Raw genomic sequence first — 111,802 nt, forward strand, 5'->3', positions numbered from 1 at the left:
CCCGGCGTACCCGGCGTGGGGGGGGCCCCCCCGGGCCCGGCCCGGGGGGTCCCCCCCCCCCCCCCCCCCCCCGCCCCCCCCCCCCCCCCCCCCGGCCCCCCCCCCCCCCCCCCCCCCCCCCCCCCCCGGGGGGGGGGGGGGCCCCCCCCCCCCCCCCCGCTTCTGGCATTTATCCGCTTCCCGCGGAATTTCGCTCGGGGAGATTCCAAATAATTCAGGACTCGTGTTTGCCGCCCGCGGTGCGCTGTCCTTCGGCAAGCAGATCGCGAATCTGGCGCAATACTTCACCGTCGGTGAGATCGGCATCGCCGGAGCCGAAACGTTTGCGTGCGTGCGTCGCGGGGAGCACGAGCACGAAATACAGCACCGCCGCGATGAGTGCGAAGTTGATGACCGCGGTAATGATCGGCCCGATTTGCACGAAGGTCGCGGGCTTGTCGGCGACCAGCCGGAAGCCGAGGCCGAGCGTGTCGGTGCCGCCGAAGACGGCCAGGATCGGGTTGACGATCCCGTTGGTGAACGCGGTGACGATCGCGACGAAGGCGGTGCCGATGACGACCGCGACCGCGAGATCGACGACGTTGCCGCGGAACAGGAAATCCTTGAAACCCTTGAGCATTGCCGATCTCCTCGCTTGGCTGGAGCTGACAGACGTGCTCGGCGGTTCTCGATGCCGGTAGCGTCAAATGCTAGTGGACCGTCATGGCAAACGCCGGGCGAACTTCTTGCGACTCAGTGCAGCACCACGGTCAGCGCGGTACGCAGCGACGCTCCGGCCACCGCGGTGGCGTGTTCGGCGTCCATGGCCACCAGCACCACGCGTTCCGGCGTGCCGCGGCCTCGGCTCTCGCCCGCGACGAGCACGACGGCGGCGTCGGTCGCCAGTGTTTTGGCGGGCCTGCCGCTTTGACCGTTCTGTTCGTCCGCGCCGACCACGTCGACCCGATCGCCCGCGCGCACGATGTCGGCGACGGCGGTGTCCGCCAGCCGGATCGGCACGATCCTGGCATCGCGCGCCCCGGTGGCTACCGCGGCCAGGCGCGGGCCGATGACGCGCAGATCGGTGAATATCTCGCCCGCGCGCATCGCACCGGTCAGCGTCGCGCCGACCACAGCGGTGGCATCGCGCACCGCACCGTCGGGCAGTGCGCCGGATTCCAGTGGCGCCGAACGCAGATCGCCCGGTTCGAGGAGATGACCGGGCGACAGGTCGTGCCCGGCGACGACGACCTCGGTGCGTTCGGCGTTCGGGTCACCGCGCAAGAACAGCACCGTCGCCAGCACGACAAGGGCGGCGGCCGATACTCGCCGCGCGAGCAGGCCGTCCGCCCAGGATGGTCGTTGCAGTAGTGCCAGGCTGTTGCCGAGGTCGGCGAGTACTCGCGTCATGGCTGCGCCTCGCCGACGCTCGGCTCCGCCATACCGCAATACGCGGCTGTGTTGTTGATTCCTTCGCTGCGCTCAGTCATGGCCGGATCCTATGGCCACGATCACACTCGCCAGGCCGTTAGAACGGCTGGCTGTGGATAACCGAGTGGGTGGGGATAACTACGAAATCAGCTGGCCACGGCCGTGCTGGTGGTCGTCGACGCGCTGCTGGCGGTGCTGCTGCTCGACGAGCTCGAATCCGAGCCGGAGCTGCTGCTGCTCGACTCCGACTTCGCGGGCTCGCTCGCCGTGGAGGCGCCGCCGCGGCTGTCGGTGCGGTAGAAACCACTGCCCTTGAACACGATGCCCACCGAGTTGAAGAGCTTGCGCAGCTTCCCGGAGCACTCCGAGCAGACGCTCAGCGCCTCATCGGTGAAGGACTGAACGATGTCGAAGCGGTTGTCACACTGGGTGCACGCATACGAATAAGTTGGCACTGGATCCTCCGCTGGTTACGTCGATCTGGCACTCTACCGCCGACAGTGCCAACACCGCCAATCGGTGTTTCATTCCGTCGCCACACCGGCTGTGCCCGATGGGCGCTGTGGGCGGGCCCTGCGTGGTTACGCTGCGCTGCCGCCTCCGGACCCTGAGCCCACACCGCCGCTCAATTGATGCAGCCCGCCGTGCGGTGTGAGCGCCCAGCCCATGCGCAGGTCGTGTGGTTCCTCCGGCAGCAGGTCGACGAGTTCGTCGTCGCGTACCACCGCGATCAGCCTGGCGTCCGGCCGTGCCGCCGCCAGCGTCCGGTCGTAGTACCCCGCGCCGCGGCCGAGCCGCACACCGCGCCGGTCCACCGCGAGCGCGGGCACCAGGATCAGCTCGGCCCAGCCGATCGCGGGCGGTGACAGCACCGCGCCCGTCGGCTCGAGCAGCCCGAACCTGGCCCGGTGCAAACTGTCGGCGCCGGTGTACTCGGCCCAGTTCAGCGGGCCCGGCGGACCGGTCACCGGAAGCAGCACCCGCGCCTTCCCGGCACGCAGTGTGTCGAGCATCGCAATGGAGCCGGGTTCGCCGCGCACCGGCACATACGCGCACACCCAGTCGGCGGCGCCCAATTGTGCTGCCGCAGCCGCCAGCGCCTGAGCCTCGGCCGCGTGCTGATCGGCCGTCAGTGCGGACCGCCTGGCAAGAATTTCGGTTCGCCATGATTGTTTGTCGCCGTCGCCGGGCATCTCCACGAGGATCACCTTAGGCTCACCTCGAACCGGGTCGGCGCGACGCCGATTATGCCGCTGTGATGGATGGATAGGGTAGGTGCATGACAGGACAGGCCGAACAGCCCGCGCACGCCGCGGCGGTGTCGTGTTTTCGCACGGCCGTGGTGCCCGCGGCCGGGCTCGGGACGCGATTCCTGCCCGCGACCAAGACGGTGCCCAAGGAACTGCTGCCGGTGGTCGACACGCCGGGTATCGAGCTGGTCGCGGCCGAGGCCGCCGACTCCGGCGCGGACCGGCTGGTGATCGTCACCTCACCGGGTAAGGACGGCGTGGTCGCGCACTTCGTCGAGGACCTGGTGCTGGAGAGCACGCTCGCCGAGCGCGGCAAATTCCATCTGCTGGAGAAGGTGCGCAAGGCGCCCGGCCTGCTCGACGTCACCTCGGTCGTGCAGGAGGAGCCGCTCGGTCTCGGCCACGCCGTCGCGCAGGCCGAGGGCGTGCTCGACGACGACGAGGACGCCATCGCCGTGCTGCTCCCCGACGATCTGGTGCTGCCGTGCGGCGTGCTCGACGTGATGAGCCGGGTGCGCCGCAAGCGCGGCGGCACCGTGCTCTGCGCCATCGATGTGCCCAAGGACGAGGTCAGCGCCTACGGTGTTTTCGACGTGGCGCCGGTGCCCGACGCGGTGAACCCGAATGTGTTGCGGGTCAACGGCATGGTGGAAAAGCCCGCGCTCGCCGACGCGCCGTCCACCTACGCCGCCGCCGGCCGGTACCTGCTCGATCGCGCCATCTTCGACGCGCTGCGCCGGATCGAGCCGGGCGCGGGCGGCGAGCTACAGCTGACCGACGCGATCGCGCTGCTCATCGCCGAGGGACATCCGGTTCATGTGGTGGTCCACCGTGGGTCGCGCCACGATTTGGGCAACCCTGGCGGTTATCTTCGTGCTGCGGTCGATTTCGCTTTGGAACGAGAGGAATACGGCCCCGCCCTGCGGGAGTGGCTGCAGCATCGGCTCTCTCCGGAGTGGGATCCGCAGCTCGCGGCAACCGACTGAGGAACGTTTCCTGTTTCCCCGACCGCGGACCGTAGGGTACGAATGATGGTTCGGCACACCGTCGGGCGCGCCAACCCGATTGCGCACGTGCGATATCGGGTGCGTGTGGAGTGACAAGCAGGGAAGGGCTGGATGCGCTCGGTTGAGGATCAGCAGATCAAGGTGACCGCCGCGGCGGTCGCGCCCCGGCCGGTCCGGGTCGCGATTTCCGAGGCCCAGGGCCTGCTGTGTGCCGAGGATGTCGTCACCGAACGTCCGCTGCCCGGATTCGATCAGGCCGCCATCGACGGATACGCGGTGCGTAGCGTCGACGTGTCCGCCGCCGGTTCCGATATCCGCAACGAGGACGGCGATCTCGTCGATCTCACCCTGCCGGTGGTCGGCGAGGTGAGCGCGGGCTCGCGGCAGCCGATCCGGTTGCAGCCGCGTCAGACGGTGCGGGTCGATACGGGTGCGCCGCTGCCGACACTGGCCGATGCCGTGCTGCCGCTCGACTTCACCGACGGCGGGCGGGCCAGGATCAAGGTCTACGAATCCGTGCGCTCCGGTGATTACGTGCGCCGCATCGGCGACGACGTGCAGCCGGGTGATGTCGCGGTGCGCGCCGGCACCATCATCGGCGCGGCCCAGGTCGGCCTGCTCGCCGCGGTGGGTCAGGACAAGGTGCTCGTCCATCCCCGGCCGCGGCTGTCGGTGATCTCGGTCGGCGGCGAGCTGATCGATATCGACCGCACGCCGGGCCCCGGGCAGGTCTACGACGTCAACTCCTATGCGCTGGCCGCCGCCGCGCGGGATGCGGGCGCCGACGTGAACCGGGTCGGCATCGTGAGCGCCGATCCGCGCAGGCTGCGCGACGTGGTGGAGGGGCAGCTGGTCCGCTCCGAGGTCGTGGTGATCGCGGGCGCGGTCGGCGGCTGGGCCTCCGAACAGGTCAGGGAGGCGCTGGAGGGGCTCGGCGAACTCGAAATCGCCCGCGTCGCCATGCATCCCGGCTCGGTGCAGGGTTTCGGGCGACTAGGGCGCGACGAGGTCCCGACCTTTCTCTTGCCCTCCAATCCCGTTGGCGCGCTGGTGGTATTCGAGGTCATGGTGCGACCGCTGATCCGAATCGCGTTGGGGCGCAGGCATCCCATGCGCCGCATCATCCGGGCCAGGACCATCACCCCGATCAGCTCGATGGCCGGGCGCAAGGGTTATCTGCGCGCGCAGTTGATGCGCGACGAGGCCACCGGCGACTATCTGGTGCAGCCGCTCGGCGGCAGCAACGGCTCCTCGCACCTGCTCGCGACGCTGGCCGAGGCCAACAGCCTGATCGTGATCGACCCCGACGACACCGAGATCCGCACCGGTGACGAGGTCAGGGTCGCATTCCTCGCACAGCGCGGCTGAGGCGTGGAGTCCATGAACGTCTTCCGGGTCAGCCAGCATCCCGGATGGCCCGCGCGGCTCGGGCCTGTCCACGTCGCGGCCGGGCCGGTGACACTGCGCCCGGTGCGGCTACGCGACGCCGCGGCATGGAGCCGGATTCGGTTGCGCGACAGGGATCATCTGGAGCCGTGGGAGCCGACCGGGCGTGGGGCGTGGGAGGCGCGCAATCACGCGTCCAACTGGCCGTCGCTGTGGTCGAGCTTGAAGGCCGAGGCCAGGCGCGGCGCGATGATTCCGCTGGTGATCGAGGTCGACGGCGCCTTCAGCGGGCAGCTGACCATCGGCAATATCGTGCGCGGCGCGCTGCGCTCGGCCTGGATCGGCTACTGGGTGAGCAAGGATCTCGGCGGCCAGGGCATCGCCACCGCCGCACTGGCGCTCGGGCTCGACCACTGCTTCGGTCCGGTCGGTCTACATCGCGTCGAGGCGACCGTGCGGCCGGACAACCACGCCAGCCAAGCGGTATTGCGCAATGTCGGTTTCCGGGAGGAAGGGCTGCTGCGCCGCTACCTCGATGTCGACGGCGCGTGGCGTGACCATCTGCTGGTCGGCATGACCGTCGAGGAGATCAACGGCACGGTTGTCGACCGCCTGGTACGCGACGGACGGGTCACCCGGCCCGTGAAATAGGGGATATCCCTGTGACGGGTGTGGCTCATGTGTCGGCGCGCCTGCCGGAAGTTCGCGCCACGCCGAATTAACCTACGGACGTCGGTGGTGCGTCTTGCGTCATCGGTAGAGCCTGCGAAACGCAAGGGGGCGCCAGGCCGACACGACAATCAGGCGGGGACGGAGGTGCTGACGATGCCGAATTCGATCCTGTGGATCGGCCTGGTCGTGCTTTGGGTCTTCGTCCTGTTCCCGATCCTCGCCGACCGGCATCCGAGGATCAGGCAGACCACCGACGCCGCACTCGCCACCCGAGTCCTACATCGGGGCGGATCCAAGCGGCGCACCAAGAAAGGGCCGGCCGCCGGACACGACAGTGACCCGGACTACCGGCCGACCCGCGTGCAGAGAAGGCTTGCCAACAGCGATGATGCGGAGGACCGGATGACGAAACCGGCCGACGAGCCCGTCACCGAGGCTGACGACGAGACCACCGTTTCGGCGCAGGCTCCCGAAATCCCGGCAGACGCAACCGATTCCCCTGAGACCGAGACCGGCGCCGAACTCATCGAGGACGAAAAAGCCCTCGACGCAGCTGAAGTCGCCGAGACCGAAGCCGAGGCGTCGGACCCCGACGACGAGGATGACGAACTCGCTGCGGAAGCGGCCGAACCCCCTGCGGAATCGCGCATTTCGGCCGATGATGACGACGTGGCCGCAGACCTGCCCGACGATGATCGGGACGCCGCCGAACCCGCCAGGGTCCGGATACCGCCCACCAGGTCGGCTGCGCCCGCCCGAATCGCCGACGATTACGACGATTACGACGACTACGAATCCGACTCCGACGACGAGGGTTTCGTGCCGTCCCGGCGTGGCCGCGGCGGCTACGACCCCGAGGCCGACGCCATCGCCCGCGCCGCCCGCTACACCTTCCGGCAGCGCGCCGTGCTCGGACTCATCCTGTCCGCCTTGCTCTTCGGCGGTCTCGGCGTCGCGGTGATGCACCTGCTCTGGTGGGGCAGTGGGCTATCCGGCCTCGTCCTCATCACCTACCTGGCTTATCTGCGCAAGCAGGTGCGCATGGAGGAAGACATCCGCCGTCGCCGTGCCGCCAGGCTCAGCAGCGCCCGCCAGCGCGGTGAAACAGACGCCCCGCGCCGCGCCGAACGCACCCCCGACCGCGGCACCATGGACCGCGACACCGCCCGCGCCCTGCGCCGCCGCTCCGTCCTCATCGAGACCGACGACGAAGACCCCATGTTCGAACATCTCGACACCTTCGACGCCGCCGCGGCCCGCGCCGTCCGCCACCGCGCGGCAGGCGGCGACATCCGCCGCGCCGCAGGCGCCTAAAACCCCAGCTCACCCCACCGATTCGGAGTCTGGCCCGATCATTTGCTACAGTTCTACAGCGCGGTTCCCCCGGGAACCGCACGGGGCTATAGCGCAGTTGGTAGCGCGTCTCGTTCGCATCGAGAAGGTCAGGGGTTCGATTCCCCTTAGCTCCACTTCACCACAGAGCCGCAGGTCATCGACCTGTGGCTCTGTTGCATTTCCGGCAATGCGCGAACCCATAGAGTGCCCTACGCGGTACCCTACGTTGATGAAGGCCAAAACGAGCGTGTATCTGAATCCCGAACAGGCTGCCCGTCTCAAAGAGGCTGCGGAAGCTTCGGGGCGGTCGGAAGCTGATTTGATCCGCGAGGGGATCGACCTGGTTCTGCTGCGGTCGCACAGGGTCCGACGCACTCGCCCATGGCCGTCGTTCGATTCCGGTGACCCTGGGTTCGCCGCCAACAGTGAGGACTTGCTCGGCGAGGCATACGGCGAGTGAGCTTCTTCATCGCCGATACCTCGGCCATAATCGCCGCTTACGATCGCGCCGCCAAACTGCACGAGCGGGCCCGGGAATTCCTCGCCACCTCTGTCGCGGTCGTCTCGCCGCTCGTTCTGGATGAGGTCGATCATCTGCTGGTCGCGCGATTCGGAAAGGACCGTCGCACAGCCGATCTCGTCCTTGATGACCTGCTCACCTCGGCCGAGGAAGGCGCGGTGCTCGTGCCACCGGTAGACCGCGATGACCTCCGGGTTGCGCAGAAGATCATTGAACAGTACCGCGGACTCCGGCTCGACCTGGCCGACGCGGTCACTGTCGTGCTGGCCGAGCGCTACCTCACCAACGACATACTGACATTGGACGAGAAGGACTTTCGAGCCGTCCGGCCCCTGACACCCGCTCATCCGTCGTTTCGGCTCCTGCTCCAGGGCGACTGAACCGCCCGCGACCGCGCTCGGGTGCCTACGGCCCGGATCGCAATGTCCGGTCCGTTGACCAGCACTGCCTGGTTCGTACGCTGGTCCGTCAGGTCCACCGAAGGAACAGCTCGGCAATTGCGCCGGGCTGTTCCTTTTTCTGTCTCTTGCTCTCTCAGCGTTCGGGGCTCGGGACTTCCCAGAGGGCGCTGACCGGCATTGCGAGCATCTTCGGTCCGAAGGGCAGTGTTTGCTGGCCGGTGTGGAGCACGATGCCCGTGAGGAAGTCGTCGCCGAGGCGTTCGGCGAGGTGGCGGAGGTGGCGGAAGTCGTCGGGGCCCACGGTGGAGGCGGCTTTGACTTCGATGCCGACGACTTCGCCCCGTCGGTTCTCGAGTACGGCGTCGACTTCGACCCCGTCTTTGGTGCGGTAGTGGTACATCTCGACGTCCTCGGCGGACCAGGTGCGCTGGCGTGCGAGTTCCATCAGCACGAACCCCTCCAGTAGCGGACCGAATCGGCCGTTGGGGCGCAACATGTTACGTATGTCGGCTCCGACGAGATTCGCTGCGATACCGGAGTCGACGAAGGCGACCTTGGGGATCATCGTGGCGCGATTGCTCAGGTTTCTGGACCATGCCGGTATTCGTTTGATGAGGTAGACCTCTTCGAGCAGCGTCAGATAGCGTTTGACCGTCGAGGCCCCGAGCGCGAGGTCGTTGCTGAGCGAGGTGTTCGCGAGCAGTTGGCCGGATCGGGCCGCGACCAGTTGAAGGAGGGAGCGCATCTCGGAGGTGCGCTCGATCCCCGACAGTTGGCGGATGTCACGAGTGATCAAGTCGCCGATATAGGAATCGAAGAAGGCTTTGCGCCGTTTGTCACTGCTCCGCGCATTGGCTTCCGGGAAACCGCCGCGGACGATCCGCTCGGCGTAGTCGGCTCGCGGCACGGTCGTGGTGTGACGCAACGTGTCTCGTCGAGTGAAGACCGCGTCGATGAAGGCATCAGGCGTGCCGGCTAGCTCGCCTTGGGAAAAGGGCCACAGCTCGATGGTCTCCATGCGGCCGACCAGGGTGTCCGGCAACGCCCGCAGTCCGAGTATGCGTGCGGAGCCAGTCAGTAGGTATCGGCCCGGGCGGCCGTCTGCGTCCACTTGCGCCTTGATCGCCAGCAACAGCTCGGGTGCTCGCTGAATCTCGTCCACGATCATCAAGATCGGCGAGTCCACGAACCCGTCTGGGTCGTTGAGCGCGGCCTGTCTGGTCAGGGTGACATCGAGGTCGCGCCACTCGGCTTCGCGCCCCTTGGCGACGAGGCGGACGAGGGTGCTCTTGCCGCATTGTCTCGCTCCATTGACGAGAACGACCCGGGTGTCGGCCAGCGCGTCGGTGACGGCCGCTTCGGCACGCCGAGGGATGACCGGTCCATGTCGGGTCTGCATAGCGATGTGCCCCGTTCACCGAGTATGACGACCGACCACAATCTCTTCGCACCTGATCATAGCCAGTTTTTCGAAATGATCTGGTTGATTTGTCGCTACACAGCTGGTTGATTCGTCGCAGCATTGCTGGTTGATTTGTCGCTCGTCACGCGGTTGATTCGTCGCAACTGGACCGATGGATTGGTCCCCTGTCTGTCGTTGCTCACCGCGCGGATCGGGATGTCCGGCCCGTCTACCGGCTGTGTGCGAGTGTGCACTCACGTCGGCAACGGTCGGGTGAGCCTGCCTGGTTGCACGTTCGTCGCGGAGTTAGTGCTGGTGGGGAGGTTCGGCTGGTGGGGGATCGGTGTTTTCGCCAGTGGTGGGTTTGATTCTGCGTGGTCTGGCCATGCGTCGGATGCTGGCACCGGGGGCGTCGTTGCCTGCTCGCTCTCGCCGTAACGCGTTGAGGTCGATGACGCTCGCTGCCTGCTCGGGTCTGCCAGGGACTTCCTCTGGAGCGGGGTGCGGGCGGGGATCGACCGGCCATCCTTCCGTTTCGCGCTGCAGTTCTGAGCGCAGGACGGGTCTGGTCGGTGCGGCGTCGTAGCCGCCGCCCTCCGAATGCCACGTTTTGCGGGGAGGCTCGTCGGCTTCGTCGGTGACGCGCCGCGGGCGGCGCGGCAGCCGGATGACCTTGGGCGGGCCGTCTCCCGGTACTTCCCGGTCCGACATCGAGCTAGCGGCCCGCAGGCGCCGCGGCACCCGTCGGCATCACGAGCTGATCTTCGAACTTTTGCCTGACTGCTTCGCGCACTTCCGTATTCTCCCTTGGGATCGCCACACTCGTTCCTGCTCAGTCCCGCTGAGCACCCGAGTCGGGGGCCACGCCGAGTGCACCCCGGGTCCTGTTGCCGTCCCAAAACATGAATCGGTTCAGCGGCTCCATCCTACGAGCCCGCGCTGGGGCGGGGCTGCCGCAGCTACCGGGGGGCCTCGGTAAGGGGTTCGGCCCCGTCCGGTGGAGGCCCGACAGACGGTGAGTACGTCATTCGACGCTAGCCCGCGCGGTTCCGCGAAACCTACCTTCGTCGGGTGTGCCATGCGCACCAAGGACTCACGAAGGAGCTCGACCCGATGACGACCACAATTCAGCTGGGTGGCGATCTGTCCGTTCGCCGGATCGGCTACGGCGCAATGCGATTGAGCGCGCCGCAGGTGCCGGGGTATTCCGGCGCGATGTCGCATATATGGAAGGCACCGGTCGATCGGGCCGGCGCGATCGCGCTGCTGCGGCAGGCGGTGGAACTCGGGGTGAACCTGTTCGACACCGCCGACGCGTACGGACTCGGCGAGAACGAGGAGCTGATCGCCGAGGCGTTGTCCCCGTACCGCGACGGTGTCGTGATCGCGACGAAGATCGGTGCGGTGCGCCCGTCACCGCCGGAGTGGGCCGTGCTCGGGCATCCGGCTTACCTGCGTCAGCAGGCCGAACTGTGTTTGCGACGGCTGCGACTCGATCGCATCGACCTGCTGCAGCTGCATCGCGTCGACCCGGAGGTGCCGCTCGCCGATCAGATCGGGGCGTTGAAGCAACTCGTCGACGAGGGCAAGGTCCGCCATATCGGCCTGTCCGAGGTGAGTGTCGAGCAGTTGCGCGAGGCTTGCGCGATCACGCCCGTCGCCAGCGTGCAGAATTTGTACAACCTCGGCGCGCGCGGCCACGATGACGTGGTGGAATACGCTGCGGCACAGGGCATCGCGTTCATTCCGTGGTTCCCGGTGGCCGCCGGGGCGCATGCCGTCGGCGACGGTGTATTGGCCGAGGTGGCAGCGGAACTCGGCGCGACGACCACCCAGGTCTCACTGGCCTGGCTGCTGCACCGATCACCGGCGATGCTGCCGATCCCGGGCACAACGTCGCCGTCCCATCTCACGGAAAACGTCGCCGCGGCACAGCTGCCTCTCTCCGAGGATCAGATACAGCGATTGGCGACCCTGGGATGATCGGCCACGCTCCCGTCCTCGACTGCTAGGCGTCGGCCGTCACGGCGGCGATGACGGCCGGGAATCGCGGTTCTGACCAGGCCGAACACCGTATCGGTTGACGTGTCAGGGTGACGTCAGGCCGGTATCAAGCGGGCTGGCGAATGTATCCACCGTGAACAGCACAGCAATGGCCGCGCCCGGACTGCGGAACGCATACGACCTCGGTGCCCACCCGGTGCTGCGTACGGAATCGCTGGCCCGTGGAATGCGGTACCTGCGCGGTGACCACGCCTTCGCCCAGTTGATCCGTTTCGCGCTGGTCGGCGGCGCGAGCAATATCGCCTACGTCCTGCTGTTCATGGCCATGAGCGAGGCGGGCCCGCTGGTCGCCAATATCGCGGGCTCGATCGTCAGCACGGTGATCGCGAACGAAATGCACCGGCGGATCACCTTCCGCGCGGCCGACCGGGTCGGCTGGTTCACCGCCCAGTGGGAAGGCGGCGGGCTGGCCGCGATCGGCCTGCTGGTCAGCACCGCGGCACTGGCCGGTCTCGACTTCTGGGCTCCCGGCCTCAGCGAGATCGCCCAGGCGGGCGCCGTGATCACCACCATGGCTGCGGTCGGCGGAATGCGCTTCCTGGCCCTGCGCGGCTTCGTCTTCTGACGTGGTCGAGGCCGCGCAGGAGCGCCGTCGGCGGGCGCTTCGAACGCACCTCAGTTCCTGGTGGCCAATCCGCCCACGTACACCAGTAACTCCAGATCGCCGATCGGCTCCCAGGCCGGCGCGAGCAGCTTCATGTACCGCTCGACGTAGAGCAGTTGCTTGCCGACGAGCACCAGGTCGCGCGGGATCTTGGCGTCGTGGATCTTGGCGAAGTCGATCAGCGTCTTGCCGATGGTGCCGAACGAAAGGTTCGACAGCGCGGTGCCTTTCAGCGGTGCGGTGAGCCGATCGATCTCCTCGGCCGCCTCCCGCGAGCTGGCCATCGGCTTCCCGACGGCGCCGAGCCGGTAGAACGTGCGGCTGACCGCCTCGAAATCGTTGCGTACCAACAGGTCGACGATGAGCTGACGCATCAGGTCCCTGGTCGGCGGGTCGAAGCGGCCGACGATGCCGAAGTCCAGCAGCACGATTCGGCCGTCGCCGTCGACGAGGATGTTGCCCGCGTGCAGGTCGCCGTGGAAAAGCCCGCGCCGCAGCGCGGATTCCAGCAGTGAGAACAAAATGGTCTTGACGAGCTGCTTGCCCTCGCGGCCCGCCTTTTCGAGCGCGGCGAGATCGTCGATGCGTGTGCCCGCGACGTATTCCATCGTCAGTACGCGAGCGGTGGTCTGCGCCCAGTGGATTCGCGGTACGCGCACTCGCGCGGCATACGCGGTATCGGCGAGGCCGGCGAACCATTCCTCCATCGACGCCGCCTCGCGCGCGAAATCCAGTTCGGCGCCGACATTGTCGGCGAAGTCGACGATCACCTCGGACGCGTTGAGCATCCGCCCGTACACCGATTTCTCCGCGAGCCAGGCCACCCGCCGCAGTATCTGCAGATCCGCGCCCAGTCGCTGGGTGATGCCGGGCCGCTGGATCTTGACCACCACCTGTTCGCCGCTGTGCAGCGTCGCGCGGTGCACCTGGGCGATGGAGGCCGAGGCGAGCGGGGTGGCGTCGAAGGTCGCGAACACCTGCTCGGGCGGCGCGCCGAGATCCTCCGCGATGAGCGCGCGCACTCGCGCGGGGTCGGCGGGTGGCACTCGATCGAGCAGTGTGCGGAACTCGGAGGAGAGCACCTCGGGGAAGACGCCGGGGCTGGAGGCGATGATCTGGCCGAATTTGACGTACGTCGGGCCGAGCCGGGTGAACACCTCGCGCGCCTCGATGGCCGCGCGCACCGGCAGGCTGCGCCCGCGTGGGCGGTGGACCAGCAGCTTCACCAGGCCGACGACGACCTGCCACATCGTCGCACCGATCCGCGCCAGCTCGACCCGGATCGGTACCCGGGCGGGCAGTGCGGCGGACGCGGTGGCACCCATCGGAACTCCGGTGTCGGCGGACAGGACGTTTCTGCAGGTCAGTACGCCGCATCATAGGGCAGCGCCGCCCGGCACCGGCGCGCGGCGCACCGCCGGGTGTCCCGCTGGGGTACGCGGCGCATCGGCGAGCCGGGGGTTGTGCGCCGGCGACCCGAGCCCGTACATCTGATGGCTGTGACCACCATCGACGAACTACGCACCAGCCCGAACGCGCTCGCCGCGCATTATTCGCGATTCCGGGTCGATCAGCGGCTGCTGCTGACCGGGCATTCCCATCAGGCCTGGCCGGATGTCGCGCTGCGCGGCCAGCTCGAGGCGTTCGAGGATGCGGCCGACGCGGTGGACGGCAAGTGGGACAAGGCCTTCGCCAAGGCGGATGCGGTGCGTGCCGGCGTGCGGCGGCTGCTCGGCGATCCGGCGGCCGAACTCGCGCTCGGCGCCAACACGCACGAGCTGGTCGTCCGCTTCCTGTCCAGCCTCGCGCTGCGCGAAAAGCCCCGCCTGGTCACCACGGACGGCGAATTCCACAGCGTGCGCAGGCAGTTGGCCCGGCTGGCGGAGGAGGGGATCGAGGTGGTCAAGGTGGCGTCGGCGCCGGTCGCCACGCTGGCCGAGCGGATGGCCGCGGCGGTCGACGATCGAACCAGCGCGGTCCTGATTTCGGCTGTGCTGTTCGAAACCTCGCGGATCGTGCCCGATCTCGGCGATCTGGCCGCGGCCTGCGCGCGACGGGGCGTGGAACTGCTCGTCGATATCTATCACGGCCTCGGCGTGGTGCCGTTCGACGAGTTCGGTGCGGGTCTGGACGCGGCGTGGCTGGTCGGCGGCGGCTACAAGTACCTCCAGCTGGGCGAGGGCAACTGCTTCCTGCGCCTGCCACGGCACGCGCTCGACGCCAGGCCGGTGTTCACCGGCTGGTTCGCCGAATTCGACGACCTCGCGCAGCGCAACCATCGGGTGACCTACGCGCCGGGCGCCGCCCGCTTCGCCGGTTCGACCTACGATCCGACCAGCCACTACCGTGCGAGCCATGTCCTGGAGTTCTTCGCCGAACAGCAGTTGACACCGGCGTTGCTGCGCCGAATCTCGCTGCACCAGACCGAATTGCTGGCCCGGCGGTTCGACGAGCTCGACACCGGCCTGATCACCCGTGACCGCGATGCGCCCCGATCGGCCTTCGGTGGCTTCCTCTCCCTGCGCTCATCCCGTGCCGCGGACCTGCGCGCCGGTCTGGCCGAGCGTGGCGTCGCCACCGACAGCCGCGGCGAATACCTGCGATTCGGGCCTGCCCCTTACCTTTCCGATGCCCAACTGGAAGCGGCGATCGCGGCACTGGGCGAGGTGCTCACGGATCTGCGTTAGAGCGCGAGCAGCGCCTTCGGTGCGGCGAGCCATTCGCGGATGTTGTTGCGGATCAGCGTTGTTCGTCTGCACTCGCAGGGTGCGCCGACGCCGTCCGCCTCGATGCCCGCGGCCCGGCACAGCGCGACCGCGCGCGGCACGTGCCAGTACTGGGTGACGATCAGCGCGCGGTCGATGCCGTAGACCTGCTTGGCCCGTTCGCATGTCGCGCGCGTCGACTCGCCGGAGCCGTCCGCGTCGATGCGCGCCGCGTCGATCCCGTGTGCGGTGAGATAGGTTGTCATCGAGGCGATTTCGTCACCAGAGACGCCAGAAGCATCACCCGACACCAGGATTCGCTGTGCCTTGCCGGTGCGCACCAGCTCGATCGCGGCATCGAGGCGTCCGCGCAGATAGGCCATCGGCGTACCATCCGTGGCGACCTTCGCGCCGGGCACGATCACCACCGGGGCGGCGGGCGCGTCCGCCACCGAGGACCGATGCCCCGACGACACCGTCCACAACCAGGCATTCGCCCCGGCGACGGCGAGCACGACTCCCGCCGTCAGCGCACCGCCCCAGCGCAGCGCCCGCCCGGCGACGCGCCGCCGGTCGACGGTCATTCGATACCGCCTAGGCGATGTAGCAGCATGGTCCCTTTTCCCGCGGTCGACGTGGCGGGACCAGCGTAGGTGACTACACCTCCGGCAGCGGCGGCGACGCGGGGAAGACCACCGGCAGCGCGGTCAGCGCCCGATGGAACGGACCGGGCCGCCAGGTCAGCTCACCCGGCTCGGTCGCCAGGCGCAGCTCGGGCAGCGCGTCGAGCAGCTGATCGATGGCGTCCTGGGCGATCAGATACGCCATCGAACTGGCGGGGCACACATGCGGTCCGGCGCCCCAGGCCAGGTGAGAACGGTTGCCCGCGTATTGATTTCCGACGATCGCCGGGTCGTTGTTGCAGGCGGCCATGCTGATCACCACGGGCTGGTTGGCGGGCAGCCAGACGCCGTCGATCAATATCGGCTGCTTCGGGAAGCTGATGCAGAAGTTCGCCATCGGCGGGTCGTTGAACAGCACCTCGTCGAGCGCGTCCCTGGTGGACAGGCTGCCGCCGAGCACGCTGCCGCCGAATCGCTCGTCGGTGAGGATCAGCAGCAGCGTGTTGACGATCAGATTCTGCTGCGGCTCGATGCCCGCGCCGTAGAGCGTGGCCAGCTGATGCACCATCTCCGTATCGGACAGTTCCGATGGGTGGTGCACCATCCGGGTGGTGACGTCGTCACCCGGATCGGCTCGCTTCAGCAGGGTCAGCTTCAGCAGCGAGTCGACGAGCATCTTGTTGCCGCGTTCGGCGTCGACGCCCTCGAAGATCGCCGCCATCCCCGCCGCGGCCTGCTGAGCGATCTCGGCCGGACAGCCGAGCAGGGCATTGAGCACCGCGAAGGCGAGCGGAAACGCGTACTGGCGCACCAGATCCGCGGCTCCGTCCGCGCAGAACTCGTTGATCAGCGGTACCGCGAGCCTGGCGACCGTGTCGTGCAAGCCATAGTGGTCGACGCTGTCCAGACCGGCGGTGTTGATCTGCCGGTAGCGCGCGTGTTCGGCGCCCGCGCTGCGCAGCGCGTTCGGCCGCCACTGCATCATCGGCCGCACCGGGCATTCGGCGGGGATGTCCTGCTGCCAGATGCGCGGATCGGCCGGGAAATGGTCGGGATCGTTGAAGATCCGTACCGCCGTGTAGTAGCCGATCACCAAGGTGGCGGGCACATCCGGCGCCAACTCCACGGGCACGAGCGACCCGTATTTTGCGCGCATCGCCCGGTAGGCGCCGTGCGGATCCGCCGCGAACTCCGGTGCGTGCAGCGAAACTCGTGGGCCGTCGGTGTCGATCGGTGAATCGAGTGGCGCGCGATCGGAATGACGGGGCACGGGAGACGGGGGCAGCGTCATGGCGGCAAACTCCAGGCAGTCGAGCAACAAGCTCCGTGAGCCTATGCAGCCGACGACCCGTGCGCATCGGAAGACACCCAACCGTGACGGGATTCGGTGCCACGGCGACCGCCGTGGCCGGATCCGTTCAGGCGCAGTAGTAGCAGGTCCCGCTGGCGGGGAGCTGGGTGAAGCACTCCTCGCACACCGCCTCGCGGGTCGGCTGCGGTTCGGGTTCCGCCTGTTTGATGGTGCTCGCGGTGCGGCGGCGGCCCGCCACCTTGGGGGTGAGCGGCGGCACGCCGCCGTCGGCGGGCATGACGGCGCCGTAGTACTCGTAGCACTGGCGCCGGGCGTACGCGGCGTGCAGTTCGAGATCGTCCGGGATCGGCAGTCCCGCGAGTTCGAGCACGTACTTGTAGGTATCGCCGACCGTGTGGTTCTGGCGGACGCACAGCGCGGTGAGCGGCGGCTCGCCCGCCTTGTGACAGCGGCGGGCGATCTTGCGCAGGATGGCGTCCATCCAGGTGCGCGTCGGCGCGCCCGTGTGCACGCCGGATGACTCCTGCACCCGCTCGGCCAGTTCGCTCACGGTGATGAAATGCCCGTACCCGGTGGCGATCTCGGACAGTTCCGCGTGTGCGGCCAGCGCCCACGCCACCGTCGCCTCACGCAACGACACCGCGGCGCCGTCACCTGCCCGCCATGCTCCTGCCGTCGTGGGTACGGAACTCTTAATCATCCGACCAAGTTATCGTGACACCCCACGGACAAGCCAATGCGCCGGCGAGGTTCACAACTTGGCCCGGCGCAGTCGTTGCAGGAAGTCCTCCAGCGGTGCCTCGTCCGGCACGGTGGGGAGCACGGTCGTCGCGCTGTCGAACTTCGCCTCGTACTCCTCGATCAGCGCACGCGCCACCTGTTCGCCGCCTGTGGCCGTTACCCGGGCGCCGAATTCGAAATAGCGCTCGGCATCGGGAACGCGCAAGGGCAGCGTGCCGGTCGTGTAGAGCTCGAGGCCCTGCCACAGCAGACGCATGGTGTGCCTGGCGTGTTTCGCGCGCCGCTTGTCCGGCAAACCCTGGGGCTCGCCTCGATCGAGCAGTCGGCGGAACTGCGATGTCGCGTAGCCGAAGTAGGCGTCCCTGACCCGTCGCGCGGACAGGAAGCAGTGCCGCAACGACACCAGCTCCGCGCCGAATTCGCTTGTCGCCGTGTATTTATCGAGCCAGAGCAGATCAGAGGCCGTCGGATTGCACGACAGCATCAGCGCCATCGCCTTACCGATCTCGTGATAGGTGGCATCGGAGCCATCGCGGCCCTGCTTGGTCGCGCGCTCGCGCACCGGCGGATGCAGTCCGAGCAGCAGGCCCGTCGGTTCGGCGTAGATGCCCGCGTAGTCGACGTCGCTGTCGGGCGTATCCAGTCCGTACGCAACCGATCCCACCACGCCTTCGAGCAGCAAATCCATCCCGGCCCCCTTCACAGCTCCCGAAACACGATCGAGTATCCCGACCGGATCTGCCGCTGTACACCGATTTATCGACGGATCGAAATGCGGCGACACGATGGAGAGTTGCGCAACTAATTCATCGACTAATGATTTGCTGCCTTTGTGCTGATATCGCGTATTTTCTCCGCGGTCGCCGTCGCCGCCTGTGCGCTGTCGCTCTGCGCCGCTCCTGCTGCCGCCGTGGAGCAGGACGAGCTGGATGTGCGTGGGGCGACGGCGGAAAGCGCGCTGGCAATTCTCGGGTCGGCGCGGTTGAGCATCAAGGTCTTGGCGATGACGATCGTGCCGCCGAGCCAGTTCCGGTCGTTCGACAACATCATCACCAGCGAAAGCGGCTGGGATGTCTTCGCGCTCAACCCCGTCAGCGGCGCGTACGGGCTCGGCCAGGCGTTGCCGCCGGAGAAGATGGCCAGTCACGGCCTCGACTGGCCGTTCAATCCGGTGACCCAGATCCGCTGGGCCTACGACTATATGAACGCCCGCTACGGGAGTCCGGATGCCGCGTGGGCATTCTGGCAGCGGTACCACTGGTATTGATCCGGAAAATGCGAGAGCCCCGCACCCGAGCGGATGCGGGGCTCTGCCGAGCTCTGTCGATCAGATGGTGCGGACGTCCTGGGCCTGCGGGCCCTTCTGTCCTTGGCCGACCTCGAACTCCACCCGCTGTCCTTCTTCAAGGGACTTGAATCCCGAGCCGGACACGGCGGAGTAGTGCACGAAGACGTCAGGACCGCCACCGTCTTGCGCGATAAAGCCGAAGCCCTTCTCGCTGTTGAACCACTTCACACTGCCTTGTGCCATTTTTTTACTTCATTCTTTTCTGTCGATGAGCCGGGCAGATCACATCGATTAGCCCGATCTCACCCGCCCACCCTGCCACGCCGATCCGCATTCCGCCGAATGTGTGACGTAACCGACCCCGGCCGCTGCCCCGTGTCTTGCCCTAGAACCTGTGGCTTCCGGCCGATCAAAACCTCGGTTACCCTGCGTTTGCGGGGCTCGGGCGGAATCGAATGGGAGGGGTGCCCGATGGAGTATTCGACGTGCTCGGTGGTCGGCGGAGGGCCTGCGGGGATGTTTCTCGGGCTGTTGCTGGCCCGGGCGGGGGTGCGGGTGACCGTGCTGGAGAAGCACGGGGACTTCCTGCGCGACTTCCGCGGCGACACGGTGCATCCGACAACGTTGGAATTGCTCGACGAGCTGGGGTTGGGCGCGGAGTTCGGGCGGCTGCCGCAGCGGCATGTGAGCGAGGTGAAGGGGCCCATCAACGGGCGGATGCAGACGCTGGCGACGATGAAACACCTGCCGGTGCGGCACCGCTACATCGCGATGGTGCCGCAGTGGGATCTGCTGAACCTGCTCGCGCGCGCGGCCGAGCGCGAACCATCATTCGAGTTGCGGATGAATACCGAAGCGACGGGGGTGATTCGGGAGGGCGAGCGCATCGCAGGCATCACCTATCGCACGAAAAGCGGTGCCACCGGCGAGATTCGAGCGGAGCTGACCGTGGCCTGCGACGGCCGCTTCTCGGTACTGCGCGCCGCGGCGGAGTTGCCGTCGCGGAGTTGGACCGCACCGTTCGACGTGTGGTGGTTCGCCTTGCCGCGCAACGACTCCGATCCGGTCGGTGATGTGCAGATCACCGCGCGGATGGTCGCGGTGCTCGCCGACCGCGGCGACTACTGGCAGTGCGCGATCATCATCCCGAAGGGCGCCGATCCGCAGCTGCGGCAGCGTCCGGTCACCGATGTCGTCGCGACCATGGCGCGGGTATTGCCGTGGCTCGGCGACCGGATCGATGTCGTCAGGGACTGGGACGACATCAAACTGCTCGAGGTGCACATGGACCGGCTGCACCGCTGGTATCGCGAGGGCCTGCTGTGCCTCGGCGACGCCGCCCACGCCATGTCGCCGATGGGCGGCGTCGGCATCAACCTGGCCGTCCAGGATGCCGTCGCGGCCGCGAGAATCCTCGCACCGCAGTTGCTCTCGGGAACGGCGCCGGACCTGGCCGCGGTTCAGCGCCGCCGCCTGCTGCCGACGGTCCTGATGCAGCGCATGCAGCGCGCGATGCACGCCAAAGTCGTCGAGCCCGCGCTGTCCAATGCCGTCGAACGTCCCGATATCGAACAGGCGCCGCTCACGCTGCGAATCCTGTGCCGGCTACCCGGAATTCGCGCGATCCCGCTGTTCCTCGTCGCCCGCGGCATTCGCCCCGAACATGCCCCGGACTTCGCTCGCCGTACTCCGGTGTCCCGCTGACGATTACGGGCCGCGGGCGGTGAACCCACCGGGCCGCGCCGCGATCGGCCGATGCGGCGCGACCGGCTCCCGGCTCAGGCCGTGACGGGGACGGGTGTGCCGCGACGTTCGGCGAGAACATTCGCGGCGTATGCCGCGCCGGCGGCCTTGTTGCCGAGGACGTAGCCGACGATGTCGGCGAGGCCCTGGACCTGGCCCGCTCCGCCCCAGGTGCCTTCGGTGACCTCGGGGGTGAAGACCCAGACGCGATTCGGATCCCGTTCGTAGGCGCCGTTTTCGGCGTCGAGCACCGCTTCGGTGACCTCGGCGACGATGGCGCCGCGGCGTTGGAGATCGTCGGCGAGAAGTGGTCGCTGCTCGTGCTGCGCGAGGCGTACTTCGGCATCCGCCGCTTCGACGACTTCCATCGCGCGCTCGGCTGTGCCCGCAATCTGCTCAGCGGCAGGCTGGCCAAACTCGTCGAACACGGTGTGCTCGAACGGGTGCTCTACCAGGAGGCGGGCCATCGCGGCCGCTATGAATACCACCTGACCGACAAGGGTTACGACCTCGAACCGGCACTCGTCGCCCTGATGCAGTGGGGCGATCGCTGGACCGCCGACGCGGACGGCCCGCCGGTGGTGATGCGCCACAACGACTGTGGCGCACCGGTGCACGCCGTGCTGTCCTGCGAGAACGGCCACCACGCGGTGGCGCCGCAGGACACACGGCCGATGCCGGGCCCGGGGGCCCGGCGCATCGCCTGACTACTCGACGCCGAGGGTGACCTCGGTGGACTTGATCAGCACCTTGACGGTTGCCCCCTCGGCGAGGTCGAGGTCGTCGACGGCGTCGCGGGTGATCGAGGAGGTGATCTCGTCGCCGCCGTTGAGGCGGACGCGGACCACGGCCATCGCCTCGCCACGGGTGACAGAGAGGACGGTTCCTTCGAGTTGGTTACGGGTGCTCAGGCGCATGGGCGGGAGCTTACGCAGTTGCCACACGTTCACAGGCTCCGGCCGATGATGAGTTTCATGATCTCGTTGGTACCACCGTAGATCTTCTGGATGCGAGCATCGGCGTAGAAGCGCGCGATCGGGTACTCGGTCATGTAGCCGTAGCCGCCGAATAGCTGCAGGCATTCGTCGGCGACCTTGCACTGCTGCTCGGTGAGCCACCACTTGGCCTTGGCCGCGGTCGGCACATCCAGTTCGCCACGCAGATGTTTGGTGACGCAGTCGTCGACGAAGCTCCACGCGATGGTCTTGATCGTGTCGCATTCGGCCAGGGTGAACTGGGTGTTCTGGAAGTTGAAGATCGGCTTGCCGAAGGCCTGGCGCTCCTTGGTGTACGCGAGGGTGAGCTCGACCGTCTTCTCGATCGCGGCGGCGGCGATGACGCCGAGGATCAACCGCTCCTGCGGAAGTTGCTGCATCAGCTGGATGAAACCGAGCCCCTCGGTGGTGCCGAGCAGATTCGACCGCGGCACCCGCACGTCGTCGAAGAACAACTCGCAGGTGTCCTGGCCGTGCTGGCCGATCTTCTCCAGGTTGCGGCCGCGCCGGAAGCCATCGCGGTCGGTCTCCACCGCGATCAGCGAGACGCTCTCGGCGCCCTTGCCCTCGCCGGTCTTGACCGCGACGATCACCAGATCGGCCAGGTAGCCGTTGGTGATGAACGTCTTGGCGCCGTTGATGACGTACTGGTCGCCCGACTGGACTGCCTTGGTCTTGATGCCCTGCAGATCCGAGCCGGTGCCCGGTTCGGTCATCGCGATCGCGCCGACGATCTCGCCCGAGGCCATCTTCGGCAGCCAGGCCCGCTTCTGCTCCTCGGTGCCATAGGCGAGGACGTAATGCGCGACGATCCCGCTGTGCACCGGGTTGCCCAAACTGGGCGCGAGCCCGCGGACCTGCTCGGTCAGCGCCACCGCCTCGTGTGCGAAAGTGCCACCGCCGCCGCCGTATTCCTCCGGAATGCTCAGGCACAGCAGCCCGAGCTCGCCCGCCCTGTTCCACACCTCGCGGTCGATGTGATGCTGACGGCCCCAGCGGTCCTCGTTCGGTGCGCATTCCTTCTCGAAGAACCGGCGCGCCAGCTCGGCCAGCGCGTCGAGGTCGGTGTCCATCCACGGCGAACGGTGCAGGGCCACGAGTTGAACTCCTCTGTTCGGAAACGGGTCTGCCGCGACGGTAGGGCGCGGGCATACCGCCGCCTATGACCGCCGCGCTCGAAGTGTTGACCGGATCGCTCGAGTCAGCGGCGGACAGGTGGGTCAGGGCCGATAGGAGCCGGGCGGGCTGCCGGTCCACCGGCGGAAGGCGCGGGAGAACGCGCTGGGTTCGGAGAAGCCGAGCCGCCGGGAGAGCGCGGTCAGCGTTTCCTCGCCGCGCACCAGGCCGGCGATCGCGGCGTCGCGCATGATCTGCTCGCGGATCTCGCGCGGGGCGGTGTGTTCCGCACGGAGCTTGCGCCGCAACGTCTGCGGGCTCATCGCCAGTTCCGCCGCGATGTCCTCGACGCTCGGCCAGTCGCCGGTGAGTCCGCGCTCCAGCAGCTGGCGGACCCGGCCCGCCAGCGAGATCGTGTGGTCGCGGCGACCGATCACGCCGGCGGGTGCGCTGCGCAGGAAGGCGGTCAGGTCGGCTTCGTCGCGGATCAGCGGCAGGTCGAGTACGTCGGCGCCGAACACCAGAGCGGGTACGGGCGCGCCGAATACCACCGGTGCGCCGAAGACCAGGTCGTAGTCGTCGATGCCGGGTACGGGCGTGTAGGACAGCTCGACGTGGCGCAGCCGGATCCGCTGCCCGACGGCCCAGCCGAGGAGGCGGTGCGTGAAGGCGAGCATGGTGTCGATGAGCAGGCCGACGGGCTGGCGAATACCGCTGATATCGAACGAGATTCGGGCCTCATCGCCGTCGACGGTCAGCGCCGCGGGCGGAAAGCCCGGCAGTGACCGGTTGAAGCTTTCGAATCGCCGCACCGCCGCTCCGGCATTCGGCGCGCTGATCAGGCCGAAACACACCAGGCGCAGGGTGCCGCGCGGCACCGGCCGCAGGCCGAGCCCGAGCAGTTCGTCGTCGGTCTCCCGCCAGACGTGCTGGACCAGATCCGCGGCTTGCTCCATGGTGACCCGCGAGCGCCCCTGCGCCAGCAGTTCGGGCGAGATCCCCGCGGCGGCGAGCATGCGCTCGACATCCCAGCCGCGCCCGGCCGCCAGCTCGACCATGGCCTGGATCCGCTGGATCGGCATCGTCGATCCGGCTTCGGCGGACGGATGGGGCGGCACAACCCGACGCTATCCGAGCGTTTCGGTCGAGCAGTCGAGAGGTTCGGTCACTTCACCGGCGTGCGCCGATCCAGGTGACGAGTGCCTCGGTCAGGCCGTTGGCGTCGGCGTCGGCGGCCACCCAGGCGGCGTAGCCGTCGGGGCGAATGAGAACCGCTGCGGGAACCGGGATGTCGCCGACGCCGGGGATGGCCCAGCGCTCGGTGCGGCTCGTCGCGTCGACGACGTCGACCCGGTCGCGCCAGCCTTCGGCGGTCGGGGTGTCGTTTCCGTTGAGGCGCAACAGGACCGGGCGGGCGGTGTGCAGTAGTTCGCAGACCCGGGTATCGCCCGCCGCGGTGGTGAGATCGGCGTCGGGCACGCGGCGGCCGGTCAGCGGGTGATCGCCTTTGGTGTCGTAGCGGATATCGAGCGCGGTGATCATCAGGCCGAGTTCCGTGCGCACCTCGTCCTTTTCGATCATCCCCCGCACGGTGTCGCGCAGTGCGTCGATGTGTGCGCCGGGGCGGGCGAGCGCGGTCTGCGCGCGGGTGTTGTGCAGGACCCGAGCTCCGAGCGGAAGTCGTTCGGACTCATAGGTATCCAGCAGGTCGGCAGGTGCGTCGCCGCGCAGCGTCGCGGCCAGCTTCCAGCCGAGGTTGACCGCGTCCTGTACGCCGAGGTTCAGTCCCTGGCCGCCCGCCGGGTAGTGGATGTGGGCGGCATCGCCCGCCAGGAACACCCGGCCCGCGCGGTACTGCGTTGCCTGCCTCGCGGTATCGCCGAAGTACGAGACCCACTGCGGGCTGTGCATGCCGAAGTCGGTGCCCGCGACCTCGCGGAAGCTCTCGCGGAACTCCTCGAAGCCGATCACCGTGCCGCGCGGCAGCACGAGGTCGTGCCGCTGCACGATCAATCGGTACCAGCCCGGCTCGAACTGGAACACCGAGAAGTCGCCGGGGCCGCGGCGCGTGGCGAAGAAGGGTGCGGCGGGCGGATCGGCCAGTTCGACGTCGGCGAGCAGGCCGGCCATGGTCGGATCCGTTCCGGCGAAGTCGATTCCGGCCAGCTTGCGTACCGCGCTGCGGGCGCCGTCGCAGCCGACGAGGTACTTCGCCCTGATGCGGCGCGGGTGCGCACCGCCGATCTCGACGTCGATGCCGTCGTCGTGCTGCGCGAGCCCGGTGACGGGGGAGTCCCACTGCACCGACGCGCCGAGTTTGCTTGCGTGCCGGTCGAGTTCGCGCTCGATCACCGACTGCAGCAGGGCGAGGGTGAAGGGGTAGCGGGTGTCGAAGTCGGCGAAATTCAACGGGATGCCGGAGAAGTGACCCGCCTGCAGCGGCTTGCCGAGCGGCAGCATGTGATCGAGCAGACCGCGCTGATCGAAGATCTCCATGGTGCGTGCGTGGATGCCGCCCGCTCGCGATTCGCCGGTGCGCGCGGGCAGCCCGTCGACCAGTGCCACCTCGACGCCGGCCAGCCGAAGCTCGATGGCCATCATCAGGCCGACCGGCCCGCTACCTGCGATTACTACGTCCGTGGTGGTCATCGCCGTCTCCTTAACTTTGTTAAATTCGAACAGTGTTAAGCTACCCAGAACATTGTTAAGCTGTCAAGCGATACGAGATCGGAGGCGCCCGTGAAGCTGGATGCCCAGGTCATTGCCGACGCGGCACTCGGGCTGCTCGACGAGGTCGGCCTCGACGGGCTCACCATGCGCAAAGTGGCCGCGGCCCTGAACGTGCAAGCGCCCGCGCTCTACTGGCACGTGAAGAACAAGCGCGAACTGCTCGACGCGATGGCGCGCACCGTATTCGTCGCCGCCGTCGGCGGATTGGAGGCGCCGCGGCGCGAGGAGAGCTGGCAGGATTGGCTCGCCATGCTCGCGGGCAGGCTGCGCCGCTCGATGCTGCGCTACCGCGACGGGGCCAAGGTGCTCGCAGGCACCTTCGTCAGCGACGACGCCATGTGGCGCACAATGGAACTCACGTTGCGGATGCTCGAGGACGCCGGTTTCCCGCAGCGGGAGGCCCGGCGCATCTTCCCGATCATGCTGCACTACACCGTCGGCTACGTCATCGAGGAGCAGTCGCAGAGCGGCGCCGAATACGTCGACGGGAACCCCTACGAGGTGGCGCATCTCGCCGAGGTCATCGACGCGGAGCGCTTCCCGATGACCGCGGCGCTGTCCATCGACATGGTGGGCGCCGACTTCGACGCCGAGTTCGAGCACGGCCTGCGCGTCATTCTCGCCGGAATCCAGGCCACCCGAACCGATCCCGCGTAGGCCGGAGCATTCGGGTGTGATAGGCATGCGTTCATGTCTGCCGAACGTGCCATGGGTCTCTTTGCCGGAGTGGAACTTTCGCGACGCGTCGACCGCGCCGAACAGGTCATGCTCGAGGAGGCGGCCGCTGCCGCCACACGGCGGGACCCGGCCCTGTCGGTGCTGGTCCAGCCGATCGGCGGCGGCCTCGGCGTGTGGGCGGGGCCGGGTGCGCCGTTCGACAAGGTGATCGGCGTCGGGCTGGGCGGCGATTTCGACGACGCCGAGCTCGACGCGCTGGAACAGGCCTACGACGAACGGGATGCGCCGGTCCAGTTCGAGGTGTCGACCCTGGCCGATCCCGCCGTGGTCACCCGCCTGACCCGGCGCGGCTACACGCTGGTCGGCTTCGAGAACGTGCTCGGGCTGCCCTTGGCGCCGGGCAGGCAGGCCGAGCGGGCCGACGGCGTCGAGATCGCCGAGGTCGGCCCTGCGGAGTTCCAGACCTGGGTGAATGTGATGGTCGACGGTTTCGCCGCGCCCGACACCCAGGGCGTCATGTCCCACGAGGAGTTCCCCCGCGACGTGCTCGCGAACGCCGAGCACGATATGGCCGCGATCAGCGGCTTCGTCGCCACGATGGCCACCGTCGACGGCGTACCCGCCGGTGTGGGCGCCATCCGCCTCGCCGACGGCCTCGCCCAGCTGTGCGGCGCCGCCACCCTGCCGCGGTTCCGCCGCCGCGGCGTCCAATACTCGCTGCTCTCGACCCGGCTCGCCGCCGCCGCGGCCGCGGGCTGCGACCTCGCCGTCGTCACCACACTGCCCGGCTCGAAATCCCAGCAGAACGTGCAGAACCTCGGCTTCCAGCTCCTCTACGCCCGCGCCGTCCTGGTCCGCGCCGCCGAATAATCCCTCGCGTCCGGAGCGGTTGTCTCCGTACGATTCCGCATATGTTCAGCCACGTCATCGTCGTGCCGTCCGCGGTCGCGGGCGCGATGACGGCTGCCCTGGCAGCGCAGGCGGCAGCGACCGCCGCGCTGTTCGACGGCGCCCGAAGCTGACCTTCCCCGGGATGTCCCGGGACCTCGGACGGGGAAGGTGCTTCCGTCGCTGAGGTCCCCTCGTCACCCGTCGGCCGGCGTTCGGCCGTCAACCCAGGGAACAACCATGTCCAAGCAAACCTATGTCCGCACCAAGCCGCACCTGAACATCGGCACCATGGGCCATGTCGATCACGGCAAGACCACGCTCACCGCGGCGATCACCAAGGTGCTCGCCGAACGCGGCGGCGGCAGCTTCGTGCCGTTCGAGCGGATCGACCGTGCGCCGGAGGAGGCGCTGCGCGGTATCACCATCAATATCGCGCACGTCGAATACGAAACGGCCACACGGCATTACGCGCACATCGATATGCCGGGCCACGCCGACTTCGTGAAGAACATGATCACCGGCGCCGCGCAGCTCGACGGCGCCATCCTGGTGGTCTCCGCACAGGACGGCGTGATGCCGCAGACCGCGGAGCACGTGCTGCTCGCGCGTCAGGTCGGCGTCGAGCACATCGTGGTCGCGCTGAACAAGGCGGACGCGGGCGATCCGGAACTGCTCGACCTGATCGAGCTGGAGGTGCGCGAACTGCTTACCGCACAGGGCTATCCGGGCACGGACCTGCCGGTAGTGCGGGTATCCGGGCTGCGCGCGCTCGAAGGCGACGACCGGTGGACGGCCGCATTGCTCGCGCTGCTCGACGCGGTGGACACGCACGTGCCCGTCCCCGTCCGGTACACCGACGCGCCGTTCCTGCTCCCGGTGGAGAACGTGCTGACGATCACCGGCCGCGGCACCGTGGTCACCGGCGCGATCGAGCGCGGCCGGGTCCGCCTCGGCGACCGGGTCGAGCTGCTCGGCCTCGGCGGGCCCGAGCTGGCTCCGGTGGTCACCGGCGTGGAAACCTTCGGCAGGACAATGGAGTTCGCCGAGGCAGGGGACAACGTCGCGTTGCTGCTTCGCGGCGTGCAGCGCGGTCAGGTGCGTCGTGGTCAAGTCGTCGCGGCCCCGGCCAGCATTGCCGTGCACACCCGGTTCACCGCCAGGGTGTACCTGCTCGGCAGCGCGGAGGGCGGCAGGCGTACGCCGATCGCCACCGGCTACCGCCCGCAGTTCTACGTGCGCACCGGCGACGTGGTCGGCGACGTGACGCTGCCCGACGGCGTCGGCGTCGTCCGTCCCGGCGAAACCGTCGACCTGACAGTCGAGTTGGGCCGTCCGGTACCGCTGGAGCCCGGCCTCGGGTTCGTCATCCGTGAGGGTGGCCGCACCGTCGGCGCCGGCACCGTGCTGACCACCGGCTAAGCGGCCGAACCGCGCAGGGCCGTCGCATCTTTCGGTACCGCGATGGTGCGACGCGCCCAGCGCGGCGCACCCGTTGCGTTTTCTTTTGCCAAACAGATGATCTTCCTAGACAATCGGCGAACATTCCGGTCGCGACAGCGCAGCGTTACTTGGGGAGATAGATGGTGGCGGCACGGATGCGGTTCTGCTTTCTGGTGGAGGAGCAGTACCGCAGGGAGGGGATGCCGCTCGCGGTGGTGCGGCAGTTGCGGGCCTGGGGGCATCGGGTCGACGTGCTGCGGCCCGGCGGTGAGCTGCTCGACCTGAATTCGCTGATCCAGCAGGGGGATCACGACGCCTGGGTGCTCAAGACCGTCTCCGGCGGGCCCGGCCTGGGGCTGCTCGAGGCCGCCGCCGCGGCGGGCCTGACCACCATCAACGACGCCAGATCCATTCGGGGAGTCAGGGATAAGACGCAGGCGGCCGTGCGCGCGGCGCGCAGCGGTCTGCCCGTGCCCGCTACCTGGGCCGCTTCCCGGCTGGCCGATCTGGCCCAAATCCCGTCCGCCCGATTCCCTTTGGTGGTCAAACCGGCCGACGGCAGTTCGGGACGGTCGGTACATCTGGTCGAGCATCCCGAGCAATTGTTCGCGGTGGCGGGCGAATTCGCCGGCGAGGGGCAGCTGATCGCGCAGCCGTGGGTGCCGAATACCGGCGTCGACCTCAAGGTCTACTCGGCGGGCGGTCGCCTGTACGGCACCGAACGCAGATCGCCGCTCGCACAGGTCGATGACCGGCCGGAAGCGCCGGTGCCGTTGAGTGCCGAGGTGGCCGAGATCGCGGCGAAGGTGGGGGAGGTCTTCGGGCTCGACCTGTACGGCGTCGACATCGTGCTCGGTCCGGACGGCCCGGTCGTGGTTGATGTCAACGACTTTCCGAGTTTCCGCCAGGTGCCGAGGGCCGCCGCCACCGTCGCGCGCGCCATCATCGACCTCGCCAGGGCGGGCGCCGGATGGCACGACATCGCCGAATCCCGGCTGCCCGCGGCGGTCGGCGGTCATTCGTGAGGGTCGGCCTGCTGACGGCCGATCCCGGCCACCCGCTGCTCGCCGCCACCGCGGCGCTGCTGAGCGCACGCGGTCACGAGGTGCGTGCCCTCGCGCCCACGGCGCGGCACCTACCCCTCGATCCGGCGGATATCTACCTGCTCAAAGCCAGGACACCCGCCGCGATCGCGCTGGCGCGCGCACTGGAGCAGCGTGGCGTTCGGGTGATCAATTCGGCCGCCGCCACCGAGTTCTGCCAGGACCGGGTGGCCATGGCGCACCTCGCCCACCTCGCCGGGCTCCCGTTCGCGGCGACCACCTCGCTGGCGAATCCGCGACAGCTGACCGCACCGATCGAGCGCCCACTGGTGCTCAAGAGCAGGCACAGCAGGCGGGGTGACCTGGTCGCCGCGGTATCGGATGCCGACGAACTGGACGCGCTGGCCCGGCGCTGGCCCGACGAGCCGGTGATCGTCCAGGATCTCGTCCCCGGCACGAACTGGGATCACAAACTGTGGGTCGTCGCGGGCGAAGTGTTCGCCGCACTGCGCCGGTCCGAATTCGCACCAGGCCCGGGGCTGCCGGATCGGCCGTCGATCACCCCGCACCCGTGGGCCGAGCTGGCGCTGCGCGTCGGCGAGGTGTTCGGACTCGACGTCTACGGCGTGGATCTGCTCGAGGTGGACGGCGAACCCTTGATCGTCGATATCAACGCCTTCCCCGGGATTCGCGGTCAGGCCGGTGCTCCCGAGGCACTGTCGGCGCTGGTAGTCGCATGTTCACAGGATTCACACGGGTGGTTCTGGCACGGTTCACGGTCAGAGGCGGTTTACTGGAGTAGTGCTGATCGGCAGCACCACGCAGGGTCGAGGAGGTCAGGCCGTGCACACAGCCCCCACCGTTGAGATCGTCCGCCCCGAGACGGTGCGGCGCGTCGGTGTGGTCGCCGAGCCGGTCAGCAAACGCGGCGGGCGCTCGATCAACGCCGATGCCGTTGCGGCGGCGACGGATTCGATGACCGGGCGTACGGCATTCGTGGTCGCGGACGGCGTCGGTGATCATCTGCTCGCGGCCAGGGCGGCGCGCACCGTCGCCACGGTCGCCGCGCAGGTCGGCGCGCGCACCGGGGCGCACGCCGGAATCCTTGCGGCCCAGGAACATCTGCGGCGTGAGTTCCCGGAGGAGCATGCCGACTGCGTGCTCGTCGTCGTGGTGCTGCCCGCCAACGGACAGCTCGACGGCCGCACCGATATCGCCTGGGTCGGCGACTGTCGCGCGTACCGCTACAACGGCACCGTGCTGCACCAGATCACCACCGATCACACCCTCGGCGAATTCCTGCGCGCGCATGGGCAACACGCGGCGCCCCGGATGAATCACCTCGTCACCACGTCGGCGCGCACCGTGAAGCCGGACGAAATCGGTAAGGCCGCAACGGGATCGAGCACCGGACGGTGGCTGCTGAGCACCGACGGCGTACACAAGCGCGTCGATATCGTCACGATCAAGTCGATACTCGCCGCGGATACGCCGGTCGCCCTCGCGGCCGACACCTTCACCCAGACCGCGCTGGATCTCGGCGGCACCGACAACACCACCGCGTTCGTGCTCGACTACCGCGTTCTCGGTTAGGCCGGTGCGCGCAGGACCAGAACGGTGATCTCGCTCGGCGCGAAGACGCGCAGCTGTGGACCCCAGAATCCGGTGCCTCTGCTCGTGTAGAGCTGGGTGCGCGCGCCGTGCCTGCTCAGTCCGGCGACCACCGGCTGGTCGAGCCGGACCAGATAGTGGAACGGCCAGATCTGGCCGCCGTGGGTGTGTCCCGAGATCTGCAGTGCGACACCGGCTTGCGCGGATTCGGTGATCTGCTTCGGCTGGTGGGCCAGCAGCACCACCGGCACGTCCGGATCGGCGCCGGCGAGCGCGGCGGGCAGGTCGGGGCCGTGCCCGGGCAGCCCGGCGCCGGTGGGATCGTCGATACCCGCCAGCACCAGCCGATCATCGCCGCGCGAGATCACTTCGTGCTGGTTGTGCAGCGGCTGCCAGCCGATCGAGGCCATGTGATCGATCCAGCCCTGCGCGTCGCCGAAATACTCGTGGTTGCCGGTGATGTAGAACCGGCCGAGCGGCGCCTCGACCTTGCCGAGCGGGTCGACCTGCGGATGCCGCTTCGCCACCGAACCGTCCGCGAGATCGCCCGCGTGACAGGCGATATCGGGACGTTGCGCGTTCACCACCTCGACCACCCGCTCCGACCAGCGCAACCGGTTCAGCGCGGCGAAATGGGTATCGGTGACGACCACGAGGCGCAGCCCGTCGAATGCGTGCCCGAGCCCGTCGATCGTCACGTCGACGGTGCGGACCCGCGGCACTCGCCGCGCCTCGAACACGCCCCAGGCGACCAGTGCCGCCGAGACGGCGAGCACGCCGGTCGCGACGATCCGCGAGCGGGCCGGATCGCCGACACCGCCGACGGCGAGCCCGAGCCGTGCGACATTGCCGAGCACCGACCAGCTGAACACCACCCACAGCACACCGAGCAAGGTGTCGCCGACGATGGACCCGAAATCCGACTGTGCCGGGCCGTGCCCGAGGTACATCGAGGTCGGCAATGCCAGGAACCCGAGCAGGAACGCCGCGGAACCCAGCCAGAACAGCGGGCCGGTGTCCTGGGTGGGCGCGTAGACCAGGGTCCACCACGGCAACAGGAAAAGCACGGCGGGAATCGCCAGGAACATGATCAGACGGGTGGCGAATTTCACGGTCATCCTCGCTGGTACAGCGCGCGGCCCGCCCCCGCCCGGCGCTAGTGGTCTATTCGACGATAACAGCGGACAAACCTGAGGGAATTCATAGGAACGGCACAGGCTACGGCCAGACGCGCACGGCACCCTGAGAGAAGTAGTCCGGCTCTGTCGATAGTGAGGTGCACGATGGTCGAGATCGAGGTCACCGGTACAACCGTGACGGTTCACGTGCTCGGGGCGCACCGGTTGCTCGCGCTGCGTGAGCTGGTTCGGTTCGATCTGTCGAATATCGCCGAGGTCACCACCGCCGAGGTCGACCTGCGGCCGCCGTGGGTGCGCGCGCCCGGCACCTTCTTCCCCGGCGCGATCGCCGCGGGGACCTTCCGTGGCAAGGGTCGCAAGGAATTCTGGGATACCCACTTCGACGGCCGCGCCGTGCGCATCGAGCTGACGGGCACCGACTTCACCCGGCTCGTCGTCGATGTCGCCGATCCGGTCGCGGTCGGGCAATTGCTGACGGCGGCCGCCGCGGCCTGAACTGGACGGCTCTTTCCGACTCGCCGGATGGCACGGCCCCGGATAAGTTACCCGGATGGCCGTGTCATCGGAGTTTCTCGACATCGCCGCGCGCGTGAACAACTGGGGGCGGTGGGGCAGTGCCGACGAGATCGGCACGCTTAATCTCATCACCGACGAGGTGGTACGTGCCGCCGCCGGGTGCGTGCGCACCGGGCAGCGGGTCGCGTTGGCGGTCGACCTGCGGCACAACGGTATTCAGACGGGTCTGATACCTGGACGGGTCAATCCGCTGCACAGCATGATCGCGGTCAACTGGTCGATGTTCGGGCCCGGCACCGTTGCCACGAGCGACGACGTGGTGACCATGGGGCTGCAAGCCGGTACGCATTGGGATGCGCTGCCGCACATTTCGCATTCCGGCAAGATCTACAACGGACGGCCCGCGGGCAGCATCACCGCGCACGGCGGCGCCGCGTTCAGTGGGATCGATAAGGCGCGGCACGTGATTTCGCGTGGGGTACTGCTGGATGTGGCGCGCGCCAGAGGAATCGAGCGGCTGCCCGAGCACTACGCGGTCACTCCGGCGGATTTGGCGGCGGCCGAACAGATGTCGGGAACCAGCGTGCGGTCCGGGGACATCGTGCTGGTGCGGACCGGGCAGATGCAGCGCTACCTGGCGGGCGAGACGACCGAATATGCCGCCCCGGCGCCCGGACTTTCGGTGCGCTGCCCGGAATGGTTCCATGCCCGCGATGTGGCGGCCGTCGCCAACGACACCCTCGCCTTCGAGATCTTTCCGCCTGAACTCGAGCACGGATGGCTGGCGGTGCACGCGCTGCACCTGGTGGAAATGGGTATGCCGCAGGGGCAGAACTGGAACCTGGAGGAACTGTCCCGGGTCTGCGCGGAGACGCGGCGCTACGAATTCCTGCTGACCGCGACGCCGGAGCCGTTCACGGGCGCGACCGGCGCACCCGTCGCGCCGGTCGCCATCTTCTGAATGTGGTTACGCGATACGGATTCCGCTGCCGAGATCGCCGTCGAGCAGGGCGGCGCCGAGCGTTGTCAGCTGATGCCGCACGGAATTGCGGTGTCGTCTGCTCTCGATCAGCCCCGCCTCCCGCAGGATCGACGCGTGCTCGCTCGCGGTCGCCGCGGTGACGCCGAGCTTGCGCGCGAGTTCGGTGGTGCTGCACCCCTCCGCGATGGTCTCCAGCGCAGCGGCCCTGGTCCGGCCGAGCAAAGCGATCAGCGCCTCGTTGGATTCGCGTGGACCCCACGCCGCCGCGAAGTCGGCGAAATCGCGTAATGCCGGGACGATCAACATCTTCGGCGCGTCCAGGTCGACGGTGGAATGCAGCAGGATCGGCGCGGGCCCGGCGAACAGCGAAGGGACGATGACCAATCCGCGTCCGCCGGGGTGATCGTCGTGACAGCCCGACAGCGTGTACACCTCGAGTATCGGTGCGCGCCAGCGCACATGGGGCGCGAGCATGCCGAACAGCCGCTCCACCCCCTCGGTGGCCATCGTGCGCGCCATGCGGTCGGCGGTCACGTCGAGGAACGACTGCACATGCCCCCAACGGCCCGCGAACGCCACCGTGTGGAAGGCGTCGACGGCGGCGGCGACATTGCGCATCGCCTCGGCATCGCGGTCGGGCAACTGAGCCGCCCAGGCCGGGAACGGTTTTCCGATCTGATCCCGGCGTTCCGCCGCGAGCTTCACCTCGCGGCGGATCTCCTCCCGCGAGGCGAGATGCAGCGCCGTGATGCCCTCCGGCATGGTGCGCGCGCCACGGGTCGGCGTGATCAGATCGATGAACGCCTCGTCGGGCGGGACGATCGAGGCGAGGATGCGGAAGTCATCCGGTATCGCGCCCCACACCTGCCTGCGCCAGCCGTCGTATACCGCCGAGCCGCCGCGCTGCACGGTTCTGGTGGCCAGCATCGTCTCGCCGAGTGCGCCGAGCGGTGCGCCGACGCGGATACGCAGCAAATCCTCGGTGGTGAGGTGGATCCGCTTCATGAGGTGCCCCGCATCGCTGTAGACCGATACCGTCGCACGCTACCCGCGTTCATCGCGGGCCTCGTCCCGGCGCCGCGAGGAGCGGGTCCAATTCGAGCAGCATCTCGTTCGCGCCGTGCGGCCGGTATCGGTCGCACGTGGCGGCCGGGATCAGGCGCGATCCCGCGTACCGCAACCATTCCCGCCCGCGCTGCCATGCGACGGCCGCGTTGCCTGCCGCGTCTGTCAGTACCGGGCCGACGACTCCGTCGAGCCGCGCCGCTGCCTCTTCCGTCATGCTGGACTCCTTGATCGTTCTCCCGGCAGCGTAGGAAGCAGCCAGTATGCGACGCACCCTGTTTAGGCCGTGGCCGAAACACCACCTACACGCGGCGGATGCGGGCCTGCCACGCGGCGAAATCGGCGATACCGTCCGACACCGGATGATGCGGGATCTCGGCCGCGACCTCCGCGCTGATCCGCCCGCGATAACGCGTCGCCGCCAGCTCCTCCAGCTCCCACCCGTCGCCGAAGGAATCGAGGATCACCGCATCACTGATCCGCGGCCCGATACCGGGCTCGGCATCCGACAGCGCGAGCAAGTGAACCAGCCCACCCGGTTTCAACACCGCGTGCAACCCGGCCACATACGCGGTACGCGCCTGTTCGTCGGTGCCGAACACATGGAACAGCGCACTGTCGAGCACAGTGTCGAATGCCGGTGTCTCCCCGGCCCACTCGGCCCGCTCGCCCAACCGCAGCGCATCCGCCACCTCGAACTTCGCCTCGGAAACCCCCTGCGCCACCGCATTCCGCCGCGCGTACTCCACCGCACTCGGCGCCACATCCACCCCGAGCACGTCGTACCCGAGCCGTGTCAGCAGAATCGTGTGCTCCCCGGCCCCACACCCCGGCTCCAGCACCCGCCCTCGAATCCTCCCGCTCTGTGCCAACGCCACAATCGCAGGCTGCGGCTCGCCGATCACCCACGGCGCAGTGTCGTTGTCATAAACAGCATTCCAAAACGAAGCAGCACGAGTCATACCCGCCACCCTCCACCCTCAACCTCAGTTGAGGTCAACGTCGGGCGTGCGGTGGTCGGTGCCGCCTCGCCTCGGGATCGGTTTGTTCCGTGAGGCCGCGTCCAGTTGGTGCGACTTGGTAGCCGACGAAGCCGGTCTGTGTAGAGGCGGATGCTCGGCGTCCGGTCCTCGACGGGGCGAGAGGTGTGGTTCTCGGCGGGGTTCAACCGACTATCGTGTTGCGTCCTGGACGGGGTTGCTTTGCCTCCCGCTGTCAGGTGCATCATCTCGGCTTCCGGCGCACTTACCCTCCCCTGGTATCTCCTTCTCCTGAGGTGATGTCCAGGGCCGGACGGTGTTCGCTGCACCGGTGGGTCCCGACGGGTTGGGTGCGCGCGTCAGCCGCGGCCATTCCTGGTGCGCCGCCCCCTCATCCGAGCGCCCCCGAACCCAGTCCGGCATCGAGCGCAGCCAGATGGTGCCCCTTTTTTCGATCTCGAGAACAGCACCACAGCCAGACGACCGGGCCGGAAGCCGAACCCGATCACCTGAATGCGGGAGGTAAGCCGGGAATGGCAGGCGACGCGCCCAGCAATGCTCCCGGTAAACCCTGTAGCCGCAGTGCATCACCGGAATTGTGAGCCGTGAGACGGGTAAGCCCCGCACCCCCGCCGCGGCAACCTTGACCGACCCCAACCACCGAATACTCAAGAACCACAACCTATTTCGCCCGCCGACGCCTCGCCTCACCCGACCAACGCCGCGTGCTGACCGCGCCCCTGCGAGGATGCTCCCGCCCGGGGTGTGACGCACCCGCAAGCATCGTGCCTTCACCCGACATAAGCCGGGCGACCCACCGTCGCCCGGCCACGCTTATGCTCGATCTTTGGTAGGTGAGAGTCGGAGCGCGTAGGCCATTGCGCCTGTGGCGATCAGCACGGCGGCAATCGCCACGAACACGATCTGTGGCCGATCCAAGAAGTTGTCACCTGCGAACAGATACCCTGCGATATTGATCAGCCAATGCCCGACCGCCGCGATCAGCACACGCTGGCGGAAGTTTCCGTTGCCCAGGTATCCGAGCACGATCGCGAACGCCACGGCCGAGACGAAGAAACAGATCGCGGTCACCGTGCCGAGCATGAACGCCTGAACATGCCACAGTGCCCAGCTCCCCCCGGTCACCGAAATTGCCGCGAACCTGGCCATTCGGGATTCCAGTATCGGCTGCATCAAGCCCCGCCAACCGATCTCCTCGCCGCCGGCGCCGATGAGCTGGAGCAGCAGGAACACTGCGAAGGGTATGCCCCCTACTGCGCCGGGACCGACCATGGAGATGCCCGAGATAACAGCCGCCATGGTGATCAACAGCCAGAACAACATACAGGCGGTGACCATCGCCAGAAGATCCACGCCTACTCGGCGGGCCGAAACTGCTGCGGGCAGCAGTCCGGCGACCGTTGTCCTGAACGTCAGCCAGGTCGTCAGCGCACCAATCATCGGGCCGAACTGAACCAGTGACAGTGCTGCCGGTGCGATTCCCGAATGAGGTTGCACCGCAAGTAGAACCGCCGAGGCGGCAAGGGTGGACAGTACGTAGACACCGAGTGCGGCCCACACCCTTGCAGCGGTCGGTGACCGCAGTGCGCGGGCCGGGCCGGGCCGGGTGTTGCCGATTTCGGTGGGGTTCACTCGACCTACCCTGCCGTTGCGATATCCACTCGCGAATCACCCTGGAGTCCTGATTATCTGTGGCACCGGGGTATCAGGCGAGCAGTTGTGCTTGTAGCTGGTCGATGACGGCGGTCGTGAGCTTCACCTCGTCGGTGAGGTAGCGATGTGGGGAGCCGTAGGTGGTGGTGAGGTCGTCGAGGACCAGTCGCATGACCTCGGCCGGTGCGCGCCCGTAGCCCGGCCAGATGAGCTCGCGGCCCGGATTCATCGCCAGCCAGTCCGCGACGAACCGTGCCGTCGCGAGCTCGGTCAGCGCGAAATCGGCGAGAATCTGCTCCTCGGAGACGTCCAGCGCTGTCAGCACCAGAGCCGCGATCAGCCCGGTGCGGTCTTTGCCTGCGGTGCAATGGAATACGGTCGGTCCATCGCCGTTCGCGATCAGCTCGATCGCCTCGCGAATCTCCGCGACACCGTCGACGGCTACCTCGGCGAACCTGTCCGCGAGGTAGCGCCACGGGTCGATATCCGGATCGATGGCGGCCTGGTCATACGGCCGGTGCTCGATACTGCAGTTGGCATACCTGAACCGCTCCGCCTGCGGCACAAGCCCATTGGCCTCGATCTCCCACGGATACCGCAGATCGATCACCGTACGCACGCCGAGCTCCACAAACCGATCCCAGTCCCCGCCACGCAACTTGCCCAGCGAATCGGCCCGATACAACCGCCCCCACACCACCGCCCGCCCATCCCCGGCCCGATATCCACCCATATCCCGAAAGTTGTGCAAACGCTCGAACCCGATGTGCCGCTTCACACCCCCATCATCCGCCACCCCGCCCAGCCGGACCCGAACCGCGGCCCTCCCCGCCGAGCGCAGTCGAATGGCCGCACGACACGCCGGTAGGCACGGCCATTTGACTGCGCTCGGTGATCGAGGGGTGGGGATAGGTTGAGGGTGTGCCTTTTACGCCCGCGCATCCGGCGGCTGTGCTGTTGGTGCGGCGGTACTTGAATTTGCCTGCGCTCGTTGCTGGTTCGGTGGCTCCGGATGTGCCCTACTACCTGCCTGTTCCTGGTGGGCCGGAGACGCATTCGGTCAGTGGGCTGCTGGGGTGGGATTTGTTGTTCAGTGCGGCGTTGCTGATGGTGTTCCGGTTGCTTGCCGGGCCGATGGTCGCGTTGGTGCCCGTTGGTTGGCGGAATCGAATGCCATTGCCGAGTTGGGGTTTCCGGTCGCCCACGGTGGCGTCGGCTCCGGCTGATGGGCGACGGGGAATGCCGGTGCCGAGTGGTGGCTTTCGGTCGGTGCGTGTGGTGGTGATGCTGGCCGTCTCGGTAGTTGCCGGTGCGGCAACACATCTGGCTTGGGACTCCTGCACGCAGACCGACGGGGCCGCGGTACGGGCGTGGGAGTGGTTGCGGGTTTCGGTGGTCGAACCGCACAAGCTGTATAACGTGCTCGGCTACCTGTCCTCGATCGGCGGCCTCGTCGCACTCGGCGCCGCGATCGCGCTCTGGTATCGCCGGACGCCTCCGGTAGTCGACACGGCGCCCGGACTGCCCCGGTCACTTCGCTGGGCAATCCTTGGGAGTCTCGCCGTCGCCGGCGCTCTCGGCATCGCCATCGCATTGACCGATCCGGTGGCCGGAGTCAGCGGCTACGACTTCGTCCGCCGAGCGTTGATCGGCGCGATCCGCGGCAGCGCGGTCGGCTTGGCGTTCTATGGGCTTCTATGGCACATTGCCGAACTACGCTGAGCACCAGCCGCTCTCGCGCCGGAGGGCGTGACCCCCGCCGTGTGCGATGGTTCACCGCGTCGGCCGCGGACCTAGGTGGGGCGCACTGATTTGTGGTGCCGCGCAGGGGACTGTGGCGACGGGCTCGGCCGAGTGCGGTAGGCGCTCGGACCGGCTGCGCTGCCCTCAGATCTCGGCGGTGGTGACCAGTTCTCGGTCGGACATGGTTGGTGGGCGGGGGCTCGGGAGGGTGGGGGTGCGGCGGCGGAGGCGTTGGTAGGCGAGTTGGAGGAGTCCTAGGCCGGTGAGGGCGGTGACGGCGGTGGCGATGCTGATCTGCCAGCCGGGTGGGCGCCAGGCGAGGGTGAGGGTGGCGTCGGTGGTGCCGGGGGGAATGGTCACGGCGACGAAGCTGCCCGCGACGGTGGTGGAGGGGATTTCCTTGTCGTTCAGGGTGATTCGGTAGCCGGGCCAGGCCAGGCGGGCGAGGACGAGGCGGCCGCCGGTGGTCGAGGTGACCTGGACGCGGGTGGTGAGATCGTCGCGACCGGTGGAGGTGGCGGTGACGTTCTCGGCAACGGCGATGATATTGGTTGCGCGACTGCCATTTTCGCGTTCGAGCACCGAGATGAACCGTTCGTGGCCCGGGTAGTCGACCCACTTCCACCCCGCGGGTGCGGGATGGTCGCGCTCGGTCGGGTACTGGGCGCGTTGCAGCACCACCCGGTCGAGCTTCATCAGGTCGGCAATGGTTGCGCCGGTTGATGGTTCGACGGCGAAGGTGCGGCGGTAGGCGTCGGGGCAGGTGCTGCCGTCCCAGGCCATGCAGAGCAGCGCGCTGAACGCCGCGTGGCCGACGGGAGTGTAGCCGTTGACGTAGTCGAGCCCGAGGTTCTTGGCGTAGCTGCCGATGGCGATGGAACCGTAGGCGCCTGCGAGGTTCTTGTCCTCCGGTCGCACCAGCACACGATCGGCGAGTTGCAGTGTGACACCGTCGAAGTCGGGGAACGCAGCGGTCATCTCCGAGCGACGTTCGGCGAAGTTGTAGGACATCGGCGTCGGCGGCGCGCCTTGCACCTGCGCGTACGCGATCGGGAACATGGCGGCGATGGTCAGCCCGCACGCGAGCGCCGTACCGCGCGTCTTGGCCAGCCACACCACCGCGGCACCGAGTGCGGCGACCACCGCGACCGCGATCAGATGCACAAGCACCAGTGACGGCGCCGCCGAGAAGGAACGCACGAACAGCAGCCCGATCAGCACGGCCGCCGCAGTGCCCCGCCTGCGCCACGGCGTGAAAGTGCCGTAGCGGCTGAGCATCACGCATACCAGCACGAGCAGCGACACCGCGACCATCGGCAGCACCCGCGCGGGCCAGCGCAGCGGGCCGATCGCCCCTGGCCCCGCGGTCCACATCAGTACCGCGGTGGCGAACAGCGCGATCCCGCTCAGCTCCCTGGCCGCCCGCCGCGCCGCGGGCCAATCGATGAATGCCAGCGCCGGAATCAGGAACCACGCGATGTAGACCATCGGCAGCGGCTGCACGTGCCCCCACCACGCGGTGAACGCGGGCGCGGTGCTCGGCAGGCTCGCGTTGAGCGATTCCGACCACGGCACCGTCAGGAACGGATCGTTGTGGATCTGCGCGCTGCCGCGCCAGGTCGCCTGCGAGGAGAGGATGCCGGGCAGGTTGGCCGCCATCGCGGCGAGCACGGCGCAGAATCCGACGAGCGCAAGCCGCCCCGAGGGCAGCCACCGCCGCTGGTAGACGATCTCGCCGACGATGACGGTGGCGATCATCAACCCGGATTCCACCGCGGGGAACGCGTATTGGATCGACAGCGCCAGATACAGGAAGACGAACACCGGAATCGGCCCGCCGCGTCCGCGCGCGTACAGCACCGCCGAGGCCCACGCGTGTAGCAGCCATGCGGTGCCGGTGTGTGAGGTGATCCAGCTGGCCTGATCGAAGAACAGGAACCATCCGCTCAACGGGAAGGCGACGCCCGCGACCGCCGCCCACGGCGCGCGAGCGCCGTAGGCGAGGCAGATCCGGAACACGCCGAGCGCGGCGATGATCGAGAAGACGAGCTTCACCGCCGTCGCGTAGACGGCGAGGTTGTCCATCGATGGCGCGAGCAGATAGATCAGCAGCTGCGGCGGGTTGTAGAGCCCGGACTCTTCGAGGGAGTAGTTGCCCCCCATCCATTCGGTCGGCACGAGCGTCGGGAAGCGGCCCTCGCGCAGCTGGGTGCCGAGCTTGACCCACATCGGCGCGTATTGCGCCTCGGTGTCGTCGGTGTAGTAGTGGCGCGCGTCGGCGAGCAGCACCGCCAGATATCCGAGAATCACCCCTAGTGCGGTAACCGCGCCCCACTTCTGTCTATCTCTACGCGATTCGGTTGTCGCACTAACTCCCACGAGCGCGGGACCGTATCGGACATAGGTGAACAGATCAAGCCGACATGCTGTCCGATTTGTCGGCTTCTCTGAAAGCCCTGCTCGCCTACTCCGGCACGTACGGCTCACCGTCGGCTTTCGGCGGGCGAACCTGCCCGACCGCGCCCGCCACCGCGATCACCGTCAGCAGGTACGGCGTCATCTGGAGCACCTCGGTCGGTATCGGCGTCGCCAGCACCTGCAGCTGCCCCTGCAGCGCCTTGGTGAAGCCGAAAAACAGTGCGGCACAGGTGGCCCCGATCGGATGCCAGCGTCCCATGATCACCGCCGCCAGCGCGATGAAGCCGTTGCCCGCCGTCATCTCCTTGGTGAAGCCGCCGGTCGAGCCGATGGTGAAGTAGGCGCCGCCGAGCCCGGCGATCGCACCGGCGAGCAACACCGCCTGATAGCGCACCCGCAGCACCTTGATCCCGACGGTGGCCGCGGCTCGCGGATGTTCACCGACCGCGCGGACCCGCAGCCCCCAGCGCGTCCGGTACAGCGCGACCGTGACCAGCGCGATCACCAGGACCATCGCATAGACCAGCGCGGTCTGCTCGAACACCGTCGGTCCGAGGATCGGGATCGAGGACAGCACCGGTATCGCGATCGGCTGCATGGTGCCCGGGCTGTTGAACCGGGCCGAACCGTCGGTCAGCTGGGTGAGCTGATCGAACAGGAATCCCGTGATCCCGGTGGCGAACACCACAAGCAGCACGCCGAGCACGATCTGATTGACCAGGTACCGGATCGAGAACACCGCGAGCAGCCAGGCGATGAACACCCCGGCGAGCACCGCGGCGACCACGCCGACCAGGAAGCTGCCGCTGACCGTCGCGATGATCGCGGCCGCGCACGCACCGGCGAGCAGCTGACCCTCGATGGCGATATTGATGACACCGGCCCGCTCGCACAGCACCCCGGCCAGCGCGCCGAGGATCAGCGGTGTCGACAGCGCCAGCGTGCCCTGGATCTGATTGGTCAGCGGGAAGATCTTGCCCGAGGCCGCCCAGCAGATGAACGTCACCACGAAGGCGAACCCGAACAGCGCGAAAAGCGCTGCCGCCCACCGCCCGGACAGCCCGCGCCATAGGTGCGCGATCGCGATCGCCAGCGCGAGCACCGAGAGCACCAGCGCCACTGGCTTCGCCGGGACGCCGATATCGGCCGGTCCCGAGGCGCCGGGGGCGGCGAGCCGGAATTCGACGGTGCCCGACCGGGTGAAGAGCGCGAGTAGCACCGCGGTGATCGCGAGGACGAGCAGCAGTACCCCGAGCCGCAGCCGCCTGCTCCGATGTTCGGGCGACTCGATGGCCACCTCGGCAGGCGCGGGGATGGTCGCGGTCATCAGTTCCATCCTTTCGCGGCAACGGCTTCCGCGCGCTCGGCGCGGATGCGGAACACCGCACGCACCAGGGCGGGCGCCGCGACCAGCAGCACGATGACGGCCTGCAGCACGGTCACCAGCGTGAGCGGTGTGCCCGTCGCCGCCTGCATCTCGTTGCCGCCCGCCTTCAGCGCGCCGAAAAGCAGTGCGGCGCAGACGGTGCCGAGCGGGCTGCCGCGCCCGAGCAGCGCGACGGTGATGCCGTCGAAGCCGAGCGATCCGGCGATCCCGTTGGTCAGCGGCAGATCGGTGCCGAGCACCTGCTGACTGCCCGCGAGTCCGGCGAGACCACCGGCCAGCAGCATCGCCACCACGTAGGTGCGTCCGACATTCATGCCCGCGGTGCGTGCCGCATCGGGATTGGCGCCGACGGCCCGCAGCTGGAAACCCGCCGTCGACCTGGCGAGCAGCCACCACACGAACGCCGCGGCGAGCACGGCGACGAACAACCCGAGATGCAGTCGGGTGCCGAGGAATTGGGGCAGCTGGGCGGTGTCGTCGACCACCGGGCTGATCGGTTCGCGGCGGCCGGGACGCTGCAGTGCCGAGGTGGACAGCAGCCATGTGAGCGCGTACAGCGCCACGTAGTTGCCCATGATGGTGGTGATCACCTCGTGGGCGCCGGTGCGCGCCTTCAGCAATCCGGCGATGCCTGCCCACAGCGCGCCGCCGAGTATCCCGGCCAGTGTGGCGGCGAGTACGTGCAGCACCGGCGGCAGATGTACCGCGAAACCCACCCAGCCCGCCGCCAGCGCACCCGCGATGAGTTGTCCCTGCGCGCCGATATTGAACAGCCCGGCGCGAAAGGCCAGCGTCACCGCGAGCCCCGTGCAGATGAGTGGCGTTGCGGCGACCAGGGTTTCGGCGAACTGATACTTACCGCCGAACGCGCCGAGGAACAGCGCCTGATAGGTGTCGCCGACCGCGGTGCCCGCCGCCGACACCGTATCCAGCGGCCTGGCGAAGAAATACCCGAACGCCGAGGTCACGTCGGGGCTGCTGACGATGATCAATACCGCGCCGACGATCAGCGCCAGCAGCACCGCGAGCGCGCTGACCGCCAACTCCCGCAGCCACTTTCGATCAAGCATCGCCGCCACCCGCCATCATCAACCCCAACTGGTCGCGCGGCGTCTCCGGTCCGACCACGCCGACGATCCGGCCGCGGAACATGACGATGATCCGGTCCGACAGTGCGTAGATCTCGTCCAGCTCGCTGGAGACGATCAGCACCGCGGTGCCCCGATCTCGTTCGGCGACAATGCGTTTGTGCACGAACTCGATGGAGCCGACATCGAGGCCGCGGGTGGGCTGCCCGGCGATCAGCACCTCCAGCGGCCGCGACATCTCTCGCGCGAGCACCACCTTCTGCTGATTACCGCCGGACAGCGCGCGCATCGGCGCCGCCACCGACTGGGTGCGTATATCGAACTCCTCGATCCGATGTTCGGCATTGCGCTGCACCGCCGCCGGTGACAGCACGCCGTTGCGCGAGAACTCCGGCCGGTCGATCAGATCGAGCACCAGGTTCTCGGCGACGCTGAACGTGCCGATGAAGCCGTCGTGCGAACGGTCTTCCGGCACATAGCCGATGCCCGCGCTCAGATGCCGGCGTGGCGGCTCGCCGACCAGTTCCTTGCCGCCGACGGTGATCGAGCCGCGCACCGGCGGTTGCAGCCCGAGCAGTGCGTTCACCAGCTCCGACTGACCGTTGCCGACAACGCCCGCGATGCCGACGATTTCGCCGCCGTCGACGTGGAAGGAGACGTCGTCGACCACCACCGATCCGGCCGCGTCGACCAGCGTCAAGTCGGTGACGACGAGTTCGGGCCCGGTCGGCTCGGCCGCGGTCTTGCTGACCACGAGCTGCACCGATCGGCCGACCATCAGCTCCGCGAGTTCGGTTTCGGGAGTGGAGGGTTCGACGGTGCCGACCACCGCACCGCGCCGGATGACGGTGATCCGGTCGGCGATGCGGGTGACCTCCTTCAGCTTGTGGCTGATGAAGATGATCGAGGTGCCGTTCGCGGCGATCCCGCGCAGCACGTCGATCAGCTCGTCGATCTCCTGCGGGGTGAGCACCGCCGTCGGCTCGTCCAGGATCAGCACTTCGACGTTGTTGGCCAGCGCCTTCAGGATCTCCACCCGTTGCTGCTCACCCACCGATAGGTTCGACACCAGCGCGTCCGGGTTCACCGGGAGCCCGTAGCGCTCGGACAGCGCACGCACCTCCCGGCGGGCCGCGCCGCGGTCGAGCATCGCGAAACCCTTGGTCGGTTCCCGGCCGAGCATGATGTTCTCGGCGACGGTGAACACCGGGACGAGCATGAAATGCTGATGCACCATCCCGATGCCCGCGGCGATCGCGTCGCCGGGCGAATGACAGGTCAGCGGTGCGCCGTTCAACCGCACCTCGCCCTCGTCCGGCTGCAACAGCCCGTAGAGCATATTCATCAATGTGCTCTTGCCCGCGCCGTTTTCACCGAGCAGGCAGTGGATCTCACCGGGTTCCACCACCAGGTCGATCCGGTCATTGGCCAGCAGCGCGCCGAATCGTTTTGTCAAACCCCGTAATTCGAGCCGCATCGAATTCCCCGGCCCGGATCACTTGGTCACGGGTTGTGCCTTGGAAGCGAGGGTGATCTTCCCGCTGGCGATATCGGCGGTGAGCGCGGTGATTTCGCTCTTCAGCTCGGCCGGGATGGTGGCATCGAACTGGTGGTAAGGGGCCAGGCTCACGCCCTTGTTCGCCAACGTCCCGACGTAGGTCGTATTGGTGAATTTCTTGTTGAAGGCGTCGGTCACCGCTTTGGTCACCGCGACGTCCATCGACTTCTCCACGCTCGACAGCAGCGAGGAGCAGTATTCGGCGGCGCTCACACAGCCGTCGGTATCGACCCAGATCGCGTTGACCTTGCCGCCCGAGGATTTCGCGGCCTCCAGCGCGCCGAGACCGGCGGGACCGGCCACCGGCAGCAGGATGTCGGCGCCCTGGCTGATCAGATCGTTGGCCTTGGCCTTGCCGACGTTCTTGTCCTGGAAGTCGTTGGTGATCACGCCCTGCTGGGTGGCCTGATCCCAGCCGAGCAGCTGGACCTGCTTACCTTTGTGCTGGTTGTAGTAGGCGACGCCCTCGGCGAAGCCGTCCATGAAGATCGCCACGGTGGGGATGTTGATGCCGCCGAAGGTGCCGACCTTGCCGGTCTTGGTCATCCCCGCCGCCAGATACCCGGCCAGGAAGGACGGCTGGGCGGAGTTGAACACCAGGCCTTGCAGATTCGGCAGCGGCGGGAACTTCGCGGTATCGGTGTAGGAGTAGTCGACGATCGCGAAATTGGTATTCGGATTCTGTTTCGCCTGCGCGTAGGTGACGTCGCCCTGTTTGAAGCCGATGGTGACGACGATATTGCACTTCTGCCTGACCATCGTGCTGACATTGGTCGGATAGTCGTTGTCCGAGCGCGATTCCAGCTGTGCCTTCGAGATACCGAGCGCGGCAACGGCGTCGGTGATCCCTTTGAAGGAGGTCTGATTGAACGACTTGTCGTCGAATCCGCCGGAATCCGACACCATGCACGCCTTGAAATCCTTGGCGCCGCCCTCGGACTTTCCCGACTCCGACGGCGGACTACCGCACGCCGCGACGGTCAGAGCGAGAACACCCGCCGTGGTGAGGGTGCGCATCAACCTGACCATTTGTGCCTCCTGAAACGCGATAGGCCGCAACTGATCTGAATGATCTTGCCCCAAGTGCCTGCTCGGTGGGTGGGTTTTGCTCAGAGGCTGGTGGTGAAGGCGCCGAGTTGTTCGAGCAAATGCAGGAACGGCCTGGCCGCGAACGCCTCGGCCGGGCTGAACACGCCGGATTTCACCGGGCCGTCGCCCAGCGCGAGACGGTCGGCCGCGTTGACCGAGGCGAGTGCCCCGGCCCGCCACAGATCATGGCCGGTCAGATGCGCCGAGCGGCTGCCTTGTTCGGCGATCGCCTGCACGGCGATGGTGAAATCCGTCTTCGCCCTGCTCTCGGGATCGAGATCCTCGCTGGTGAACACCTGATCCTCTTCGAAGGTGCGCGCGGTCAGCATCACCTCCACCTCGCGGACCGGTGTATGCCTCGGCACGGTCAGCGGCTCCGGGTAGGGCACCGGCGCGATCACCGTGCGCGGGCCCAGCGGCGGCGGGAACGCGAAGACGGCATTACGCGGTTCGACGAAACCGATGGACAGCGCGCCGCCGGTGAACGAGATCCGTTCGGTTTCGGCGAACAGTTGCCGCGCGGTGTTCAGTGCGCCGGTGGTCAGCCGCCAGCCCGCCACCGCGTAGGCGACGACGATCCGATCAATGGCGGTCATGCCCTCGGTCGTCGCGGCGGTGAGCAGATCGCCGAGGCCGCCGTAGAAGCTCATCGACGGGACCATGGTGCTGCCGCTGCGCTGCGCGAGCGGCTGGAAGTCGAACATCCGCTTGACGTGGTGCGGTTCGAGCGCGTGGTCGATGTAGTGGCAGCCCGCCGCCGCGGCGGCCGCGGCCACCGGTTCCCCGGTCTTGGAGAACGGGCCGGCACAGTGGATCAGCACGGTCGCGTGCTCGGTGAGCTCGCGCAGCGCGATCGGATCGTCCACCGCGGCAACATGACTGCGGGCGCCGTATTCGTCGGCCATGGCGGCGAGCCGGGTGGCGTCGCGACCGGCCAGGATCAGATCGCGGCCGCGTGAACGCAATTCGGCGGCGACCAATCGACCGGTGTGCCCGGTGGCTCCATAGACGGCGAAAACGGGCTCGGTCATGATCGACACACTCCAAACCTGGGCGTTCGTACCTATGTTCGAGTTTCGGCGCACTCCGGTGGCCTGTCAAGGGCGTCCGGTGGGTGTCACCTCGCAGCCATCCTGGCGCAAACCTGTTGACCGGATTCGGAATTCGGTGAACTGTCGGTGCTGCTGAGTAGTGTCCAGGCATGCGTGAAGTCGACGTGCCCGCCTTTCTGAACCGACTGGGCCTCAACGAGGCCGAGCCGCCGAGTGTCGCCGCGCTGTGCCGGCTGCACGCGGCCTTCGTCGAACGAGTGCCGTACGAGGCGTTGGAGATTCAGCTCGGCAGGCCGACCACGCTTGATCCGTTCGATTCGCTCGACCGGATCGTCGGCGAACGGCGCGGCGGCTACTGCTATCACCTCAACGGCGCGTTCTCGGAGCTGTTGCTGGCGCTGGGTTATCGCGTGACCCGGCACCGCGCGGGGGTGCAGAACAGTGCGAGCGTGCCGCCGGAGATCAGCCGAAACCACCTGGCGCTCACGGTGTCCGGCCTGCCGGATGAGCCGGCGACGACGTGGCTGGTCGACGCCGGTCTCGGTGACGGCCTGCATACGCCGCTGCCGCTGCGCGAGGGCGTTTTCCGGCAGGGGCCGTTCACCTTCCGGCTGCGCCCCTCCGAGGTGGTGTCCGGCGGCTGGCGCTTCGATCACGACGAGCGCGGCAGCTTCCTCGGCATGGACTTCGATCCCGCCCCCGCGGTCATGGCGGATTTCGCGGAACGGCACGAATACCTGTCCACCTCACCCGATTCGGGATTCGTGCGGGTGTGCGTGGTGCAGCGCCGCGATGCCACGGGCGCCGACATACTGCGTGCCCGCACGCTGATCAGGCTGGACGGCGAGCGCGGCGCGGCCACCGTTCTCGGCTCCGCCGACGAGTGGTTCGCGGCGCTGAAGGGTGTCTTCGGGCTGTCGCCGCGGCTGACCTCGGCGCAGCGCGAGCAGCTGTGGCAGCGGGTCGTCGCGCAGCACGAAGCGCACCTGGCCGCACAGTCTCAGTGAGGGTCTGAGTCGCACCTCTCATTGCATCACCGCAGGTGAACCTCTGTTCCGCGATGCTTGCCGAGCGGATAGTTGACGCGCGGAAGAACTAGGAGTACATATATGCGTAAGCATTATTCCGCATCGCAACTAAAGGGAGAATCTGATGTACGCGATCACGCAGGACGCATTCGGCGGACCCGAGGTGCTGTACCGCACCGAGGTCGAGCGCCCGCGGCCCGCAGCGGGTGAGGTGCTGGTCCGGGTGCACGCGGCGGGCGTCAACCCGGTCGACTCGGCCGTCCGGAACGGATACTTCCCGCTGTTCACCGCGCCGCCGTTCGCGCTGGGCTGGGATGTGGCAGGCGTCGTCGAGGAACTCGGTCCCGAGGTGACCGGGTTCGAGATCGGCGCGGAAGTGCTCGGGCTCTCGGCATTTCCGAAGGCGGCCAACGCCTATGCGGAGTACGCTGTCGTCGCTGCCGCCGACCTGGTGCGCAAACCCGCCGCACTGTCCATGTCGGAGGCGGGCGCGCTGCCGCTGGCCGGGCTCACCGCCTGGCAGGCGCTGGCGCGGATCGCCGATGTCGCGGCCGGGCAGCGGGTGCTGATCCACGCGGCGGCGGGCGGCGTCGGCCACCTCGCGGTGCAGATCGCCAAGGCGCGCGGCGCGTACGTGCTCGCCACCGCGCGCACCGAAAATCACGCGTTCCTGGACGAATTGGGCGCGGACGAGCTGATCGACTACACCACCGTCGATTTCGCGGTCGCCACCGAACCGGTGGACGTGGTGCTCGATCTGGTCGGCGGCGAAACCGCGAAACGCTCACTGGCGCTGCTGAAGCCGGGCGGCCTGCTGGTCACCACGGTCGGCCACGATCCCGGTATCACCGCCGAGGAGGCCGAACAGCACGGCGTTCGCTTCGAGACGGTCTTCGTCGCGCCCTCCGCGGCGGACCTGACCGAACTGACCGCCCTGGCCGACACGGGCGCATTGCGCGTGCACGTCGCACGGGAACTGCCGCTCGCCGATGCCGCGAAGGCACACGAGACCTCGGGCAGCGCAAAGGGCAAGACCGTCCTCATCCCGTGACGGCCGAGCGGCCACGAGATCGAGCACACCGTTTCGAGCGACCTGCGAGCAGTCGCTACGGAGGGGAAGGGGCTCGATCTCGCGGCCGGTGGATCAGGCGACGGCGACGAGGCGGGCCGCGTTGGCGGTCGCGTCGTCGGTCGCCTCGTTGGCCGCCAGTTCCGCGCGGACGCGGTCCTGGTAGCGGGTGACCTCGCGGTCGGTGGCGGCCGCATCCCAGCCCAGATGATCCGCGATCAAGCGGGCCACCTCGGGCGCCGTGGCGAGGCCGCGGTCGGCGACCTCGATGGAGATGCGGGTGCGCCTGGTCAGCACATCGTCGAGATGCAGTGCGCCCTCATGGGTTACCGCGTAGACGATCTCGGCGGCCAGGTACTCGTCGGCGCCTGCCAGCGGCGTCGCGAGTTCGGGCTCGCGGGCGATCAGCTCGAACAGATCGTTGATCGCCGAGCCGTAGCGGCCGAGCAGCCGCTCGACCGTGGCGTAGGACAGCCCATTCCGCTGCGCGACGCTGGCGATATCGGCCTCCAGCTCCTGGTAGCCGACCGCGCCGAGGATCGGCAGGTGCTCGGTCACCGACGGCGCGACCGCGCGGCCGAGGCCCTTCGTCGCGGCGTCGACCACGTCGGCGGCCATCACCCGGTAGGTGGTGTACTTGCCGCCCGCGATCACGAACAGACCCGGAACCGGTTCCGCGACAGCGTGTTCGCGCGACAGGGTGGAGGTGTCGCTCGACGCGCCGGACAGCAGCGGACGCAGGCCCGCATAGGTGCCGACGATGTCGTCCTCGGTCAGCGGCTCGCGCAGCACGGCGTTGACGTGATCGAGGATGTAGCGGACGTCGGTCTTGCTCGCCGACGGGTGATCCTTGTCCAGCGACCAGTCGGTGTCGGTGGTGCCGATGATCCAGTGCCGGTCCCACGGAATGACGAACAGCACGCTCTTCTCGGTGCGCATGATCAACCCGGTGTCCAGGTCGAGCCGCTCGCGCGGCACCAGGATGTGCACACCCTTGGAAGTGCGCACGTGGAACGGGAATTCGACGCCCGTCATCTTGTTCATCTCGTCGGTCCACACGCCGGTCGCGCTGATCACGCTGCGGGCGCGCACGGTGTGCTCGACGCCGGTTTCGAGATCGGTGACGTGCGCGCCGATCACGCGCTCGCCGTCGCGCAGCAGGCCGGTCACCTTGGTGCGGGTGAGCACGGTGGCGCCGTGCTGCGCGGCGGTGCGGGCGATCATCATGGTGTGGCGCGCGTCGTCGACCTGCGCGTCGAAGTAGCGGATCGCGCCGGTGAGCGCGTCGTCACGCAGCGCGGGCGCCAAATCCAGTGCGCGCGTGCGGGACAGGTGCCGGTGCATGGGCAGAGCGCGTGCGCCGCCCATGGTGTCGTACAGCGCGACGCCCGCGCCGATGTAGGCGCGTTCCCACACCCGGTGCTGCAGTGGAAGCAAGAAGGAGACCGGGCGCACGAGATGCGGGGCCAGCTTGCGCAGCAGCAGGCTCCGTTCCTTCAAAGCCTCACGCACCAGCCAGAAGTCGAGCTGCTCCAGGTAGCGCAGGCCACCGTGGATCAGCTTGCTGGAGCGGCTGGAGGTCCCCGCGGCGAAATCCCGCGCCTCGACCATCGTCACGGACAGGCCGCGGGAGGCGGCATCTAGTGCGGCGCCCGCACCGACCACGCCGCCACCGATGACGAGGACGTCGATTTCATTGTCGCCGAGCGACTTCACCGCGTTGGCGCGGTAGTTGGGGTCCAATCTCGCAGACACGGTCTTCTCCTTGTTTCAACGTAAGTCAATCGAAATATTCAGTTGGCGAACAACTTTCAGTCGTCGACGTCGATCCAGTCCAGGGTGCGCGAGACGGCCTTCTGCCAGCGGGCATAGCCCTTCGCGCGCTGCTCCTCGGTCCAGGTCGGATGCCAGCGCTTGGCTTCCTGCCAGTTCTGTTCGAGTTCGTCGGTGCTGCTCCAGAATCCGACCGCGAGGCCGGCGGCGTAGGCGGCGCCGAGCGCGGTGGTCTCCGCGACCACCGGACGCGACACCGGAACACCGAGGAAGTCGGCCTGCAGCTGCATGCACAGCTCGTTGGCGGTGACGCCGCCGTCCACGCGCAGCGTGTCCAGGGTGACGCCGGAATCGGCCTGCATCGCCTCGACCACGTCGCGGGTCTGGTAGCAGATGGATTCCAGCGTCGCGCGGGCCAGGTGCGCGTTGGTGCTGTAGCGCGACAGGCCGACGATGACGCCGCGCGCGTCCGAGCGCCAGTACGGCGCGAACAGGCCGGAGAACGCGGGCACGAAGTAGACGCCGCCGTTGTCCTCGGCCTGCCTGGCCAGCGATTCGCTCTGTGCCGCACCGGAAATGATGCCGAGCTGGTCGCGCAGCCACTGCACGGCCGAGCCGGTCACCGCGATCGAACCCTCCAGCGCGTACACCGGCTTCTGGTCGCCGAACTGGTAGGCGACCGTGGTCAGCAGGCCGTGCTGCGAGCGCACGATTTCGGTTCCGGTGTTGAGCAGCAGGAAGTTTCCGGTGCCGTAGGTGTTCTTCGCCTCGCCCGGCCGGAAACACACCTGGCCGACGGTGGCGGCCTGCTGATCGCCGAGCACACCGGCCAGCGGGACCTCGCCGCCGAACGGGCCGTCGGCGCGGGTCTTGCCGAACAGTTCCGGATTCGACGACGGCGCGATGGCAGGCAGCATGGCGCGCGGAATCCCGAACAGGGACAGCAGTTCGTCGTCCCAGTCGCAGGTCTCCAGGTCCATCAGCATGGTGCGGCTGGCGTTGGTCGGATCGGTGACGTGCACGCCGCCGTCGATGCCGCCGGTCAGGTTCCACAGCAGCCAGGTGTCGGTGGTGCCGAAGATCGCGTCACCGGTCTCCGCGTCGGCCGCGACGCCGGGCACGTTGTCCAGGATCCAGCGCAGCTTGCCGCCGGAAAAGTAAGTGGCAGGCGGCAATCCGGCCTTGCGGCGGATGGTCTCGCCGTGGCCCGCGCGCTCCAGATCGGCGGCGATCTTGTCGGTGCGGGTGTCCTGCCAGACGATGGCGTTGCAGTACGGACGCCCGGTCTTGCGGTTCCACACCACGGTGGTCTCGCGCTGGTTGGTCACGCCGACCGCGGCCAGATCGCTCGCGACGAGATCGGCTTTGGTGAGCGTGGACTGGATGACCGCGCGGGTGCGCTCCCAGATCTCGGTCGGATTGTGTTCCACCCAGCCGGCCTTCGGCAGGATCTGCTCGTGTTCGAGCTGGTGGCGGGCGATTTCGTTACCGCCGTGGTCGAACACCATGAAGCGAGTGCTCGTGGTGCCCTGGTCGATGGCGCCGACGTACCGACTCATCGTTGTGGTCCTTTCGAAGAAACCTGTTACTGAGAGAAGAAGATTCAGAACGCCAGTTGGGCGACCAGGCCCGCGAGCACGCCACCGGCGAGCGGGCCGAGCACGGGCACCCAGGCGTAGGACCAGTCGGAGTTCTTGCGCTTGGCGGCGGGCCGCTCGGGCAGCGCGTGCGCGCCGACACCCGCGGCGACCGGCTCGCGGTCCGCGACGTTCGCGGACTTGGTCATCGGCAGCAGTGCGTGCGCGATGCGTGGGCCCAGGTCGCGGGCCGGGTTGATGGCGTAGCCGGTCGGGCCGCCGAGCGAGGCGCCGATGCCGACGACGAGCAGCGCGGCGGCGAGCGGGCCGAGGCCGCTCGGGGTGTGGCCGAACGCCAGGATCGTCAGTACCAGTGCGAAGGTGCCGATCACCTCGGTGGCGAAGTTCCAGCCGTAAGAGCGGATCGCGGGACCGGTGGAGAAGACCGCCAGCTTCTTGTCCTCGTCGGTCTCCGCGTCGAAGTGCTGCTTGTAGGCCAGGTAGGCGATGTTGGCGCCGGCGAACGCGCCGAACAGCTGACCGCCGACATAGGCGATCGTGTTGGCCGCGGTGATGTCGATACCGGGGGCGTACTCGTCGGCACCGCTGGACAGGATGCCGAGGGTCACCGCCGGGTTGAGGTGTCCGCCCGTCTTATAGGCCAGGTACACACCGGCCATCACGCCGAAACCCCAGCCGATATTGATCAGCAGCCAGCCGCCGTCGAAACCTTTGGATTTGGTCAGTAGCACATTCGCGACCACGCCTGCGCCGAGCAGGATCAGCATTCCCGTGCCGAGTGCCTCGCTCGCGAAGATCGCACCGAAGTTCACCGTTGAGCCTCCGTTTGATGTGGCGTCCGCGGCCGCGGCGCCTCTGCGCGAGACGTTACGTACGAGGTGGATAACCCGACATACCTCGCGTTCGACAATGTCGAACGGTGCGGCTGGCTGCACAAGATCGATGCCACTAATGTCGCGCACCCAGGAGGCGGGTATGCGGCAGGTCACAGCGGCGGTTCGGCGTGTCGGGCCGCGCGTCGGCTATGTTCTCCGTCGTGCCTGGTCCGATCCAATCGATCGAACGCGCTGCGGCCATCCTGCGGCTGCTGGCCCGTGGGTCCGGCCGGCTCAGCGTCGGCGAGATCGCGGGCGCGCTCGGGCTCGCCAAACCGACCGCGCACGGCATCCTGCGCACCCTGCTCGGTGTCGGCTTCGTCGAACAGGATCCGGCCACCGGGAAATATCAGCTCGGTGCGGCGATGCTGCATCTGGGCGCCAGCCAATTGGACGCGAACGAACTGCGCTCGCGGGCGATCAACTGGGCCGACGCACTGGCTGCCCGCAGTGGTGAGGCGGTGCGGATCGCCGCGCCGGTGGACGGGCAGGTGGTGGTGGTCCACCACGTCTTCCGGCCGGACAACACCGAACAGGCGCTCGCGGTCGGCGAGGTGCTGCCCGCGCACGCCACCGCGCTCGGCAAGGTGCTGCTCGCCTACGACTCCGACCTGGCCACCGCGGTGCGCGCCGGCGAACTCGCCGCGCTCACGCACCGCACCATCGTCGATCGGGTCGCGCTCGCAAGGGCTCTCACCGGTGTCCGGCAGGCTGAATGGGCCGGGGAGACAGGCGAATTCCGGCCCAACGAGGCGGGTATCGCGGCGCCGATCCGGTCGCACGGCGGACTCGTGGTCGGCGCCATCGGCATCAGCGGGCCGGTCGACCGGCTCTGTGACCCGCAGTTGCGGCACCGGCAGGCACTGGTCGGTCAGGTACGCGACGCCGCACGCGCGGTATCCCGGGATCTCGGTGCCGGACACTGACATTCGCCATCACACAGGAAGCGGCCGAGGATGAGTCAACGTTATGTGCTGGCGATCGACCAGGGCACCACCTCGACCAGGTGCATCCTGTTCGATCAGCGCGCGCGGCTGGTCGGTGTCGCCCAGCGCGAGCATCACCAGCACTATCCGCGGCCGGGCTGGGTCGAGCAGGACGCGATGGAGATCTGGCGCAATGTCGAGCGGATCGTGCCGCAGGCGCTGCGTGACTCCGGCATCACCGTCGATCAGGTGGTCGCGCTCGGCATCGCGAATCAGCGGGAGACCACGGTGGTGTGGGACCGCCACACCGGGCTGCCGATCCGGCGGGCCATCGTCTGGCAGGACGTGCGCACCGAGGAACTGGTGCGCGATATGCACGACAGGCCGGGCGCGGAACGGATCCGCGAGCTGTGCGGGCTGCCGCTCGGCACCTACTTCGCCGCGCCGCGACTACGCTGGCTGCTGGATTCCGTTGCGGGACTGCGCGATCGGGCCGAACGCGGCGATGTGCTGTTCGGCACCATGGAGACCTGGCTGATCTGGCAGCTCACCGGCGGGCCGGACGGTGGACTGCATCTCACCGATGTCACCAACGCCAGCCGGACCCTGCTGATGAACATCGAAACCCTAGCCTGGGACGCCGAATTGCTCAGCTTCTTCGGCATTCCCGCGGCGATGCTGCCGCGTATCCAGCCCTCTACCGCGCCCTACGGGACGACCCGCGTTGTCGCGCCCGGCATTCCGATCGCCGCCGCGCTCGGCGATCAGCACGCCGCGCTGTTCGGCCAAACCTGTTTCGCCCGTGGGGAAACCAAATGCACCTACGGGACCGGCGGTTTCCTCATGATGAACACCGGCAGCGAGCTGGTGCAGTCCGAGCACGGCCTGCTCACCACCATCGGCTACCAGATCGGCCCGGAACCGGTGTACGCGCTGGAAGGTCCCATCGCGGTCACCGGCTCACTGGTGCAATGGGTCCGCGACAACATCGGCCTGGTCGCCAGCGCCCCGGAGATCGAAACCCTCGCCCGCACAGTCGAAGACAATGGCGGCTGCTATATCGTCCCTGCCTTCTCCGGCCTGTACGCGCCCCACTGGCGCAGCGACGCACGCGGTCTCATCATCGGCCTGACCTCCTACATCACCAAAGGGCACCTGGCCCGTGCGGTCCTCGAGGCCACCGCATGGCAGACCCGCGACGTGGTCGACGCCATGAACGCCGACTCCGGCCTGCAAGCCCGAACCCTGCGCGTGGACGGCGGTATGACCTCCGACAACCTCCTCATGCAGATCGTCTCCGATGTCCTCGACATCCCCGTCATGCGCCCGTTCGTCTCCGAAACCGTCTCCCTCGGCGCCGCCTACGCCGCAGGACTGGCGGTCGGCTACTGGCCCGATCTGGAAGGCCTGCGCAACAACTGGCGGCTGGCCGCCCAGTGGACCCCGAACATGGACCCCGTCCATCGCAAAACCGAATACGAAAACTGGCGTCGCGCAGTGGAACTGACCTTCGGCTGGCTCCAGTCGAGCAAGGCGACCAGCTAGGTCACCAGGATTCGATGAGCGGGGCGTCGTGTTCCTGGCGCTGCCATTGCGCGGTGAGGCGATCGAGCCGGCCCGGCGTGGCGATACCGCGCACGCCTGCGATCTTGTCGTCGCGGATGTCCATTATCACGACCCCGACGACCCGGTCGTCGAGCGTGGCGAGCATGGCCGGACAGCCGTTGATCACGGCGGCATGGACCGAGATCGGGCCACCGGCCAATTTTCGTTTGGCCGGAGAGGGTTTGAAGCGGGCGCGGAACGCGGTGGCAATCCGTTCCGGAGTCGAGAACCGGAGCGGCTTCCCGGACAGCCCGAGCCCGGCACCGTCGGAGATGCCGGTCGCGTCGTCGGTCAGCAGCGCGACCAGCCGTTCGGTCCGGCCCGAGGCGGCGGCAGCGACGAACGCCTCGACGATGCGATGCGCGCAGGCGCGGTCGATGCCGGTGCTGTTGCCCGTGGCGGTGATTCGGCGCCTGGCGCGGTGGATGTGCTGCTGGCTCGCGGATTCGGAGATGCCGAGTATCTCGGCTATCTCGGCGTGGCCGTACGAAAAGGCCTCGCGCAGAACGTAAGCGGCACGTTCGACCGGCGAGAGCCGCTCCATGAGGGTCAGCACCGCCATGGTCACCGATTCGCGCTGCTCGGCGGTTTCGGCCGGGCCGAGCATCGGATCGCCGTCGAGCAGCGGTTCGGGCATCCATGCCCCGACCGCGCGTTCGCGCCGCACCTTCGCCGAACGGAGCCGATCGATCGCCAGGTTGGTGACGATCTTCGTCAGCCACGCCTCCGGCACCTCGACGAACTCGCGGTCGGCGGCCTGCCACCGCAGGAACGCGTCCTGCACCGTGTCCTCGGCATCGGCGGCCGAACCGAGCAGACGGTAGGCGAGCGAGGCCAGCCGATGCCTGCTGGCCTCGAAGCGTGCCACGGTGGCGGTGTCCATGAGCACGACTATGCGGCAGCCAGGTCGGGCGAGTGCTCTCGGGTTCCGGCCGAACGGTATGCGTGAGTCGGCTTTCCGAGGGTCGGGTGGTTTGTGCTCCATACGCTGGCCGCCACGATCGCCGCCTTGACTCGCGCCGCCGACCGGCCGCGCAATGCGCCGGATTTCGAGCGCGCGTCATCGTCGACCAGCTGGAAGATCCCGTCCTTGCGGCCGAGGCTGATGTGGTTGCCGACATATGACAGCGCGGTCGCCTTGATCTTGCGCCCGGTCCGGTCTCCGATGATCGCGGCCGTCGCCTGCATACTGGTGTATCCCGCGGAAGCACAGGACATCGGCAACGGCCGACCGTTGTCGCCGATGACGAAGACGCTGTCACCGGCAACATAGACATCCGGGTGCGAGACCGACCGCATCTGACGGTCGACCGTGATCTGGCCGGTGGGCGCCACCGCGAGACCGCTGGCGACGGCGATCGGATGGACGGCGAAACCGGCGGCCCACACGGTCGCGTCGGCGGCGAGAACGGTGCCGTCGGTGGCTATCGCCTCCGACGCCTCGACGCGCTCGATGGCGGTGTGTTCGTGGACCGTGATACCGAACCGGTCGAAGGCGCGCAGCAGGTGACGGCGGGCCTTCGGGCCGAGCCAGCCGCCGAGTTCGCCGCTGGTGGCGAGGCTGACCCGAATGTCCGGATGGGCTTCGGCGATCTCGGTGACGGCCTCGATCGCGGTCAGATTGCCGCCGACCACCAGCACGTCCCCGCCCTCGCCGAGCTCGTCCAGTCGTGCGCGCAGGCGCAGCGCGGACGGCCGCGCGGCGACGTGGAAGGCGTGCTCGCCGACCCCGGGAACGCCGTGGTCGGCGACAGTACTGCCGAGCGTGTAGAGCAGGGTGTCGTATTCGAGCCGGTCGATGCCCGCGCCGTTGCCGCCGGTGACAGTCCGGTGCTCGACGTCGACGTGGGTCACCCGCGCCACTCGCAGTCGAATGCCGGTGCCCGCGAACACTTCCGCCAGCGGCCGGTGCGGAAGTTCATGCCCGGCGGCGAGCTGATGCAGGCGCAGCCGCTCGACGAAATCCGGTTCGGCATTGACCACGGTGATCTCGAAATCATCGGCGTGGAGCTGGCGCGCCAGATACCCGGCGGAGAAGGCCCCGGCGTACCCGGCCCCGAGGACAACGATGCGGTGCTTCATGATTCGCTCCTATCTGGTTCGCGTACTACCTGAACGAGATAGCCCCCGAATCCCTGACAGCACCGCTCAGTGACGTGCATCACGTGGAAAGATGCACCATGACCGAGAATTCGACGACGGCGCTCATCCGCACTACGCGGATCACAGCGACCAGCAGGCGCATTGTGCCGCGCAACGAGTTTCAGGTCGTGCATGAAGTAGCGCCTTACCCGCAGCGCGGCACTGCAATCGATGTGCACGAGGGGATTGTCGACGCAACTTGGTGCGCTGTGTTTGCGCTCGATCGCCTGGCCGTGGCTTCACTGGCGAATCCCGTCGGATGCCCGCGAAAAGTTACCGGTGGGCGGTGTGTTGTTGTGTTGCTTGCATTTTCGTAGCTCGACGGCGATACTGTGTCGCCGTGACGGTCGCCTGCGTTTGTTATTTGCACCTTCAATAACGGTCTGCCCGGCCATCAGGTGGTGGAGGCGGCCAAAGTGCAAATTATTCACCCGTCGCCATTGCGCTCTCATTGAGGCTCGTCACACTCGACACTGACCCGTCCAATCGAATGGGTTCTCGCTAGATCAATCCAACGCGAAAGTGGTTGACGCAATGAGAGATACAAACATAGCTGACGAAAAATCTCACAACCAGAACGCGCGGCAACGCTCCTGCAGCGACATCGCAGCAACGTCCGGTCGAACCGCACCGCAACCCGAGGAAGTCGCGCCCGCTCCTTCGCGGCCGTGGCGCTCGAAAGCCCTTATGGCGTCCATCGTCGCCTTCTTCTGTGCACTGATACTCGCGGGTGCTCCTATCGTTAGCGCCCAGCCGTCGCAACCAGGGCCCTCATTCAAGTGTCCCGACCCGGCGGCTGCCGACCAATGGGCAGGCGGCATAAACAACCTCCAGGCTCACTTCGAAAAGCACAATTCAGAGAACGCATCATGGTCGACCATGCAAGGCTATTCTGACGCGGCAGTGAACGTGATCAACTCTGTCGAAGGCTACACACTCCGCCAGGACTTCGGGGGTCGGCGCATCTACTTCAACAATGGCACCTTTGTGGTCACAACCTCGGATGGCAAGATCATCTCCTCGTTCAAACCTACGGCAGGGCAGAGATATTATGACCGACAGGTGGAAAGGGACAAGCAACATCGCGAAACCCGCCAAGCTGGCGACAACGAGAACGACGCGGATATCCACACCATCTATACTGACATCGTTTTCTGCGATGAATAAGAGAGGCGTGGTCGCAATATTCAGATGCGTGAGCTGCGGGAGCGCGGGGCTGTCCGCGCCGCCCTACACCTCCAATGGATCCCCGTCCTATGAAGTGTGCCGGGTGTGTGGGTTCGAGCCTGGCGTCACCGACGACGACGCAGGATTCACGCCCGAACAGTGGCTGGCGGCGTGGATCGACGCCGGCCGCGAGCCCCCGTGGTCCAACCGGTAGCCATGGCCTGAACCACCTCCGATCGCCATCCCGGCTGTGCAGGCGGTAGCGCCTCGGGATGCCTCGGAACGAGATACGTTGCGTCGTGGGCGGGCCCGTTACCGGACCCTGCCCACGACGTCCGAAACCAACGCCGGCCTCTCTGATTCATCTGCTCGAAATGGCGTCATCGGCGGCCCGACGAGATATCGCTGCGCAGGTAACCGATCGCCGGAGGTTTCGCGCTCATCGATTCACTCCGTTCTTCTCGCCCGGCAACGCCGCCCGATAGCGTGCGGCGCAGACGATTGCCCGGCCGCTGGCCGTGATTTGCCACAACACCGGACTACGGCAGGCGCCGAGCACTTGTCGTTGATAGGCGGCTGAGGACTGGGCCGAAGGCGGCGATGGCTTCTTGGTCGGGGGCCAGTCGGATTCGCCGATCAGCGCGCGCATGCGCGCGATGTGGGCAGCGGGATCGCCCACCTCGGCGGCCAGCGCGAGCTCACCTACTCGGCGCCGGGCCCGCGCCGGGTCCTGCTCTGCCGCGCCGACCACGGCGAGAATCTCCATCATCTTGGACAGATCGGGCACCGATTGCGGCACAGGGACACTCGGGTCGGCATAGGCGGCGAGCCGGTCGATATCGCCGGTGCGGAGTACCGCGCCGACAACCGAACCGGCGGAGGTGCCGATGATCGAATCCGCTCGGGACAGGTCGATTCCGTTGCGGCGCAGCTCGCTGAGCAAGCCCGCCATCCAGGCGATGCCGACAGGACCACCGCCGCCGAGTACGAGCGCGGTGGTAGCGGGGCGATTTCGATTGTCGGCCATGAGTCAGCCTATCGGTACCGGCTCGCCGCAGAGATCACGCCGAATGCCGCCTGGCGGGTGATTGCTCGTGAGATGTCGGGGTATGCGGGCGGTGAGGAGGTGTGACATGCCGAAAGTGTGGAGTAACAAGCGAGAACGGCAGTATGAGCACATCGAGGAGTCTCAGGAGGATCGGGGGACCAGTCCTGAGCGGGCGAAGGAGATCGCCGCGCGGACGGTGAACAAGAATCGGGCGCAGTCGGGGGAGTCGAAGACGGCCAGCCGGTCTTCGGTCGAGGACAAGTCGCCACAGAGCCGGGGTGGGCAGCGGTCCGGGCGGAAGGGGTCCAAGGGGCCGACGCGGGATCAGCTGTACAACGAGGCGAAGCAGCGAAATATCAAGGGGCGGTCGAAGATGACGAAGGGGCAGTTGGCCGAGGTGCTGGGGAAGTAGCCGGTCAGGTGTTGTCCGCGTCCGCGTGCTCGGCGAGGGCGGCGCGGATGAGAGCCTTTGCGGCCCAGCTCATTACCTCCGTGGCCTGATCGGGTTCGAGGCCGAGGGAATCGCGGGTGGCGACCATCGCTTCGCCGCCGAAGACCAGTACCACCGCCTGGATCAGGCGTTCCAGGCGCTCGGGTGGCAGCCGATCGCGTAGGGGGGCGAGCGCGGCGCGGGCCATGTCGAGGCGAGCGCTGCCGCGCACCGGCACGCGCTCGGCCTCGGGCAGCTCCAGCTGGGTGAACCAGCGGTCGATCGAGGCGCGCTGGACGTTGCGCCAGACGACCTCGTCGGCGAATTGGAATCGGGCGACCTCGCGGACGACGGCGTCGATCCGCTCCTCCGGATCGTCGGGCAGGTCGGCCAGGAATCCCGGGTAGGAGCTGGACGCCTCCCTGGTGGCCACGTCGGCCCAGAGGGACTGGCGGTTGGGGAAGTAGCGGTGGGCGGTGGCCAGCGATACCTTCGCGGCCTCGGCGACCTGGGCGATCGTCGGTGATTGGCCGTCGCGGGACAGGGCGACCGCAGCGTCGAGCAGTGCCTCGCGGGTGCGCAACTTCTGGTTCTGCCGGCCCGTTGAGAGAAACGACTCTTGACGTGAGGTACCCATGCTCATCATGATAACCGAGTACTCATAAAGATCCGCAGACCAACGGGAAGGGTCCCCGATGAAGCCGCATGAGATGGATGAACTGTTCGCCAGGCACTGCGCCGCGGAGGCGGCCAACGATGTCCCCGCGATCCTCGATACGCTCACCGACGACGTGGAGCACGATGTGGTCGGCGATCCGGCCGGTGTGCTGTACGACCGCGCCGCGATCGGCGAGCGGTACAAGGCGGTGTTCGACGCGCTGCACGAGGAGAAGTTCGAATCCGTGCACCGGTACTACGGCGAGGACTTCTTCGTCGACGAATCCCATTGGTACGGAACGGTTACCGGGATGTTCCTCGGCATTCCGGCGGACGGCCGCCGGATCGACTACCGCATTCTGCACGTCTGCGAGGTCCGCGACGGCCGCATCAGCAGGGAGAACGTCTGGCTCGACGTCGCCGCGGTCGTGCAGCAGCTGACCGCCTGAGTTCGTGATCGCGCACGGGCACCGGGCATTCGGCCACGGTGTATCGGCAGGCTCGTCAGCCCGGCTGGCAGACCGTGTCGGTGTCGGGGAGTCGTCCATCGAGCAGGTACGCCGCGGCGACGGCGTTGGCGCAGCCACTGGTGCCGGGTGTGGAGCCGGGGACCCCGCCGGGCATGATCTGCGGGAGCACGGTGTGCGCCTGCTTGCCCGCGACGGTGACCAGCCTGGCGTCGCGCACCAGCGTGCGCACCGTCTCGGCGCCGGAAATCGTGGTGACCGGGTCCTTTTCGTTGCCGAGGAGCAATGCGGAACGGATCCGGTCGTAACCGCCCGCGCTGGTGCCGGTCTGCGCCTCCGGCCAGAAGACGCAGACGGCGGTGAATCCCATGCCGGTATAGGTCAGCGGCGCCTGCTTCGCGAGTTCTTGTGCGGCGCTGACGATCTCGTCGAGGTCATGGCTCCAGCCGGTACTGTTGCAGCTGCGTGCGGTCCACCAGCCGACCCGTGAACCGGCGAGGGAGATGTCCTGGCCGATCAGTTCGACCATGGGCGATACCCGAAATGCCATGGCGGCGTTGAGCTGTGTCGCGATGGCGGGTTTCTCGACGGCGGCACGCAGGATGGTCAGTTTGCGTTCCAGCCCTTCATACGGCCCGTTGTCGATGCCGAGGAAGAGCATGTTGAGGTCGTTGCCGCTGAAGGTCCGGTCGAACGGGAGCGGAATCGGGTGGGTGGTCAGATCGGCGCGCAGCGTGGTCAGAGCCGAGAGCACGGCCTCGGTGGTATCGCCGAATCCGCTGCCCCGCTTGGCCAGCCACGGTGCGAAGGAATTCTCCAGTGCCCGCTGCTGCCGCAGGATGCGTTCGGTATAGATCTGCGCCTGCGACAGTGTCGGCCCGACCGCCGAGTCGAGTACCAGCCGGTCGAGTCGATCGGGGAAGGTGCGCGCGAGCTCGAGCCCGAGCAGTGTGCCCTGGGAACGGCCGAGAAAGCTCCAGGACGGTGCGCCGAGCAGGGTACGCGCCAGGTCCAGGTCGCGCACGGTCTGCCAGTAGTTGACGCTGCCCGCGGTGGGCTCGCCGGTCGCCGTGCGCGCGCCGCGTTCGAGGCACGACCGGACCCAGTCCCTGGCCCGCCCCAGTTGGCGGCGCACCGAATCGGCGGCGAAGTCGAGGACATCCGTGCGGTCGTTGCGGCCGGTGGCGAGCAGGTTCGGATCGCCGGACAGATCGGCGTCGCAGTCCTGGTTGGTGCTCGAGAGACCGGTGCCGCGCGGATCGAAGCCGATCAGGTCGTAGGTGTCGCGCAGCTGTGGGAAGGCGCCCGCCCACTGGATCGGATTCAGCAGCATGCCTGCGCCGAGTCCGCCTGGGCTGGTGAGTAATTGGCGTGCGTTCGGGTTGCGGGAGCGTAGTCGCGAGATCTCGAAGGTCGCCTCGGGGCTCGTCTCGGGTCGCGACCAATCGAGTGGCGTGCGCACCGTCGCGCAATCGAGCTCGCTGAGCATCGGGGAAAGCACTGCGGCATAGGGATTTCCACGCACAGCGGCCCCGAGTCCGGTGCCGGCGCACGGTTTCCAGTCCAGCGACTGTCCGGCGATGGCGGAGGGAATAGCAGGCGCGTCGAGGGGGAGTTCGGCGATCCGTGGCCGCGGCGTCTGGAATTCGTCGTCGTAGGTACCGCTCTCGGCCGCCGCGTGGCCGGCCAGCAGCGTAATCGCGGCCGAAATCGATATCGCTGTAACGGATGCGCGCCGCACAAACCCCCCAAATAATCCGTGGGCCAATGTAATTGATGGCCGATGGCTTGTCGACCGGCGGGCGGGACACCGATCCGCGGCGGTGCGGGCATGCGGTTCGCTCACCGAAACGATCCTGGGCGGAATTGATACTGGTATGGACACTCGGAGGGAATGGAGAGGGGTGTTCCGTGCCCATCGGGACGACCACAGAGTTGGGGGTACGACGGTGAACGCAGTATCGACGGGAAATACCGCACATGCCACATTGCTGGCACACGCCAGGGGCTTGGCGGCCGAGTTGGCCGCGCGCCGTCAGGAGATCGATGCGGCGCGGCAGCTGCCCGCCGATATCGTCGAGCGGCTGCGCTCGATCGGTGTCTACGGCATGTGTTTTCCCGCCGAGCTCGGCGGGCCGGGCTTGACCTCACCGCAGCAGATGGAGGTGATCGAGGCGCTGTCGTACGGTGACACCGCCACCGGGTGGTGCGCGATGATCGGCGCGGCCACCGGCATCTATGCCGGATTCCTCGACGCACACGCGGTCGCGGAGCTGATGCCGACCCGGGACCTGATCACCGCGGGACTGATCGCGCCGATGGGCCGCGCCGAGCGCGTCACCGGCGGCTATCGGCTGTCCGGCCGCTGGAAGCTCGGCAGCGCGATCACCCACGCCGATCTCGTCGTCGCGGGCGCGATGGTGTTCGACGGCGGCGAACTCGCCACCACCGCCGACGGTGCGCCGGTCGCCAGGATGTTCTACATGCGGCGTGACCAGGTCGAGGTCATCGACACCTGGGACAGCACCGGTATGCGCGGCAGCGGCAGCAACGACTACCGGGTCGACGCGCTGTTCGTGCCCGAGCACCACTCGTTCGACTTCTTCGAACCCAGAAGCGGCGCGGGGAAAATGACCGAACCGGACACACTGGCGAGGATCATGCCCGGCGTTCCGCTCGGTGCGGCCCGCGCGGCGCTGGACCATGTCCGCGATCTCGCCACGGACAAGGTGGTACCGGCCACGGGCGAGAAGTGGGCGGACAACTATCGGGCGCAATACATTCTGGGCGAATGCGAGATGGAGTACGTTGTCGCCCGCGCCGCCGCCGTCGAGACATTGCGCGTGCTGTGGGACGCACTCGACGGCCATCGATTCGAGGAGCTGCCGCCGGACCTGCGCATCCAGACCGGCCTCGCCAGACCGCATGTGTACCGCGCGTGCCGCAGGATCGTCGCCCGCCTCTGCGAGCTGGTCGGCACCGATTCGGTCTACAAGCCGAGCCCGCTCGACATCTGGCTGCGCGATATGAGCACCATGACAACGCATCTCATCGCCCATGACCAGATGATCCAATCGGCCGGTGCCGTACTGCTCGGCGGCAGACCGGAATTCCCGCTCGTCTTCGGCGTGCGTTAGCGCATCCGCTCAGTACCCGGCGGACGCGTTGACCCGCGCGGGCCAGTAGCGGTCGCCGTCCGCGGGCTGGAAGTGGTTCCAGCGGGCCGGATTTCCCTTGTGCTGATCTCCGAGCACAGTGACTCGCCTGCCGACGCGGCGTTCGGTGTAGTCGTTCACCGCGTAGTGCTGGGTCACCCGGTTGTCCCACATCGTCACCGCGCCCTGGCGCCAGCGGAAACGGCAGGAGAACTGCGGACCTTCGGAGAACTCGACCAGGTGCTGCAGCAGCGCGTCGCTCTCGTTGCGGCTCAGCTGCGGGATGTGCGAGGTGAACAGCCGATTGGCGTACAGCGAGCGGCGACCGGTCTCCGGATGTTCGCGGACGAGTGGATGTTCCGTCGACGCGCTGAACCCGGTCTCGCGCACGGTCACCGTATGCACCGCGGTGAGCCCGTCGACCAATTCACGTAGCGGCGCGGAAAGTCGTTCATAGACCAGATACTGATTGGTGAACATCGTGTCGCCGCCCTTCGGCGGGCACGTCACCAATTGCAGGATGGAAACGATCGGCGGAGTCGGCTGAAAAGTCATATCGGTATGCCAGCAATCGACTTTTCCGCCCTTGTCGGATTCGATGAGCGCCACTTCCGGATATCCGTCGACTTTCGGCAGATACGGATGGACCTCCACCTCACCGAATCGCCGCCCGAACGCGACGTGCGCCGCGGGTGGTAGCTCGCCCTGATCGGGAAAGAACAAAACCAGGTGCTCCAGCAGCAGCGCGTGCACGAGCTCGAAATCGGAGTCCGTCAATGTGGCCAGGTCAACGCCCCTGACCTCGGCGCCGAGCGCACCGGAAACCGGCTGGACATCGATATCCGCAACCACCGGCGTACCTCCTCTGACTCATTGGTGGACGCAATGTTAGGCCCGCCGAACGGGGTGGTCTAACCGAATGGAAATAATTTTCGAGTCATTTTCTGAGGCGTCGGTAATGGCGCGATAATTTTCTTGTCAGCAGGCTTTGAACATGTTGTCGCGCTATGTATTCCATGTCATGCTCCGAATAGCGGCAGTGTGGTGCCTGCCACGAAGAGCAGAGGGTGTCCGTTGGCGATTTCCAGTGACTCGGTCGTTTATCACGATTTGTCCATGAATACGGTTCCATTTCGGCCCTGGCGTGAGATCGTCGAAGCGGTCGCGCTGGCGACGACGGTCGCGAACGAGTATCCGGATCTGGTGGCGACGGAGACCGCCGCCGCGCTCGCGGCGCAGCTCGGCGTCCCCGATGAGCACGTGCTGATCGGCCCCGGTTCGGCCGCGGTGTGCCAGCTGGCGCTGTTCGGCTGGTGCGCACCCGGTGACGAGGTGGTCCATCAGTGGCCGTCGTTCGAGGGGTATCCACTGATGATCGGCCACGCGAACGCGCATCCGGTACCCGTCGCGCTGCGCGGCACCGATACCGATCTGGACGATATCGCCGCCGCGGTGACCGACCGGACGCGAATGGTGTTGCTGTGCAACCCGAACAACCCGACCGGCGCCCTGCTGACGCGCGATGAACTGCGGCGGCTGCTCGATCGCCTGCCGGAACACGTCACCGTCCTGATCGACGAGGTGTATCGCGATTTCGTGCTCGCTCCCACGTATCGGGATGCGGTCGGACTGGTCGGCGATGATCCGAGAGTCGCTGTGCTCCGGTCGTTTTCGAAGTCGTACGGGCTGGCCGGACTGCGCATCGGCTACCTGATCGCACAGCCCGCGCTGCTCGACCGGCTCGGCACGCTTCGCCTGTTCTTCGCGGCGAGCGCACAGGCCCAGGCCGCCGCGCTGACCGCGCTCGGGCACGTCACCGAGATGCGCCGTCGTTGCGCCGAGATCGGCGCCGAGCGCGCCCGGTTGCGCGAAATGCTCTGGCGCCAAGGGTGGCCGGTGCCGGTGAGCCATGCGAACTTTCTGTGGGTGCCGACCCCGCAGGCGGTCGAACTGGCCGATCACTGTGCGGCGCACGGCATCGCGGTGCGTGCGTGGTCCGGTCGCGGCGTGCGGGTCACCGTCGGCACCGAGGCGGCCAACGACGCCTTCGCCGGGCTCGCCGACGATTTCCGCGGCTCACTACGTCCGAGCGCGTCATGACCTCGGGACAGTTGGCCCCCGGTGCCGCGACGATCGAACCGCTGATCCGTGATCTCGCCGCGGGCTGGCCCGCCGATCTCAGCCGATTACATGAAATGGCAAGGTACGCGGTACTTCCCGCGGGCAAGCTGATCCGGCCACTGCTGATGCTCGAGGCGGGTCGCGCGGTGGGCGCTGACCCGCTCGAGCTGGCGCCGGTCGCCATCGCCCTCGAATACCTGCATGTCGCGACCCTGGTGCACGACGACATCATCGATGGCGACCTGCTGCGGCGCGGCAGGCCGACGGTGCATGCCAAATATGGGCAGGCCGATGCGATCGTCGTCGGTGACGCGCTGCTGCTCGACACCTTCGGCACCCTCGCGACCGCGGGCGGGCGGAGTTTCCCCGCGGGCGCGGTGCTGGAGACGGTGCGGATCGTCGCGGCGGCCGGGATCGACCTGTGCCGTGGTCAGACGGCCGAGGCCGAACTGGCCGGTGACATCGACTGCGGTGTGTCGCGCTACCGGTCGATGGCCGCGTTGAAGACCGGTGCGCTGTTCAAGGCGGCCTGTGCCGCGGGCGGTGTGCTCGGCGGCGGCAGCACGGCGCAGGTGGACGCGTTGCGCACCTATGCCGAACATGTCGGCTGCGCCTTCCAGATGCGCGACGATCTGCTGCCGTATCTGCGCGACACCACGCGCAGCGGTAAGAGCCCGGTCAGCGATATCGCCAACCGGCGCCCCACCTTTCCGGTGCTCGTCGGACTCGAGCTGGCGGACGCGGCACAGCGGCGCCGCATCGAACGCTCGCTGAGCGGCAGGCTCGCAGTGGACGCGTCCTATCGCCTGCTGCACGAAGTGCTCACGGAGACCGGGGCATTGGCCGCCGCTGCCGCGCGGGTGGCGGCGGAGGCGAATGCCGCGCGGGACAGCGTGCTGATCTTCGGCGAACGCGGCGCGACACTCGCTGCCATCGCCGCCGAAACGATCGAGCGCACATGGTGATTCCACACCCGGGGTGGAACTGGTTCGCGCACGTCGAGACCTGTCGTCCCTACACCCTCGCCTACCCCGGCATGGTCGGCTTGGCCGGTGCCGCGCTCGCGGGCGCGACTTCGCCCGTGCAGTGGATCGCGGCATGGCTTGCGCCGACGCTGATCTGGCTCGGCGGCCTCTACCTCGGTGACTATTTCGACCGCGAGCTGGATGCGCTCGGCAAACCGCACCGGCCTATTCCGTCCGGACGGCTCGCGCCACGGCGTGTCGTCGTGATCGGTCTCGGCTGTGTGCTCGTCGCACTACTGGTCGCCGTACTGGTTCAGGCGCAGTCGGTGGCGGTCGTCGTCCTCGGCGCGGTGGGCACCGCGATCTACAGCAAGGTGCTCAAGCAGCGCGGGCTCGCCGGGAATCTGCTCCGCGGCGTGTTGACAGGTCTCGCAATGGTTTTCGCCGCAACACTGGTGGACGGCCTGCCGTCGGCGGTGGTGTTCGGCTGGGCCGCGGTGTTCTGCTTGCAGGACACCGCGTCCAATGTGGTCGGCGCCGTCCGCGACATCGTCGGCGACCGGGCGGGCGGCTACCGCACGCTGCCGGTTGTCTACGGCGCCGTCCTCGCGAGCCGCTGCGCGGCAGTGCTTTTCGCCATCGCGATGGTCGGCGCCTGCGCGCTGTACGACGCGCCGGGCGTCTTCGGCCCCGGCCTGCTGATCGCCGCGGCCGGACTCGGCGCTCTCGCGTACCTCCCGCTGCTCGGCGGACCGGCGGATGCGCGAAAGGCGTTGCGCGCCCATGAAGTACTCATCGCCGAGCGCCTGGTGCTCACGGCGGCGCTCATCGCGCTCGGCCTCGGCGCACCGGTCACGCTCGGACTGCTCGCCGGTGCACTCGCGGTGTCGCTCTCGACTCAGGCACTGCTGCGCGACCGCCACGAATTCGGCAATGACAGAGTAGGTCTCGCATGATCAACAGCGACCTCGACGAGGTCATCGACGCGGGCGCGGAGGCGCTGCTGCGCCACCTTCGACCCGAAGGGCATTTCGCGTTCGATTCCGGCGCGGGCGCGACGCTGGCCACCGCGGGCGCGGCCGTCACACTGCAACTGCACGATCCGGCGGGCTCGCGGTCCTATATCGACAATGGCATCGCGCATCTGCTCACAATGCAGAATCCGGACGGCGGCTGGGGATCGGTCCCCGGTCAACCCTCGGAAGCGGTGACGACGGCCATTGCCGTCGCGGTGCTGCACATCGTCGCGCCGGATTGCCATCCCGACCAAGTGTCTTCTGGCCGTACGGCATTGGACCGCCTCGGCGGTCTCGCCGGGATCGCCGATCCCGCACTCGCCGCGGTCTGCGGCCGGTTCCACGGCATGGCGGGCTGGCACGCGCCGGAGCCGGTGCGTGTGCCGCTGTGGGTGTTCCTGTTTCCCAAGCTGTGGCGCACCCGGATGTCGTTCCGCGCGGCGGTGCTCGCGGCCACGGCACTCGCTCAGTCCCGCCGCGATCCGGGCGGCCCGCTGCGCAGGCTGCTCGACCGCATCGCAGCGCCTGCCGCACTGCGGGTGCTGTACCGCGTCCACCGCGACGAGGGCGGCACCGGCGGATTCGGCGACAACACCTGGCCGGCCGCGATGACCGGTATCCCCCTCATCCAGTCGGGCCACGCACCCGATCTGGTCGAGGCCATCGCCGGATACCTGCGCCGCAGCGCCGATCCGGACGGGTCGTGGGAGATCGTCGACATCCGGCTCACCTACACCGCGTTCGCGGCCACCGGATTATGCGACGCGGGCTACGCCGCCGACCCGCGGCTGGCCGACGTGGCCGCGCTGATCCGCGGATCGCAACGGACGCAGCCGTTCTCGATACTCGACTGCCCGCCGGGCGGCTGGAGCTATTCGCATGCGACCGGCTGGCCGGTGACGCTGGAGTCCGCGGAACTGCTGTCCGTGCTCGCGGCACTGCCCGGCGCCGAGGAGGATCCGGCCTTGGCCCGTGGACTGAGCTGGCTGCTCGGACGGCAGGACAGTCGCGGGTCGTGGAGCCTGTGGGTGCGCGATACCGCGCTCGCCAACGACGGGCCGTGCCCCTACCTGACCGCGCAGGCCGTCGACGCACTGCTGGACGGCGGTGTGCCACTGGATGATCCGCGGATCCGGCGGGCGGTGCGGTGGCTGGTCGGCAGCCAGCACGAGGACGGCACCTTCGAGGCGCTGTGGTATCGCGGGCGCACCGCGGGCACCGCCGAGGTGACCGGCGCGCTGTGCCGTGCCGGGGTGACGCCCGAACATCCCACGGTGCGCGCGGCGGTGCGCTGGCTGCTCGCGACACAACATGCCGACGGGTCGTGGGGTCCTGGCGACGGGAGACCGGGCAGTGTCGAAGAGACAGCGTGGGCACTGCGTGCGCTGCTCACCACCGGAATGATCCCCGGCGCCGGGCCGGTCGACCGGGCCGCGGTTTGGTTGCAGACCCGCCAGCTGCCGGACGGGCGGTGGCCGGAAGCACCGGTGAGCGCCTATATCCGGCACTGCGTGCACTACCCGAACGGCGCGATCACCGGGGGACTGGCGCTGCGTGCGCTGGCCGCCTATCGCCGAGCCCGAGCGGCGCTGGTTTCGATGACGGCGCGGGCCTCGGCCAGCGAACACGACAACCGCGGAACACCACCGCGCACCGACGAGGAGAAGCGGAATGAGTAGCTCGTCGGAGGCCGACGTCGTCGTCTGCGGTGCCGGAGCGGGTGGACTGGCCGCCGCGTGCGCACTCGGTGCGCTCGGTTTGCGCGTCGTCGTGCTGGAGAAGCAGCTGCGTCCGCTGCCGATCGCCAAAGGCGAACTGTTGCAGCCGAGTTCGCTGGAGGCGTTGGCGAGGTGGGGTGCCGGTCCACGGCTGGTGCGCGGCGGCGGTGTCTGGATCGACCGCCTCTGCGCCCGCGCTCCCGACGGCCGCGTCCTGCTGGAGCTGGACTACCGCCGCCTGCTCGGCGCGGGCCGGTGCATTCTGGCGGCCGACTATCCGGCGATACTCGGCGCGCTCGAGGACAGCGCCGCGCCGAACGTCGAAGTACGCCGCGGTATTCGGGTGCGCGAGTTGGTGCGCGACAGTGCGGGCCGGGTGTGCGGCGTCGAGCTGGCGGACGGTAAACCGCGCACGGTGTCGGCGGCGTTGGTCGTCGCCGCGGACGGTTCCGCGTCGAGTCTGCGCGACGGCGTCGGCATCGCGCTGACCCGCGAGCAGTATCCGCATCGGCTCGTATCCTTCGAGATACCCGGCAGTCACTGCGCGGAATTGGCGGCTTACGTGACCGATCGCGGTCTGCGCCTTGCCTATCCGCTGCCGAACGAACGCACCCGGCTGTATCTGCAGGCCGCGCCGGACGAGCTGCGTGGCATGGACGGCAGCGACATCCGGCGCTGGGCGGTCGATGCGGTGACTCAGGTGCCCGCGCTCGCGGAGCTCGCGCAGCGACTGCTCGCGCCGGAGACTCGGCGCCAACTCTTCGCCGTGCCACGGTATCTGGCCGATCGGCTGTCGGTGCCGGGGCTGGCCCTGCTCGGGGAGTCGGCGCACGCGGTGCATCCGATGGCGGCCCAGGGCATGAACTCGGCCATCGCCGACGCGGTCGAGCTGGCCGCGCAACTGACCGAAGCGGGTGAATGGTCCAGTGCCGCCGTGGATCACGCGCTGGCCGGATATCACCGGGTGCGCCTGCCGCATCTGCGCCATGTCGCGACCGTCAGCCACAATGCGGCGCGGATGCTCACCATGGTGTCGCCGCTCGGCAAGCTGCTCGGCAGGCGGCTGATGCGCGGCACCGCGAACAATCCGCGCCTGAGCGCGGCGACCTGTCGCAATATCGCCGGCATAGACCCGCATCCGCTGCGTCCGCTCGACCGGCTCTATCAACTCGGTCTGCTGCCCGATCCACGCGCGAATCAAGCACTGCCCGAACCAAGTTCGGCCGCCACCCTGGAGGAACTCGCATGACGACGCCGGTAGTGACTCCCGATCCGGACGCCGAGCTGGCCAGGCTAACCGATATCGCGACACCGTACGCGGTGCGCGCCGCGGTCACCCTCGGGCTTCCGCAACTACTGGAGGACGGCCCGGTCACGCTGGCGGAATTGACGGCGGCGACCGGCGCCGACGAAGGTGCGCTCGGGCGTCTGCTGCGCTATCTGGTCGCGCACGGCCTGTTCGACGAGGTGCGGGAAGGCTATGCGCTGACCGAAGTGTCGCGCCGCCTCGTCGGCGACGACGGCGCCGCCCGCCGCGCCTGGCTGGATCTGTCCGGCCCGGGAGCGCGCATGGACGCGGGGTACGCGGGCCTGGCCGCCGCCGTCCGCACCGGCGCGGAGGGCTACAGCGTGGTGCACGGCCTGCCGCTGTGGGAAGACCTGGCCACCCGCCCGCACCTGCGCGTGGAGTTCGACGCCTTGATGGGGGCGGATACGGAACGCGTCGCGCACCTGCTCGCCACCGAGTACGACTGGACCGGCACCGGCGACATCATGGACGTCGGCGGCGGGGGCGGCATCCTGCTCGCCGAAATCCTGCGCGCCCAACCGCAACTGACCGGTACCGTCTTCGACCTGCCGCCCGCCGCCGCGGCGGCGCGGGCCCACTTCGCCCGCTCCGGTCTGTCTTCGCGCGCGCACGCGATCACGGGCAGCTTCTTCGAACCGCTGCCGGTGGGCGCCGACACCTACATCGTTTCCAGGGTGCTCACCGACTGGAACGACGCGGCCGCCCAACGCATTCTGCGCCACTGCGTCGACGCGGCCCGCCCGAACGGCCGCGTCCTGATCGCCGAAGTGCTCCCATACGATACGGCCCAAGCACCCACCGCCCCCTACGACCTGCAAATGCTCGTCGTCGTCGGCGGATGCCTGCGCAACTCGGAACAATTCGCCGCACTCGCCGCGGCGGCGGGCGCCACCGTCGCGAGTGTGCGCCGCTGGCCGAGCGGGCTCATGGTAATCGAATGCCGTCCGCTGTAGATCTCGAACTCGTTTGGACATCACGCCCCTCGAGAGTTATTCTGCCGAGCAGGAATTAGCGCAACAAGGCGCGGTAACGATCTCTCGGGGGGATCACAATGACACGTATCGGTATTTGGCTTGCCATTTTCGGGTTCGGCTCTTTGCTGCTGAACACGATCAACTATCACTTCATCATTTTGGCGTGGGCCGATGACATGCAGCCGGTATTCGGTATCGCGCTCGGCGTCGTCGGTGTGCTCGTCGCCATTGCCGGTGTGGTGATGGGGCAGGCGAAGAACACGCCGACCGGGTAGCGGTCAGCGCGGGAGCCCGGCCGCGTCGGCGGCCGAGCTCAGCACCGCCTCCAGCATGGCGGGGGTCAATTTTCCGGTGAAAGTGTTCTGCTGGCTTACGTGGTAGCAACCGAACAGCTCCAACGGATTTCGAGTCGGTTCGATCGGCATCAGCGTGACCCGCGCCCCGTGCCCGAATTTCGGACGCGGTCGCGGCACGATCCAGCCCGCGTCGGCGAGTACCGGCAGCAGCGCCTGCCAGCCGAATGCGCCGAGCACGACGACCGCACGCAGAGTCGGTGTGAGCAAGGCGAATTCGGTGTCGAGCCAATGGCGGCACCGGTCGCGTTCGTCCGGTGCCGGTTTGTTGTCCGGCGGCGCGCAATGCACCGGTGCGGTGATACGGACGCCGAGCAGTCGTAATCCGTCGTCGATATGGACGGCGGTCGGCTGATTGGCCAAACCCACCGAATGCAGTGCGGCGTAGAGGAAATCACCGCTGCGGTCGCCGGTGAACATGCGCCCGGTCCGGTTGGCGCCGTGCGCGGCGGGCGCGAGCCCGACGATCAGCATGCGCGCGTCCGCGGGGCCGAAACCGGGAACGGCGCGCCCCCAGTAGGTCTCGTCGCGGAACGCGGCCCGCTTCTCGCGGGCGACGAGTTCGCGCCAGGCGACCAGACGCGGGCAGGCGCGGCAGTCGGCGACCGCCGCGTCCAGCTCGGCGATGGTGCGGCAGGTCATCCGGGTGACAGCGTTCCGGTGAGATGGTCGTAGGCGACGTGCGCGTGCAGCCGTACTCCGGCGGCCAACGTGTCGTCGTCGGCGTAGATGTGCGGGTTGTGGTTCATCGCCATCGTGGCGGTGGCGTTGTAGGCCTGCGCGGTGTGTCCGGCCAGTGTGCCGAGCCGCCGCTGCACCTCGGCCATATCGGATTCCACCGCGCAGCGCTGGTCGGCGACTTCCGCCGTGCGCCGGTCGAGCTCGTCGTGGCCGGCCGAGGTTGTCATTCGCCGGACTCCCATCGTGGGTGTGCGAGGTAGCGGGCGATCCGCGTGAGACGCGCCACAAGATCATCATGCCCCCGTCGCGTCGTCGGCGTGCCGGATAACGAGCTGGTCATGTGCGCCGTTGCGCGAGGTCCTGCTTGATAGCATGGCCTTTCTGACCGAACCGGATGCGGGCCGGGACAACCGCGGGCCCCCGGATTCACCTCGAGAGAGTCCTTCCATGCAGTTTGAAATCGTCGAGCGGGACGAAACGTGGGTTGCCGGGCTGCCGGTGCGCAGCCCCAAACGCGCGCTCGGTGAACTGCGTGATCACGACCTCGAGGCGGCCTGGGCCACGGTGCTACACCAGGAGCTCGGCGGCCCGCTGGCCAGCGCGTATACCGACTACACCGGCGAGCTCGGCACCTACAACACCCAGATCGTCGGCTACCAGTGCGCCTCCTTCGCCGACGTGACCCGCGGGCATCTGGTAGCGAAGCTGCCGCGCGGCACCTATGCGCGCTTCTCCTCGGTGGGTAACTTTCCGCAGGTGATGACCGACCTGTGGACCCAGATCGCCTTTGCCGAGGAGCACAACCAGATCAAGCGGACCCACACCGGTGATTTCGAGTGTTATCCGCATGCGTACAAGATCGATCTGTATCTGGCGGTCGAACTCTGATGACGTACACGATCGCGGTGCGCGGTGAGGCGATCTACGGCGGCCTGGTGGTGCCGCGGGTGCGCCCGAGCTTCAAGGTCAGCAACAGCGACCTCATCGAGTTCCTCAAGGACCGGCTGCGCGATCGGGCGCGACCGGATCACCCCATGTACACGGTCTATGTGCCCGACCCGTCCGGGAACTACAACGCGATGGTCTGCTTCGACTATCCGGAGCCGGAAGCCGTGCCGGTGGGCGACGTGCTGGTCCGGGTGCCGAAGGGCGTCTACGCCCGCTTCGAGCCCAACGGCGATTACCACGATCCGGTGGAGGACGTGTGGGCCCAGGTGGACGATGCCACCGCCTCGGCCGAGATCACCCGCGCCTATCGGGAAGAGGTAGAGGTCTGGCGCGGGCCGGAATCGGTGGAGCTGTTCATCTCCATCCTGGTGTGAATTACGAGTGCGCCTCGATTCCATCCAGGTGGAACTTGCTGACAGTTAGCCGACTGAGGACCAACTGGTCTCCATGTTTTATCCGTTACCGGACAGCAACGATTTGACCTGGGGATTTATCGGGGCGCGCGCTCTGGTTTCGGAATATTTGCCAGATGCCTGTTCAATTCCTGCTGGATGAACGATACTGCCCTAGGCACCTCACCGCGCGCGTGTCGTCAGGTGGGTGAGCCGGATGGCTCGACGACAGCGCCCGGCGCGCAGTAACGGAGTAGGAAGACCATGACTTTCGGAGCGATCCCAGTCGCCCCGGCGGCCGCCCACGGCGCGGGCACGCCGCGCGATTCCGAGGTAAGGCGGCTCGAAGCGTGACGTCCGGCGATCCGCTGCGCGGCGCGGATACACTGTGCGCACTTCCGAGTCGCTTCCTGGACTTACCGGGAGTGCGTGAGCATGAGACCATGGCGTTGGTACCGCGCCTGAGCTATGCGGTAGCTGCCACTGTCCGTAACCGACGGCGTCTGGTGCCGGGCGCGGACACTCGTAGTTAGCGCGATGGGAGACAAGGTGCCTCGGCGGACGCTCGACTCGTTGGTGACCCAAGTCGCCTCTGAGCTGATGGGTGTCGACGCCACGACCATGGTGGCGGCAACCGAGCGTGTGCTGGCCAAACTGGTCGAACATTTCGACGTCGATTACAGCTATCTGCGGCATACCGACCGCGAACTACGAGCAACCGTGCTTGTCGCGGAATGGCCACGCCGCCCGCACATTCCGGAACCCGATCCGCTGCACACCATGTACTTCGACGGGCCGCACACCATCTTCCGCACGGTGGAGAATCAGACCGAGCCGATCATCACCGGCCCGACGCCGATGTGTGGCCAGCTGCGCGAGGCGATCGGCTGGGATCCGTCGATCGCCGACCTCACCTCGGCCTCGGTGCCGCTGATCTCCCGCGGCGAGCCCACCGGCCTACTCGGCTTCGTCAAAGCGGGCGACCGGGAGTGGAGCACGCGAGAGATCAATGTGCTCAAGGCGATTGCCGCGCTCTTCGCCCAGCTACAGGCGAGAGTGGTAGCCGAGGAGCAGCTGCGCTACATCGCGCTGCACGACGATCTGACCGGCCTGGCGAATCGGCGGGCGCTGCTGGAGCATATGGAAGATCGATTACGTGCGGGCAGTCCCGGCCCGGTCGCGACGTTCTTCCTCGACCTGGACCGGCTCAAGGCGCTCAACGACTTTCTCGGTCACACCGCGGGTGACAACTTCATCCGCAGCCTGTCCGCCCGGCTGCGTGAGCACCTCGATCCGAACGACATGATCGCGCGGCTCGGCGGCGACGAATTCGTCATCGTGCCCGCCAAACCGATGGATGCGGTGGCCGCCGAGCTGGAGGCGGTGCGGATCCAGCAGCTGATCGGGCGTCGCGTCGTGGTCGGCGGTGAATCGGTGAGCAGACGCGCCAGTGTCGGTGTCGCGGTGGGCATGCCGGGGGAGACCACGGTCGCCGACCTGCTGCGCGGCGCCGATCACGCGCTGCTCTCCGCGAAATCCGGTGGCGGCAACGGTGTCGCGGTGTTCACCGACGCGATGCGCGCCCAGTTCGAGCTCCAGGACGATGTCGAGCTGAACCTGCGCGGCGCCGTCGCCGACGGCTCGATGCTGCTGCAACTATCAGCCCGAGGTCGACCTGCGCACCGGCCGGATCGTCGCGCTGGAGGCGCTGGTTCGCTGGCTGCATCCGACCAGGGGCCTGCTGCCGCCCGCGGCGTTCGTCACCGTGGCCGAGGCGACCAATCTCGCTGGGGAACTGGGCCGCTGGGTGATCCGCTCGGCGTGCGCGCAGTTCGCGGAGTGGCGCAGGCGTGGCCTGGCGGGGAATGTGGTGATGCGGATCAACGTGTCGCCGGTGCAGTTGGTCAGCCTGGATTTCGTCGAGCGCATCGAGGACATCCTTCGCCTCTTCGGAATCGACGGCAGCTCGGTGTGTTTGGAGATCACCGAGCACGTGGTGGTGCAGGATCTGGCGCGCACCCAGGTCACGCTGCGCGGGCTCAAGCGGATGGGCGTGCAGATCGCCATCGACGACTTCGGCACGGGATACAGCTCGCTGTCGCACCTCAAGGCGCTCCCGGTGGACGCGGTGAAGATCGACCGCGGTTTCGTGCAGCGCCTCGGGGCGAGCACCGACGACCTGGCCATCGTGAAATCCATTATCGGCCTTGCCGGTTCGTTCGGACTCGGGGTGGTCGGCGAGGGTGTCGAGACACCGGTCGCCGCGCGCACCCTGGTCGGTCTCGGTTGCTATCGGGCGCAGGGCTTCCTGATCGCCAGGCCGATGCCCGCCGATGAGGTGGAGGCACACCTCGCGGTCGGCCGGATACCCCTCGACCTCGACCTGCCGCGGGTCGGCCGCGGTCAGTCGGCGCGCTGAGCGGGTGCCGTGGCCGAATCCGACTGGTTGCTGATCGAAACACTCACCGCCACAGCGGAACCGACGGTGGTCGCGGACGGAGCGCGCATCAAGGACTGGGCGGCTCAGCTGCGGGTGCGCAAGGAGTTCGGCGCGACGGTACCGCTGCGCATCGTCGAGGTGGTGCGGCGCGCTCGCGAGACGGGGTGCGCCGAGACGCGGGCCGAGGGCGGGATCACCGTCACCGCGGTGCCGGTGCGCTGCGCGTTCGACGAGGTGCACGGGGTGCAGGTGTGGGTGGGACCGGAGGGTGATGTCCCGCCGCCGCGGCCGCGGGTCGCGGCGTGGGACTGGGACGCGGACAGCGAATTGGCACACCACGGGCCGGGTTTGGAGGAGCTGGTGTTCGCCAGGGCGCCCGAGGACGTGCGGGTGATCCGCACGCCACCGGAGGCCTTCGGCCGGATGGTGCGCTTCGACGGCCGCATCGAATACTTCGCCATGGTCGCCACGCTCGACGGCCGCTACCAGGGCGATGTCGACATGATCGGCGACGACGACCGTGTCCGCACCTTCCAGATGGTGACCAGGGGCGATCCACTCGACCGCAGGGTCAGGGCGCTGATGCACCTGCTCGCCGACGACCCGCTGATCGCGCCCGGCATGGATATGCAGATGATGCGGGCGGTATCGCGCAGGAGCACCAGGCTCGAACACGCCGACGACGGCGTCGGATTCGTCTGGCTTGCTTCGGGTCTCATCTACGAGTGGACGCGAACCCCGTCGCCGCCACTCGACCGCTGGGCCACCGAGCTGCCGAAACTGCATCCCGACGACGCGCCCGCCTATCTCGCCGTCTGCGATGAACTGTCCGGCGGGGCCGGACAGGGCAGGCAGGTGTCGCTGCGGGTGCGTTTCGACGACACCGAGTGGATCGCCGTCTCGGCGGAGTTGCGGCCGGTGCTGCCACTGCGGAGCGGGCATGCGCTGCTGCGGATTCGGCGGGAAGAACCGAACTAGTCTTTCACTGCTGTTCACGCCCCGTTGAGCGGATCGGTCCCGGCGGTAACCCGATTCGCTGCACGATCGGCGGCGTGCGCATCGTTCAGCTGGCGAATTTCTATGGCCCGCGGTCGGGTGGTTTGCGCACCGCACTGCATCATCTCGGCGAGGGGTACGTGGCCGCCGGGCACGAGGTGGTGCTGATCGTGCCGGGGCCGCGCCGGGCCGAGGAGCTGCTCGGGACGGGCGTGGTGCGGGTTACGCTGCCCGCCTTGGCCATTCCGTGGACCGGCGGCTACCGCGCGGCCGATCCGCGCCGGGTCGCCGATGTGCTCGCCGGGCTGCGCCCCGATGTGCTCGAGGTATCGGATCGGCTGACGCTGCGCGGATTCGGCCGCTGGGCGCGGCGGCGCGAGGTGGCCAGCGTGATGATCTCGCACGAGCGGCTCGACCGGTTGCTCGGCCAGGTGCTGCCAGGCCCCGCGGCCCGCCGATGCGCCGATATCGCCAATCGGCGCACCGCCGCCGACTACGACATCGTGGTCTGCACCACGGAATTCGCGCGCGCGGAATTCCTGCGGATCGGCGCGCCCAATGTCGAACTCGTCCCGCTCGGTGTCGATCTCGAGCTGTTCAGCCCGCGCAGGCGCGACACCAGGCTGCGCGCCGATCTCGGCGAGCCGGGCCATCCGCTGCTCGTGCACTGTGGACGGCTCTCGCTGGAGAAACGGGTGGATCGCAGCATCGAGGCGGTCGGCGAGCTACGCAAGGCGGGGACCGAGGTCAGGCTCGTCGTCGCGGGCGACGGTCCCCGCCGTGAAGCGCTCGAGCGCCGCGCCCGCGCGCTGGCGCCACTCGCGTCCGGGCAGCGGGCCGTCCACTTCACCGGCTTCATCACCGATCGGTCGATGGTCGCGAAACTCCTTGCCACCGCCGATATCTCGCTCGCGCCGGGCCCGCACGAAACCTTCGGGCTCGCCGCGCTGGAGGCGCTCGCCGCGGGCACGCCGGTGGTCGCAAGCAAATCCTCCGCCCTCGCCGATATCGTCACCGCCGACTGCGGCGCCGTCGCCGCCGACGATCCAGGCGCCTTCGCCAAGGCCGTCACCGACGTGCTCGCGCTCCCCACCGCGGGCCGCCGCAAGGCCGCCCGCACCCGAGCCGAACAGTTCACTTGGCCCCGCGCCGTAGCAGGCATGCTCGCAGTCCTGAGCGGTGTTTGAAGCGATACCGGCGGATGCGCGAGGCGGCAACTGATTTCGTGAGCACATGGGTAACTTGTCGGGTACCGGCTGACCCGACCACGCTGGTACCGCCGGCCGCCGACGCTAATGTTTGTGGCATCTAGGTCTGGCCTGAAAACGCGGAGAGGCGGATGAGCGGCGGATGAGCACAGTGCGCAGGACGGTGCGGGGGGCGAAGGTACTCGTGACCGGAGCGGCGAGCGGGATCGGCCGCGCGACCGCACTCGCCGCCGCCGCGCAGGGCGCCGAGCTGGTGCTCACCGATATCAACGCCGACGGACTCGACGAGACCGTGCGCGAGATCCGCGCGACGGGCGGCACCGTACTGGTGGCGCAGGCCCTGGACATCACCGATTTCGATGCCGTCGCCGCCTTCGGCGCGCAGGTGCACGCCGAGCATCCCCGCCTCGATGTGGTGATGAACGTCGCGGGCACCTCCGCGTGGGGCACCGTCGAGAATCTCGAGCACAAGCACTGGCGGCGCATGGTCGACGTCAACCTGATGGGCCCGATCCACGTCATCGAGACCTTCGTGCCGCCGATGGTGCACGCGGGCAAGGGTGGTGCGCTGGTCAACGTCTCCTCGGCGGCGGGGCTGCTCGCGCTGCCATGGCACGCCGCCTACAGCGCGGGCAAGTACGGTATCCGCGGCGTCTCCGAGGTGCTGCGTTTCGACCTTGCCCGCCATGGCATTTCGGTGCACCTGGTGGTGCCCGGCGCGGTGGACACCCCGCTGGTGCACACCTTCGAACTGGTCGGCGTCGACAAGGACGACCCACGGGTGCGCCGCCTCACCTCGGCGTTCACCAAGCACGCGGTGTCGCCGGAGCAGGTGGCCACGGCGATCCTGCGCGGTATCGAACGCAACCGATTCCTGGTCTACACCTCGTTCGACATCCGCTTCGGCTACTGGTGGGCACGCAAATTCGCGTGGCCGTACGAAATCGTCATGCGCCGCGCAGGCGATCGGTTCAACAGGCTGCTCGCCGTTCCCCGGCGGTGAGGTTCAGCAGGCGGTCGTGCGCCCCGGGCAGTTGAGCTGCACGTCGAGCACGCGGGCGCCGGGTCCCTCGGTGCCGAGCCGGTCGTGCTCGTTGACGAGTTTGCAGCTGCCGAGCGATAGGCAGCCGCAGCCGATGCAGCCGGTCAGGTTGTCGCGCAGGCGAGTCAGCTGGGTGATGCGGTCGTCGAGATCGGCGCGCCAGTTGGTGGACAGCGTTTCCCAGTCGCGGCGGGTCGGGGTGCGGCCCTCCGGCAATTGATCGAGGGCCGCGCGGATTTCGCTGAGGGGGATGCCGACCCGCTGGGAGATACGGATGAAGGCGACCCTGCGCAGCGTCTCGCGCGCGTATCTGCGCTGATTTCCGCTGGTGCGGCGGCTCGAGATGAGACCTTCGCGTTCGTAGAAGTGCAACGCGGAAACCGCCACTCCGCTACGCTCGGACAGCTGACCGGGGGTCAGTTCTTTCGCTCGCCAATCGGCCGTCGTCATGCACACTCCTCCATTCAGCTCAACAATACTTCAGGTTAGGGTGTGCTTGTGCCGGTTTGCCGGGATCGGACATAGCGGTCACCCGCGTCCGTTGGGCGAGGCATTCGGTTGGCAACGGATCGGCATGGGAAGGCGGGAATTCCGTGCTCGAGGGGCCGCGGGGAACTACGGTCGGAGCATGGGAGACGATCCTGCCGCGCACCTATCGGTTACCTCTGAGGTCGGCGGCTTGCGCACGGTGCTACTGCACCGGCCGGGTGACGAACTGCGCAGGCTAACCCCGCGCAACAACGATCAGCTACTTTTCGACGGCATCCCGTGGGTGGAACGCGCCCAGCAGGAGCACGATATTTTCGCGGGTGTCCTGCGCGACCGCGGTGTCGAGGTGCTGCTGCTGGCCGACCTGCTCGCCGAGACGCTCGCCGTCAGCGGCGCCGCCCGCATCCAGGGCATCTCCGCGGCGGTGGACGCGCGCAGGCTCGGGCACGCGCTGGCCGACGAACTCGCCGCATTCCTGCGCGGGGTGCGGGCACGGGAGCTGGCGAACATCCTGATGGCGGGGATGACCTTCGACGAGCTGCCCTTCGGTGAGGACGCCGCCTCGCTGGTGCGCCGCATGCACCACGGCGCGGACTTCGTCATCGATCCGCTGCCGAACCTGTTGTTCACCAGGGACTCCTCGTTCTGGATCGGGCCGCGCGTCGCGATCACCTCGCTCGCCCTGCCGGCCCGGGCACGCGAAACCTCGCTGACCGACCTGATCTACGCCTTCCATCCCCGGTTCCTCGGCGTGCGCCGCGCCTACGAATCCCATACCGCGCCGATAGAAGGTGGCGACGTACTGCTGCTCGCGCCGGGCGTCGTCGCGGTCGGCGTCGGCGAGCGCACCTCGCCCGCGGGCGCGGAAGCCTTGGCGCGCAGCCTGTTCGACGACGATCTCGCGCACACCGTGCTCGTGGTGCCGATCGCGCAGAACCGCGCGACCATGCACCTGGACACGGTGTGCACCATGGTCGACGTCGATGCCGTGGTGATGTACCCGGCCGTGCGTGATTCGCTGTGCGCGTTCACGATCCACCGCGACGACGACTACGGCGGGCGCAACGGCCACGGCCGGGTGAGCATGCGCGGCCCCGACCCGTTCCTGCCCGCGGCGGCCGAGGCGATGGGCATCGGCAAACTGCGGGTCATCGACACCGGGCTGGATGGCGTCACCGCCGAACGCGAGCAGTGGGACGACGGCAACAACACCCTGGCACTCGCGCCGGGCGTGGTCGTCGCCTACGAACGCAACGAGATGACCAACGCGCGGCTGGAAGACGCCGGTATCGAGGTGCTGCGGATCCCAGGATCGGAAATCGGTTCCGGCCGAGGCGGTCCGCGCTGCTTGTCTTGTCCACTGTCTCGGGATGAGGTGTGACCTTGTCATGTTCAGCATCACGGTTTCGCACGACTCCGCGGTTCCGCCGTATGAGCAACTGCGGCTCGGCATCATCGCGCAGGTCCGTTCCGGCGAGCTGACGGCGGGCACCAAGATCCCGACCGTGCGTGCGCTGGCCGCGCAGCTGAGCCTCGCGCCGAATACGGTGGCCCGCGCCTATCGCGAGCTGGAGGCCGACGGGGTGGTGGAGACCAGGGGCAGGCAGGGGTCGTTCATCGCCTCCTCCGGTGACCCGACCCGCGATCTGGCCGGGCGGGCCGCCACCGATTACGTGTCGGTGGTGCGCAGGCTCGGGCTCGACGACGAAACCGCTGTGCGCTACATCAAATCCGCGCTGGAAGGCTAGCGGCGCGAAGCGCCTCCATCGGGGGTGGTGGGAGGGCTCGGGCTCGAGGGCTAGCGCCAGCTGGGCAGCCAGAGATGGTCGTGCCAGTTGCCGGTGGTGATGGGTAGTGCGGTGAGGATCGGCCACAGCCAGATGAAGTTGGCGATCACCAGGCCCAGATACAGGCTCACCGCGACCAGGCCGAGCGAGTACCGCTCGTTCGGCGCCACCGGGAGATAGGTGCCCGCCGGACTGCGCGGTATCCCCGGCTGCCTGGCGGGGCCGAGTACGTCGCCGAGCACCAGTGCCATCCCCATCACCAGGAACGGTGCGAGCGGGACCGCGTAGAAGTAGTACATCTGCCGGTCGAGGGTGAGGAACCAGGGCAGCAGCCCGGCGCCGTATCCGACCAGGACCGCGGCATAGCGCCAGTCGCGGCGGACCACCGTGCGCCACAGCATCCAGCCGAGCACCGGGAACGCCAGCCACCAGATGGCAGGCGTGCCGATCAGCATCACGGCCTTCACGCACTGGGTCTGGCCGCAGCCGGTGACGCCGGAATCGGCGTAGTAGTACAGCATCGGGCGCAGACCCATCGGCCAGGTCCACGGCTTGGACTCCCACGGGTGGTGGTTGCCCGCCGAATTGGTCAGCCCCTCATGGAATTTCAGCACTTCACCGTGGTAGAACCAGAGCGAGCGCAGCGCGTCGGGAAGGAAGCCGAAGAACCCGCCGGTGCCGACCTGATTGCCCACCGCGTACCGGTCGATGCCGGTCTCGCTGGAATACCAGGCCCAGTAGCAGGCGAGATACAGCCCGATCGGTATCACGATGAGTGCGTAGAGCGAGGGCCCCAGATCGCGCAGGCCGGTGCCGACCCAGGGCCGCCGCACGCCGTATGTGCGCCGCGCCGAGATGTCGAAGGCGACCGTGAGCAGCAGGAACGCGATCGCGAAGTACAAACCGGACCACTTGGTGCCGCAGGCCAATCCGAGCAGCACGCCCGCGCCGAATCTCCACCAGCGCACGCCGAGGCGTGGGCCGAACGGGCTCGCGCCGATTCGGCCCTCGGCATCGACCAGGGCCATCCTGGCCCGCACCTGATCGCGGTCGACGATCAGGCAGCCGAACGCGGAGGTGACGAACAGGGCAAGGAAGATGTCGAGCATGCCGACGCGCGAGGACACGAAGGTGAGCCCGTCCGCGATGAGCAGAATGCCGGCGATCGCGCCGACCAGGGTGGAGCGCGCCATCCGCCGCACGATCCGAATCACCAGCAGCACCACTATGGTTCCGGCCATCGCCGAGGCGAACCGCCAGCCCCAGCCGTTGTAGCCGAACAGGAATTCGCCGACGGCGATCAGCTGCTTGCCGATCGGGGGATGCACCACCAGCCCGTAACCCGGGTTGTCCTCGATCCAGCCGCCGGTCAGCACCTGCCAGCCTTGCGGTGCGTAATGCTTCTCGTCGAAGACCGGCGTGCCCGCGTCGGTCGGATAGTTGAGCATGGTGAACCGCGTCACCGCCGCGATCGCGGTGAGGAAGGCCGTCACCAGCCAGCCGCGCAGCGTATCGGTGGGACCGAAGTCGGGCGATGGGCGCAGTGCCGAGGGGCTCGACCAGGAGGGTCCGGCCCCGAACGGTGCGGTCGCGCGCTGGTCGGTCACCTGGGTCACGCCCCCGATCGTAAGCCGTGCCGGCCAGCAGGTCCCGCATCGGTGAGTCCGGCGCATGTCAACGCGCCCCAGTTGGCCGGTGGCGCTGTCCCTCGAATTCCGGACGAGCGCAAGGGCCGGGGTGCGCGGTGGATGCGGTCGGGTATGCGATGTCGGTGGTCGGTCGTGGGATGTCGCCGGTTGCCGGGCACGGCCGGTTGCCGCGTGGACGACGGTGCGGGACGCGTGGGTGTGGACATGGGGTGGAGTAGACGTGTCGCCAGGTCGATAGGCTACTCGGCGGGGATGCGGCGATCAGGCGATGTGGACGGGAGCACGGTGGCAGCGGAGGCGACTCGGGAGTCGGACGCGGCGGGCAGGTTGGTGCTCGCGGCGACGCCGATGGGCGATGTCGGCGACGCCTCGCAGCGGTTGCGCGACGCGCTCGGCTCGGCCGATATCGTCGCCGCCGAGGACACGCGGCGCACCCGCGCGCTGGCCAAGGCGCTCGGCATCGAGATCACCGGGCGGGTGGTCAGCTTCTACGACCACGTGGAGACCGCGCGCATTCCGGCACTGCTCGGCGATATCGAGGCCGGGCGCACCGTGCTGCTGGTGACCGATGCGGGCATGCCGTCGGTGAGCGACCCTGGCTACCGGATGGTCGCGGCCTGCGTCGAACGGGACCTGCCGGTGACCTGCCTGCCCGGCCCCTCCGCCGTCACCACCGCGCTCGCCCTCTCCGCGCTGCCGGTGGAACGCTTCTGCTTCGACGGTTTCCCGCCGCGCAAATCCGGCCAGCGCCGAGAGTGGCTGCGCGCCTTGGCCACCGAACCGCGCGCCTGCGTCTTCTTCGAGGCGCCGCATCGGCTGGCCGACTGTCTCGCGGACGCCGTCGACGTGCTCGGCCCCGACCGGCGCGCCGCCGTCTGCCGCGAGCTCACCAAGACCTACGAGGAGGTCGTCCGCGGCACCCTCGCCGAACTCGCCGCCTGGGCCGTCGACGGCGCCCGCGGCGAGATCACCGTGGTTCTCGAAGGCGCGCAACCGAAGTCGGCCGATCCCGTCGACCTCGTCGACGAGGTCGAAGCCCTCGTCGAATCCGGCTTGCGCCTGAAAGACGCCTGCGCCCAACTGGCCACCGAATCCGGCGTCTCCCGCCGCGAACTCTACGACGCCGTCCTCGCCGCCCGCCGCAACGGGCAGGAATGACCGCTCCTGCCAAGGGATGCGATCCGGGAATGCGGGTGGCCGAGGCGGTGGCGATGACTGACCTGCCGACGGCGCAACCGGCGATACCTCTGTTGGCGCGCGGACTCGAAAGATGTTGGCATCCGCGACCGTCGGCCTGAACCGGTGTGGGCCACATCGGCGCCGTGCCCGAATAGGCGGGATCACAACTCCGCCGAGGAATGTTGTCGCAGGGTGCACAAATGTCGGTGATTCACTGATCTTCGGCGCGGTGGCTGGCTAGTCTCGCGTCGGAAAGCGCTCGAGGCAGTACGAGATTCGTCGAGCGCAGTCATATGGCCGTTGATTGCGGTGTGTCGCACGGCCATTCGACTGCGCTCGGCGAACGAGGCGGCACTGGTGGGTGGCGTTGGTACAGGCGTGAGGGGAGAAGTGCGCCATGGTGATTCGGGTGGCCGCGGCCAAAGGGGTGCTCGCGGTGCAGTTGTGCCTCGCGCTCGCGGTGGCCGGTGCGGGTGCCGCGGTGGCCGAGCCGGACGAGGTGGCGGGATGCGGCAGGTGGTCGGCGACGACGGTGGCGTCCGGGTATTCGATGCTGGAGAACCTGGCGTTCGATGGGCGCGGTGGGATGCTGCTTTCCGAGCTGGCGCTGTCGAGTTCCGGTGGCGCGGTGCATGTGCTGCGTGCGGACGGTACTCGCGCGGTGGTGGCGTCGGTGAATCACCCTGGCGGCCTTGTGGTTTCCGGGGGCACCGCCTATGTCGCGGCAGGGGGTGATTTCACGCTCGGCGGTCCAGGCAAATCCGACGGCGCTATCGAGGCGATCGATCTGGACAGCGGCGCCGTCTCGACGGTGGCCTCCGGGCTGACCGCGCCCAATGGACTGGCCCGGCTGCCCGACGGCGGGTTCGTGGTGAGCCGCGATATCGGCAGCCCGACCACCCTCACCCGAGTGGCGCGCGACGGGTCGGGCGCGCACACGCTCGCGCCCGGCCTCACCTCGACCAACGGTCTCGCCTACGATCCTGTTCGCCGAAAGCTGTTCGTATCGACCACCTTCGAGTCCGTCACCACCCTCGCCGCCATCGACATCGATCATCCCGACACGCCACCGGCCCGCAGCACCGTCCCCGGTTTCGGCCTGCTCAACGCGGCCGACGACCTCACCGTCGGCAGTGACGGCAACGTCTATCTCGCACTGAACGTCGCGGGCCGCATCGTGCGCGTCGATCCCGACACCGGCAGCACCTGCACCATCGCCGACGGTCTCCCGTTCGCCACCTCGGCCCGCTTCGGTTCCGGACCCGGCTGGGACCCCGGCTCCCTCTACGTCACCAGTTTCCTCGGCACCGTAACCCGCCTGACTCCATGACCTTGGGAGTTCGCACCATCACCGCTGGGAGGAGGGTCTCATGGCGTGGGGGCAGCGGGCGCGGGATGATCGGGCTATGACTTCACTGGAGAGTAAGGCGAAGATTTTCCTGGAGCTGCATCAGCCCGGCGACCCGGGAGTATTTCCGACGGTGTGGGATGCCTGGTCGGCGAATCTCGCGGTGTCCGCCGGTTTTTCGGCGTTGACCCTCGGCAGCCATCCGGTAGGCGTTTCGGTCGGTCCCGGTGACAAGGAACAGATGACGTTTGCCGAATTGCTCGCCCGGGTTCGGCAGGTCACCGCGGCGGTCGAGGTTCCGGTGTCGGTCGATATCGAATCCGGTTACGGCCTCGAGCCCGCGCAGCTGATCGAGGGACTGCTGGAGGCGGGCGCGATCGGCCTCAATATCGAGGATTCGGTGCACAGCGAGGGTGACCGGCTGCGCGCACCGCAGGAGCATGCCGACCTCGTGCACGGCCTGCGCCAATTCGCCGACGCCGCGGGCGTGCATGTGGTGGTCAACGCGCGCACCGACCTGTTCCTGCGCAAGATCGGCGAGGACAGCGACCGCGTCGAGCGCGCCGTCGAACGCCTGCGGTTGTGCGTCGAAGCGGGCGCCGACTCGCTGTTCCCGGCGGGTGCGAGCCCCGATGCGGCCGAATTGGGCCGCCTCACCAGCGAACTGCCGCTTCCGATCAACGCCGTCGCGCACCCGGGCACGTCGGAGAAGGCCGTCCTCGCCGGGTTGGGTGTCGGCCGAATCAGCTTCGGCCCCTTGCTGCAACGCGCACTGGAACCCGAAGTGAATCGCCTGCTGGACCGCTGGAAGTAAGCGGCCGGTTGAATGCGCTAGCCGCGGCAGGGGGACGTGCGCTCGGTGTCCCAGGCGGGAATACCGCCTGGGACACCGGGTTTCAGTCCTTCGGCTCGAGGTAGCGCGGGTAGACCGGCTCCGGAGCGGGCAGCGGCGTGCCCGCCACGAGCGGGGTGGCGATATCGGCGAAGTCGCGGTTCTGCTGGGCGAGCAGGTCGAGGATCTTGGCCGCCGAGCCCGGCATCACCGGCTGGACCAGGATCGCCACGATGCGCACGACCTCGAGCGTCACATAGAGCACCGTCGCCATCCGCGCGAGATCGGCCTCGGTGCCCGACTTGCGCAGCGCCCACGGCGCCTGTGCGGAGAAGTACCGGTTCGTCTCGCCGAGCGTGAGCCAGATCGTCTCCAGCGCCACATGCATCTGCTGGCCGTCGAATTCGTCGCGGCAGCGGGCCAGCAAACCGTTTGCCCGATCGAGCAGCGCGCGATCGTCATCGGTGAACTCACCCGGCGCGGGGACGGCCGCATCGCAGTTCTTGTTCACCATGGTGAGGCTGCGCTGCACCAGGTTGCCGAATTCGTTGGCCAGATCCGCATTGATCCGCCCGACGATGGCCTCGTGGCTGTAGCTGCCGTCCTGGCCGTAGGAGATCTCGCGCAGCAGGAAGAACCGCACCGCGTCGAGGCCGTACGCGTCGACGAGCGCGAGTGGGTCGACGACGTTGCCGACCGACTTCGACATCTTCTCGCCCTTGTTGTACAGGAACCCGTGCACGAAAACGCGTTTCGGCAATTCCAGCCCGGCCGACATCAGGAACGCGGGCCAGTACACGGTGTGGAAGCGGGTGATGTCCTTGCCGACGATATGCACATCGGCGGGCCAGAACTTCTGGAACGCAACGGAATCCGTATCCGGATAGCCGACGCCGGTGATGTAGTTGGTGAGCGCGTCCACCCACACGTACATCACGTGATCGGGATGGCCCGGCACCGGCACACCCCAGTCGAAGGTGGTGCGCGAGATGGAAAGATCTTTCAGCCCCGCCTTCACGTAGCTGACGATCTCGTTGCGCCGCGTCGCGGGCAGGATGAATTCCGGGTGCTCCTCGTAGAGCGCGAGCAGCTTGTCCTGGTAGGCGGAGAGCCGGAAGAAGTAGTTCGACTCCTCGGTCCACTCGACCGGTGTCTTGGTGTCGGTGGAGATCCTGCTGCCGTCGTCGAGCAGCGTGGTCTCTTCCTCGGTGTAGAACGCTTCGTCGCGCACCGAGTACCAACCCGAGTAATTGCCGAGATAGATATCGCCGTTGGCGAGCATCCGCTCCCAGATCGCGATCGAGGCCACCTGGTGGTCCGCGTCGGTGGTGCGCATGAAGCGGTCGAAGGAGATGTCGAGCGACTTGTCCATCGCCTCGAACACGTCCGAATTGCGCGCCGCGAGCTCCTCCACCGGGATGCCTTCAGCGGCCGCGGTCTGCTGCATCTTCTGACCGTGCTCGTCGGTACCGGTCATGAAGAAGACATCGAACCCGTCGAGCCGCTTGAACCGGGCGATGGCGTCGGCCGAGATGTACTCGTACGCATGCCCGATATGCGGCGCACCGTTCGGGTACGCGATGGCCGTGGTGACATAAAAGGAGGGGCGGTCGGCTGCGCTCATGCCTGCGCCTCGCTGGCGCTCGGCTCCGGCATGACCGCACTGGCGGCTGTGTTCGTTGTTCGCTCGCTGCGCTCGCTCATGGTGTCACTACTGTAATGCGCGTGCCTTTTGACGCTCGCGTGAATATCCGCTCAACCGCGCTCGCCACCGTCGGCGGTGTGCGATGAACGGCAAGCGGCCTGCGCCGGAGCTGCCGGAACCCCTTGCGCCGCTGGTCGATGCGCATACCCACATCGATGCCTGCGGCGCGACCGATGCCGCGTCGGTGGCTCGGCTCGTCGACCGGGCGGCCTCGGTGGGCGTCGGGCAGGTGGTCACCGTCGCCGACGATCTGGCGGCCGCGCAGTGGGCGGTCAAGGCCGCACACTGGGACGACCGGGTGTACGCGGCGGTCGCTCTGCACCCGACCCGGGCCAATGCGCTCGACGAGGCGGCGAAGGCCGAGCTGGAACGCCTCGCGGTGGATCCGCGGGTGGTCGCGATCGGCGAGACCGGCCTCGACTACTACTGGCCCGGCAAGCTCGACGGCTGCGCCGATATCGAAACCCAGGTCGAGGGTTTCCGCTGGCATATCGATCTCGCCAAGCGGGTGCGCAAACCGCTGATGATCCACAATCGCGAGGCCGACCACGATTTGCTGACGGTGCTGCTCGACGAGGGCGCGCCGAGTCAGGTGATCTTCCATTGCTTTTCCTCGGATACGAATATGGCGCTGTCCTGCGTCGCGGAGGGCTACCTCCTCAGTTTCTCGGGCACCGTCAGCTTCAAGAACGCGCACGAGTTGCGTGAGGCCGCGAAAGTGGTGCCCGACGAGCTGATTCTGGTCGAAACCGATGCGCCGTATCTGACGCCGCATCCGTTCCGCGGTGCGCCGAACGAGTCGTACTGCCTGCCGTACACGGTGCGCGCGCTGGCCGAATTGCGCGAACAGGATCCGTTCGAGCTCGCCAAGATCACCACAGCGAACGCGCGGCGCGTCTACGGCATCTGATCGGCTATCGCATTTTCGCGACACGCCGGTGTTAGGGGCCTGGATATGCCGGGTGTGTTCTAGGTCACTACCATTGCGATGTTTTGTGATTTACCTGCGGTGTCGATATCGGTTCGTGATATTGAAAGCCGCAGTTCCCCACTCTTCGGTTGTCGACCACTGACCTCCTCGTTATCGTACTGTGACCATGTCCCCATTCACGCGGATCAACCAGTCTCGATCGCCGCTGCTGTACGCGGCGATCGCCGCGTTGTTGATGACGCTGATCGTCGGCGCCGGGCTGGCGATCATGAATCGCAAGACCGTGACCGTCGTCGTCGACGGTGAGAAGTCGCTGCAGACCACGATGTCGCGCGATGTGCGCGGCGTGCTGAAGGCCGCCGGGTACCTGGTGAGCGATCGTGACCGGGTGGCGCCCGCGCTGGCCGCCGCGGTCGGCGACGGCGCCACCATCACGCTGAATCGGGCCCGCGAGGTGGAGCTATCCATCGACGGTAAACCGCAGAAGGTATGGACCACCGGGCTGACCGCGGGCGAGGCGCTCGACCAGCTGCGGATCCCCGGCGATATGTATGTCTCCCCGGCGCGCCCCGAGCGGCTGCCGCTGGCAGGTGCGGCGCTCAACGTGTCCAGCCCCCGTTCGGTCGCGCTGCTCGACGGTATCGGCAACCCGGTCGACGTCCGGCTGGCCGCCCCCAACGTCGGTGAGCTGCTCAAGGTCGCAGGCATCCCGCTGATCGAGCAGGACTCCGTCGAGCCGGCCCCCGCCACTCCGCTGACCGACGGCCTGCGGATCACGGTGACCCGCAAGCGCGTCGAGAACCGGGTGGAGACGCTGCCGCTCGATCCGCCGGAAAACGTCATCGAGGACGTCACCATGAACATGAGCCGCTCGGTGGTCGAGAATCCGGGCGCGGCGGGCGTTCAGGACGTCACCTTCGCCGTCACCATGGTGAACGGCAAGGAGGTCGACCGGAAGCCGATCGCCGCGAATGTCACCGTGACGGCGCAGCCGAAGACCGTGCGCAAGGGCGCCAAGCCCGGTACCGAGGTGCCCGAGGTGCGTGACGGCGCGATCTGGGACGCACTCGCCCGTTGTGAGTCGACCGGTAACTGGTCGATCAACACCGGCAACGGCTACTACGGCGGCATCCAATTCGATCAGGGCACCTGGGAACGGCAGGGTGGACTGAAGTACGCGCCGCGCGCCGATCTGGCGACCCGTGAGGAACAGATCGCCATCGCCGAGGTCACCCGTGCTCGTCAGGGGTGGGGCGCTTGGCCCGCCTGCACCAGCAGGCTCGGCATCGGCGGCTGAATCGTCGCGCCGTTCCGCCTCTCCGCGTATTCAGGCCGGACCGGGTGCCGCGACAATGGCGTTGGGACATAGTCGCTCACGCGAATTGATTTGCTGCTGAGGTGATCTCGAGTGAGCACCGCTGATTGCCGGGCATTCGCCTGAAACGCGCGCTGAGCCGGTCGCGCCGCGTCGATCTGTACACTCGTCCAGGTTGTGCTGGTTCGGGGTTGGGGCGAGTGAGGTGTTCGATGCGGTTGCTGAATGAATTCGGCCGGGCGGTGGCTCTGGTCACCCTGTCGGCGAGCGTCGCGATGCTGGCGCAGGCGGCTCCGGCGCAGGCGGCAGCGGCGGGCACGGTGATCTCGGCGACCGCGCGACCCGACGGCTGGCGCGCCGCGCCCAACGGTTCGGTGCTCGAGTACTGGACGACCACCTCGAACGGCACGCCGGTACCCGCCAGCGGCGCGATGTTCGTGCCCGCGGGGACGCCGCCGGCCGGCGGCTGGCCCGTCATGGCCTATGACCACGGCACCAGCGGCCTCGGGATGGGGTGTGGTGGGCAGTCCGATCCGCGCCGCCACCCGTACCAGGACATTCGTGGCAAAGAGGATCAGCTGATCAAGCGGCTGGTGGACAAGGGCTTCGCGGTCATCGCGCCGGACTACCTCGGCCTCGGCCGATTCGACACCGGCCCGCATCCGTATCTGGAGTTGCGCACCGAGGCCACCGCGACCATCGACATGCTGCGGGCCGCCCGGTCCACGCATCCGGAGCTGTCGCGCACCTGGTCCGTGATCGGTGCGTCGCAGGGCGGACAGGCCGCGCTCGGCACCGGCCACCTGCAGTCGACCTATGCGCCCGAACTCGACTTCCGCGGCACCATCGCCATCGATCCCGAATCCGATGTCGAGAAGGTGCTCCCGCTGCTCGGGCCGGGAATTCCGGTGATCGCGAACACCGACGGCGCGATGAGCTTCTTCGTCAGCATCCTGGCCGGCCTGCGGGCGGCGCGTCCCGATGCCGACGTCGACCAGTATCTGACCCCGCTCGGCAAGACCGTGCTCGACGAGGTCGGTACGCGCTGCCTGGACGGCATCATCGACCGGGTCAAAGGCCTCAGCGTCGGTGATCTGCTGGCCAGGCCGCTGTCGGACGAGCGCATCCGCACCGCGCTCGACACCTATCTGACGGTGCCGACGAGTGGCTACGACGCGCCGATCCTGTTGCTGCTCAACGTCACCGACACCGTGGTGCCTTCGCCGCTGCACGCCGCGCTCGCCGCGCAGTTCGCCGCCAACGGCGTCGACTTCCGCACGGTGACCGGCACCGGCAAGCACACCCAGCTCAACGATCAGATGCTGTCCGCCATCGACGCCTTCCTCACCAGGATCCAGGCGACCCCCTAATCGACCGTGCCGCGGCGCGGATTGTCGCGCCGCGCACGTTTTTGCCGGGTTGTTCGGTGCGCGGCGTGGGAATCCGGGTGCGGCAGATGTCCGGCGCGGTGGGGCGCCGGCTCGGGTTGATAGGTTCTTCGAGTGTCCGAATCTGATGTTTCCGCTCGTGGGAGCGCTGCGCTGCTTGGCCCCGCCGAGGTGCGGGTGCTCGCCGAACGGTTCGGCATCCGCCCGACGAAGCAGTTGGGCCAGAACTTCGTGCACGACGCGAACACCGTCCGGCGGATCGTCGCGGCGGCCGGTGTCGGCCGCGCGGACACCGTGCTCGAGGTCGGGCCAGGGCTCGGTTCGCTGACCCTCGCGCTGCTCGACGTGGTGGACTCGGTGGTCGCCGTCGAGATCGATCCCGTTCTCGCGCAACATCTTCCGAGTACCGTCGCGGACCGGGCGCCGGAGTTGGCCGACCGGCTCACCGTCGTCGAGGCGGATGCCATGCGCGTCACCGCGTCTCAGCTGCCCGAGACGCCGACCGCTTTGGTGGCGAACCTTCCCTACAACGTCGCGGTGCCGGTGCTGTTGCACCTGCTCGCCGAATTGCCGAGCATCACAACATCGTTGGTGATGGTGCAGGCCGAGGTCGCCGACCGCCTCGCCGCCGAACCCGGCAGCCGCATCTACGGCGTCCCCAGCGTGAAGGCGGGCTTCTTCGGCAACGTCCGCCGCGCGGGCGCCGTCGGCACCCAGGTCTTCTGGCCCGTCCCGCGCGTGGAATCCGGCCTGGTCCGCGTCGAACGCTACGCCGAACCCCCGTGGCCGATGGACGCCGAGCACCGCCGCCGCGTCTTCGAGGTAGTAGACGCCGCTTTCGCCCAGCGCCGCAAAACCCTCCGCGCGGCATTGGCGGGCTGGGCAGGCTCGGCCCCCGAAGCCGAACGCCGCCTCACCGCCGCGGGCATCGACCCCACCGCCCGCGGCGAAACCCTCGACACCGCCGCCTACGTCCGCCTCGCCGCGCAGGCATAACCACCGGCCTCGGAAGGCGAACGCCGTGGCGCCCAGGTCATGGAGTCAGGTGAAAGTGCGGAGGCGGAGGCTGTTGGTGACGACGAAGATGCTGGACAGGGCCATGGCTGCGCCTGCGAGCATGGGGTTGAGCAGGCCCGCGGCGGCGAGGGGGATGGCGGCTGTGTTGTAGGCGAAGGCCCAGAAGAGGTTGGCCTTGATGGTGCGTAAGGTGGCGCGGGACAGGCGGATCGCGGCGCCTACGGTGCGCAGGTCGCCGCGGACCAGGGTGATGTCGCTGGCCTCGATGGCGACGTCGGCGCCGGTGCCCATGGCAAGGCCGAGGTCGGCGCCGGCCAGGGCGGCCGCGTCGTTCACGCCGTCGCCGACCACGGCAACCACTTTGCCGCGAGTTTGCAAGGCGCGCACCGCATCCAGCTTGCCGCTGGGGAGAACGTCGGCGATCACCTCGTCGATGCCGACCGCGCGGGCGACCGACTCGGCAACGGCCGCGTTGTCGCCGGTGAGCAGCACCGGGGTCAGCCCGAGCCTGCGGAGCTCCGTAACCGCCTCCGCGCTGGTCGGTTTGACCGCATCGGCGACGACGAGCACTCCACGTGCCACTCCGTCCCAGGCGACCACGACCGCCGTACCGGTCTGCGCGCCCTGAATCTTGGCCGCTGCCAGTGCCTCTGGCACCGTGATCCCTGATCCGGTGAGGAAATCCGCCCGCCCGACCACAACAGCGCGCCCGTCGACAACCCCGGTCACACCTTGTCCATCGTGGCTGGCGAACCGTGTCGCCGCAGCCACCGTCAGCCCGTACTCGCGCGCACCGGCCACCACCGCCCGAGCCACCGGGTGCGCCGAACTATCTTCCACGGCAGCGGCGATCGCCAGTACCTCGGCGGCCGCCGCTGAAATCCTCGGACGCGGTGCCGCGTCGCGGTCCATCGGCGCGGCGATCACGAACCCCGCAACCTGTGACGCCGTCGTGTTCGAGTCGGATGCTTCATGCTCTGCAGACGCGGGGACCGCGAGCGCCTCGCCGTGCGCCGCTGTGCGGTACGGGTCGGACACGCGGCCGCGTTCTGTGCGCTCCAGGGTCGTGCGTGAGTCGGCTTGTGCGGCTGTGGTGTTCGGGTCGGCTGCTTCGTTCTGCCCCAGGGGCGCGGTGGCTGCGAGCGCCTCGACATGTGCGGCCGTGCCGATTCCGGCTTCGTCCACGGTGATGATGGCGGTGAGCGTCATGCGGCCGGTGGTGACGGTGCCGGTCTTGTCGAGCACCACCGTGTCGATGCGGCGGGTCGATTCGAGGATCTGGGGGCCCTTGATCAGGATGCCGAGTTGCGCGCCGCGGCCGGTGCCGACGAGTAGGGCTGTGGGCGTTGCCAATCCGAGGGCGCAGGGGCACGCGATGATGAGGACCGCGACGGCCGCGCCGAAGGCGGTGGCTGTCGCGGCGCCGGTAAGGAGCCAGCAGCCGAGGGTGACCAGCGCGATCGCGATGACGATGGGGACGAAGACGGCGGCGACGCGATCGGCCAGGCGTTGGACCGGCGCCTTGCCGTTCTGGGCCTCCTCGACGAGTGCGGCCATCTGGGCGAGTTGGGTGTCCGCGCCGATTCGAGTGGCGCGCACGGTGAGTGCGCCGCCGGAGTTGATCGTCGCGCCGACCACCGTGTCGCCGGGGCCGACCTCGACAGGCAGCGATTCGCCGGTGAGCAGGCTGCGGTCGAGCGCCGAACTGCCTTCGACCACAACGCCATCCGTGGCGACCTTTTCGCCCGGCCGAATCAGGAACAGGTCACCGACCCGCAATTCGCCGGTGGGAATCCGGGTTTCGACGCCGTCGCGGAGCACCGCGACATCTTTCGCGCCGAGTTCGACCAGTGCCCGCAGTGCCGATCCGGCCCGGTCCTTGGCTCTGGTCTCGAAGTAGCGTCCGGCGAGAATGAAGACGATGACACCGGCGGCCACCTCGAAGTACACATTCGACGCCGAATCACCGCGCTGCACAGCAAGACTGAACGAGTGCCGCATGCCGCGCATCCCGGCATGCCCGAAGATCAGCGCGTACATCGACCAGCCGAAGGCGGCGAGGGTGCCGACGGAGATCAATGTGTCCATGGTGGCGCTGCCGTGCCGCGCGTTCGTGAGTGCCGCATGGTGGAATCCGGAGCCGCCCCAGAACACGACCGGGGCGGTGAGCGCCAACGAAACCCATTGCCAGTAGTCGAATTGCAGCGCGGGCACCATCGCTATCGCGACGACCGGCACCGTGAGCAGCGTGCCGGCCAGTAGTCGCCGCCGTAACCGCGCCAGCTCGCCGGAATGGTCGGTGTCGATGGTGAGCGGCGCCGGGATATGCGCGGTATATCCGGCGCCGACCACCTGCTCGACGAGCTGATCCGTCGAAATCGATAGCGGATAGGTGACTTTCGCCTTCTCGGTCGCGTAATTCACACTCGCCGACACCCCGTCGAGCCGCGCCAGCCGCTTCTCGATCCGCGCGGCGCAGGACGCGCAGGTCATCCCGCCGATCTCCAGCTCGATCGAGCGCTGATCAGCGGGCGCGCTCATCACATACCGCCGTTGAGCATCGCCTGCGGCGGGGCGATCAATCCCGCGGGGGCGCTCATCACATGCCGCCACTGAGTGTCGTCCGCGACGGCACGCTCCGCCGACGGGATGACGGTGCTCGCGGAGCGGCAGCCCATCAGTGCCCGCCGCTCGAATGCTGCTGACCACCTGCGGCGGTGGACGATGCGACGGTGAACTCGGCGGTGTGCACCGTGCCGCCGTGCGAGAAGTCCAGGTACAGCCGGAATTCGCCCTCGCTCGGCGCCTGCGCGTGGAAGGCGACGTCGGGTCCGGCGGGTCCGGTCTGCGGATGCACGTGCAGGTAGGCCAGATCACTGGCGCGCAATGCGACGAGGTGCGCGTACGCGCCGAGGTACGGCTCCAGATCGGTGACCGGCTTCTCGTCGCGGGAGACGGTGAAGCGCAGTTCGCTACCCGCGGTGCTGAGATCACCGGCCATCGCCACCTGATAACCGTCCACCTTCGCGGTGCGCGACGGCGGCGGAAGCGGTTGCGGCAGTGGGGCTCCCGCGACGGCCACGGTTCGGCTCAGTACCAGATCGCCCGGCCCCTTGCCGGTGGTCTCCGGTACGAAGTCGGTGAACACCCGATAGGTGCCCGGCTCGGCCCAATTCCAGTCGATCGACCAGGTGCCCGCGGCGTCCATGGTCGGGTGTACGTGCCGATATCCGGTGGCGTCGGTCCGCGCGACGATCATGTGCAGCTTCTTCTCGTGCTGCGTGGTGAACTTCGTCAGCGCGACGCCGTCCGGTCCGGTGATCCGGAACCGTAGCGGCCCGGCCTGATTCGGCTCGGTGGGCGCGCTGAGGTCGGTCAGGGTGTAGCCCGATCGCGAATCCGACAGCCCGTTGTCGTCCTTGTCCATACCGGACATGGCGCTGTGGTCCGGCGCCGCGCTCTCCGGATCGCCCACCAGGGCACCGATGCCGAGCGCGGCGCCGAACAGCACGACGAGTCCGCCGCCGAACGCGGCGAACTTCCGTCGTTCCTGCATCAGACGGCGACCTCGTAGCCCGCCTCGTCGACCGCGGCGACGATATCGGCGTCGGCCACCGGCGCGGCGCTCTCCACCTTGACGGCGCCCGAGGCGAGGTCGACGTCGACGCTGGTGACGCCGTCGATCTTGCCGATCTCCTCCTTGACGGAACTCACGCAATGCCCGCAGGTCATCCCGGTAACGGTGTAGGTGGCAGTGGACATGTCCGACTCCTTCGCGCGCGGTTGATCATACGGTCCAGGGGTATATCCCCAGCAAGAGGAAAGATACCCCCCATGGGTACCGAGGCGCAAGGGTGCGCGCTCCGATACCCATGGCATGGTCGCACGGGTTACGTTGCGGGCCACCCGCGCATGGCGAGCTCGGCCACCCGCGCGAGCTCCGCGGCGCTCGCGCCATCGCGCGCCGCATGCGACATGCCCTGGATGACGGTGCCGAAATAGCGTGCGAGCGTAGGCGCGTCGGCATCGCCCGGCAGCAGGCCCGCATCGATATCGGACTGGATCCGCGCCGCGAACGCCTCGATGTTGCCGTTGCGCATCCGGCGCAGGAATTCCGCGATCTCGGCGCTGGTGGTGTTGACGCCCGCGCTGATCACCAGGCAGCCGTGCGGATCATCGGGCCTGGTGTATTCCGTTGCGGCTTCCCGCAGTATCCGGCGCAGCGCGGCCTCGGCCGTCGGTTCCTCGGCGAGCGCGCGCCCGGCGAAGCTGCCGTAGGTCGAGCCGTAGACCTGGACCGCCTCCTTGAACAGTTTCGCCTTGTCGCCGAACGCCGCGTACAGGCTCGGTGCGCCGATGCCGAGCGCGGCGGTCAGGTCGCCGATCGAGGTGGCCTCGTAGCCGCGCGTCCAGAACAGCCGCACGGCCTTGTCCAGTGCGGCGTCACGGTCGAAGGAGCGGGGGCGTCCTCGGGTCGCTGTGCTCATGGCACACATTTTATAGCGATCGCTAGAGAATGTGCTACCGTCCGTTCTGTAGCGATCACTAGAGAAAGGAACCCAGCTCATGGGCGCACTCACCGGCAAGACGGCACTGGTCACCGGCGGCAGCCGCGGTATCGGGCGTGGCATCGCCGAACGGCTCGGCCGGGACGGGGCGCGTGTCGCCGTGCACTACAACAGCAACGAGCAGGCGGCGAAGGAAACCGTGGCGGCCATCGAAGCGGCGGGCGGGTCCGCCTTCGTCATCCAGGCCGAACTCGGCGTGCCCGGCGATGCCGCCGCGCTGTGGTCGGCGTTCGACGCGCACGCCGACGGGGTGGACATCTTGGTGAACAACGCGGCCACCGACGCCATCCGTGAACCCATCGAGGGCACCGACGAGGCATCCTTCGATCGCGCCTTCGCGGTGAATACCAAGGCGCCGTTCTTCGTCACCAAGCTCGGGCTCGACCGGATGCGCGACGGCGGGCGCATCGTCAACATCTCCACCGGGCTGACCCACGGTGCCGCGATGCCGGAGATCATCGCCTACGCGATGACCAAGGGCGCTATCGACGTCTTCACCGCGACGCTGGCCAAACACGTCGGCGCGCGCGGTATCACGGTGAACGCGGTGGCTCCCGGCGTGATCGACACGGATATGAACGCCGCCTGGCTGCGCAACCCCGCCGCCGAGGAAATGGTGGCCGGATTTTCCCCGCTGCGCCGAGTCGGCCAGCCCGCCGACATCGCCGATGTGATCGGCTTCCTCGCCTCCGACGACTCGCGCTGGGTGACCGGTCAGTGGATCGATGCCACCGGCGGCGCGCTGCTGTAACGACCGGCGGGCGAGTTTGCGCGCCTCGCGTGAATTGCGCGTATCGACACCCGCGAGTGTCGGGTCCACCGGTTAGGCTTGACCACCGTGTTGTCAGTAGTGCCCAGCCCAGTCACCGTGCGCGCGCCGTCGAAGGTGAACCTCCATCTCGGAGTCGGTGACCTGCGCCCGGACGGCTATCACGACCTGACGACGGTATTCCAGGCCCTGTCGTTGAGCGATGACCTGGAGATCGCGCCCGCCGCCTCGCTCGCGGTGCGCGTCACCGGCGAGGGCGCGGCCGACGTGCCGACCGACCGGACGAATCTGGTGTGGAAGGCCGCGGTGCGACTCGCGCATATCGCGGGCCGGGCGCCGCTGGTGGAAATCGCCATCAGCAAAGGCATTCCGGTGGCCGGTGGCATGGCGGGCGGCAGCGCCGATGCCGCCGCCGCGCTGGTCGGCCTCAACGAGTTATGGGATCTGAACCTCACCCGCGACGAATTGACCGCCGTGGCAGCCGAACTCGGCAGTGACGTGCCCTTCGCGCTGCACGGCGGCACCGCGCTCGGCACCGGCCGCGGCGAGCGGTTACTTCCCGTGCTGTCCCGCAACAGCTTTCACTGGGTGCTCGCGCTGGCGAAGGGCGGTCTGTCGACGCCGTCGGTCTTCGCCGAACTCGATCGGCTCCGTGCGCACGGCACCCCGCCGCGCCTCGGTGAACCGCAGCAGCTGATGCAGGCGCTGGCCTCCGGCGACCCGAAACAGCTTGCGCCGCTGCTCGGTAACGATCTGCAAGCGGCCGCGCTCTCGTTACAGCCTGACCTGCGCCGCACCCTGCGCGCCGGTATCGGCGCGGGCGCGCTGGCCGGTCTCGTCTCCGGATCGGGCCCGACCTGCGCCTTCCTCTGTGACAGCGAGGACGCCGCCGTCGGCGTTGCCGCGGAACTCGCCGGTGCGGGCGTATGCCGCAGCGTGCGCACCGCTACCGGCCCGGTCCCCGGCGCCCGCGTCCTCAGCGACAAACGCTGACCTCATTCGCCGAGCGCAGTCGAATGGCCGTGCGACACGTCGCAATCGGGGGCCGTTCGACTGTGCTCGACGGGTCTCAGGCGATCGCGTCGGCCAGGCGGTCGACCTGGTCGGCGTCGGCGCCGTAGCAGTAGAGCATGAGCTCGTCGGCGCCGAGATCGTCGAATTGCTTGATGGCCGAACGGATGTCGGCGGGTGTGGTGAGCATGCCGTCGAGCATGTAGTCGGCGCGGCCGCTGAAGGCGTAATAGGCGCCCATCGAGGCGCGGGCGTCCTCGACGACGTCGGGTGCGCCGAGCGCGACGTTGACCTGGGCGACGATGCGCGGCGCGCCGTCGCGGCCGTGCTCGGTCCAGGAGCGGCGCACGCTGTCGAACAGGCCACCGGCCCAGGACGGCGCGGCGGCGGCGAGGAAGCCGCCACCGAAGCGGCCGACGCGGTCGAGCGCGGCGGGCTGGAAACCGCCGAACAGGATTTCGGGGCCCGCGGTGCGCAGTGGCGCGGGGCCGATCGGTCCGCAGCCGGCGCTGTGCGCCTCGCCGGACCAGAGGCGGCGCATGAGTTCGAGCTGTTCGTCGAGGCGGCGGCCGCGGGTGCGCAGGTCGGTGCCGGAGGCGACGTGGTCGTCCTCGCGGCCGCCGACCCCGACGCCGAGCACGAAGCGGCCGCCGGACATGCGGTCCAGCGTCGCGGCCTGCTTGGCCAGCAGCGACGGTTCGCGCAGCGGGGCGATCAGCACCTCGGTCTGCACCTTGATGCGGCTGGTCGCACCGGCGATCATGCTGAGCGCGACCATCGGTTCGGGGTTGTCGTAGGCCAGTCGATCGAGCAGGCCGAGGGTGCTGAATGGGCCTGCCTCGGCGCGGCGGGCCCAGTCGAGCAGGACGGTGGGATCGGAAATGGGCAGGCCGAGTCCGATGTGCATGAGAAAACCTCCAGGGAAAAGGGGGTGTGTGCGTGCCGCCCCTCGGCACCTCGTTGCTGCGAGGTGGGCTTCCCATGCTGCGGCTGTACTTCTCGGGAACGCCTTGTTCGAACCGGGTTCGTGACGAACGCTGTTCGTTGAGATGACTGTAAACGAACGCCGTTCGTTACGCAAGTGGGCGGAGCTACCTCGCCTTTCCGTGCGGCCGGGACTGCTCGGTACGCTTGCGCTGGGCGAGTACTGGCACGCCCCAGGCAAGACGCGGAAGGATTCATGTCCAACCTCATCAACCTCGAGCAGGTCTCCAAGAGCTTCGGGATCAAACCGCTCCTCGACAACGTGTCGCTCGGCGTGCACGCGGGCGAGCGGATCGGTGTCGTCGGTCTGAACGGAGGCGGCAAGACCACATTGCTCGAGGTGCTCACCGGTCTCGAAGAGCCCGACAGCGGGCGGGTGAGCCGGGTCGGCGGGCTGCGGCTCGCGGTGGTCACCCAGCGCGGTGTGCTGCCCGACGGCGCCACCGTCGGCTCGGTGGTGCTCGCCGGTTTGGCCGACGACCAGATGACGGACGGTGTCGCCGAACACGAATGGGCCTCGAACCCGCGGATCCGCTCGGTGATCGAGGGCATCGGCATCGAGGGCCTCGGCATGGACACCGCCGTCGACAACCTCTCCGGTGGCGAGCGCCGCCGGGTCGCGCTGGCCGCCGCGCTGGTGCGCGACCTCGATCTACTCGTCCTCGACGAGCCGACGAACCACCTCGATGTCGAGGGTGTGCAGTGGCTGGCCGAGCACCTGCTCAACCGCCGCAGCGCCCTGGTCGTGGTCACCCACGATCGCTGGTTCCTCGACACCGTCGCCACCAACACCTGGGAGGTGGTGGGCGGCAAGGTCGAAAGCTATGAGGGCGGCTACGGCGACTGGATCTTCGCCAGGGCCGAACGGGCAAGGCAGGCCGACGCTTCCGAGGCACGGCGGGCCAACCTGGCGCGCAAGGAATTGGCCTGGCTGCGCCGCGGCGCGAAGGCACGCACCTCGAAGCCGCGCTACCGGGTCGAGGCGGCCGAGGCGCTGATCGCCGACGTACCGCCGCCGCGCGACAGCGTCTCGCTCGCCGCCTTCGCACGCAAGCGCCTGGGCCGCGTGGTGATCGAGCTCGAGGACACCACACTCGCCACCCCGGACGGCCGTGAACTGGTGCGCGACCTGACCTGGCGCCTCGCGCCGGGCGAGCGGATCGGCCTGGTCGGCGTCAACGGCTCGGGCAAGACCACACTGCTGCGCACGCTAGCCGGGGAGATCGAACCGGCCACCGGCAAGCGTATTCAGGGCCAGACGGTGCAAATCGGCTGGCTGCGCCAGGAACTCGACGACCTGCCGACCGATATGCGGGTGCTGGAAGCGGTTCAGCAGATCGCACAGCGAATCATGCTCGGCGACAAGGAGATCTCCGCGGGCCAGCTGGCCGAGCGGCTCGGCTTCACGCCGGCCCGCCAGCGCACCCCGGTCGGCGATCTGTCCGGTGGCGAGCGCCGCCGCCTGCAGCTGACCCGCATCCTGATGGCCGAGCCGAACGTGCTGCTGCTCGACGAGCCGACCAACGACCTCGATATCGACACCCTGCAGCAGCTGGAGGATCTGCTCGACAACTGGGCGGGCACGCTGGTGGTGATCAGCCACGACCGCTACCTGATCGAGCGCATCGCCGACTCCACCTGGGCGCTGTTCGGTGACGGCAAGCTCACCAACCTGCCCGGCGGTATCGAGGAGTACCTGAAGAAGCGCGCCGCGCTCGGCGCCGCGCCGGCCAGGGTGACCGATACCAAGTCCGCCGCCGCGCCGGCCACCGATGCCGCCGCTTACCGCGCCGCCCGCAAGGAACTGGCCAAGCTGGAGCGCAGCATCGAGAAGCTCGACGAGCGCGAGCGGAAGCTGCATACCGCCCTCGCCGACGCGGCCACCGACCCGGACAAGCTCATCACCCTCGGTGCGGAGCTGAAACAGGTCATCGCCGAGAAGGAAGCGGCCGAAGAGCGCTGGCTCGAACTGGCCGACAGCTAGCTGGTGCCCGAAGCCCGGTCGTCGACGACGACCGGGAGGCAGGTCTGCACGAAATCGCGGCCGAACGTGCTCAGCGCGATGCTGCGGTAGTAGACCTTGGTGCCGAAACCGGAGCGCTTCAACACCTCTCGCACCGGCGACTGCGCCTCGATGATCTGATAGCGGTTCGGGTTGTCCAGCGCCTGCCTGGTGAACTCGATCAGCCCGAGCCTGCGCAGGTTGGTCAGGTACTGCTGGATGCGATTGGGGAACCGCAGCCCCGCGTGTTCGCCGATCAGGTTGAGCCCGGCCAGGATTCGCTCGGTGCCGAGCGCGCGCGGGCGCCCGGTGCGGATATCGATCGACGGCTGCGGCCCGTCCAGGTGCAGGAAGCGCAGGATCCGTGCCTCGTCCGGAGTCAATTCCGCGATCATGCCCGCGAAAGCCGGGTGACTGTCGTGTGTTTCGTCGTGCGTGCTCGCCGACATCCGCAGCAGCGCGGCGCCCTGTTCGCGCAGCGTCGGCACCGCCGTGGCATCGGGAGTGCTTGTGGCGGCGGGCAATCCGAGCGCGCGGCGCACCGCGTCGCGGACCTCCGCCTCGGCCTCGGCGAGCACCTCGCGCGGCGGTGCGCCCGCGATGCTGCCCTTCACCACGGTGCCCGCGACGCCGAGCGCGGTATCGATACCCCATGCCGTCGCACCGGATACGGCGGTCCACGCCACCCGTGCGACGCCGGTGGCCGCGCGCACGGTCTGCACCGGCAGCGCGGATTGCCTTCGCGGCGTTGCCGACTCGTCGGCGAGCTGGATATCGATGGCCGGCCGCCGCGCGATCTCCGTCGAGGGACGAAGAACCTCGACGGCCTCGATATCGTCGCCGCCGTCAGGCGATTCCGTCACAGCCATGTTGTCGCCACTCCCGTTCCGAAGATCAGGATATGAGCGTATCCGGCGAACAGGCCCAACACGCCGCCATGCAGAAAAAGCAGCCATTCGTCCTGTTTGATGGCCGAGCGCAGCATGTCGACGAAGTCGGGCGGCGACAGTTGCGCCATCTGTTTGGCGATGTACTCGTTGACCTGTTTGCTCTGCTGCACGTTGAAGTCGGGGTCCGCGAAGGCGATCGGGGCGATCGTCATGGCCTCCGCGGTCAGCGTCGACTGCAGGGAGTCGTATTCCCTGCTGCCGAGCATGAACTTCACCGCGGGCCTGGCGGGGCCGAGCGCGCGGTCGGCGGCCGGGCGCAGGGTGTCCTCGAGCATCTGCATGGTCCGGTCCGAGCGCGGGCCGTTGAGCAGCTCGTCACCGATATTGGCGACGGTCATCACCTGGCTCGACACCAATTCGGCGTAGCCGTCGGTGATTTCGGTCTGCCGTTTGATCAGCAGGCCTTGACGCCACGGGCAGTACCACTTCGCGTAGGCGGGCGCGAAGATCATGTTCAGGCCGAGCCAGTTGACCACCCAGCCGATGATCACCCCGCCGATCGGCAGCACGACCAGGGTCGACCAGCCGGTCAGGTGCAGCACCGCCACCAGTAGCGCGCCCATCGGCGCACCGAAGTAGAAGCCGAAGTTCTGCATGAACCGGAGCTCCTTGGCGCCGAGCACCAGGAAGACCTGATTGAGCAGCTGCGGGCGCGCACGGAAGTAGCGGATCACCATCTGCTTGACGTCGAGCAGCTGGTCGATGTTGTTGCCGAGCTCTGCGGTCAGCTCGCGCAGGATGTCCGGCAATTGCTGACGGACCCTGCTGAGCACCATCTCTCGCACCTGGGTCGGCAGGTTGTACCAGAGCTGCGGATGTTCGCGGCGCAGGATCTCCTCGACGATGCCCTGAATCCGCGCGTCGGCGACAGTGGCGAAATGCTCGGCGAGCCGGTCGGGTTCGATCTCGCGGTAGAAGTCGGCGACGCTGCCGAGCTTGGCCAGGCCCTTGTCGACGGCGATGCTCGCCATCTTGTCCACCCGCGAGGGCACGATGCCCTGCCAGCCGATCCTGCCGTCGTAGCTCAGCAGCGGCAGCACCTGAATTCGCTTGGGCAGGTAGGGGAATACCGCGCGTAAGCCGGGCATACGGAAGCCGTGGAAGCGCAGCGGCGCGAACAGCATCAGGATGCCGGTCCAGTTGGTGATGTAACCGATGATGCCGGTGAACAGCGGGATGGTTATGAGTTCCAAAAGGAGGGTCGGATGTACGCCGAACACACTCTCTAACACGACACCCTCCTGCCGATACACCGGTGACCGCCGCCTCACCGGCACCTCAAAGTAGCACTCCGTCCCGGACAGCGTTCTACTGTGAGGGGCGAAACGATCCGGACGGGTGAGTGCGCCGAACCACAGTCGGTAATTCGGAGATATCGGTCACAGTGATTGTCCGGAATGTCGCACCGGCGCGACCCTCCGGCAACAATGACGACCACCACATCCGGCGATAGAAGGGCTGCGCAGGTGCGGGGTTCGGCACACCTGGCAGGCTGACGGGCAATAATCTGTGGGCGGATTCGTTCACTCGAGCAATACATCGGAGACGGACGTGGCAGACGACAGGACCGGACAGGACCTCACCCGAGCCGGTGCCGACCGTCTCGAGCGACCTGCAAGCAGTCGCTACGGCAATGCCGTGGAGCGCAGCTCGGATGTCGAACAGCGCCAGATCAGCAATGAGGCGCGGCTGATCCGTGGCGTGTTCCGGGCGGCCGGGCTGGCGGCGGGCACCGTGGTGCGCGGCAGCCAGTGGGCCGTCGAGACCACTTACGAGGTGACCAAGGAAATCACGCAGGCCGCGCTGGACGGTGAATCGTCGGCCGATATCGCCGAGCGCACCGGCAACGCGCTGCGCTCGATCGCCAGGAGCGCGCTCGGCGTCACCGAGGGGTCGGTGCGCGAAATCGTCAGCTACGTACCGACTTCCGGTAACGGCGCGGGGGTGCAGCAGCAGTCGCTTGTCGGTCCGATCCTGCGCTCGGCCAGCTCGGAGGAGCTGCGCAGGCGCGGTGACGCGCTGCTCGCCCGCTCCGCCGACGTCTACTTCACCGAGGACGTGCACCCGGCCTACGACCGCATCCTCGACGAGCTCGCCCCCGACGAGGCGCGCATCCTGCGGTTCATGGCGCTGAACGGTCCGCAGCCCTCGGTCGACGTGCGCACCAACCGCCCGCTCGGCATCGGTTCGGAGCTGGTGACCGGCGATCTGACCTCGGTGCCCGAGCAGGCGGGCGTGCGCTACCCGGACCGGTCCCGCTCGTATCTGATCAACCTCAAGCGTCTCGGCCTGACGCTGACCTCGGAAGATCCGGTGGTTCTGAGCCGCTACATGGTGCTCGAGGTGCAGCCCGTCGTCGAGGCGGCGCTGAAGAAGGCGGGCAGGGCGCCGAAGATCGTGCGCAAGAGTCTGCGGCTGACCGAGTTCGGTGAGGACTTCTGCACGACCTGCTTCACCATCGGAAGTTGATCTTCTTCTAGCGGAATTCCGACAAAGGGTGATAGCAATCTGATACAAATCAGGCAATCCGTGAAGAGCGGCGGCTTCGGATGGGATTGTTGAGTGATGGATCAGGGAGCGAGCGACGAACGCGACCCGGGGGTGGATTCTGCCGGTCAGGGGCGGGGCGATCCAGCGTGGGACGACATTTTCGCCATTCACCGTTTGAAATTCCGATATCTGCGCTCATTGGACACCAAGTCCTGGGATGAGTTCGCGGACACCATGATTCCCGAGGCGACCGCGACCTACAGCGAATACCTGCAGTTCGAATCTCGCGATGCCTTCCTGGCTTTCATGCGCAACACCCTCGGGCCGCACGTGATCACCGAGCACCGGTGCGACCATCCGGAGATCGACGTCGACGGCGATAGCGCCACCGGCAGTTGGTATCTCGCCGATACGGTGCTCATTCCCGGCCACAACATGCTGCTCCGCGGCGCGGCCTTCTACTCCGATCGCTACGTCCGCTGCGGCGACGGCCGCTGGCGCATCGCGCACACCGGCTACGAACGGACCTACGAGGTGGTGCTCTCGCTCAGCGATCTGCCGAGCCTGCGCCTGACCTCCAGCCGCTGGGGGCTGATCGCCAGGGAGGACGGGATCGCCTCGGTCGAGATGGATCCGGGCACCCAGCCGGTGCGACGCGAACCCGAATCGGGTTGAACCGCGCCGCAGCGGTTTTCAGTCGGCGGTGGCGACCAGCGGTTCCAGCGTCAGCGTCGGGTGTTCCTTCTCGATGTACTGCAACCGCCACTTGTCGCTGAACAGCGCGAGCAGCACGCCGTCGCTGCGGGTGAAGACCTCGACACCGCGCTGACGGCCGAGCTCGTCCGCCGAGGCGGCATCGGTGCGCCGGGCCAGCGTGTAGGGCAGGTGATCCATATGCGTCTCGACAGTGAATTCGGCCTGCATCCTGGCGGTCACCACCTCGAACTGCATCGGGCCGACGGCGGCGAGCACGGGGGAGGCGTCACCGCGGGCATCGTTGCGCAGCACCTGCACGACACCTTCGGAGTCGAGCTGATCGATGGCCTTGCGGAACTGCTTGTATTTACCGGCGCTCTGCGCGCGCAGCACCGCGAAATGCTCCGGCGCGAACGACGGAATCGGCGGGAACTCCACCTTCTTGTCCACGAACAGGGTGTGCCCCGGCGCCAGCGCGGTCGCGTTGACCAGGCCGACCACATCACCCGGATAGGCCGTGTCGACGGTGGTGCGCTCCCGGCCGAACACGGTGAGCGCGTACTTGGTCGCGAACGGGCGGCCGGTCTGCGCGTGCGTGACCACCATGCCGCGCTCGAATTCGCCGGACACGATCCGCATGAACGCCAGCCGATCTCGATGCGCGGCGTCCATACCCGCCTGCACCTTGAACACCACCGCGCTGAACGGATCCTTGGTTTCGCGGTCCTTGCCGTTCACGTCGGCGCGCGAACCCGGCGCGGGCGCCAGCGCCACCAGGGTTTCCAGCAGCTGGCGCACGCCGAAGTTGAGCATGGCCGAGGCGTAGATGACCGGCGAGGTCTGCCCGGCGAGGAATAGCTCCTGGTCGTGGTCCTGTCCGGTGGCCGAGAGCAATTCGCTCTCCTCCGCCGCGGTGGTCCACGCCTCGCCCTCGCGCGCTTCGGCCTCGTCCGGGGTCAGCGATTCCTCCGGCGCGATGGTCGCGCCGCCCGCGGTGCGGGTGAAGTGGATGTACTCCAGTGCCGCGCCGTCCTCGCCGCGGCGCAGCAGGCCACGGAAATCGCCGGCGATGCCGACCGGGAGGAACAGCGGGGTAGGGGTGAGGCCGATCCGCTCGCTGATCTCGTCGAGCAGTTCCAGCGGCGCCTGGCCCGGCCGGTCCCACTTGTTGATCACCGTGATGACCGGGATACCGCGATGGCGGCACACCTGGAACAGCTTGAGCGTCTGCGGTTCGAGGCCCTTGGCCGCGTCGATGAGCATCACCGCGGCGTCGACGGCGGTCAGCACGCGGTAGGTGTCCTCGGAGAAATCCGAGTGACCCGGGGTGTCGACCAGGTTGATCACGTTGTCGATATCGGAGCCCGCGACGCGGTAGTTGAACTGCAGCGCGGTCGAGCTGACCGAGATACCGCGCGCCTTCTCCATCTCCATCCAGTCCGACACGGTGGACCTGCGCCCGGCCTTGCCGTGGATCGCGCCCGCCTCGGAGATCATCCTGGCGTGCAGCGCCAGCGCCTCGGTGAGTGTCGACTTACCGGCGTCGGGGTGGGAGATGACTGCGAACGTGCGCCGCCGGGCAACCTCGGCGGGCAGACCGCGCGGAGTGGGCGCGATGATGTCCTCAGGGGAGGCGGTCAACGGAACAACCTTTCGCAGAATCGGCAACCGCTCCAGCGTACGCGACGGGGTTTGCGGTAAATCGACGCATGGTCGGCCACCCGATTCATAGCTGACCACGACCTTGCGCTACAGTGTTCAGGTTGTCTCGGCGAGGGTGATCGCTGACCTTAGCGATTACCGTGATCGACGCGGCTCGGCTTCCGGCCGTCCTCGTTAGTTCTTCGCCCGACGAGTAGACCAACCCCGCCAGGGCGCCCCACTCCCTGGCCACCCGTTGACAGAGCCCGGAAGAGCCGTAGGAGTAGATCCAGCATGTCCGACGCCAACCTTCTCGAAGCCGCCGTACGCACCGAGTTCGGTAAGGGCGCCGCCCGCCGTACCCGCCGCGCAGGCAACGTTCCCGCCGTACTGTACGGCCACCAGGCCGAGCCGCAGCACCTGTCGGTCAACGCCCAGGCCTTCGCCGCGATCCTGCGCGAGCACGGCACCAACGCGGTGCTGAACCTCGTCATCGACGGCAAGAAGCAGCTCGCGCTGACCAAATCCGTTGTCGTGCACCCGATCCGCCGCTACATCGAGCACGCCGACCTGCTCATCATCAAGCGTGGCGAGAAGGTCGTCGCCGACGTGCACATCACCCTCGTCGGTGAGGCCGCCTCCGGCACCCTGGTCACCCAGGACGCGACCACCCTGTCCATCGAGGCCGACGCGCTGAAGCTGCCCGAGGCCATCGAGGTGAACATCGAAGGCGCCGAGCCGGGCACCCAGATCACCGCGGGCGCCATCGAGCTGCCGAAGGGTGTCACCCTGGCCGCCGATGCGGACACCCTGGTCGTCAACATCATCGCCGCGCCGGCCGCCGCCGCCGAGGTCGAGGAAGCCGCAGAGGCCGAGAGCGCCGAGTAAGACCACCTGAATGGAAGGGCCCGCACTCGTCATCGGCCTGGGCAACCCAGGTTCGGAATACGAGCGCACCCGCCACAATGTCGGCTTTCTGGTCGCCGACGTGCTCGCCGAGCGCGTCGGCGGCCGGTTCGCTGTGCACAAGAAGTCGGGCGCCGACCTGCTCCAGGCGCGCCTGGACGGGCGCCAGGTGCTGATCGCCAAACCGCGCTCCTACATGAACCTCTCCGGGCGCCCCGTCGCCGCGCTCGCGAAATTCTTCTCGGTCGAGCCCACCGAGGTCATCGTCGTCCACGACGAACTCGACCTCCCCTTCGGCGCCATCAAACTCAAACGCGGCGGCGGCGAAGGCGGCCACAACGGCCTTCGCTCCATCTCCAGTGCCCTCACCACCAAGGACTACGT

General features: G+C 68.0%; 109 protein-coding genes, 1 tRNA gene and 2 pseudogenes (1 of these 112 cut by a window edge). 60 read left to right on the forward strand and 52 right to left on the reverse strand.

What is annotated here, in order from left to right; all coding sequences use genetic code 11:
- Nucleotides 1–214 precede the first annotated feature (214 nt).
- The 4 genes from mscL to ACIG5A_RS29690 form a co-directional block, all read right to left on the reverse strand.
- Nucleotides 215–619 carry a large conductance mechanosensitive channel protein MscL gene (gene mscL / locus ACIG5A_RS29675; RefSeq protein ID WP_397245967.1) on the reverse strand — a complete coding sequence of 135 codons (405 nt, stop codon included), beginning with the start codon at nucleotides 617–619 and terminating at the stop codon, nucleotides 215–217.
- A gap of 113 nt (nucleotides 620–732) precedes the next feature.
- Nucleotides 733–1,389, reverse strand: coding sequence for an SAF domain-containing protein (locus tag ACIG5A_RS29680; RefSeq protein ID WP_397245969.1), 657 nt, complete (start codon nucleotides 1,387–1,389; stop codon nucleotides 733–735).
- 167 nt (nucleotides 1,390–1,556) lie between these two features.
- Nucleotides 1,557–1,865 carry an FmdB family zinc ribbon protein gene (locus ACIG5A_RS29685; protein WP_397245971.1) on the reverse strand — a complete coding sequence of 103 codons (309 nt, stop codon included), beginning with the start codon at nucleotides 1,863–1,865 and terminating at the stop codon, nucleotides 1,557–1,559.
- A 126-nt stretch (nucleotides 1,866–1,991) separates the two neighbouring features.
- The gene (locus ACIG5A_RS29690; protein WP_397247933.1) at nucleotides 1,992–2,603 is read right to left on the reverse strand and encodes a 5-formyltetrahydrofolate cyclo-ligase; all 612 of its coding nucleotides are present in this window, start codon (nucleotides 2,601–2,603) and stop codon (nucleotides 1,992–1,994) included.
- 86 nt (nucleotides 2,604–2,689) lie between these two features.
- Here ACIG5A_RS29690 and ACIG5A_RS29695 point away from each other — a divergent pair, with 86 nt between their 5' ends.
- The 7 genes from ACIG5A_RS29695 (at nucleotide 2,690) to ACIG5A_RS29725 (ending at nucleotide 7,960) form a co-directional block, all read left to right on the forward strand.
- Entirely contained in the window at nucleotides 2,690–3,646 is a 957-nt protein-coding gene (locus ACIG5A_RS29695; RefSeq protein ID WP_397245973.1) for a UTP--glucose-1-phosphate uridylyltransferase, read from the forward strand.
- Nucleotides 3,647–3,778: 132 nt separating this feature from the next.
- Nucleotides 3,779–5,035, forward strand: a complete 1,257-nt coding sequence (gene glp, locus ACIG5A_RS29700; protein ID WP_397245976.1) for a gephyrin-like molybdotransferase Glp — start codon at nucleotides 3,779–3,781, stop codon at nucleotides 5,033–5,035.
- 12 nt (nucleotides 5,036–5,047) lie between these two features.
- Nucleotides 5,048–5,704 (forward strand): GNAT family N-acetyltransferase, encoded by a 657-nt coding sequence (locus ACIG5A_RS29705; RefSeq protein ID WP_397245978.1) that lies wholly within the window; start codon nucleotides 5,048–5,050, stop codon nucleotides 5,702–5,704.
- Nucleotides 5,705–5,878: 174 nt separating this feature from the next.
- Nucleotides 5,879–7,039, forward strand: a complete 1,161-nt coding sequence (glpR, locus tag ACIG5A_RS29710; protein ID WP_397245980.1) for a gephyrin-like molybdotransferase receptor GlpR — start codon at nucleotides 5,879–5,881, stop codon at nucleotides 7,037–7,039.
- 82 nt (nucleotides 7,040–7,121) lie between these two features.
- A tRNA-Ala gene (locus tag ACIG5A_RS29715) sits at nucleotides 7,122–7,194 on the forward strand.
- 95 nt (nucleotides 7,195–7,289) lie between these two features.
- A complete protein-coding gene (locus tag ACIG5A_RS29720; RefSeq protein ID WP_397245982.1) occupies nucleotides 7,290–7,520 on the forward strand; it encodes a ribbon-helix-helix domain-containing protein in 231 nt (76 codons plus the stop codon).
- On the forward strand, nucleotides 7,517–7,960 hold the full coding sequence (locus tag ACIG5A_RS29725) for a type II toxin-antitoxin system VapC family toxin (protein WP_397245984.1): 444 nt from the start codon (nucleotides 7,517–7,519) through the stop codon (nucleotides 7,958–7,960). Before ACIG5A_RS29720 ends, ACIG5A_RS29725 begins: the two co-directional genes overlap by 4 nt.
- Nucleotides 7,961–8,114: 154 nt before the next feature.
- Here ACIG5A_RS29725 and ACIG5A_RS29730 read toward each other — a convergent pair whose 3' ends face one another.
- Both ACIG5A_RS29730 and ACIG5A_RS29735 read right to left on the reverse strand, forming a co-directional pair.
- Nucleotides 8,115–8,999: an ATP-binding protein gene (locus tag ACIG5A_RS29730; RefSeq protein ID WP_397247935.1), complete on the reverse strand. Its 885-nt coding sequence runs from the start codon at nucleotides 8,997–8,999 to the stop codon at nucleotides 8,115–8,117.
- An 18-nt stretch (nucleotides 9,000–9,017) separates the two neighbouring features.
- A pseudogene (locus ACIG5A_RS29735) lies at nucleotides 9,018–9,380 on the reverse strand (AAA family ATPase); the annotation flags it as partial.
- A gap of 1,116 nt (nucleotides 9,381–10,496) precedes the next feature.
- Here ACIG5A_RS29735 and ACIG5A_RS29740 point away from each other — a divergent pair.
- Nucleotides 10,497–11,366, forward strand: coding sequence for an aldo/keto reductase (locus ACIG5A_RS29740; RefSeq protein WP_397245986.1), 870 nt, complete (start codon nucleotides 10,497–10,499; stop codon nucleotides 11,364–11,366).
- A gap of 169 nt (nucleotides 11,367–11,535) precedes the next feature.
- The gene (locus ACIG5A_RS29745; RefSeq protein WP_397247937.1) at nucleotides 11,536–12,012 is read left to right on the forward strand and encodes a GtrA family protein; all 477 of its coding nucleotides are present in this window, start codon (nucleotides 11,536–11,538) and stop codon (nucleotides 12,010–12,012) included.
- A gap of 50 nt (nucleotides 12,013–12,062) precedes the next feature.
- On the opposite strand, the gene ACIG5A_RS29750 is transcribed toward ACIG5A_RS29745, so the two are convergent.
- Nucleotides 12,063–13,376 carry an ABC1 kinase family protein gene (locus tag ACIG5A_RS29750; protein ID WP_397245988.1) on the reverse strand — a complete coding sequence of 438 codons (1,314 nt, stop codon included), beginning with the start codon at nucleotides 13,374–13,376 and terminating at the stop codon, nucleotides 12,063–12,065.
- A 168-nt stretch (nucleotides 13,377–13,544) separates the two neighbouring features.
- Here ACIG5A_RS29750 and ACIG5A_RS29755 point away from each other — a divergent pair, with 168 nt between their 5' ends.
- The gene (locus ACIG5A_RS29755) at nucleotides 13,545–14,738 is read left to right on the forward strand and encodes a hypothetical protein (protein ID WP_397245990.1); all 1,194 of its coding nucleotides are present in this window, start codon (nucleotides 13,545–13,547) and stop codon (nucleotides 14,736–14,738) included.
- Here the strand turns inward: ACIG5A_RS29755 and ACIG5A_RS29760 are convergent.
- From ACIG5A_RS29760 to ACIG5A_RS29775, 4 genes are all read right to left on the reverse strand, one after another.
- A complete protein-coding gene (locus ACIG5A_RS29760; RefSeq protein ID WP_397245992.1) occupies nucleotides 14,735–15,340 on the reverse strand; it encodes a vancomycin high temperature exclusion protein in 606 nt (201 codons plus the stop codon). The genes ACIG5A_RS29755 and ACIG5A_RS29760 overlap by 4 nt on opposite strands.
- Nucleotides 15,341–15,413: 73 nt before the next feature.
- Entirely contained in the window at nucleotides 15,414–16,670 is a 1,257-nt protein-coding gene (locus tag ACIG5A_RS29765) for a cytochrome P450 (protein WP_397245994.1), read from the reverse strand.
- 127 nt (nucleotides 16,671–16,797) lie between these two features.
- On the reverse strand, nucleotides 16,798–17,391 hold the full coding sequence (locus ACIG5A_RS29770) for a hypothetical protein (protein ID WP_397245996.1): 594 nt from the start codon (nucleotides 17,389–17,391) through the stop codon (nucleotides 16,798–16,800).
- 51 nt (nucleotides 17,392–17,442) lie between these two features.
- Nucleotides 17,443–18,216 carry a DNA polymerase beta superfamily protein gene (locus tag ACIG5A_RS29775; protein WP_397245998.1) on the reverse strand — a complete coding sequence of 258 codons (774 nt, stop codon included), beginning with the start codon at nucleotides 18,214–18,216 and terminating at the stop codon, nucleotides 17,443–17,445.
- A gap of 48 nt (nucleotides 18,217–18,264) precedes the next feature.
- Between ACIG5A_RS29775 and ACIG5A_RS29780 the strand changes: the two genes are divergently transcribed.
- Nucleotides 18,265–18,699 (forward strand): lytic transglycosylase domain-containing protein, encoded by a 435-nt coding sequence (locus tag ACIG5A_RS29780; protein ID WP_397246000.1) that lies wholly within the window; start codon nucleotides 18,265–18,267, stop codon nucleotides 18,697–18,699.
- Between the two features lie 60 nt (nucleotides 18,700–18,759).
- Here the strand turns inward: ACIG5A_RS29780 and ACIG5A_RS29785 are convergent, their stop codons facing one another.
- On the reverse strand, nucleotides 18,760–18,963 hold the full coding sequence (locus ACIG5A_RS29785) for a cold-shock protein (RefSeq protein WP_397246002.1): 204 nt from the start codon (nucleotides 18,961–18,963) through the stop codon (nucleotides 18,760–18,762).
- 228 nt (nucleotides 18,964–19,191) lie between these two features.
- On the opposite strand from ACIG5A_RS29785, the gene ACIG5A_RS29790 reads away from it, so the two are divergent.
- On the forward strand, nucleotides 19,192–20,424 hold the full coding sequence (locus tag ACIG5A_RS29790; protein WP_397246004.1) for an FAD-dependent oxidoreductase: 1,233 nt from the start codon (nucleotides 19,192–19,194) through the stop codon (nucleotides 20,422–20,424).
- A 74-nt stretch (nucleotides 20,425–20,498) separates the two neighbouring features.
- On the opposite strand, the gene ACIG5A_RS29795 is transcribed toward ACIG5A_RS29790, so the two are convergent.
- Nucleotides 20,499–20,714, reverse strand: coding sequence for a hypothetical protein (locus ACIG5A_RS29795; protein WP_397246006.1), 216 nt, complete (start codon nucleotides 20,712–20,714; stop codon nucleotides 20,499–20,501).
- Nucleotides 20,715–20,750: 36 nt separating this feature from the next.
- Between ACIG5A_RS29795 and ACIG5A_RS29800 the strand changes: the two genes are divergently transcribed.
- On the forward strand, nucleotides 20,751–21,170 hold the full coding sequence (locus ACIG5A_RS29800) for a winged helix-turn-helix transcriptional regulator (protein WP_397246009.1): 420 nt from the start codon (nucleotides 20,751–20,753) through the stop codon (nucleotides 21,168–21,170).
- Here the strand turns inward: ACIG5A_RS29800 and ACIG5A_RS29805 are convergent, their stop codons facing one another.
- From ACIG5A_RS29805 to ACIG5A_RS29820, 4 genes are all read right to left on the reverse strand, one after another.
- A complete protein-coding gene (locus tag ACIG5A_RS29805; RefSeq protein ID WP_397246011.1) occupies nucleotides 21,171–21,380 on the reverse strand; it encodes a molybdopterin-binding protein in 210 nt (69 codons plus the stop codon).
- A gap of 29 nt (nucleotides 21,381–21,409) precedes the next feature.
- Entirely contained in the window at nucleotides 21,410–22,531 is a 1,122-nt protein-coding gene (locus tag ACIG5A_RS29810) for an acyl-CoA dehydrogenase family protein (RefSeq protein WP_397247939.1), read from the reverse strand.
- 147 nt (nucleotides 22,532–22,678) lie between these two features.
- A complete protein-coding gene (locus ACIG5A_RS29815; protein WP_397246013.1) occupies nucleotides 22,679–23,692 on the reverse strand; it encodes an AraC family transcriptional regulator in 1,014 nt (337 codons plus the stop codon).
- A gap of 52 nt (nucleotides 23,693–23,744) precedes the next feature.
- Nucleotides 23,745–25,223, reverse strand: a complete 1,479-nt coding sequence (locus tag ACIG5A_RS29820; RefSeq protein ID WP_397246015.1) for an FAD-dependent monooxygenase — start codon at nucleotides 25,221–25,223, stop codon at nucleotides 23,745–23,747.
- Nucleotides 25,224–25,313: 90 nt separating this feature from the next.
- Here ACIG5A_RS29820 and ACIG5A_RS29825 point away from each other — a divergent pair, with 90 nt between their 5' ends.
- From ACIG5A_RS29825 to ACIG5A_RS29850, 6 genes are all read left to right on the forward strand, one after another.
- Nucleotides 25,314–25,961, forward strand: coding sequence for a TetR/AcrR family transcriptional regulator C-terminal domain-containing protein (locus ACIG5A_RS29825; RefSeq protein ID WP_397246017.1), 648 nt, complete (start codon nucleotides 25,314–25,316; stop codon nucleotides 25,959–25,961).
- Between the two features lie 33 nt (nucleotides 25,962–25,994).
- Nucleotides 25,995–26,852: a GNAT family N-acetyltransferase gene (locus ACIG5A_RS29830; protein WP_397246019.1), complete on the forward strand. Its 858-nt coding sequence runs from the start codon at nucleotides 25,995–25,997 to the stop codon at nucleotides 26,850–26,852.
- A 258-nt stretch (nucleotides 26,853–27,110) separates the two neighbouring features.
- The gene (gene tuf, locus ACIG5A_RS29835; protein WP_397246021.1) at nucleotides 27,111–28,292 is read left to right on the forward strand and encodes an elongation factor Tu; all 1,182 of its coding nucleotides are present in this window, start codon (nucleotides 27,111–27,113) and stop codon (nucleotides 28,290–28,292) included.
- A gap of 161 nt (nucleotides 28,293–28,453) precedes the next feature.
- The gene (locus ACIG5A_RS29840; protein ID WP_397246023.1) at nucleotides 28,454–29,338 is read left to right on the forward strand and encodes a RimK family alpha-L-glutamate ligase; all 885 of its coding nucleotides are present in this window, start codon (nucleotides 28,454–28,456) and stop codon (nucleotides 29,336–29,338) included.
- Complete coding sequence (locus ACIG5A_RS29845) at nucleotides 29,335–30,222, forward strand: RimK family alpha-L-glutamate ligase (RefSeq protein ID WP_397246025.1); 888 nt, start codon at nucleotides 29,335–29,337, stop codon at nucleotides 30,220–30,222. The genes ACIG5A_RS29840 and ACIG5A_RS29845 overlap by 4 nt, the downstream gene beginning before the upstream one ends.
- Nucleotides 30,200–30,949, forward strand: a complete 750-nt coding sequence (locus ACIG5A_RS29850) for a PP2C family protein-serine/threonine phosphatase (RefSeq protein WP_397246027.1) — start codon at nucleotides 30,200–30,202, stop codon at nucleotides 30,947–30,949. Before ACIG5A_RS29845 ends, ACIG5A_RS29850 begins: the two co-directional genes overlap by 23 nt.
- Here the strand turns inward: ACIG5A_RS29850 and ACIG5A_RS29855 are convergent.
- Nucleotides 30,946–32,085, reverse strand: coding sequence for a metallophosphoesterase (locus ACIG5A_RS29855; RefSeq protein WP_397246029.1), 1,140 nt, complete (start codon nucleotides 32,083–32,085; stop codon nucleotides 30,946–30,948). The two genes, ACIG5A_RS29850 and ACIG5A_RS29855, sit on opposite strands and share 4 nt — an antisense overlap.
- Nucleotides 32,086–32,250: 165 nt before the next feature.
- Here ACIG5A_RS29855 and ACIG5A_RS29860 point away from each other — a divergent pair, with 165 nt between their 5' ends.
- Complete coding sequence (locus ACIG5A_RS29860; protein WP_397246032.1) at nucleotides 32,251–32,601, forward strand: hypothetical protein; 351 nt, start codon at nucleotides 32,251–32,253, stop codon at nucleotides 32,599–32,601.
- A gap of 55 nt (nucleotides 32,602–32,656) precedes the next feature.
- A complete protein-coding gene (locus ACIG5A_RS29865; RefSeq protein ID WP_397246034.1) occupies nucleotides 32,657–33,583 on the forward strand; it encodes a cyclase family protein in 927 nt (308 codons plus the stop codon).
- 6 nt (nucleotides 33,584–33,589) lie between these two features.
- On the opposite strand, the gene ACIG5A_RS29870 is transcribed toward ACIG5A_RS29865, so the two are convergent.
- The 5 genes from ACIG5A_RS29870 to ACIG5A_RS29890 all read right to left on the reverse strand — a co-directional run bounded on the left by ACIG5A_RS29870 (nucleotide 33,590) and on the right by ACIG5A_RS29890 (nucleotide 38,101).
- The gene (locus ACIG5A_RS29870) at nucleotides 33,590–34,609 is read right to left on the reverse strand and encodes a winged helix-turn-helix domain-containing protein (RefSeq protein WP_397246036.1); all 1,020 of its coding nucleotides are present in this window, start codon (nucleotides 34,607–34,609) and stop codon (nucleotides 33,590–33,592) included.
- A 49-nt stretch (nucleotides 34,610–34,658) separates the two neighbouring features.
- Entirely contained in the window at nucleotides 34,659–34,886 is a 228-nt protein-coding gene (locus tag ACIG5A_RS29875; protein ID WP_397246038.1) for a hypothetical protein, read from the reverse strand.
- Nucleotides 34,887–34,971: 85 nt separating this feature from the next.
- Nucleotides 34,972–35,631, reverse strand: coding sequence for a class I SAM-dependent methyltransferase (locus ACIG5A_RS29880; RefSeq protein WP_397246040.1), 660 nt, complete (start codon nucleotides 35,629–35,631; stop codon nucleotides 34,972–34,974).
- Nucleotides 35,632–36,483: 852 nt separating this feature from the next.
- Nucleotides 36,484–37,230, reverse strand: a complete 747-nt coding sequence (locus tag ACIG5A_RS29885) for a type II CAAX prenyl endopeptidase Rce1 family protein (protein ID WP_397246042.1) — start codon at nucleotides 37,228–37,230, stop codon at nucleotides 36,484–36,486.
- Nucleotides 37,231–37,375: 145 nt separating this feature from the next.
- Complete coding sequence (locus ACIG5A_RS29890) at nucleotides 37,376–38,101, reverse strand: tyrosine-protein phosphatase (protein ID WP_397246044.1); 726 nt, start codon at nucleotides 38,099–38,101, stop codon at nucleotides 37,376–37,378.
- A 143-nt stretch (nucleotides 38,102–38,244) separates the two neighbouring features.
- Between ACIG5A_RS29890 and ACIG5A_RS29895 the strand changes: the two genes are divergently transcribed.
- Entirely contained in the window at nucleotides 38,245–39,045 is an 801-nt protein-coding gene (locus ACIG5A_RS29895; RefSeq protein WP_397246046.1) for a DUF4184 family protein, read from the forward strand.
- Between the two features lie 165 nt (nucleotides 39,046–39,210).
- Here ACIG5A_RS29895 and ACIG5A_RS29900 read toward each other — a convergent pair whose 3' ends face one another.
- From ACIG5A_RS29900 to ACIG5A_RS29925, 6 genes are all read right to left on the reverse strand, one after another.
- Nucleotides 39,211–41,376 (reverse strand): hypothetical protein, encoded by a 2,166-nt coding sequence (locus tag ACIG5A_RS29900; protein WP_397246048.1) that lies wholly within the window; start codon nucleotides 41,374–41,376, stop codon nucleotides 39,211–39,213.
- A 154-nt stretch (nucleotides 41,377–41,530) separates the two neighbouring features.
- On the reverse strand, nucleotides 41,531–42,811 hold the full coding sequence (locus tag ACIG5A_RS29905) for an ABC transporter permease (RefSeq protein WP_397246050.1): 1,281 nt from the start codon (nucleotides 42,809–42,811) through the stop codon (nucleotides 41,531–41,533).
- A complete protein-coding gene (locus ACIG5A_RS29910) occupies nucleotides 42,811–43,941 on the reverse strand; it encodes an ABC transporter permease (protein WP_397246052.1) in 1,131 nt (376 codons plus the stop codon). The genes ACIG5A_RS29905 and ACIG5A_RS29910 overlap by 1 nt, the downstream gene beginning before the upstream one ends.
- Nucleotides 43,934–45,415, reverse strand: coding sequence for an ABC transporter ATP-binding protein (locus tag ACIG5A_RS29915; RefSeq protein WP_397246054.1), 1,482 nt, complete (start codon nucleotides 45,413–45,415; stop codon nucleotides 43,934–43,936). Before ACIG5A_RS29915 ends, ACIG5A_RS29910 begins: the two co-directional genes overlap by 8 nt.
- A gap of 39 nt (nucleotides 45,416–45,454) precedes the next feature.
- A complete protein-coding gene (locus ACIG5A_RS29920) occupies nucleotides 45,455–46,546 on the reverse strand; it encodes a BMP family protein (RefSeq protein ID WP_397246056.1) in 1,092 nt (363 codons plus the stop codon).
- 80 nt (nucleotides 46,547–46,626) lie between these two features.
- Nucleotides 46,627–47,637, reverse strand: a complete 1,011-nt coding sequence (locus tag ACIG5A_RS29925; protein WP_397246059.1) for a saccharopine dehydrogenase NADP-binding domain-containing protein — start codon at nucleotides 47,635–47,637, stop codon at nucleotides 46,627–46,629.
- A 170-nt stretch (nucleotides 47,638–47,807) separates the two neighbouring features.
- Between ACIG5A_RS29925 and ACIG5A_RS29930 the strand changes: the two genes are divergently transcribed.
- Both ACIG5A_RS29930 and ACIG5A_RS29935 read left to right on the forward strand, forming a co-directional pair.
- Nucleotides 47,808–48,665, forward strand: a complete 858-nt coding sequence (locus ACIG5A_RS29930) for an arylamine N-acetyltransferase (RefSeq protein ID WP_397246061.1) — start codon at nucleotides 47,808–47,810, stop codon at nucleotides 48,663–48,665.
- Between the two features lie 145 nt (nucleotides 48,666–48,810).
- Complete coding sequence (locus tag ACIG5A_RS29935) at nucleotides 48,811–49,737, forward strand: NADP-dependent oxidoreductase (protein ID WP_397246065.1); 927 nt, start codon at nucleotides 48,811–48,813, stop codon at nucleotides 49,735–49,737.
- A 93-nt stretch (nucleotides 49,738–49,830) separates the two neighbouring features.
- On the opposite strand, the gene glpD is transcribed toward ACIG5A_RS29935, so the two are convergent.
- From glpD to ACIG5A_RS29950, 3 genes are read right to left on the reverse strand one after another with little or no spacing between them, the layout of a single operon-like run.
- Nucleotides 49,831–51,510, reverse strand: a complete 1,680-nt coding sequence (glpD, locus tag ACIG5A_RS29940; RefSeq protein ID WP_397246067.1) for a glycerol-3-phosphate dehydrogenase — start codon at nucleotides 51,508–51,510, stop codon at nucleotides 49,831–49,833.
- 56 nt (nucleotides 51,511–51,566) lie between these two features.
- A complete protein-coding gene (gene glpK, locus ACIG5A_RS29945; protein WP_397246069.1) occupies nucleotides 51,567–53,087 on the reverse strand; it encodes a glycerol kinase GlpK in 1,521 nt (506 codons plus the stop codon).
- Between the two features lie 44 nt (nucleotides 53,088–53,131).
- On the reverse strand, nucleotides 53,132–53,938 hold the full coding sequence (locus ACIG5A_RS29950) for an MIP/aquaporin family protein (RefSeq protein ID WP_397246071.1): 807 nt from the start codon (nucleotides 53,936–53,938) through the stop codon (nucleotides 53,132–53,134).
- A 224-nt stretch (nucleotides 53,939–54,162) separates the two neighbouring features.
- Between ACIG5A_RS29950 and ACIG5A_RS29955 the strand changes: the two genes are divergently transcribed.
- Both ACIG5A_RS29955 and glpK (ACIG5A_RS29960) read left to right on the forward strand, forming a co-directional pair.
- A complete protein-coding gene (locus tag ACIG5A_RS29955; RefSeq protein WP_397246073.1) occupies nucleotides 54,163–54,927 on the forward strand; it encodes an IclR family transcriptional regulator in 765 nt (254 codons plus the stop codon).
- A gap of 30 nt (nucleotides 54,928–54,957) precedes the next feature.
- Nucleotides 54,958–56,472 (forward strand): glycerol kinase GlpK, encoded by a 1,515-nt coding sequence (gene glpK / locus ACIG5A_RS29960; protein WP_397246075.1) that lies wholly within the window; start codon nucleotides 54,958–54,960, stop codon nucleotides 56,470–56,472.
- A gap of 1 nt (nucleotide 56,473) precedes the next feature.
- On the opposite strand, the gene ACIG5A_RS29965 is transcribed toward glpK (ACIG5A_RS29960), so the two are convergent.
- Nucleotides 56,474–57,415 (reverse strand): sigma-70 family RNA polymerase sigma factor, encoded by a 942-nt coding sequence (locus tag ACIG5A_RS29965; RefSeq protein ID WP_397246077.1) that lies wholly within the window; start codon nucleotides 57,413–57,415, stop codon nucleotides 56,474–56,476.
- 8 nt (nucleotides 57,416–57,423) lie between these two features.
- Complete coding sequence (locus ACIG5A_RS29970; protein ID WP_397246079.1) at nucleotides 57,424–58,614, reverse strand: NAD(P)/FAD-dependent oxidoreductase; 1,191 nt, start codon at nucleotides 58,612–58,614, stop codon at nucleotides 57,424–57,426.
- Nucleotides 58,615–58,712: 98 nt separating this feature from the next.
- Here ACIG5A_RS29970 and ACIG5A_RS29975 point away from each other — a divergent pair, with 98 nt between their 5' ends.
- Nucleotides 58,713–58,991 (forward strand): hypothetical protein, encoded by a 279-nt coding sequence (locus ACIG5A_RS29975; RefSeq protein ID WP_397246081.1) that lies wholly within the window; start codon nucleotides 58,713–58,715, stop codon nucleotides 58,989–58,991.
- A 217-nt stretch (nucleotides 58,992–59,208) separates the two neighbouring features.
- Nucleotides 59,209–59,841 carry a hypothetical protein gene (locus ACIG5A_RS29980; protein WP_397246083.1) on the forward strand — a complete coding sequence of 211 codons (633 nt, stop codon included), beginning with the start codon at nucleotides 59,209–59,211 and terminating at the stop codon, nucleotides 59,839–59,841.
- A gap of 439 nt (nucleotides 59,842–60,280) precedes the next feature.
- On the opposite strand, the gene ACIG5A_RS29985 is transcribed toward ACIG5A_RS29980, so the two are convergent.
- Nucleotides 60,281–60,868: a patatin-like phospholipase family protein gene (locus tag ACIG5A_RS29985; protein ID WP_397246085.1), complete on the reverse strand. Its 588-nt coding sequence runs from the start codon at nucleotides 60,866–60,868 to the stop codon at nucleotides 60,281–60,283.
- A 106-nt stretch (nucleotides 60,869–60,974) separates the two neighbouring features.
- Here ACIG5A_RS29985 and ACIG5A_RS29990 point away from each other — a divergent pair, with 106 nt between their 5' ends.
- Nucleotides 60,975–61,301, forward strand: a complete 327-nt coding sequence (locus ACIG5A_RS29990) for a plasmid stabilization protein (RefSeq protein ID WP_397246087.1) — start codon at nucleotides 60,975–60,977, stop codon at nucleotides 61,299–61,301.
- Nucleotides 61,302–61,305: 4 nt separating this feature from the next.
- On the opposite strand, the gene ACIG5A_RS29995 is transcribed toward ACIG5A_RS29990, so the two are convergent.
- A complete protein-coding gene (locus tag ACIG5A_RS29995) occupies nucleotides 61,306–61,956 on the reverse strand; it encodes a TetR/AcrR family transcriptional regulator (RefSeq protein WP_397246089.1) in 651 nt (216 codons plus the stop codon).
- A gap of 58 nt (nucleotides 61,957–62,014) precedes the next feature.
- Between ACIG5A_RS29995 and ACIG5A_RS30000 the strand changes: the two genes are divergently transcribed.
- Nucleotides 62,015–62,425: a nuclear transport factor 2 family protein gene (locus ACIG5A_RS30000; protein WP_397246091.1), complete on the forward strand. Its 411-nt coding sequence runs from the start codon at nucleotides 62,015–62,017 to the stop codon at nucleotides 62,423–62,425.
- A 55-nt stretch (nucleotides 62,426–62,480) separates the two neighbouring features.
- On the opposite strand, the gene ACIG5A_RS30005 is transcribed toward ACIG5A_RS30000, so the two are convergent.
- Nucleotides 62,481–64,184 (reverse strand): alpha/beta fold hydrolase, encoded by a 1,704-nt coding sequence (locus ACIG5A_RS30005; protein ID WP_397246093.1) that lies wholly within the window; start codon nucleotides 64,182–64,184, stop codon nucleotides 62,481–62,483.
- A 208-nt stretch (nucleotides 64,185–64,392) separates the two neighbouring features.
- On the opposite strand from ACIG5A_RS30005, the gene ACIG5A_RS30010 reads away from it, so the two are divergent.
- On the forward strand, nucleotides 64,393–65,580 hold the full coding sequence (locus ACIG5A_RS30010) for an acyl-CoA dehydrogenase family protein (protein WP_397246095.1): 1,188 nt from the start codon (nucleotides 64,393–64,395) through the stop codon (nucleotides 65,578–65,580).
- A 9-nt stretch (nucleotides 65,581–65,589) separates the two neighbouring features.
- Here the strand turns inward: ACIG5A_RS30010 and ACIG5A_RS30015 are convergent, their stop codons facing one another.
- Complete coding sequence (locus tag ACIG5A_RS30015; protein WP_397246097.1) at nucleotides 65,590–66,450, reverse strand: TauD/TfdA dioxygenase family protein; 861 nt, start codon at nucleotides 66,448–66,450, stop codon at nucleotides 65,590–65,592.
- Nucleotides 66,451–66,714: 264 nt separating this feature from the next.
- Between ACIG5A_RS30015 and ACIG5A_RS30020 the strand changes: the two genes are divergently transcribed.
- The 7 genes from ACIG5A_RS30020 to ACIG5A_RS30050 all read left to right on the forward strand — a co-directional run bounded on the left by ACIG5A_RS30020 (nucleotide 66,715) and on the right by ACIG5A_RS30050 (nucleotide 73,976).
- Entirely contained in the window at nucleotides 66,715–67,698 is a 984-nt protein-coding gene (locus ACIG5A_RS30020; protein WP_397246099.1) for an aminotransferase class I/II-fold pyridoxal phosphate-dependent enzyme, read from the forward strand.
- Nucleotides 67,695–68,684 carry a polyprenyl synthetase family protein gene (locus ACIG5A_RS30025; RefSeq protein ID WP_397246101.1) on the forward strand — a complete coding sequence of 330 codons (990 nt, stop codon included), beginning with the start codon at nucleotides 67,695–67,697 and terminating at the stop codon, nucleotides 68,682–68,684. The genes ACIG5A_RS30020 and ACIG5A_RS30025 overlap by 4 nt, the downstream gene beginning before the upstream one ends.
- Nucleotides 68,678–69,640, forward strand: a complete 963-nt coding sequence (locus ACIG5A_RS30030) for a UbiA family prenyltransferase (protein ID WP_397246103.1) — start codon at nucleotides 68,678–68,680, stop codon at nucleotides 69,638–69,640. The genes ACIG5A_RS30025 and ACIG5A_RS30030 overlap by 7 nt, the downstream gene beginning before the upstream one ends.
- Complete coding sequence (locus tag ACIG5A_RS30035; RefSeq protein WP_397246105.1) at nucleotides 69,637–71,379, forward strand: prenyltransferase/squalene oxidase repeat-containing protein; 1,743 nt, start codon at nucleotides 69,637–69,639, stop codon at nucleotides 71,377–71,379. Before ACIG5A_RS30030 ends, ACIG5A_RS30035 begins: the two co-directional genes overlap by 4 nt.
- Nucleotides 71,372–72,667, forward strand: coding sequence for an FAD-dependent oxidoreductase (locus ACIG5A_RS30040; protein ID WP_397246108.1), 1,296 nt, complete (start codon nucleotides 71,372–71,374; stop codon nucleotides 72,665–72,667). The genes ACIG5A_RS30035 and ACIG5A_RS30040 overlap by 8 nt, the downstream gene beginning before the upstream one ends.
- Nucleotides 72,664–73,680, forward strand: a complete 1,017-nt coding sequence (locus ACIG5A_RS30045; protein WP_397246110.1) for a methyltransferase — start codon at nucleotides 72,664–72,666, stop codon at nucleotides 73,678–73,680. The genes ACIG5A_RS30040 and ACIG5A_RS30045 overlap by 4 nt, the downstream gene beginning before the upstream one ends.
- A 98-nt stretch (nucleotides 73,681–73,778) precedes the next feature.
- The gene (locus tag ACIG5A_RS30050) at nucleotides 73,779–73,976 is read left to right on the forward strand and encodes a hypothetical protein (RefSeq protein WP_397246112.1); all 198 of its coding nucleotides are present in this window, start codon (nucleotides 73,779–73,781) and stop codon (nucleotides 73,974–73,976) included.
- Nucleotides 73,977–73,979: 3 nt separating this feature from the next.
- On the opposite strand, the gene ACIG5A_RS30055 is transcribed toward ACIG5A_RS30050, so the two are convergent.
- Both ACIG5A_RS30055 and ACIG5A_RS30060 read right to left on the reverse strand, forming a co-directional pair.
- Nucleotides 73,980–74,696 (reverse strand): uracil-DNA glycosylase, encoded by a 717-nt coding sequence (locus tag ACIG5A_RS30055; protein ID WP_397246114.1) that lies wholly within the window; start codon nucleotides 74,694–74,696, stop codon nucleotides 73,980–73,982.
- On the reverse strand, nucleotides 74,693–74,962 hold the full coding sequence (locus ACIG5A_RS30060; RefSeq protein ID WP_397246116.1) for a hypothetical protein: 270 nt from the start codon (nucleotides 74,960–74,962) through the stop codon (nucleotides 74,693–74,695). Before ACIG5A_RS30060 ends, ACIG5A_RS30055 begins: the two co-directional genes overlap by 4 nt.
- Nucleotides 74,963–75,182: 220 nt before the next feature.
- Here ACIG5A_RS30060 and ACIG5A_RS30065 point away from each other — a divergent pair, with 220 nt between their 5' ends.
- From ACIG5A_RS30065 to ACIG5A_RS30090, 6 genes and pseudogenes are all read left to right on the forward strand, one after another.
- Nucleotides 75,183–75,623, forward strand: coding sequence for a GyrI-like domain-containing protein (locus ACIG5A_RS30065; RefSeq protein ID WP_397246118.1), 441 nt, complete (start codon nucleotides 75,183–75,185; stop codon nucleotides 75,621–75,623).
- Nucleotides 75,623–76,057 carry an effector binding domain-containing protein gene (locus tag ACIG5A_RS30070; RefSeq protein WP_397246120.1) on the forward strand — a complete coding sequence of 145 codons (435 nt, stop codon included), beginning with the start codon at nucleotides 75,623–75,625 and terminating at the stop codon, nucleotides 76,055–76,057. Before ACIG5A_RS30065 ends, ACIG5A_RS30070 begins: the two co-directional genes overlap by 1 nt.
- 555 nt (nucleotides 76,058–76,612) lie before the next feature.
- A pseudogene (locus tag ACIG5A_RS30075) lies at nucleotides 76,613–78,494 on the forward strand (putative bifunctional diguanylate cyclase/phosphodiesterase).
- A gap of 9 nt (nucleotides 78,495–78,503) precedes the next feature.
- Nucleotides 78,504–79,493 (forward strand): GAF domain-containing protein, encoded by a 990-nt coding sequence (locus ACIG5A_RS30080; protein ID WP_397246122.1) that lies wholly within the window; start codon nucleotides 78,504–78,506, stop codon nucleotides 79,491–79,493.
- Between the two features lie 74 nt (nucleotides 79,494–79,567).
- Entirely contained in the window at nucleotides 79,568–80,698 is a 1,131-nt protein-coding gene (locus ACIG5A_RS30085) for a glycosyltransferase (protein WP_397246125.1), read from the forward strand.
- Between the two features lie 163 nt (nucleotides 80,699–80,861).
- Nucleotides 80,862–81,722, forward strand: coding sequence for an SDR family oxidoreductase (locus ACIG5A_RS30090; RefSeq protein ID WP_397246127.1), 861 nt, complete (start codon nucleotides 80,862–80,864; stop codon nucleotides 81,720–81,722).
- A 3-nt stretch (nucleotides 81,723–81,725) separates the two neighbouring features.
- Here ACIG5A_RS30090 and soxR read toward each other — a convergent pair whose 3' ends face one another.
- A complete protein-coding gene (gene soxR / locus ACIG5A_RS30095; protein WP_397246129.1) occupies nucleotides 81,726–82,211 on the reverse strand; it encodes a redox-sensitive transcriptional activator SoxR in 486 nt (161 codons plus the stop codon).
- Between the two features lie 178 nt (nucleotides 82,212–82,389).
- Between soxR and arcA the strand changes: the two genes are divergently transcribed.
- A complete protein-coding gene (arcA, locus tag ACIG5A_RS30100) occupies nucleotides 82,390–83,631 on the forward strand; it encodes an arginine deiminase (protein ID WP_397246131.1) in 1,242 nt (413 codons plus the stop codon).
- A gap of 7 nt (nucleotides 83,632–83,638) precedes the next feature.
- The gene (locus ACIG5A_RS30105) at nucleotides 83,639–83,998 is read left to right on the forward strand and encodes a GntR family transcriptional regulator (protein WP_397246133.1); all 360 of its coding nucleotides are present in this window, start codon (nucleotides 83,639–83,641) and stop codon (nucleotides 83,996–83,998) included.
- 50 nt (nucleotides 83,999–84,048) lie between these two features.
- Here the strand turns inward: ACIG5A_RS30105 and ACIG5A_RS30110 are convergent, their stop codons facing one another.
- Nucleotides 84,049–85,653: a dolichyl-phosphate-mannose--protein mannosyltransferase gene (locus tag ACIG5A_RS30110; protein ID WP_397246135.1), complete on the reverse strand. Its 1,605-nt coding sequence runs from the start codon at nucleotides 85,651–85,653 to the stop codon at nucleotides 84,049–84,051.
- A 318-nt stretch (nucleotides 85,654–85,971) separates the two neighbouring features.
- On the opposite strand from ACIG5A_RS30110, the gene rsmI reads away from it, so the two are divergent.
- The 3 genes from rsmI to ACIG5A_RS30125 all read left to right on the forward strand — a co-directional run bounded on the left by rsmI (nucleotide 85,972) and on the right by ACIG5A_RS30125 (nucleotide 89,027).
- Nucleotides 85,972–86,844 (forward strand): 16S rRNA (cytidine(1402)-2'-O)-methyltransferase, encoded by an 873-nt coding sequence (gene rsmI / locus ACIG5A_RS30115; protein ID WP_397246137.1) that lies wholly within the window; start codon nucleotides 85,972–85,974, stop codon nucleotides 86,842–86,844.
- A 418-nt stretch (nucleotides 86,845–87,262) separates the two neighbouring features.
- Nucleotides 87,263–88,195 (forward strand): SMP-30/gluconolactonase/LRE family protein, encoded by a 933-nt coding sequence (locus ACIG5A_RS30120; RefSeq protein ID WP_397246139.1) that lies wholly within the window; start codon nucleotides 87,263–87,265, stop codon nucleotides 88,193–88,195.
- A 76-nt stretch (nucleotides 88,196–88,271) separates the two neighbouring features.
- The gene (locus ACIG5A_RS30125; protein WP_397246141.1) at nucleotides 88,272–89,027 is read left to right on the forward strand and encodes an isocitrate lyase/phosphoenolpyruvate mutase family protein; all 756 of its coding nucleotides are present in this window, start codon (nucleotides 88,272–88,274) and stop codon (nucleotides 89,025–89,027) included.
- Between the two features lie 82 nt (nucleotides 89,028–89,109).
- Here ACIG5A_RS30125 and metG read toward each other — a convergent pair whose 3' ends face one another.
- Entirely contained in the window at nucleotides 89,110–90,669 is a 1,560-nt protein-coding gene (gene metG / locus ACIG5A_RS30130) for a methionine--tRNA ligase (RefSeq protein WP_397246143.1), read from the reverse strand.
- A gap of 163 nt (nucleotides 90,670–90,832) precedes the next feature.
- Between metG and ACIG5A_RS30135 the strand changes: the two genes are divergently transcribed.
- The 4 genes from ACIG5A_RS30135 to rsmA all read left to right on the forward strand — a co-directional run bounded on the left by ACIG5A_RS30135 (nucleotide 90,833) and on the right by rsmA (nucleotide 95,380).
- Nucleotides 90,833–91,660 (forward strand): TatD family hydrolase, encoded by an 828-nt coding sequence (locus ACIG5A_RS30135; protein ID WP_397246146.1) that lies wholly within the window; start codon nucleotides 90,833–90,835, stop codon nucleotides 91,658–91,660.
- Between the two features lie 187 nt (nucleotides 91,661–91,847).
- Nucleotides 91,848–92,978: a transglycosylase family protein gene (locus ACIG5A_RS30140; RefSeq protein ID WP_397246148.1), complete on the forward strand. Its 1,131-nt coding sequence runs from the start codon at nucleotides 91,848–91,850 to the stop codon at nucleotides 92,976–92,978.
- Nucleotides 92,979–93,208: 230 nt separating this feature from the next.
- Nucleotides 93,209–94,366: an alpha/beta fold hydrolase gene (locus ACIG5A_RS30145; RefSeq protein ID WP_397246150.1), complete on the forward strand. Its 1,158-nt coding sequence runs from the start codon at nucleotides 93,209–93,211 to the stop codon at nucleotides 94,364–94,366.
- Nucleotides 94,367–94,498: 132 nt separating this feature from the next.
- Nucleotides 94,499–95,380, forward strand: a complete 882-nt coding sequence (gene rsmA, locus ACIG5A_RS30150) for a 16S rRNA (adenine(1518)-N(6)/adenine(1519)-N(6))-dimethyltransferase RsmA (RefSeq protein ID WP_397246152.1) — start codon at nucleotides 94,499–94,501, stop codon at nucleotides 95,378–95,380.
- A 45-nt stretch (nucleotides 95,381–95,425) separates the two neighbouring features.
- Here the strand turns inward: rsmA and ACIG5A_RS30155 are convergent, their stop codons facing one another.
- The 5 genes from ACIG5A_RS30155 to ACIG5A_RS30175 form a co-directional block, all read right to left on the reverse strand.
- Entirely contained in the window at nucleotides 95,426–97,942 is a 2,517-nt protein-coding gene (locus tag ACIG5A_RS30155) for a heavy metal translocating P-type ATPase (RefSeq protein ID WP_397246154.1), read from the reverse strand.
- Nucleotides 97,942–98,079 (reverse strand): hypothetical protein, encoded by a 138-nt coding sequence (locus ACIG5A_RS30160; protein ID WP_397246156.1) that lies wholly within the window; start codon nucleotides 98,077–98,079, stop codon nucleotides 97,942–97,944. The genes ACIG5A_RS30155 and ACIG5A_RS30160 overlap by 1 nt, the downstream gene beginning before the upstream one ends.
- Nucleotides 98,079–98,957, reverse strand: a complete 879-nt coding sequence (locus ACIG5A_RS30165; RefSeq protein WP_397246159.1) for a hypothetical protein — start codon at nucleotides 98,955–98,957, stop codon at nucleotides 98,079–98,081. The genes ACIG5A_RS30160 and ACIG5A_RS30165 overlap by 1 nt, the downstream gene beginning before the upstream one ends.
- Nucleotides 98,957–99,163, reverse strand: a complete 207-nt coding sequence (locus ACIG5A_RS30170) for a heavy-metal-associated domain-containing protein (RefSeq protein ID WP_397246161.1) — start codon at nucleotides 99,161–99,163, stop codon at nucleotides 98,957–98,959. The genes ACIG5A_RS30165 and ACIG5A_RS30170 overlap by 1 nt, the downstream gene beginning before the upstream one ends.
- A 128-nt stretch (nucleotides 99,164–99,291) precedes the next feature.
- Nucleotides 99,292–99,888, reverse strand: coding sequence for a TetR/AcrR family transcriptional regulator (locus ACIG5A_RS30175; RefSeq protein ID WP_397246163.1), 597 nt, complete (start codon nucleotides 99,886–99,888; stop codon nucleotides 99,292–99,294).
- Nucleotides 99,889–99,967: 79 nt separating this feature from the next.
- Between ACIG5A_RS30175 and ACIG5A_RS30180 the strand changes: the two genes are divergently transcribed.
- A complete protein-coding gene (locus ACIG5A_RS30180; RefSeq protein WP_397246166.1) occupies nucleotides 99,968–100,720 on the forward strand; it encodes an SDR family oxidoreductase in 753 nt (250 codons plus the stop codon).
- Between the two features lie 87 nt (nucleotides 100,721–100,807).
- Nucleotides 100,808–101,731, forward strand: coding sequence for a 4-(cytidine 5'-diphospho)-2-C-methyl-D-erythritol kinase (locus tag ACIG5A_RS30185; protein WP_397246169.1), 924 nt, complete (start codon nucleotides 100,808–100,810; stop codon nucleotides 101,729–101,731).
- A 76-nt stretch (nucleotides 101,732–101,807) separates the two neighbouring features.
- Here the strand turns inward: ACIG5A_RS30185 and ACIG5A_RS30190 are convergent, their stop codons facing one another.
- A complete protein-coding gene (locus tag ACIG5A_RS30190; protein ID WP_397246171.1) occupies nucleotides 101,808–102,656 on the reverse strand; it encodes an LLM class flavin-dependent oxidoreductase in 849 nt (282 codons plus the stop codon).
- Nucleotides 102,657–102,929: 273 nt separating this feature from the next.
- Here ACIG5A_RS30190 and ACIG5A_RS30195 point away from each other — a divergent pair, with 273 nt between their 5' ends.
- Nucleotides 102,930–104,717, forward strand: coding sequence for an ABC-F family ATP-binding cassette domain-containing protein (locus ACIG5A_RS30195; protein WP_397246173.1), 1,788 nt, complete (start codon nucleotides 102,930–102,932; stop codon nucleotides 104,715–104,717).
- Here ACIG5A_RS30195 and ACIG5A_RS30200 read toward each other — a convergent pair.
- Nucleotides 104,714–105,598 carry an Abi-alpha family protein gene (locus ACIG5A_RS30200; RefSeq protein WP_397246176.1) on the reverse strand — a complete coding sequence of 295 codons (885 nt, stop codon included), beginning with the start codon at nucleotides 105,596–105,598 and terminating at the stop codon, nucleotides 104,714–104,716. The two genes, ACIG5A_RS30195 and ACIG5A_RS30200, sit on opposite strands and share 4 nt — an antisense overlap.
- Nucleotides 105,595–106,917, reverse strand: a complete 1,323-nt coding sequence (locus ACIG5A_RS30205) for a hypothetical protein (RefSeq protein WP_397246178.1) — start codon at nucleotides 106,915–106,917, stop codon at nucleotides 105,595–105,597. The genes ACIG5A_RS30200 and ACIG5A_RS30205 overlap by 4 nt, the downstream gene beginning before the upstream one ends.
- Before the next feature lie 319 nt (nucleotides 106,918–107,236).
- Between ACIG5A_RS30205 and ACIG5A_RS30210 the strand changes: the two genes are divergently transcribed.
- A complete protein-coding gene (locus ACIG5A_RS30210) occupies nucleotides 107,237–108,154 on the forward strand; it encodes an Abi-alpha family protein (RefSeq protein WP_397246181.1) in 918 nt (305 codons plus the stop codon).
- 96 nt (nucleotides 108,155–108,250) lie between these two features.
- On the forward strand, nucleotides 108,251–108,850 hold the full coding sequence (locus ACIG5A_RS30215; protein WP_397246183.1) for a nuclear transport factor 2 family protein: 600 nt from the start codon (nucleotides 108,251–108,253) through the stop codon (nucleotides 108,848–108,850).
- Between the two features lie 18 nt (nucleotides 108,851–108,868).
- On the opposite strand, the gene ACIG5A_RS30220 is transcribed toward ACIG5A_RS30215, so the two are convergent.
- Nucleotides 108,869–110,512, reverse strand: coding sequence for a peptide chain release factor 3 (locus tag ACIG5A_RS30220; protein WP_397246185.1), 1,644 nt, complete (start codon nucleotides 110,510–110,512; stop codon nucleotides 108,869–108,871).
- 294 nt (nucleotides 110,513–110,806) lie between these two features.
- On the opposite strand from ACIG5A_RS30220, the gene ACIG5A_RS30225 reads away from it, so the two are divergent.
- The gene (locus ACIG5A_RS30225; protein ID WP_397246187.1) at nucleotides 110,807–111,400 is read left to right on the forward strand and encodes a 50S ribosomal protein L25/general stress protein Ctc; all 594 of its coding nucleotides are present in this window, start codon (nucleotides 110,807–110,809) and stop codon (nucleotides 111,398–111,400) included.
- A 10-nt stretch (nucleotides 111,401–111,410) separates the two neighbouring features.
- On the forward strand, nucleotides 111,411–111,802 hold the 5' portion of the coding sequence (gene pth, locus ACIG5A_RS30230) for an aminoacyl-tRNA hydrolase (protein ID WP_397246189.1). The gene runs 178 nt beyond the window's last position; the window shows 392 of its 570 coding nt (coding positions 1–392); it begins with the start codon at nucleotides 111,411–111,413; its stop codon lies beyond the right edge, outside the window.

It is taken from the genome of Nocardia sp. NPDC052566, from assembly GCF_044547285.1.
Taxonomy (GTDB): domain Bacteria; phylum Actinomycetota; class Actinomycetes; order Mycobacteriales; family Mycobacteriaceae; genus Nocardia.

Coding starts and splice junctions, on each gene's coding strand:
- ACIG5A_RS29975 (WP_397246081.1), top strand. CDS start 58,713: ATGACCGAGAATTCGACGACGGCGCTCATCCGCACTACGCGGATCACA.
- ACIG5A_RS29750 (WP_397245988.1), bottom strand. CDS start 13,376: ATGGGTGCCACCGCGTCCGCCGCACTGCCCGCCCGGGTACCGATCCGG.
- ACIG5A_RS29985 (WP_397246085.1), bottom strand. CDS start 60,868: ATGGCCGACAATCGAAATCGCCCCGCTACCACCGCGCTCGTACTCGGC.
- ACIG5A_RS29995 (WP_397246089.1), bottom strand. CDS start 61,956: ATGGGTACCTCACGTCAAGAGTCGTTTCTCTCAACGGGCCGGCAGAAC.
- ACIG5A_RS29695 (WP_397245973.1), top strand. CDS start 2,690: ATGACAGGACAGGCCGAACAGCCCGCGCACGCCGCGGCGGTGTCGTGT.
- ACIG5A_RS29820 (WP_397246015.1), bottom strand. CDS start 25,223: ATGACCACCACGGACGTAGTAATCGCAGGTAGCGGGCCGGTCGGCCTG.
- glp (WP_397245976.1), top strand. CDS start 3,779: ATGCGCTCGGTTGAGGATCAGCAGATCAAGGTGACCGCCGCGGCGGTC.
- tuf (WP_397246021.1), top strand. CDS start 27,111: ATGTCCAAGCAAACCTATGTCCGCACCAAGCCGCACCTGAACATCGGC.
- soxR (WP_397246129.1), bottom strand. CDS start 82,211: ATGACGACGGCCGATTGGCGAGCGAAAGAACTGACCCCCGGTCAGCTG.
- ACIG5A_RS30180 (WP_397246166.1), top strand. CDS start 99,968: ATGGGCGCACTCACCGGCAAGACGGCACTGGTCACCGGCGGCAGCCGC.
- ACIG5A_RS30050 (WP_397246112.1), top strand. CDS start 73,779: ATGACACGTATCGGTATTTGGCTTGCCATTTTCGGGTTCGGCTCTTTG.
- ACIG5A_RS29865 (WP_397246034.1), top strand. CDS start 32,657: ATGGCCGTGTCATCGGAGTTTCTCGACATCGCCGCGCGCGTGAACAAC.
- ACIG5A_RS30225 (WP_397246187.1), top strand. CDS start 110,807: ATGTCCGACGCCAACCTTCTCGAAGCCGCCGTACGCACCGAGTTCGGT.
- glpR (WP_397245980.1), top strand. CDS start 5,879: ATGCCGAATTCGATCCTGTGGATCGGCCTGGTCGTGCTTTGGGTCTTC.
- ACIG5A_RS29690 (WP_397247933.1), bottom strand. CDS start 2,603: ATGCCCGGCGACGGCGACAAACAATCATGGCGAACCGAAATTCTTGCC.
- ACIG5A_RS29805 (WP_397246011.1), bottom strand. CDS start 21,380: ATGCGCCTGAGCACCCGTAACCAACTCGAAGGAACCGTCCTCTCTGTC.
- ACIG5A_RS30175 (WP_397246163.1), bottom strand. CDS start 99,888: ATGAGCACAGCGACCCGAGGACGCCCCCGCTCCTTCGACCGTGACGCC.
- ACIG5A_RS29840 (WP_397246023.1), top strand. CDS start 28,454: ATGGTGGCGGCACGGATGCGGTTCTGCTTTCTGGTGGAGGAGCAGTAC.
- ACIG5A_RS29920 (WP_397246056.1), bottom strand. CDS start 46,546: ATGGTCAGGTTGATGCGCACCCTCACCACGGCGGGTGTTCTCGCTCTG.
- ACIG5A_RS30195 (WP_397246173.1), top strand. CDS start 102,930: ATGTCCAACCTCATCAACCTCGAGCAGGTCTCCAAGAGCTTCGGGATC.
- ACIG5A_RS30145 (WP_397246150.1), top strand. CDS start 93,209: ATGCGGTTGCTGAATGAATTCGGCCGGGCGGTGGCTCTGGTCACCCTG.
- ACIG5A_RS29860 (WP_397246032.1), top strand. CDS start 32,251: ATGGTCGAGATCGAGGTCACCGGTACAACCGTGACGGTTCACGTGCTC.
- ACIG5A_RS30125 (WP_397246141.1), top strand. CDS start 88,272: ATGACTTCACTGGAGAGTAAGGCGAAGATTTTCCTGGAGCTGCATCAG.
- ACIG5A_RS30135 (WP_397246146.1), top strand. CDS start 90,833: ATGAACGGCAAGCGGCCTGCGCCGGAGCTGCCGGAACCCCTTGCGCCG.
- ACIG5A_RS29925 (WP_397246059.1), bottom strand. CDS start 47,637: ATGACCGAGCCCGTTTTCGCCGTCTATGGAGCCACCGGGCACACCGGT.
- ACIG5A_RS29870 (WP_397246036.1), bottom strand. CDS start 34,609: ATGAAGCGGATCCACCTCACCACCGAGGATTTGCTGCGTATCCGCGTC.
- ACIG5A_RS29935 (WP_397246065.1), top strand. CDS start 48,811: ATGTACGCGATCACGCAGGACGCATTCGGCGGACCCGAGGTGCTGTAC.
- ACIG5A_RS29680 (WP_397245969.1), bottom strand. CDS start 1,389: ATGACGCGAGTACTCGCCGACCTCGGCAACAGCCTGGCACTACTGCAA.
- ACIG5A_RS29740 (WP_397245986.1), top strand. CDS start 10,497: ATGACGACCACAATTCAGCTGGGTGGCGATCTGTCCGTTCGCCGGATC.
- ACIG5A_RS29875 (WP_397246038.1), bottom strand. CDS start 34,886: ATGACGGAAGAGGCAGCGGCGCGGCTCGACGGAGTCGTCGGCCCGGTA.
- ACIG5A_RS30170 (WP_397246161.1), bottom strand. CDS start 99,163: ATGTCCACTGCCACCTACACCGTTACCGGGATGACCTGCGGGCATTGC.
- ACIG5A_RS29765 (WP_397245994.1), bottom strand. CDS start 16,670: ATGACGCTGCCCCCGTCTCCCGTGCCCCGTCATTCCGATCGCGCGCCA.
- ACIG5A_RS30065 (WP_397246118.1), top strand. CDS start 75,183: ATGCAGTTTGAAATCGTCGAGCGGGACGAAACGTGGGTTGCCGGGCTG.
- ACIG5A_RS30155 (WP_397246154.1), bottom strand. CDS start 97,942: ATGAGCGCGCCCGCTGATCAGCGCTCGATCGAGCTGGAGATCGGCGGG.
- ACIG5A_RS29970 (WP_397246079.1), bottom strand. CDS start 58,614: ATGAAGCACCGCATCGTTGTCCTCGGGGCCGGGTACGCCGGGGCCTTC.
- ACIG5A_RS30035 (WP_397246105.1), top strand. CDS start 69,637: ATGATCAACAGCGACCTCGACGAGGTCATCGACGCGGGCGCGGAGGCG.
- ACIG5A_RS29745 (WP_397247937.1), top strand. CDS start 11,536: ATGGCCGCGCCCGGACTGCGGAACGCATACGACCTCGGTGCCCACCCG.
- ACIG5A_RS30040 (WP_397246108.1), top strand. CDS start 71,372: ATGAGTAGCTCGTCGGAGGCCGACGTCGTCGTCTGCGGTGCCGGAGCG.
- ACIG5A_RS30045 (WP_397246110.1), top strand. CDS start 72,664: ATGACGACGCCGGTAGTGACTCCCGATCCGGACGCCGAGCTGGCCAGG.
- ACIG5A_RS30140 (WP_397246148.1), top strand. CDS start 91,848: ATGTCCCCATTCACGCGGATCAACCAGTCTCGATCGCCGCTGCTGTAC.
- ACIG5A_RS29990 (WP_397246087.1), top strand. CDS start 60,975: ATGCCGAAAGTGTGGAGTAACAAGCGAGAACGGCAGTATGAGCACATC.
- ACIG5A_RS29855 (WP_397246029.1), bottom strand. CDS start 32,085: ATGACCGTGAAATTCGCCACCCGTCTGATCATGTTCCTGGCGATTCCC.
- ACIG5A_RS30000 (WP_397246091.1), top strand. CDS start 62,015: ATGAAGCCGCATGAGATGGATGAACTGTTCGCCAGGCACTGCGCCGCG.
- ACIG5A_RS29760 (WP_397245992.1), bottom strand. CDS start 15,340: ATGACCGTCGACCGGCGGCGCGTCGCCGGGCGGGCGCTGCGCTGGGGC.
- ACIG5A_RS29790 (WP_397246004.1), top strand. CDS start 19,192: ATGGAGTATTCGACGTGCTCGGTGGTCGGCGGAGGGCCTGCGGGGATG.
- ACIG5A_RS29905 (WP_397246050.1), bottom strand. CDS start 42,811: ATGACCGCGACCATCCCCGCGCCTGCCGAGGTGGCCATCGAGTCGCCC.
- ACIG5A_RS30215 (WP_397246183.1), top strand. CDS start 108,251: ATGGATCAGGGAGCGAGCGACGAACGCGACCCGGGGGTGGATTCTGCC.
- ACIG5A_RS30025 (WP_397246101.1), top strand. CDS start 67,695: ATGACCTCGGGACAGTTGGCCCCCGGTGCCGCGACGATCGAACCGCTG.
- ACIG5A_RS29910 (WP_397246052.1), bottom strand. CDS start 43,941: ATGCTTGATCGAAAGTGGCTGCGGGAGTTGGCGGTCAGCGCGCTCGCG.
- mscL (WP_397245967.1), bottom strand. CDS start 619: ATGCTCAAGGGTTTCAAGGATTTCCTGTTCCGCGGCAACGTCGTCGAT.
- ACIG5A_RS30160 (WP_397246156.1), bottom strand. CDS start 98,079: ATGGGCTGCCGCTCCGCGAGCACCGTCATCCCGTCGGCGGAGCGTGCC.
- ACIG5A_RS30020 (WP_397246099.1), top strand. CDS start 66,715: ATGAATACGGTTCCATTTCGGCCCTGGCGTGAGATCGTCGAAGCGGTC.
- ACIG5A_RS30030 (WP_397246103.1), top strand. CDS start 68,678: ATGGTGATTCCACACCCGGGGTGGAACTGGTTCGCGCACGTCGAGACC.
- arcA (WP_397246131.1), top strand. CDS start 82,390: ATGGGAGACGATCCTGCCGCGCACCTATCGGTTACCTCTGAGGTCGGC.
- ACIG5A_RS29755 (WP_397245990.1), top strand. CDS start 13,545: ATGGCTGTGACCACCATCGACGAACTACGCACCAGCCCGAACGCGCTC.
- ACIG5A_RS29720 (WP_397245982.1), top strand. CDS start 7,290: ATGAAGGCCAAAACGAGCGTGTATCTGAATCCCGAACAGGCTGCCCGT.
- ACIG5A_RS30070 (WP_397246120.1), top strand. CDS start 75,623: ATGACGTACACGATCGCGGTGCGCGGTGAGGCGATCTACGGCGGCCTG.
- ACIG5A_RS29830 (WP_397246019.1), top strand. CDS start 25,995: ATGTCTGCCGAACGTGCCATGGGTCTCTTTGCCGGAGTGGAACTTTCG.
- ACIG5A_RS29930 (WP_397246061.1), top strand. CDS start 47,808: ATGCGTGAAGTCGACGTGCCCGCCTTTCTGAACCGACTGGGCCTCAAC.
- ACIG5A_RS30055 (WP_397246114.1), bottom strand. CDS start 74,696: ATGACCTGCCGCACCATCGCCGAGCTGGACGCGGCGGTCGCCGACTGC.
- ACIG5A_RS29965 (WP_397246077.1), bottom strand. CDS start 57,415: ATGGACACCGCCACCGTGGCACGCTTCGAGGCCAGCAGGCATCGGCTG.
- glpK (WP_397246075.1), top strand. CDS start 54,958: ATGAGTCAACGTTATGTGCTGGCGATCGACCAGGGCACCACCTCGACC.
- metG (WP_397246143.1), bottom strand. CDS start 90,669: ATGAGCGCAGCCGACCGCCCCTCCTTTTATGTCACCACGGCCATCGCG.
- glpK (WP_397246069.1), bottom strand. CDS start 53,087: ATGAGTCGGTACGTCGGCGCCATCGACCAGGGCACCACGAGCACTCGC.
- ACIG5A_RS30190 (WP_397246171.1), bottom strand. CDS start 102,656: ATGCACATCGGACTCGGCCTGCCCATTTCCGATCCCACCGTCCTGCTC.
- ACIG5A_RS30105 (WP_397246133.1), top strand. CDS start 83,639: ATGTTCAGCATCACGGTTTCGCACGACTCCGCGGTTCCGCCGTATGAG.
- ACIG5A_RS30120 (WP_397246139.1), top strand. CDS start 87,263: ATGGTGATTCGGGTGGCCGCGGCCAAAGGGGTGCTCGCGGTGCAGTTG.
- ACIG5A_RS29705 (WP_397245978.1), top strand. CDS start 5,048: ATGAACGTCTTCCGGGTCAGCCAGCATCCCGGATGGCCCGCGCGGCTC.
- ACIG5A_RS29730 (WP_397247935.1), bottom strand. CDS start 8,999: ATGGAGACCATCGAGCTGTGGCCCTTTTCCCAAGGCGAGCTAGCCGGC.
- ACIG5A_RS30090 (WP_397246127.1), top strand. CDS start 80,862: ATGAGCACAGTGCGCAGGACGGTGCGGGGGGCGAAGGTACTCGTGACC.
- ACIG5A_RS29770 (WP_397245996.1), bottom strand. CDS start 17,391: ATGATTAAGAGTTCCGTACCCACGACGGCAGGAGCATGGCGGGCAGGT.
- ACIG5A_RS29810 (WP_397247939.1), bottom strand. CDS start 22,531: ATGGACACCGACCTCGACGCGCTGGCCGAGCTGGCGCGCCGGTTCTTC.
- ACIG5A_RS29880 (WP_397246040.1), bottom strand. CDS start 35,631: ATGACTCGTGCTGCTTCGTTTTGGAATGCTGTTTATGACAACGACACT.
- ACIG5A_RS29785 (WP_397246002.1), bottom strand. CDS start 18,963: ATGGCACAAGGCAGTGTGAAGTGGTTCAACAGCGAGAAGGGCTTCGGC.
- ACIG5A_RS30060 (WP_397246116.1), bottom strand. CDS start 74,962: ATGACAACCTCGGCCGGCCACGACGAGCTCGACCGGCGCACGGCGGAA.
- ACIG5A_RS30165 (WP_397246159.1), bottom strand. CDS start 98,957: ATGCAGGAACGACGGAAGTTCGCCGCGTTCGGCGGCGGACTCGTCGTG.
- ACIG5A_RS29980 (WP_397246083.1), top strand. CDS start 59,209: ATGAGAGATACAAACATAGCTGACGAAAAATCTCACAACCAGAACGCG.